Origin of the sequence: Aureimonas psammosilenae (assembly GCF_009176975.1) — a bacterium.
Classification (GTDB): domain Bacteria; phylum Pseudomonadota; class Alphaproteobacteria; order Rhizobiales; family Rhizobiaceae; genus Plantimonas; species Plantimonas psammosilenae.
Genome location: NZ_WEZG01000011.1, coordinates 57159 through 159181 on the forward strand (window position 1 = coordinate 57159; position 102023 = coordinate 159181).

Here is a 102023-nt window from a genome sequence, read left to right on the forward strand (position 1 = left end):
CCGAGGATAGGGTTGGCCGTCAGCCAACGCTGCCCTCCAAGGAGATGCCGATCAGTTTCTGCGCTTCCACCGCGAACTCCATCGGGAGCTGCTGGATGACGTCGCGCACGAAGCCGTTGACGATCAGCGCGACGGCCTCCTCCTCGGGAATGCCGCGCTGCATGCAGTAGAAGAGCTGATCCTCGGAAATCTTCGAGGTGGTCGCTTCGTGCTCGAACTGCGCCGTCGAGTTCTTCGCCTCGATGTAAGGCACGGTATGCGCGCCGCATTCCTCGCCGATCAGAAGCGAGTCGCACTGCGTGAAGTTGCGGGCATTCGTGGCGCGGCGGTTGGCCGTCACCTGACCGCGATAGGTATTGTTCGAGTTGCCGGCCGAGATGCCCTTCGAGATGATGCGGCTCGACGTGTTCTTGCCGAGGTGAATCATCTTCGTGCCGGAATCGATCTGCTGGCGACCGTTCGACACGGCGATCGAATAAAACTCGCCGCGCGAGTTGTCGCCGCGAAGGATGCAGGAGGGGTATTTCCAGGTGATCGCCGAACCGGTCTCGACCTGCGTCCAGGAAATCTTGGCGTTCTTCTCGCGGCAATCGCCGCGCTTCGTCACGAAATTGTAGATGCCGCCCTTCCCTTCCTTATCGCCGGGATACCAGTTCTGGACGGTCGAGTACTTGATCTCCGCATCTTCCAGCGCGACCAGTTCCACCACCGCCGCGTGAAGCTGGTTCTCGTCGCGCTGGGGCGCTGTGCAGCCTTCGAGATAGGAAACGTAGGAGCCCTTGTCCGCGATGATCAGCGTGCGTTCGAACTGGCCGGTATTACGCTCGTTGATGCGGAAATAGGTCGAAAGCTCCATCGGGCAGCGAACGCCCGGCGGCACGTAGACGAAGGACCCATCCGTGAACACGGCGGAGTTCAGCGTGGCGAAGAAGTTGTCGGAGACCGGCACGACCGAGCCGAGATACTTGCGGACGAGGTCGGGATGCTCGCGGATCGCCTCGGAGATCGGCATGAAGATTACGCCGGCCTTCTGCAATTCCTTCTTGAAGGTCGTCGCCACCGAAACGGAATCGAAGACCGCATCCACCGCGACGCGGCGACCGTAGCTGCCTTCCGAAGGCGGCACACCCGAATCGTCGTCGGAGGAAAACTCGGAAGGCTCGTCAGGCTTGCGCACGCCCGCCAGGATTTCCTGCTCCTTCAGCGGAATGCCGAGCTTCTCGTAGGTCCGCAGAATCTCGGGATCCACCTCGGCCAGCGACGAAGGGCCGGACATGGATTTCGGCGCGGAATAGTAATGCAGGTCCTGATAATCCACGGGCGGATAATCGAGGCGCGCCCAATCCGGGCTTTCCATCGTCTTCCAACGCGCGAAGGCGTCCAGCCGCCACTGCAGCATCCATTCCGGCTCGTCTTTCTTGGCCGAAATGAAGGCGATGATGTCCTCGTTCAGGCCTTTGGGGGCCTTGTCGGACTCGATGATGGTTTCGAAGCCGTATTTGTATTGATCGACGTCGATGCGACGAACCTGATCGATCGTTTCCTGAACTGCTGGCATGTCATCGCTCCATACGCGCCGAATTCAAGGTTCGGCCGTCGGGTTTCGTCTGTCGCTGTCGGCTGCGCCTCCAGCATCATATGGTGTGGAAGAGTCAAGTTTTTAAGCTCGCCTCTTTCCGTCTTCATGCTTCTTTATGCGGCCCGCTTGCCCGTCTTCGCGGCTTGGCCCCTGAGGAGAACATCGGCGAGCGTCCGCGTGAAAGCGCGTATTTCCTCATGCGACGTGTCCCAGCCGAGGCTGACGCGGATTAAGCCGAGCCCCGCATCGACATCCAAGCCGCCGTGAACCATCGCCGTAAGCGCATGACTCGCGCCGACTTTTCCCGACGAACAGGCAGAACCGGCGGAAACGGCGAAGCCTGCAAGGTCGAGGGCGATCTGCAGCGACTCGGCCTTTCGACCGGCAACCGCGAACGACAAAGTGTTCGGCAAACGAAGCGAGCGCTCGCCGATCACCATCAATTCGCAGCCCGCGCTCCGCAGGTCCACCACGATCGAATCGCGCAAGGCACCCAAGCGTTCCATCTGCATCCCGGCCCGCTCGTTTGCCACAAGCGCCGCCGCGCCGAAACTCGCGATCAGCGAAACCGCTTCCGTGCCGGACCGAACGCCCTTTTCCTGGCCTCCCCCCGGAATCAGCCGAACGGGGCGCAGTCGGTCACTCGCGAGGACGAAGGCGCCGACACCCTTGGCGGCACCGAGCTTGTGCCCGGAGACCAAGAGCGCATCGGCGCCGAGCGTCTCGATATCCACCGCCAGTCGCCCGACTGCCTGGACGGCGTCCACGACCAGCACGATGTCGCGGCCCGCGAGACGCTCACGAATGGCCTCCATCGGCTGAACGATGCCCGTTTCGCCATTGGCAAGGCATACCGCCAGCATCGCCGGTTGTTCACCGACCGAGACGAGCCAACGGTCGAGAGCGCCGAAATCCACGATGCCCTCTGCGTCGACGCCGAGACGTGTGACTGCGCTGTCTTCGAAACGCCCGCCTTCGCGGGTCGCAGGATGGTCGGCATCCACCACCGCCAGGCAGGCCAAGCGGAACTCGTCCCCGTCTCGAAGCCAATCCGGCGTCAGGCAGGTTGCTGCGGCTTCCGTGGCGCTGGCGGTGAAAACGACATCTTCCGCCGAACCGCCAACCAGCCGGGCGACGTTTCGCCGCGCATCTTCCACCAGTGCCCGAACCCGCCGCCCTTCACTATGGACCGAGGACGGATTCCCGACGAGATCCAGAGACCCGATCAGCGCTTCGCGCGCCTGCGGCAGGAGCGGTGCCGAAGCGTTGTGATCGAGGTAGATACGTCGTCCAACGGTTTCCATCCGCCACTCGCTGACTTCTTCCGACGGCACGAAGCGCAAATTTCTTGAATTGCCGCTGCTCGCTGAACTACATAGCGCCTTCAGCGGGCGTTGCAGTTTAAAACGGTTCTAAACAGAACCTAGAAGGCCGCCCCGATTTCGTCAAGGCGCGGCCCTAAGCGCCCCAGTGCCATAGGATCGCACATGCCCGAGGTCATTTTCAACGGTCCCGCCGGAAGGCTGGAAGGCCGTTACCAGCCCAGCAAGGAGAAGAACGCTCCGATTGCCATCGTGCTCCACCCGCACCCGCGCTTCGGGGGCACGATGAACAACCAGATCGTCTACCAGCTCTTCTATATGTTCGTGGAACGCGGTTTCACGACGCTTCGGTTTAATTTTCGCGGCATCGGCCGCAGCCAGGGCGAGTTCGATCACGGCGCCGGAGAGCTTTCGGACGCCGCCGCCGCGCTCGACTGGGTGCAGAGCCTTCACCCCGATTCAAAGCATTGCTGGGTCGCCGGCTATTCCTTCGGCGCGTGGATCGGCATGCAGCTTCTGATGCGCCGCCCGGAGATCGAAGGCTTCATGTCGATCTCGCCGCAGCCGAACTCCTACGACTTCTCGTTTCTGGCGCCCTGCCCGTCTTCCGGCCTCATCATCCACGGCGACAAGGATCGCGTGGCGCCGCCGAAGGACGTGCAGACGTTGGTCGACAAGCTCAAGACGCAGAAGGGCATCCTCATCACCCAGAACACGGTGGAAGGAGCGAATCACTTCTACAGCGAGCATTCGGAACTGCTGCTTTCCGAATGCGCAAATTATCTCGATCGCCGCCTTCAGGGCGAACTGACGGATGTCAGGCCGAAGCGCCTGAAGTAGGAAGCGCGAGAACGCCGCCCGGCGTCGGGCGGCGGCATCCCGTCGTCGTCGGCCAGGAAAGCGGCAGGCCGCGACGGGAGCGGACGGCAAGATAGGCCCAGGCTTCGGCTTCCGTGGCATCGCCGTCGAGCGCGACATCCTCGGCGGAAACAACGCGGCCGCCGGTGCGTTTCGCGCCCTCAAGGAGGTCCGCCATGATCGCGGGATGCCTCCGCCCTCCGCCGGCGACGATCCAAAGCTTGGGCGGCTCGGGCAACAGCGGAACGGCCTTCAGGATCGCTTCCGCCGCGACGAAACAAAGCGTGCGCGCAACGTCCTCGACCGTCCCGGTATCCGCTGCCGGCACGGTGAAGTCGAAACGGTCGAGCGATTTCGGCGTGGGCTTGGCGAAGAAGTCGGAGCCGAGATAGTGTTCGGCGAGTGACTTCAGGACGCGGCCCTCCTTCGCCAGTTCCCCGTTCTCGTCGAAAGGAATGCTCGCCTCCCGCGACACCCATTGATCGATGAGCGCATTCCCCGGCCCGGTATCGAAGGCGACCGGATCGGACGCGCGGTCGACATAGGTGATGTTCGATATGCCGCCGATATTGACGACGGCCACCGGCAGCGTGCGGAACTCCTCATCGAGCGCCGCGACAAGGGCCGCATGATAGGCCGGCACCAGCGGCGCACCCTGCCCGCCCGCCGCCATATCGGCGGCCCGCATGTCGTGGACCACCGCGAGGTCAAGCGCATTCGCCAGCCTTTGCCCGTCGCCGATCTGGACGGTCAGAGCATCGGCCGGCCTGTGCAGCACGGTCTGGCCGTGAAAACCGACCACATCGACGCGGGCGAGATCGATACCCTGCGACACCGCGAAGGCTCGAACGGCTTCGGCGTGGCGATCGGTCAGATCGCGCTCCAGAAGGGCTAGACTTCCCGGCCGCTCTTCGCGCCAGGCGATAGCCTTTGCTTCTTCCAGCCCTTCGGCCAGACGCCGACGGAAGGCGTCGTCATAGGCGAAACTTTCAGCGCCGACCCGCCTGACGGAACGCTCGCCGTCCGTTTCGATCAACGCCACGTCGATGCCGTCCATCGAGGTTCCGCTCATCAGCCCGATGGCGAGCACGGCCTCGGTCGTCGTCATGGAACCCACCCTTTCATTTCGCCGCCACGCTGGTAAACCCTCCGACGTTCCAAGCCGAATGGGACGGCCAGCACCTGGATCAACGAGCAATGACCGCGTTCAAGTCCGACTTCCTGCGCATCCTCTCGGAGCGCGGCTTCATCCAGCAGACCTCGAACGACGAGGCTCTCGACGACCTGTTCCGGACCCAGACCGTCACCGCTTATATCGGCTACGATCCGACCGCCTCCAGCCTGCATGTCGGCCACCTGACGCAGACCATGATGCTGCACTGGATGCAGCAGACCGGTCATCGTCCGATCGCCCTGATGGGCGGCGGCACCGGCATGATCGGCGATCCGTCCTTCAAGGACGAGGCGCGCAAGCTGATGACCACCGAAACCATCGGCGAGAATCTCGTCGGCCTTCGCCGCACCTTCTCGCAGTTCCTTCGATTCGGCGACGGCGAGAGCGACGCCGTGATGGCGAACAATGCCGATTGGCTGCTCGACATCAACTATGTCGAGTTCCTGCGCGATGTCGGCCGGCATTTCTCCGTCAACCGGATGTTGTCCTTCGATTCGGTGAAACTGCGGCTGGATCGCGAGCAATCGCTGTCCTTCCTCGAATTCAATTACATGATCCTGCAGGCTTACGATTTCGTGGAGCTTTACAAGCGCTACGGATGCCGTCTGCAGATGGGCGGCTCCGACCAATGGGGCAACATCGTCAGCGGGATCGATCTCGGCCGCCGCATGGAAGGCGCAGAGCTGTTCGCACTCGTATCGCCGCTGCTGACGACCTCGTCCGGCGCCAAGATGGGCAAATCCGCGTCCGGCGCGGTTTGGCTGAACCCGGACATGCTGGCGCCCTACGAGTTCTGGCAGTTCTGGCGCAACACCGAGGATGCCGATGTCGGGCGCTTCCTGAAGCTCTACACGACGCTGCCAATGGACGAGATCGCTCGGCTTGCCACGCTCGGCGGTGCGGAGATCAACGATGCCAAGAAGGTTCTCGCGAACGAGGTGACGAAACTCATCCACGGCGCGGCGGCGGCCGAGCTCGCGGCGGAAACGGCGCGCAAGACCTTCGAGGAAGGCGCGCTCGCCGACAGCCTGCCGACGCACGAGGTTCCCGCTTCCGAGCTCGAAGCCGGGATCGGCATTCTGTCGCTCTTCGTGTCCGCTGGTCTGGCCGCATCCAACGGCGAGGTGCGCCGTCACATGAAGGGCGGCGCGGTTCGGCTGAACGACGAGACGGTCGAGGACGAGAAGCGCGTCGTTGGGTCCGGCGATCTTCTGTCCGGCGGCGTCGTCAAGCTGTCGGTCGGCCGCAAGAAGCACGTCCTCGTTCGCCCGGTCTGAAGCGGCGAACGTCCTCGCCTACTGATAGGCGAAGATGTTGCGGAAGATGCCGGGCGCGATGGCCGAGATCGGGTTGATTTCGAGCTTGGGCGAGGCGAAAGCCCCGCTCAACTTGTAGGTGATCCCGATCAAGCCGCCTTCCCGGCCGTTGCCGAGGATCTGGCCGACGATCGGGATCGCGCCGAAGACGCGGTTCAGCCCATAGGCGGGCATGAACGAGCCGGTAATGTCGATGCGGTTCTGCGTGTCGTAGAGCTTGCCTGCAAAGCTCGACCCGAAGACCGGCCCGCGCACGATGCCGTCCGACAGGTTCATGCCGTCCTTGCCGAAGCGGAGGCCGGCGGAGGCGTGGTCGAACACGGCGCGCTCTGCCCGCAGATCCCGCCCGACAGCCTGCGACAGGCTTTTGGAGTCCGGTGTCGGCGGGGCCGCGACGAGGCTGGACAAACGTGGCTCGTCCACGAGGGCGAAATCCTTCACGGTCACCTTGCCCACGTAATCGTCGTCATACGAGCCGACCACGGACAAGGAGAGCTTGCCGCCCTGCATCCGGTCGTAGGCGCCGGTGAAGCCGATGAGGGCACCGACATCCTCGGCGCGCAGGTCGATCGCCCTGTCTTTGCCGCGCGGTGAGACATCGATGGCGAAAGGCGTCGATCCCTTGGTTCGACCGGAAATCGACAAGGCCGCGATCTGCGACCCGCTACCGGCATAGTTCAACGCGAAGCCGCTCACCGTTTCCTTACCGAAGCCGATCACGCGGCCGACGGCTGCGGAAACGTCGATCTGCTCCGAGCCCCTTTTGGGCGGGGTCGAGGTCTTGGCGCCAATATCGTCGCGGATATCGGCGAGAAGCGGTCGCGCGTCGAACTGGTCACCCTTGATAGCCATCGTGTAGCCGTTCTCCACGCGCTTCACGCTTGCCTGGACCTCGTCGCCCGGATTGAAGGCGACCTTGCCGAAATCGGCGAGGATCAACCCTTTGCCATCCACCTCGGCGCGGCCATTCACCGAGAAGCCTTCGCCCTTCAGCACGATATCGTCGATATCCGTGTCGCGGTCGTCGTCACGACCGGGGATGGAGAAGGCGAGCCCTGCGCCGACGCCTATGCCCTTGCGCCATCCGATCCACGGAAGCGTCAGGGAGGCACCCGTCAGGTCGAGATCGGCGCGGTAGATCGTATCGCCGCTTTCCACGAGCTTGGCGCTGACCGGTCCGGTCAGAACGTCGTCCAGCACCGGCGCGAGCTTGGCGGCCTCGCCGCCGTCGATGCGAAGGTTTGCTTCCATGCGGCGGCCATCCGGCGCGGCTTCTGTCAGCGCCCGCTTGAAGGAAACTTCGCCCTTCGCGCCGCCGTAGCTCGCCGTGAAATTGCCTTCCGCCGTCTTCCCGTTGACCGCGAGCGAACCGTTGATGCCGTTGAGCTTGCGCCCGCCGATGGGGTCGCCGAGAGCGCCGTCGGCGATGTTCAGGGAAACTTTCCAGTCCTGTAGAAGGTCGGCATCGGGAACGTCGTCGCCGATCAGAAGGTCGATATCGGCGACGACCTTGCCTGTTCCGCCGGCATCGCCGACGCGGAACGGCAGGCGGTCGGCGACGGAAAGCGGGGGAAACGCCGCGAGCGCGGCAAGGCCGGAAAGCTTGCCACCGAAATTGGCGACGATCTTCACGTCGCTCTGCTGCGAGTTCGGATTTTGCGCCCTGGTAAAGCTGATAAGGCCGCCTTCGACGGCGACGTCGGACCGCCCCTCGACCTTAGCCGACTCGACGCTGACGAGCGTATCGCCACCGCGCACCTCGACCACGCCCTTGGCGTCCAAAAGGTCGGGCAATTGGCCGAAGCTCTTTGCCGTCAATCCGTCGAGCACGAAACGCACGTCGAGTTCGCCCGGCTGCAACGAAGCGCCGAGCTTCCTCGATTCCTTCATCCGGCTCTGGAGAACATGCATCCCGACTTCACCGGAGGTCACCGACCCTTCGTCGCCGACATTGTTGAGAACCCATCGCCGCGCCCCGACCGCCACGTTGAACGGCCAGAACGCTTTGACGGTCGGCGCATCGAGCGCCGCTGCGCCGAGGTCGAGATCGATCCGCGCGTCCGGCGACCCGTAGCCGATCTGCGCCGACCCGCCGATCCGCCCGCCGCCCGACGAGAACTCGAACTGGTTCAGGCGAATGGATCGGTTGGCGAGATCGGTTCTCCCGTCGAGTTTCAAAACGCCCTCACGCACTTGCCCATCGCGCGCGCCGATGGACGAGCGGAACCGCGTGCTGGCGAGATCGAGCTCGAACCCGTTGAAGGCACCGCCTTCGGGCGCGTCGTAGACCGGCGTCAGACCACCCGCGAATGCGAACTCGAACCCGTCACCGGTGAAACGGTTGGGGCCGATCGTCAGCCGGTCTTCCCCTTCGATATAGTCGAGCGCCAGAGCCAACGATTTGAACTGTGCATGGCCGCGCCCTTCCTGAATTTGCCCTTCGTCCAGCGCCACCGCGACGCGCATATGGCGTCGCTCGTCGCCGGGCCGCTCGGACACTTCCACGGCGAGTTCCACGGGGGCATCGGTCGCGAAGCCCTTTTCCGTTTTCATATCGTCGATGGGGGATGGCGGAAGGAGTTCGCCGAGTTCGATCTTGCCGATGTCGATCCGCGCGAACCGCAGGCGCTGCGCTTGGGCATCGAAGCCGATCGAGGCTTCGACCGGCACATGGGCACGATCCAGCGCAAGAACCCCCGACAACGACATGGCTCGGGCATTCTCGACATCGAGACCGAGATGCTCGATCCGGCTGACGAAAGGCCCGCCGCCCGGCGCGACCGGCGCAACCAGACGGACATCCGAAATATCCACCTGCCGGATGCCGAGACGCCCGAGGCTGCCCAGTTGGCGCTCGGCCTGTCCGAGAAGGCGCGAGGTCATGGCGGGAAGAAGGTTCTGCGTCACCGGGCTGGCGGAAACCGGCTTCACTTCGGCCGAGCCGTCGGTCGGCGCCAGCCCCCGCGCGGTAGCCGCGACTTCCGCGGAGGCCGGATCGGACGTCACGTCGATATCGGCGCCGGCGATCTCCAGTGTTCTGGCCTGGATGCGACCGCGAAGCAGAGACAACCCATCGAAGCCGACCGCGATCGTGCGGATGGCGACCTGTGGCTGCTCGACGCCCGATCGATAGACCTGAACGCCGTCCCAACGTAACCGCAACTCGCCGCCCGGCCCGATGTCCACGGCCTGCCGCCCGAGTTCGGCGCGGTAGTCGGGGCCGAGCACGCCGTCGATCACGCCTTCCGTCTGCTCGCGAACGAACTGCCGGCCCGAATCGCTGTCGAAAAGAAGGAACAGAAGGAAGCCTAGGCAAAGGCACCCGGTCAGGCAGAGGCTGGCAAGCCCGGCCGCACTTCTTCGCAGCGCCACCATTCAGTGCACGGCGCCGATGGAACGGAACGCGGCCTTCGACCACCCTCGCCCGGCGGGGACGAGACGGCCGTTGATGGCGGCTGTCGACGGTTGCGTCCGTCGAACAAACGGAGGATGGACGATCATTGCACGGCTTTCGGTCGCTGCAGGGATGCTTTCGAAGGAAAGGAAGGCGCAATCATGTTTTCGGTCGGCGACGCATGCCCCAATTTCTCTCTCGCGGACGACAGTGGCGCGACGGTCACTCCCGCCGACCTGCGCGGAAGCCCGTTCGTGCTGTTTCTTTATCCGAAGGACGACACGTCCGGCTGCACCCAGGAAGCGATCGCCTTTTCCGCACTTCTGCCGGAATTTCAGAAGGCCGGCATCCGAGTTTTCGGCTGCTCGCCCGATCCGGTGAAGAAGCATGCCAAGTTCCGCGACAAGCATGAACTGACCATTCCCCTCCTGTCGGACGAGGAGAAGGTGCTGCTTCAAACCCTCGGCGTCTGGGTCGAGAAGAGCATGTACGGACGCAAATACATGGGCGTCGAGCGCACCACCGTTCTTTTCGACGCGAACGGCGTCGCCAAGGCGGTGTGGGAGAAGGTCAAAGTTCCGGGTCATGCCGAAGAGGTGCTCGAAAGGTCACGCTCGCTTGTGGCAGGCGAGGCCTGAGGGAAGCTTTTCCCTTCCATCGCAAGGATTGGTTAACCTTAAGAATGTGTAATCGCCGCGGGCACGGGACATCGTCCAGGTTCGACCTTTGGCGGTTCACGAATGGCGGCAACTGACAATCAAAGCGTATTCGGCCGGCCGAAGATGCCGCGCACCGTCATCCTGGCGAAGGGCGACGAGATGCGGCATTTCGTTTTGAAGCCCTGGGCGATCGCCACATCCTCGCTCGCGCTTGGCTGCGCGATGGCCGGTCTCTTCGCCTTCGGCTTCTGGAGCGCTGACAGCGGCCGGGAACTGCCGTCGATCATGTCAGGCGACCGCCAGCTTGCCGCCGTCTATGAAACGCGCATCGCGTCTCTTCGCTCGGAAGTCGAGCGGCTGACGACACGAAGCTTCGTTGATCAAGCGAAGGTCGCCAGCAAGGTCGATCTGTTGCTTCTACAGCAGGCGGAACTGTCGGACCGCTATACCAAGCTCCAGCCGCTTCTCCAGCGGGCGGAAACGCACGGCTTGGTCGCGAAGCCTATCGCGTCGCCCGAACCGTGTTCCGCCCCTTCCATACCCGATGGCGTGGCGGCCTATGCCGAAGAAGCCAAACCTGCGGCCCTCGATCGGTTCAAGCTGGTGGATGCTTCCGCCGGCAAGGCGAAGACCGCACCCGAACCCATCTCGCCCGATCTGGTTCGCCGGATCGGCCAGGCCATCGACGAAGCCGAGCTGGAGCAGATCGAGAGCGTCGGCAAACTCGCCAAGGACGCGCGGAAGAAATCGGAAGCCATCGGCTCCGTGTTGCGGACGGAAGGGCTCGCGCCAGCCAGCACCGAGAGGGCCTCACCCGGCAAGGGCGGCCCCTTCGTCCCGGTGCCGCAGGACCGGCTCTTCGACGCGAGCCTCGAAGAACTCGCCGGGGCGTTGGACGTTCTCCAAGCGGTCCGGTCGGCGTCGTCTTCCCTGCCCTTGGCCAAGCCGAACGCCTCGAACGCGGTCAGCTCCAATTTCGGCGTGCGCGTCGATCCGTTCCTCGGACAGGCGGCGATGCATACCGGCGTGGATTTCGCCGCCGAGCCGGGAAGCCCGGTCGCCGCGACCGCGCCGGGAGAAGTCGTCTTTGCCGGGGAAAACGGCGGATACGGAAACATGGTGGAGGTTCGTCACGCGGACGGCGTTTCGACACGCTACGCGCACCTGTCGAGCATCCTCGTCACTGTTGGCGCGAAAGTGTCGGTCGGCTCGGTGGTCGGGCGCGTCGGCAGCACCGGCCGCAGCACCGGCCCCCATCTCCATTACGAAATCCGCCGGGCCGGCGAGGCGGTCGATCCGACGCGCTATCTTCGTGCCGGACGCCGGATCGAAGCCCTCGGCTGAACGCCGAGAGCTTACGTCTTCATCAGTCGATGTCGCCGCCGGCGGTTTCGCCGCCATGGACGCGATGCGCGAGCGCCGCTTCCATGAACTCGTCGATCTTGCCGTCGAGAACGTCCTGGGGCGCCGTGCTCTGCACGCCGGTCCTGAGATCCTTCACCATCTGATACGGTTGCAGGACATAGGACCGAATCTGGTGTCCCCAGCCGATATCGGTCTTCGACGCGGCCTCGGCATTCGCCGCTTCCTCGCGCTTCTGCAGTTCCGCCTCGTAGAGACGAGCCCGCAGCATGTCCCAGGCGATGGCCCGGTTCTGGTGCTGCGAACGCCCCTGCTGGCAGGCCACCGCGATGCCGGTCGGGATATGCGTGATGCGCACCGCCGAATCGGTCGTGTTGACGTGCTGGCCACCGGCGCCAGACGAGCGATAGGTGTCGATGCGGCAGTCGGACTCGTTGATCACGATGTTGATCGTATCATCGACCACCGGATACACCCAGACCGAGGCGAAGGACGTGTGGCGCTTGGCCTGGCTGTCGAAGGGAGAGATCCGCACCAGCCGGTGAACGCCGGATTCCGTCTTCATCCAGCCATAGGCGTTGCGACCCTTGAACAGGAGCGTCGCGGACTTGATCCCGGCTTCTTCGCCGGAATGCTGCTCCAGAAGCTCGACCTTCATGCCGGCCCGCTCCGCCCAGCGCATATACATGCGCAGCAGCATCGATGCCCAGTCCTGGCTTTCCGTGCCGCCGGCGCCGGAATGCACTTCCACATAGGTGTCGAACGCGTCGGCTTCGCCGGAGAGCAACATCTCGATGGACCGCTTGTCGACATCGGCCTTGATCGCGCGAATGGCGGTTTCGGCCTCCTCGACGATGGAGGGGTCACCCTCCTCCTCGCCCATCGCGATCAGCTCGACATTGTCGGCGATGCCCTGTTCGAGCGCGCGCACGCCGTCGATGGAGCTTTCCAGGAACTGACGCTCACGCATCAGCTTCTGCGCTTCCTCGGCATTGTTCCAGAAGGCGGGATTCTCGACCTGCGCGTTCAGAACGCTCAGGCGTTTGTTTGCGGCATCCCAGTCAAAGATGCCTCCTCAGCAGGCTTATGGCCTGCTTGATTTCGTCGACCATGTTCTCGATTTCGGCGCGCATGCCGATACGTCTCCGACTTCATTGCGGGGAAGCCGGAGACATAACGGCGACGCTCCTTCAGAACAAGCCGCCTGCGCCGCCCTGCTGGATCGCTTCCTGCGTTTCCTGGCTGATCACGGCCGGGGCACTGGCAGTTTCGCCATCCGCGCCGATCACCTGATAGCTGTCGGCCGGGCCCGTGCCGGGCTTGAAGGCCTCGACGATCGTGCCCTCGCCGTCGGCCGCCATGCCGTTCTTGCGGTTGATCGACACAAGCGTCATGCCGTCCGGCACCTTGAAGTCCACGGGCGGCTTGCCTGCGAGCGCGACCTTCATGAAATCCACGAAGATCGGCGCGGCCAGACCGCCGCCGGTCTGTCCCTTGCCGAGCGGCGCCGGGTTATCGAAACCGATATAAAGGCCGGTCACGAGATCGGGCGTGTATCCGACGAACCACGCGTCCTTCTCGTCGTTCGTGGTGCCCGTCTTGCCGGCGATCGGCACGCCGAGCTGCTTCACGACGGTCGCCGTGCCGCGCTGGACGACGCCTTCCATCATGGAGGTGATCTGGTAGGCCGTCATCGGATCGAGAACCTGCTCGCGGTCGTCCACGAGCTCCGGTTCCGCTTGATCGTTCCACGTCGGCGAGTTGCAGCCCTCGCACTTGCGGTTGTCGTGCTTGTAGATGGTGCGGCCGTAGCGGTCCTGCACGCGGTCGATCAGCGAGGGCTGGATCGAGCGCCCGCCATTGGCCATCACGGAATAGGCCGACACCATGCGCATCACGGTGGTCTCGCCCGCGCCGAGCGCCAGCGGCAGATATTCCGCCAGATGGTCGTAGATGCCGAATCGATTGGCATATTCGGCCACGAGCTTCATGCTCATGTCGCGCGCCAAACGCACCGTCATCAGGTTGCGGCTCTGCTCGATGCCGCGGCGGAGCGTCGAGGGTCCGCCGGCGCCCTCGTCGCCGTAGTTCTTCGGCTCCCAGTAGCCACCTGTCCCGTTCGGGATCGAGATCGGCGCGTCCATGATCACGGAAGCCGGCGTATAGCCGCTGTCGAGAGCCGCCGCGTAGACGATCGGCTTGAAGGACGAGCCCGGCTGACGCATCGCCTGCGTCGCGCGGTTGAACTCCGACTGCGAATAGGAGAAGCCGCCGACGAGGGCCAGGACGCGGCCGGTATGCGGGTCCATGGACACCATGGCTCCCTGCACCTTCGGCGGTTGGCGCAGGCGATAGCCTGCACCGTCGGTCTTCTTTTCCACATAGACCACGTCGCCGCGCTGCAGGATCTGGCTGGCGCTTCGCGCCGAACGGGGGCGGCCTTCCACATCCATCCGCTGCGCCCACTTCATGTCGGCGAGGGCCAAGGTCCCGATTTCACGATCGGGACCGAGCGCCCCCGACACGAGCCGCGCGGGTTGAAGGCCGACGCGGGCGCTGTCGCCGTCCGAATCCAGCACCACCGCCAGATGCCATTCCGGCACGTCGGCGAGCATCGGCACTTCGCCGACCGAGCGCCCCCAATCGTCGCCGATCTCGATCTGCTTCACCGGACCGCGATAGCCGCGCGCCTGGTCGTAGTCCACGAGGCCGTCGTGAAGGGCCCTGCGCGCTTCGGTCTGGAGCTTGGGATCGAGCGTCGTGCGCACGGTCAGGCCGCCCTCGTAGAGCTGCTTCACGCCATAGCGCTGGATCACGTCGCGGCGCACTTCCTCGGTGAAGTATTCGGCGTCGGCGATATAGGTGCCGGAACGGTTGGGCTTGATGCCGAGCGGCTTGGCGCGCGCCTCGTTAGCCTGCGCGACCGAGATGAAGCCGTTGGTCTGCATCTGATCGATCACCCAGTTGCGGCGCTCCAGCGCGCGCTCCGGGCTGCGGAAGGGGTTGTAGTTCTCAGGAGCCTTCGGCAGCGCGGCGAGATAGGCCGCTTCCTGCACTTCCAGATCGTTCACCGACTTGTCGAAATAGGCCAGCGAGGCGGCGGCGACGCCATAGGAGCCGAAGCCGAGATAGATCTCGTTGAGGTAGAGTTCGAGGATCTTGTCCTTGGAATAGGTCTGCTCCATCCGCACCGACAGGATCGCTTCCTTGACCTTGCGCTCCAGCGAGCGCTCGTTGGTCAGAAGGAAGTTCTTGGCGACCTGCTGCGTGATGGTCGAGCCGCCCTGCATCGGGCCGCCCTTCAACTGCACCATGACGGCGCGGCCGAGGCCTTGGATGTCGACGCCCGGATGGCTGTAGAAATTCTTGTCCTCGGCGGCGAGATAGGCGTTCTTGACGAGCGACGGGATCGCCTGGATCGGCAGGAACAAGCGCCGCTCCTTGGCGTATTCGGCCATGAGCGAGCCGTCGCCCGCATGGATGCGCGTCGTTACTTCCGGCTGATAGTCCGCCAGAACCTGATAGTCCGGCAGATCGCTCGCCATCTCCTGCACATAGGCGACAACGCCGCCCGCCACGAGAAGGAAGCCGACGCAGGCGATGCCGAAGAGGTAGCCGATAAGCCTGATCATCCGAACCCCCAAACGACGCCGTCTGCATGCGACCGGAACGGGACGCCCTCAAGCCCCGGCCAGATGCGAGGACTGCGATGTGTCGTGTGTCGCTCGCATCTGAAAGACAAATACGGCAAGCACGTGTCTTGTGCGCCCCGGGACCGAGGCTTCACATTGGCCTTGTTGCATCCCCGCCACAAAAGGCTGGGTCAACCGCCGCTCGCGGCTTGGCCTTGTTCTTTGGTGCCGACGAAACGTTCGATGGCGGAAGCGATGGCGGAAGCCGAGTCGCGACGCCAGCTTTCATCGAGAAGAAGCTGCTCGTCATCGACATTGGACAGATAGCCGATTTCGAGCAGTACGGACGGCACGTCAGGCGCGGTCAGCACCTTGAAGCCGGCCGAGCGCTTCGGATTGCGAATCAATCGGATGTCGTGACGTCCGAGTTCCTTCACGAGACCGGCGGCGAAATGCTCCGACAGGTTGTCGGTTTCGCGGCGCGTCAGTTCTATCAGGATGTCGAACACCTCCGGCTTGTCCTCCCGCCATTTCGGATCGACGAAGCGATCCGCCGAGTTCTCGCTTTCCGCGACTTCACCCGACAAGGAGTCGGAGGCCTTTTCCGACAGGGTGTAGACGGTCGCGCCCCGAATATCCGCATAGCGGATCGAGTCGGAATGCATGGACACGAAGAGGTTGGCGCGCTCGCGGCGGGCGAACTCCGAACGCTCGCCCAAGGACACGAACGTATCGTCGCTGCGCGTCATCAGAACACGGATGCGGGGCTGCTTGGCCAGTTCGTCGCGCAGAGCCAGCCCGAACTTCAGGTTCACGTCCTTTTCCAGGGTTCCGTGCTTGCCGATGGCCCCCGTATCGACACCGCCATGCCCCGGATCGATCACGACGGTGTACTTCGGCTCCTCCGCCCCGGCCGCCTTCGCTTCGACCGGCGCCGCCTCGTTTCGGTTCGCGGCAGCGGATGCGACGGCAGCTTCGAAAGACCGCGCATCGGCCTCCTTCAAGCGAAGCCGCAGCACGTGTCCCTCGCCCTCGCCGCTTTCCGCCACCAGTTCCGGAACGGCCGGACGCTTCAGTTCGAGGATCATGCGGAAGCGATCCTTGGCGATCAGCCCTTGCCTCAGGTTGGAGATCACCGGGTTGGCGTCGAGATTCACCGACTTCACGGCGGTGACGGTGTCGTAAAGGTCCAGAACCACGCGATCGGGACCGCGCAGCACCATCAGCTTCGTTCGCGGATAGGCGGTCAGCCGGAGCTCGATCTCGACGCCGCCATCGACGGCACGCTGTTCCAGCCTCGTCAGAACCGCGTCGCGAGGTTCTTCGGCGACGGCGCGCCCGCCCGACACGCATCCAAGGACGATCATCGCGACGAGAAGCACGCGACGGCAAAGAAGAAACAGGGCTTTTTCCGGCATCGATCGCTTTTTCGCTCGGGATCGGCAGCAGATGGAGGTGGCGACGTGACGGCGAGTCTTCGCAACGAGGCCTGTCGCAAGGCTTTCCCCTTGTTTCGCGGCGTCGCCCATCTTAAAAGCGAAAGTGAGGCCGGAAGACTCACAAGTCGATCGGAGTTGATTCGCCCAGAACGGGCCGGTGCCGTGCGTTGTGGCGCAGAGACCGGCCGGGCCAATGTCGAGCGCGACGAGCGCCGACAAGGGTCGTTCGAAGGCGGTCGCTGCGGTTTTCGCCGGCCTCCCAAAGCCATTCTCGCCCGACGCATCAGCGCGGGCGGTTTCCTCGCGCAGATCGGCCGCTCGTCTTGCGGCTTTCGTCGTGCGGTTTCGTCGGTCGCCATCCGGTGGCCAAACAGTGTTGCAGGTCCCAGAACTTTGTCGCCAGCCTTTCCCGAACGATCGACGAACACAGCGAGGCCGCTTCGGCCGACCGCGTCGTCGTGGGCCGGGCTCTTCAGCGGACAAAGGTTCCCGACCGTTGCGGACACGCCTCCCCCAGCGAAATCTCCGCCCTTGACCGGCGGACGCGCAGCCGAGGCGTTGGTCCGGGAGATCAAATGCCATGGCAAACAAGATGCTGATCGATGCGTCTCATCCAGAAGAGACGCGGGTCGTAGTCCTCAAGGGTAACCGGATCGAAGAGTTCGATTTCGAATCCGAACACAAGAAGCAGATCAAGGGCAATATCTATCTGGCGAAGGTGACGCGCGTCGAACCTTCGCTCCAGGCCGCCTTCGTGGAATATGGCGGCAACCGCCACGGCTTCCTCGCCTTCAGCGAAATCCACCCCGATTACTACCAGATCCCCGCCGCCGACCGTCAGGCGCTGGTGGAAGAGGATCTGATCCGGGCCAAGGAAGAAGAAGAACAGGAAGAGCGCAAGTTCAGCCAGGAGCGTTCGCGCCCTGCCGCTCCCGCTCGCAAATCCAACGCCACCCCCGCTGAAGACAGCGTTTCCGAAGCCGTCGAGACCGACGAGCCGCGCGAAAACGGCGATGGTTCGGAAAGCGAAGAGACATCCGAAGAAGGCACCGAGGGCGCAATCGACGCTCAAGGGGACATCACCGAAACAACGATCGACGTCGAGGCGCTCACGCAGGACGTTTCCGACGAATCCACATCCGTGGACGAGACCGGCGAAGCCATGGACGGCGAAACCTCGTCCGACGAAGACGGTGCCGAAGGCAACGAGGAAGAGACTGCCTCCGAAAGCGAAGAGCCCGCACCGCGTCGCAGCCGCCGCGGCCGCTCGCGTCGTCGCGGCAACGGTGCCGAAGACGATCTGCCGGGCGAAGAGGAAGAAGAGGTTGTCGAGGAGCTTGGCTCGCAGGACGCCATGGAAGAGGTGCCGACCCGCGCCCCCCGCCCGCCGCGCAAGCAGTACAAGATTCAGGAAGTCATCAAGCGCCGCCAGATCCTGCTCGTGCAGGTCGTGAAGGAAGAGCGCGGCAACAAGGGCGCCGCCCTCACCACCTATCTGTCGCTGGCGGGCCGTTATTCCGTCCTTATGCCGAACACGGCACGCGGGGGCGGCATCTCGCGCAAGATCACCAACGTCGCCGACCGCAAGCGGCTGAAGGAGGTCGTGCGCGATCTCGAAGTGCCGCGCGGCATGGGCATCATTCTGCGCACGGCGGGCGCGATGCGCACCAAGCCGGAAGTGAAGCGCGACTACGAATATCTGATGCGCCTTTGGGAAACCGTGCGCACCGTGACGCTGTCCTCCATGGCGCCGGCGCTGGTCTACGAGGAAGGCAGCCTCATCAAGCGCTCGATCCGCGACCTCTACAACAAGGATATCGACCAGATCCTCGTGTCGGGCGAGGACGGCTACCGCGAAGCCAAAGACTTCATGCGGATGCTGTTGCCGAGCCAGGCGAAGGTCGTGCAGCCCTATCGCGAAGCCGGTGCCATCTTCTCGCGCGGCGGCATCGAAGCCCAGCTCGACCGGATGCTCCAGCCCCATGTGACGCTTAAATCCGGCGGCTACATCATTCTCAACCAGACCGAAGCGCTGGTTTCCATCGACGTCAATTCGGGCCGTTCGACCCGCGAGCATTCGGTCGAGGACACGGCGCTCCAGACAAATCTGGAAGCTGCCGAGGAAATCGCCCGCCAGCTTCGCCTGCGCGATCTCGCCGGCCTTATCGTCATCGACTTCATCGACATGGAGGAGAAGCGGAACAACCGCGCCGTCGAGAAGAAGATCAAGGACTGCCTGAAGGACGACCGCGCCCGTATCCAGGTCGGCCGCATCTCGCATTTCGGCCTCTTGGAGATGAGCCGTCAGCGCATCCGCGCGAGCGTTCTGGAATCCACCACGAAGGTCTGCCCGACCTGCGCCGGCATGGGCTTCATCCGCTCCGACTCCTCGCTCGCGCTGCACGTCGTGCGCGCCATCGAGGAATATCTGCAGAAGCAGTCGACGCACGACATCGTGGTGAAGGTGCCGACCGGCACGGCGCTTTACGTGCTGAACGAGAAGCGCCGGACCATCGACGAGATCGAGCGCATGTACGGTCTGCGCATCCTCCTCCAGGCCGATGACACGCACGGTCATCAGCATGTGGCGATCGAGCAGGGCGCGGAAGCCGCGCCTCGCCCGGTCAAGGCGGAGGTCGTCAGCCCCCTCACCGTGATCCCGGACGAGCTCGAACCCGAAGTCATCGCCGACGAGCCTCTGGACGAGGAAGTCGCGCCGGAAGCCGAGGACGAGCGTTCGGAGGAAGGCGGACGCCGTCGCCGCCGTCGCCGGCGCGGTCGTAAGGGTTCCGAGACCGAGAACGGGTCCGACGAGAACGAGACTGCCGAGGAGAACGGCGAGACCGAAACCGCGTCGGAATCCACCGACGAGGAGGAGACTGCCGAGAACGCCAACGCTTCCGACGAGGATGAAGGCAACGGCCGCAAGCGCCGTCGTCGCGGTCGCCGTGGCGGCAACCGCCGGACGCGCGAAGAAGAAGCTGCCTCGCCCGAGCATGGTCTCGACGCAGCCTTCCCGAACGCCGTCACGGAAACGCAGCCGGACGCCGAGGAGCAGGTTTCGGATGAAGCCGGGCTAAGCGAGGCCGAGCCGGTGAGAGAAATCGCGGCAGCCGAGACGACGAGCGAGGCTGTCAGCGAGTTTCCAAGCGAGCCGGCGCCGGAAGCTACGGAAGTGTCGGAGGAAGCGCCTCTGGCCTCCGAAGCGATCGCGCCCGTCGTCGCCGAGCCGGCGGTCGAGGCCGAGCACGAGGCACCCGCTACTGAGCCCGTCGAGGAACAGTCGGAAGCGCAGATCGCTGCCGAACCGGTTGAGGCCGAACCCGTCGCGGAAGAAGCGCCGAAGCGCGAAGAGCTTCTGGAGCCGCTGGTGACGTCCAGCGACGCCCAGGAAGACGGCGGTGAGCCGAAGCCGAAGCGCACCGGCTGGTGGTCCCGCCGCAGCTAAGAACCGACGATCCGGGGCGGCCTTCGAGCCGCCCCTTTTCGTTTCAAAGCTTGGCTTCGATGCGCCTCACCGCCTCGACCAACGAGGCGTTGTCGCAGGCATAGGACAGCCGAACGGTGCGGTGGCCGCGCCTCGGGTCGAAGTCGAGACCGGGCGTCAGCGCGACATGGCAGGTTTCTAGGATGTGCCGTGTGTAGGCCGTCGAATCGTCCTGCCCTTCCGGCAAGGTCGCATAGGCATAGAAGGCGCCGTCGATGGGCGCGATGTCGCGAAAGCCGAGGTGCGGAAGCGCTTGCGTCAGGAAGTCCCGGTTGGCGACATAGCCCTCGCGCACCTGCACGAGTTCGTCACCGGCGTCCAGCACGGCCATGGCGGCGACCTGGCTGAGTTCCGGCGCAGAGATGTAGAGGCTTTGCGCGATCCTCTCGATCGGTCGCACGAGATGCGGCGGCAGCACCATCCAGCCGATCCGCCAGCCCGTCATGCAGTAGAATTTCGAAAAGGAATTGATAACGATGGGCGACGCCGAATAGCTGAGCGCCGTCGCCTCGGTCTTGCCGTAGGTCAGGCTGTGATAGATCTCATCAGAGATGAAATGAATGCCGGCCGCATTCGCGAAGGAGACGAGCCGTTCGAGTTCTTCGGGCGGCGTCACCGTTCCGGTCGGGTTGGCGGGACTGGCGACAAGAACCCCGTGCAACGGCTGCTTCTCGTGCTCGGCGCGAACGCGCGCCGCATCCAGTACGTAGCCGTCGCCGGCATCGACCTCGATTTCCACCGGAACGAGGCCCAGCGCCTTCAGGATATTGCGATAGGCGGGATAGCCGGGCGACGCGATGGCGACGCGGTCGCCGGGATCGAAGGCCGCGAGAAACGCGAGGTTGAAACCGGCCGAGGAGCCGGTGGTGATCATGATGCGCTCCGGCGACACCTCGCAGCCATAGTAATCGGCATAGTGCCGCGACAGGCGCTCGCGCAGGTCCATGCGTCCGAGCGCGTCGGTATAGGCGATGCGGCCGGTATCGAGGATGGTGCGCGCCGCGTCGATCGCCCGTTTCGGTGCCGGCGCGAAGGGCTGCCCGACGGCGAGCGAAATGACGTCCACGCCGCCCGCCCGCATCCGGTTCGCTTCCGCCAGAACATCCATCGCGCGGAACGGATCGACGCGCGAGCGTTGCGAAGCGGCCGCAATTGGCGCAAAGGTTTCAGTCATGGCTCCGTAGCGTCCAAACTTCGCCGAAAAGACCTGTGTGCTTAACGGCTGATACCGATCGTTTCGGCGCTGCCCGGCGGGAGCGCGAAGGGGGTCTTCTAGAACCGATGACGATGCGCTTCCAGACCCGGCTGGTCTCCTTGATCGCCGCCATGGCCACGGCCTTCACGTCCGTCGCGGCGGAAGCGGCCCCGCGCCGATCCAACCTGCCGATCGTTCGCGATGCCGAGATCGAGGCTCTGGTCGCCGACTATACACGGCCGATCTTCAAGGTGGCCGGATTGAAGCAGCCGGTGGACATCATTCTCGTCAACAATCCCGAGTTCAATGCCTTCGTTTCTGGGCGCCGCATCTTCGTGAACACGGGAACGATCGTCGGATCGGGAACGCCGAACGAACTCATCGGCGTTCTGGCGCACGAGACCGGGCATCTGGCAGGCGGTCACCAGAACAGGCTGCGCCAGCAGGTCGATCAGGCGCAAAGGATCGCGACCATCGCCGGGGTTCTCGGCATTGGTCTGGCGGCGGCAGGCGCAGCGGCCGGTTCCGGTAACCTGGCGCGCGCGGGAACGGGCATCTTCGCGGGGGGCGGCACGGCCGCGATGCGCGGGCTTCTCGGCTACCAGCGCTCGGAGGAAACAACCGCCGACCGCTCGGCGCTCGTTTATCTCGAAAAGGCCGGACAGTCCCCGAAGGGTCTCATCACGAGCTTCGAGCGGCTGGAGCGCAACAACATCCTGTCCGGCGTCCAGTCGAGCCGCTACATCTCCTCCCATCCCGCGCCGCGCGACCGCATTTCCCTCATGGAAACCACGGCGCGCCAAAGCCCCTATTTCGACAAGACGGACAGCCCGGACCTCCAGCTTCGCCACGATCTCGCCCGCGCCAAGATCGTCGCCTACAACGAAGGCGGAGGAGCGGTGCAGCGCTTGTTTCGCAAGGACCCGCGCGGCCTTCCTGCGCTTTATGGCGACGCCATCTCGACCCACCTTGCCGGCTCTCCCGCCCTCGCCCTTCAGAAGATCGACGCGGTGGTCGCCAAGGCGCCGAAGAATCCTTACTTCCACGAGATGCGGGGCGAAATCCTGCTGGAAGCGGGGCGCGCGAAGGACGCAGCGACCGCCTTCCAGACGGCAGCCAAGCTCGATCCCCGCAAATCCGGTCTGATCGAAGCTTCCATCGGGCAAGCCCTGGTGACGAGTGGCGACGCCAGTCAGATGAAGGAGGCGGTGTCCCGCATCAAGCAGGGCATCGACGCCGATCCGAGCAATGCCAACGCCTATCGCTTCCTCGCCATGGCCTACAACAAGCTCGGAGACGACGCTTCGGCGGAGCTTGCCACGGCCGAAGGCTACTGGCACGGAGGAGCCATGAAGGATGCCAAGCTCTTCGCGGCGCGAGCGCAGTTGAAGATGAAGCCCGGCACGCCGCAATGGCTGCGGGCGCAGGACATTCTCCAGGCGAAATAGCTTCGAGCGAAGAAAGGCGAGTTTTCTTGCAAACGCGATCGATCCGCGCGGCCGCCCTGGTCGCCCTGTTCTGTACCCAATGGGCGGCGCCCGCCGCCTTCGCCATGGACGACGCCGAGAAGACCGAGATCAAGAAGGTCGTTCGCGAATACCTTCTGGAAAACCCGGAAGTCCTGCTCGAAGCCATGGACGCCCTGGAAACGAAGCGCGCCGCCGAGGAATCCAAATCGCAGAGCCAGGCCATCGCGGGCGTTGCCGATCAGTTGAACGAAACGCCTCCCGGCACCGCGCTCGGCAACCCGGAAGGCGACGTCACGCTCGTCGAGTTCTTCGACTACAATTGCGGCTACTGCAAACGCGCCCTCCCCGACACGAAGGCCCTGATCGCCGGCGATCCGAAGCTTCGCGTCGTGTTGAAGGAGATCCCGGTTCTGGGCGAGCAATCGGTGGCGGCAAGCCGCGTCAGCCTCGCCTTCCGTCATATTCAGCCCGCACGCTACGGCGAGTTCCACGAGAAGCTTCTCGGCTCGCGCGGCGTTGCCGACGAGGACAGCGCCATCGCGGTTGCCGAGGGCTTCGGCGTCGGGGAAGCCGATATCCGCAAGGCCATGGCGCTGCCGGACATCCAGGCTGCGATCGATGCCGACACGCGCCTTTCGGCGGCGTTGCGAATCAACGGCACGCCGTCCTACGTCATCGGCGACGAAGTGGTTTCGGGCGCGGTCGGACGCGCCGCGCTCGGCGCCAAGATCGACAACGTCCGACGCTGCGCCAAGGCGACCTGCTGATCGCCGCACTGATCGCGCAAATCCGCGCTTTGCGAGAATGACGCGACGGTCTATAGGGCTGCATCGAATTGAACGGCGACATGATCGCTCGTCGCGCCGCCGCGCCGCAAACGGTCCGGGGCCGAACGCCGCAGCAAGCGGCGACACAGGGCAAGCGATCGATGTTCGGAAGGAACGGAATGTCCAGCAAGGAAAATAGCATCGACCACGGTCTGGTGCGTCAGCTCGCCGATATCCTCAACGACACCGACTTGACGGAAATCGAGATCGAGCAGGGACCGCTTCGCATTCGCGTTTCCCGCAAGAAGGAGATGCCGGCCATGATGCCGCCGAGCTATCAGGTGATGCCGCAGCAGCAGGCGGCGCCGATGGCCGCGCCGGTTGCCGCTCCCACGGCCTCCGCAGCGCCGGCATCGACCGGGCCCGAAGCCGGTTCGGTTCCCTCCCCGATGGTCGGCACGGTTTATCTGTCGCCGAGCCCGGATGCCAAGCCCTTCATCGAAGTCGGTCAGACCGTCACCGAAGGCGAAACGCTTCTCATCATCGAGGCGATGAAGACCATGAACCAGATCCCCGCGCCGCGCTCCGGCAAGATCGTGCGGATCTGCGTCGACAACTCCCAGCCGGTGGAATACGGCGAAGCTCTCGTCGTGATCGCCTGAGCGAGCGCGCGATGTTCAAGAAGGTCCTCATCGCGAACCGGGGCGAGATCGCCCTTCGTGTCCTGCGCGCCTGCAAGGAGCTCGGCATCCCGACCGTCGCGATCCATTCCACGGCGGATAACTCGGCCATGCACGTCCGGCTCGCGGACGAAAGCGTCTGCGTCGGACCGCCGCCGTCGCGCGACAGCTATCTGAACATTCCGCAGATCCTGGCGGCCTGCGAGATCACCGGCGCGGATGCCGTGCATCCGGGCTACGGCTTCCTGTCCGAGAATGCGCGCTTCGCCGACATTCTCGACGCCCACAAGATCACCTTCATCGGCCCGACCGCCGACCATATTCGCGTGATGGGCGACAAGATCGAAGCCAAGCGCACCGCTAAGCGCCTCGGTATTCCGGTGGTTCCCGGCTCGGCCGGCGCTGTCACCGACGACGTCGAGGCGGTGCGGATCGCCGGCGAGATCGGTTATCCCGTCATCATCAAAGCCTCCGCCGGCGGTGGTGGCCGCGGCATGAAGGTCGCCAAGACTGCTGCCGATCTTTCCGTGGCGCTCGCGACCGCGCGCTCGGAAGCCGGCGCGGCCTTCGGGGACGACGCCGTTTACATCGAGAAATATCTGGAAAAGCCGCGCCATATCGAGGTGCAGGTGTTCGGCGACGGCGCCGGAAACGCCATCCATCTCGGTGAGCGCGATTGCTCGCTCCAGCGCCGCCACCAGAAGGTCTGGGAAGAAGCCCGCTCGCCCGCCCTCGATGAAGAACAGCGCGGCCGGATTGGCGAGATCTGCGCCAATGCGATGCGCGAGCTGCGCTATCGCGGCGCGGGCACGATCGAGTTTCTGTACGAGAACGGCGAGTTCTATTTCATCGAGATGAACACCCGCCTTCAGGTCGAGCATCCGGTGACGGAAGCGATCACCGGCATCGATCTCGTCAACGAACAGCTTCGCGTGGCGGCCGGGCACGGGCTGTCAGTGACGCAAAGCGATATCCGCTTTGCCGGCCATGCCATCGAATGCCGCATCAATGCCGAGGACCCGCGCACCTTCGCGCCCTCGCCCGGCAAGATCACCTACTACCATCCGCCGGGCGGCCTCGGCGTGCGCGTGGATAGCGGCATCTATCAGGGCTACTCCATTCCCCCCTTCTACGACAGCCTGATCGGCAAGCTCATCGTGCATGGCCGCACGCGCGAGGAATGCTTGGCCCGTCTGCGCCGCGCGCTCGACGAGATCGTGGTGGACGGCATCAAGACGACGATCCCGCTGTTCCAGGCGCTGGCCGAGAACGAGGACGTCGTGCGGGGCGAGTACGATATTCACTGGCTGGAGAAGTATCTCGGCATGACCAAGTCCGCCTGACGCGGGCCATGGCGCGCCGCCGCACTCCCCGGATGGAGGTGACACCCACCATCCTCCTGAAGGCCTATGCCAGCGGCATCTTTCCGATGGCCGAAAGCGCCGACGACCCGAGTATCTTCTGGGTCGACCCGACCGAGCGCGGCATCCTTCCGCTCGACGGCTTCCATCTGTCGAGGAGCCTGGCGAAGGCCATCCGGCGCAAGCAGTTCGAGTTGCGCTACGACAGCGCCTTCACGGCGGTCGTGGATGGCTGCGCGGAGCCGGCCCCCGGACGACAGCAGACCTGGATCAACGCCGATATCCGCGAACTCTACCTGTCTCTCCATCGCCTCGGCCATGCCCATTCGGTCGAGACGTGGAAGAATGGTCATCTCGTCGGCGGCCTTTATGGCGTCAGCCTCGGCGGCGCGTTTTTCGGGGAAAGCATGTTCTCGCGGGAAACCGACGCTTCGAAAGTGGCGCTGGCTTTTCTGATCGAGCGCCTGCGCCGAGGTGGCTACATCCTCCTCGACACCCAGTTCATCACGTCGCATCTGGAGCGCTTCGGCGCGGTCGAAGTGCCGAGAGCGCGATACCACGAGCTTTTGAACGAAGCTCTGGCGACGGAAGCGAGCTTTCAGCCGCTCGGCGGCGACGCCTCTCCGGAAGCGCTTTTGCAGGCCTTCAGCCAAACGTCGTAGACGGGGTGCTCCACGGCGTTGAGGCCGGGCGAGTCCTGAAACATCCAGCCGTTGAAGATGCGCTTGATCTGCCGGTCGAGCGTGATCTCGTCGACTTCCACGAAGGCATCGGTTCGGGCCGGTTCGTCCGGCGCGCTCGTATAGCAAACGCGCGGCGTCACTTGGAGAGCGCCGAACTGCACCGTCTCGTCGATGCCGGCAGTGAAGGTCGTGATCCGGCCGGTGATCTTGTCGAGACCGGAAAACTCGGCGACCTGGTTGCGGATGCGTTCGGCGAAGCTCGGTCCGGCCGACAGCGTGGCTGCGGCCAGAGCGAGAATTGTCACGGCTTTTCTCATCGGCAAATCGAGCGAAGGCGCCGCGAACCGATCAGGGCTGCCACGCGTCGTAGTCGCCGGTCACGCGCGGACGCTTGGTCTGCTTGAGAAGGGAGCCCTTCGGACGATAGGCCTTTGGCGTGCCGGTCAGGTTCTCGATATGCGGCTTCTCCCAAGCCTTGGCCTTGTAGTCCTGCTGGGAGGGCGCGACATCGGTGCGATGATGCATCCAGCCGTGCCAGCCGGCCGGGATCGCCGAGGCTTCGGCCGGTCCGTTATAGATCACCCACCGGCGCTTGCCGTCCGCGGTCTGATAATAAACGTTGCCGCGCTCGTCCTCGCCGACCTTCTTGCCGAAGCGGCGCGTATAGAAGTTGGTGCCGACGGTCGAGCCGTTCCACCAAGTGAAGATCGTCAGAAGCAATTTGTTCATCGGGCAGGTCCGCCTCTCGCTGCCGGCCTTATGGCGCTACGTCGTCGGAAAGTCCATCGCCGGCGCGCGCTGGCTCGATCGCGCGCTCCATGCGAATGATCCTCGGCGGGCTCGTTTCGGCTTCCAGCCCCTCGGTGACGAAGCCGTGGCGTTCATAGAAGCCGATGGCGGCGCGATTCGCCGCTTCGACGTCGATCCTGATCCGATCGGCGTCAGTGAAGCCACTCTCGACCGCATGCAGCAGAGCGGAACCGATACCCTCGCCTTGCCGCTCCGGCAGGACATAAAGCTGATGCAGAAACACGATGCGCGGTTCTTCAACTGCGGCGAAGGCCATGCCGGCGATCTCGCCCGCGACTTCGCCCACGAGAAAGCGGCTGTGCAGCCGGCTCAGGCGCTGTTCCATGGCCTCGATCGAGTGCCAGTCGCTCGTCAGCCGTTCCACGTCCTCAGGGCCGTAGATGTCGTCGTAGGTCGCATGCCACGTTTCGCGAAGGAGAACGCGGAGCGCTTCCAGATCGTCGTCGGTCGCAGGTCTGATCGCGAGGCTCATTCGAGGCCGAGCTTCTGCTTGACGAGGTCGTTCACCGCTTGCGGATTGGCCTTGCCGCCGGAGGCGCGCATGACCTGACCGACGAACCAGCCGGCCAGCGTCGGCTTCGCCTTGGCCTGTTCGACCTTGTCGGGATTGGCCGCGATGATCTCGTCCACCGCCTTCTCGATGGCGCCGGTATCCGTGACCTGTTTCATACCACGGCTTTCCACGATCTCCGCCGGGTCGCCGCCCTCGTTCCAGACGATCTCGAAAAGGTCCTTCGCGATCTTGCCGGAAATCGTGCCGCCGCGGATCAGATCGAGGATGCCGCCGAGCTGATCGGCCGAGATCGGCGTTTCCTCGATGCCCTTGCCGGACTTGTTGAGCGCGCCGAGCAGGTCGTTGATGACCCAGTTGGCCGCCTGCTTGGCTTCGCGGCCTTTGGCGACGGCCTCGAAATAATCGGCAATGGCCTTGTCGGACACCAGGATCGAAGCATCGTATACGGAAAGGCCCGCTTCCGCGACGAGACGGGCGCGCTTGTCGTCAGGCAGTTCGGGCAGTTCCTTCGCAAGCGCCTCGACATAGGCATCGTCGAATTCGAGCGGCAGGAGATCGGGATCGGGGAAGTAGCGGTAATCGTGCGCGTCTTCCTTGGAGCGCATGGCGCGCGTTTCGCCCTTGCTCGGATCGAAAAGCCGCGTTTCCTGGTCGATCGCCCCGCCGTCTTCCAGAATCTCGATCTGCCGGCGGGCTTCCGCCTCGATGGCCTGACCCACGAAGCGAATCGAGTTGACGTTCTTGATTTCGCAGCGCGTGCCGAAATCGCCGCCGGGGCGACGCACGGAAACGTTCACGTCGGCGCGCATCGACCCTTCGTCCATGTTGCCGTCGCAGGTGCCGAGATAGCGCAGGATGGTGCGTAGCTTCGTCAGATAGGCCTTCGCCTCGTCGGCCGAACGCATGTCCGGTTTGGAGACGATCTCCATCAGCGCGACGCCCGAGCGGTTGAGATCCACCAAGGACATGGTCGGGTTCTGGTCGTGCAGCGACTTGCCCGCGTCCTGTTCCAGATGCAGGCGCTCGATGCCGATCTCGACTTCCTCGAACTCGCCCTTGTTGTTCGGGCCGACGGACACGAGAACCTGCCCCTCTCCGACGATCGGGTCCTTGAACTGCGAGATCTGGTAGCCCTGCGGCAGATCCGGGTAGAAATAGTTCTTGCGGTCGAAGACGGAGCGGTTGTTGATCTGCGCCTTCAGCCCGAGCCCGGTGCGAACCGCCTGGCGCACGCATTCCTCGTTGATGACGGGCAACATGCCGGGCATCGCGGCATCCACCATGCTGACATTGTCGTTCGGCTCGGAACCGAAGGCCGTGGACGCGCCGGAAAACAGCTTGGCCTCGGACAGCACCTGCGCATGGACTTCCATGCCCACCACGATCTCCCAGTCGCCGGTGGCACCGGTAATGAACTTCTTCGGATCGGGTATGCGCGTGTCGAGGAGGGTCATGGCTCGTCCGGCGATGCGGGTCGTATCGTATCCTGCGAGCGCTAGAGGAATCGGGCCGAGCGTTCAAGGGACGAGGCTGTCGCGCCTCGTCATGACGACCATCCTTCGCTATCCTGTCTCCGAATTGGAGATGGAGAGGAGCCATGAACGTCCAGACCCTTTCCAGGCCATCGAAGACGATGACGGTCGAGGAGTTCTTCGGCTGGATCGAAACGAGGCAGGAAAAATACGAACTGGTGGAAGGGACGCCGAGATTGCAGCCGTGGGTGAAGCGCAATCACGCGAAGATCGTATCCAACATCTCCTATCTCGTCATGTCGCAGATCGATCGTGGGGAATACGACCTTTATCAAGGGGATTTCGCGATCGCGACGGGCCCGAGAAACGTCCGATATGCCGACGTCATGGTGGAGAAGGTCGGCGGTTCGGGGCAGGCCCGCACGACGGAAAGCGCCGTGCTGATCGTCGAGGTTCTTTCCCCATCCACGGCGGCGGAGGATTTCGGTCGCAAGCAGCAGGAATATCTGAACCTGCCGACGCTAGACACCTATCTCATCGTGGCGCAGGACGCGCGGTGCCTTTGGCAATGGACGCGAGACGAGAATGGAAACTGGCCGGAGGAGCCGCTCGTGATCGAGGAGGGGTCCGTCGAGATCTCGGCCCTCGGCGCGAGCCTCGCCTTGGAGGACGTTTATCGCAACGTCTCGTAAGCAGGCACTCCGTCCTCAGCGATCCGAGGACAACGCCTGGACGATGGCGCGGCGTTCGTCCTGAAGGTCGCTCACGGCCACCGGACGCCCCGCCCGCCGATACCAATAGCCGGCATTGGCGAGATCGCCTTCCACGCGGTGAAGATGCGCGTGTATCCAGGCGGCGTCGGCCGAGGGATCGTCTTGAACCAGCGCATGAGCGCCGTCCCAATCGCCCGCATCGAGCTTGCGGATCGCCTCGTGCAGCGTGCCGCCCACCATCAGTGTTTCTCCGCCCCGAGATGCTTTTCTTCCTCGGCGATGGCGGCATCCACGATGGAGCGCCAGATTTCGCCGTAGAGCGCCGGATCGAGGCTGCGCTCGGCTGCCCGCCGCTTGGCGTTCTCGATCACTTCGGTCACACGCGACGGCACGTTGGCGGGGAGCCCTTCGCCCTCCTTGAGCACTGCCGCGCGATGGATGCAGGCCATGCGCTCGGCGAAGAGATCGAAGAGCTCGTCGTCCAGCCGATCGATCAAGCGCCGGAGCGAGGCCATGTCGGTGCAGTCGGAGGGCTTCGGACGATCGCTCACGCGCTTACCACCAACGGTCGGGGCTGAATCGACCGGCCGCTTCTTCGATGACGCTTGCCGTCGCGAACAGCGTTTCTTCGTCGAAGGGACGCCCGATAAGCTGGAGGCCCAGCGGCGTTCCCTCGCCCGACAGCCCGGCCGGCACCGCGATGCCGGGCAGGCCGGCCATGTTCACCGTCACCGTGAAGATGTCGTTCAGATACATCTTCACCGGATCAGAGGCGAGATCCTCGTCGGCGATGCCGAAGGCGGCCGAAGGTGTCGCAGGCGTCAGAAGCGCATCGACGCCATCGGCGAAGACCGCCTCGAAGTCGCGCTTGATGAGCGTTCGAACCTTCTGCGCCCGGATGTAGTAGGCGTCGTAGTAGCCGGCCGACAGAACATAGGTGCCGATCATGATGCGGCGCTTCACTTCGCGGCCGAAACCCGCCGCGCGGGTCTTCTCGTACATCTCCGCGATATCGCGACCCGGCACCCGGAGGCCGTAACGCACGCCGTCGTAGCGGGCGAGGTTGGACGAGGCTTCCGCCGGAGCCACGATGTAATAAGCCGGCAGCGCGTATTTCGTGTGCGGCAGCGATACGTCCACGATCTCGGCGCCGGCCTCGCGCAGCCACGCAATACCCTTCGCCCAAACCTCCTCGATCTCGGCCGGCATGCCGTCGACGCGGTATTCGCGCGGAATGCCGATCCTCAGACCCTTCACCGAACGGCCGACCGCCGCTTCGTAGTCCGGCACTTCGCGGTCCACCGAGGTCGTGTCCTTCGGGTCGACCGACGCCATCGATTTCAGCAAGATCGCCGCGTCGCGCACGTCCCGGGCGATCGGGCCGGCCTGATCGAGCGAGGACGCGAAGGCGACGGTGCCCCAGCGCGAGCAGCGGCCATAGGTGGGCTTGATTCCGACCGTGCCCGTGAAGGCCGCCGGCTGACGGATGGAGCCGCCGGTATCGGTGGCGGTGGCGCCGGCGCAAAGCCGTGCCGCGGTCGCCGCCGCCGACCCGCCGGACGAGCCGCCGGGCACGAGGTCGAGATTGGAGCCCTTGCGCCGCCAAGGATTGACGACCGCGCCGTAGTAGCTCGTCTCGTTGGAGGAGCCCATCGCGAACTCGTCCATGTTCAGCTTGCCGAGCATCACCGCGCCGTCGGCCCACAGATTGGCGGTGACGGTGGATTCGTAGCGCGGCTCGAACTTATCGAGGATGTGGCTGCAGGCCTGGGTATGGACGCCCTCGGTGGCGAAGAGGTCCTTGATGCCGAGGGGGATGCCTTCCAGCACACCGCCCTGCCCGGCCGACAAGCGCCCGTCCGAGGCCTTCGCCATCTCGCGCGCCTTATCGTGGGTGACAGTCACGTAGGCGTTGAGCACCGGGTTGGCCGCGTCGATGGCGTCGAGATAGGCGTCCGTCAGTTCGACAGCGGAGAAATCCTTCTTCGACAGCGCCGCGCGCGCTTCGGCGATGGTGAGCGCCGTGAGATCGGTCATCAGATCAGGTTCTTTTCGTAAAAGCGGCTGTAGCCGGAATCCGGATAATCGAGAAAAGCGCCGCATCGGCTGAAACCGGCGCGCTCATAAAGCGCCCAGGCCGGTTCGAAGCCGGTCGTAGCACCCGTCTCCAGCGCCAACCGCCGAAGACCCAAGGCGCGCGCCTTGGCTTCCACCGCCTGGAGAATGCGCCAGCCGATGCCTGAACCGCGCAAAGCCGGGTCGCAGAACATGCGCTTCACTTCGCCGAACTCGCCGTCATGCGCCTTCAAAGCTCCAAGGCCAACCGCCTCGCCGCCCGCATCGCGAACCACGAAAACGGTGACGCCCGGTTCGGCCATCTGCTCGGCCGTCAGTTGGAACTGGAATTCCGGCGGCGAAAGCGGACGCAGGTAATCGTTGAGATCGCCCACGAGACGCCGCACGCAAGTCGAGATCGGAGTTTCCTCGGCGATGGCGAGCGCGCTCACTCCACCACCTTGGGCACGGTGAAGAAGTGCTCGTCGTGGACGGGCGCGTTGGCAACGATGTCGGCAGCCTTGTTGCCGTCCGTCACCACGTCCTGGCGCTTCTTCATGGCCATGGGCGTGACGGAGGTCATGGGCTCGACGCCCTCGACGTTCACTTCGCCGAGCTGCTCGACGAAGCCGAGAATCGCGTTCAATTCGCCCTGCATCGCGGAAACGTCCTCATCGGACACGGCGAGGCGGGAAAGCCGGGCGACGCGGCGGACAGTGGCGGTATCGACGGACATTTCAGCAATCGTCTCGGTTCGGGACGATGCGGCTCTCGCTGCCGGGCGGGGCCGCACCGCTTCGCGCCCGCTATACGAAACGGGCGCGGGCGAGGCAACGGCCCCCGTGTCAGACCTCGAAGGCTTCGCCGATGCGCGGAACGAGAATCTTGTCCGCTTCGCCTTCCATGGCCTCGCGGAACTTGTCTGCGTTCTGGTCGAGCGGCGGGAAGGTGCCATAATGCACCGGAATCACCTTCTGGAAATTGAAATAGCGCCGGCAGGCGAGCGCCGCGACGGCCCCGCCCATCGTGAAGCGGTCGCCGATCGGCACGATGCCGATGGCGGGATGATGCAGTTCCTCGATCAGCGCCATGTCGAAAAAGATGTCCGTGTCGCCCATGTGGAAGATCGTCGGGCCGTCTTGGAAATGCAGCATCAGGCCGTTCGGCATGCCGAGATAGGTGATCGCCCCCTCGTCATCGATCCAGGAGGACGAATGGAAGGCCTGCGTCAGGGTCACGGAGAAATCCTCGAACTTCACCGTGCCGCCGGTATTCATCGGCTCGATGGCCTCCACGCCCTGCTTGCCGACGAAGTTGGCGAGTTCGAATGTCGCCGCGACCTTAGCCTTCGTGCGGCTCGCGATGTCGACGGTGTCGCCGAGATGGTCGGCATGGCCGTGGCTGAGGAGGATGTGGGTCGTGCCCTCGGTGGCCGCTGCGACATCGCCGTTGAAATGCGGATTGCCGGACAGAAACGGGTCGATGAGGATGACGGAGGAGCCGGTATCGATCCGGAAGGCCGAATGGCCGAAATAGGTGAGCTTCATGGTGATCTCTCGAATCCGGGCACGGACGGCCTACCGTCCGTATCGCAGCGGGTTTAAGTGACCCATCTCCACCGTGGGTCAAGCGCCCCGTTCCGCGCCATCAGGGATGCTTCCATGCCGATCGTCGACCTTTCCGCCTTCGCGACCGAAGGCGAAGCCAAGGCGATTCTCGCCGGTCTCGATCTCGGCACGAAGACGATCGGCGTCGCGATGTCGGATCTGTCATGGGCCTTCGCGCAACCGCGCGGCACGATTCGCCGCACCAAATTCACCGCCGACGCCCTGGCGTTGAAGGCGATGCTGGACGGGGCGAAGGTTGATGGCGTCGTGATCGGACTGCCGCTCAACATGGACGGAACCGAGGGGCCGCGTGTCCAGTCGACACGCGCTTTCGTGCGTAATTATCTGAAGCTGGACGACCGGCGGATCGCCTTCTGGGACGAGCGGCTATCCACGGTCGCCGCCACACGGGCGATGCTGTCGATGGATGTTTCCCGCGCCAAGCGCGCCGAGCGGATCGATGCCGCCGCCGCCGCCTTCATCCTGCAAGGAGCGCTCGACCGCTTGTCCATGCTCGGGCCAGACGGGGACGCATGAAGCCGAGAATCGCGCGACGCCGGCGGAATGCGAAGATCGCCAAGAGGATCAGGCCGTCCGTGACGAGCGCCTTGGCGAGAAGCGCGGTGATGGCGTCGGGCTCCATGCCGAGCGTGTCCGCGTAGAGGCGGAACACTTCAGTGTGGAACTCCTGCGAGAAATAGATGCCTCGGCTCGCCAGAAGATGCCACGTCCAGAAGCCGAGCACCGGGCTCAGCCAAAGAGCCAACAACGCCCTCATCGGCCGCGCTCGCTGCCCGACGGCCGCTCTTGGGGAACGGGGCGCATCGCGACGTCGCGTCCGAGACTGCGGGCGATATGAAGCGTGCGCTCGTAGAGTTCGTCGTCTTCTTCTTCGTCTTCCACCTCGATCGCCCGATCGAACAGAATGCCGAGGACGCTGAGGGCGAGAACGGAAACGAGGCCGACGAACGAGACGCTCTCAGCGATGGCCGGGCCGCCGAACCGACAAAGCACCGCCACGATGGCGCTGCCGAAAACGAGGGTCACGATGGCAAGACGCTCGCCGGAGGAGCGGTCGACGATCTCCCTGCCCTGCAGCAGCCACATGGACAGGAGAAGAAGAAGCACAGCCGCCGCGAGAAGAAAGGCGCCGAGCGCGCAAAGGGCGATCCAGGGCCCGCCGCCCGCGAGGAGCATCGCGGCGATCGCGGTTGCGCTGTCCTGAATGCCGGGCATCTTCGGCATTCCCGGAAAGCCCGCCAGGACGATCGCCAAGGCGAGGGTCGCGGAAACGGTGCCGAAGAAACCGGCCCATCCGCCGAGAAACACCATGCTGGTTGCGCGTCTCACGGCCGTTCCTTCCCGAAAAGCGTGTCCGATCAATGTCGCCTTTCTGACGCTCCTGACAATTGGTAACCCTTTATTAACCTTAATTGTACGCGCGAATGCGGTGGACCATTCGGGCGTTCGATCGCATGTGCCTTGCTGCGGCAGGTGCTTTTCCCTATAGGCCGGCTTTGAGATGAGCGCTTCCCAATCCGCACCGACCTTTCGGCATCGCCACCTTCTCGGGATGGCAGGGCTGCAGCCGTTCGAGATCGAGGAACTTCTCGATCGGGCCGAAGGCGAGATCGCCACCAGCCGGCAGACGGACAAGAAGAAAGCGGTCCTGAAGGGCCGCACGCAGATCAACCTCTTCTTCGAATCCTCGACCCGCACGCAAGCCTCCTTCGAACTCGCGGGAAAGCGCCTCGGCGCCGACGTGATGAATATGTCGGTCAGCAATTCCTCGGTGAAAAAGGGCGAAACGCTCATCGACACCGCGATGACGCTGAACGCCATGCGGCCAGACATTCTGGTCGTGCGCCACCATGCGGCCGGGGCGGTGGCGCTTCTGGCGCAGAAGATCGGATGCTCGGTGGTGAATGCCGGGGACGGCGCGCACGAGCATCCGACGCAGGCTCTCCTGGACGCCCTTACGATCCGGCGGCACAAGGGGCGCATCGGCGGCCTGACCGTGGCGATCTGCGGCGATGTCCTTCACAGCCGCGTTGCCCGTTCCAACATTCTGGCTTTGAACGCGCTCGGGGCGCGGGTGCGCGTCGTCGCCCCCTCCACGCTTCTGCCGACCGGCATCGAGCAGATGAGCGTCGAAGTGTTCCGGCGCATGGAGGACGGCCTCGAAGGCGCGGACGTTGTGATGATGCTGCGCCTTCAGCGCGAGCGCATGGCCGGCGCTTTTGTGCCCTCGGTGCGCGAATATTTCCGCTTCTTCGGCCTCGACGCCGCCAAGCTTGCCAAGGCGAAGCCGAACGCACTGGTCATGCATCCGGGGCCGATGAACCGCGGTGTCGAGATCGCGTCCGAGATCGCGGACGGGCCGCAAAGCGTGATCGAGGAACAGGTGGAAATGGGCGTCGCCGTGCGCATGGCCGTGATGCAGGCGCTTCTCCCGGCGGAAGGAAGCAACGCGTGAGCGAGATCGAGCGCCCTATCGTCGTCGAGAACGCCCGCATCCTCGATCCGTCCCGCAATCTCGACGCGTTGGGAACGTTGATCGCCTCCGATGGCAAGATCCTCGCGGCGGGTCCCGATGCTCTGAAACAAGGCTATCCGGATGGCGCGGCCGTCGTAAACGGCTCCCGCCTCGCGGTGGTGCCGGGTCTCGTGGATGCGCGCGTGTTTATCGGCGAGCCGGGCGGCGAGCACCGCGAAACCATCCGCTCGGCCGGCCGCGCGGCGGCGGCGGGCGGCGTCACCTCCATCCTCACCATGCCGGACACCGATCCCGTGGTGGACGACGTCGCCCTGGCGCAGTTCGTGATGCGCACGGCGCGCGAGACCGCGATCGTCAACGTGTTCCCGGCCGCCGCCCTCACCAAGGGTCTGGCGGGCCGCGAGATGAGCGAGATCGGCCTTCTGTCCTATGCCGGCGTCCGCGCCTTCACGGACGGGCGGCGCACCATCGCCAATGCCGGTCTCCTGCGCCGGATGATGACCTATGCCCGCGATTTCGACGCGCTCGTGATGCATGCCACGCAGGATGCGGACCTTGCGGGTTCCGGCGTGATGAACGAGGGCCTCCTCGCCTCGTGGCTGGGCCTTTCCGGCATCCCGCGCGAAGCCGAGATCATCCCTCTCGAACGGGACCTCCGGCTCGCCTCCTTGACGCGCTGCCGCTACCACGCGGCCGAAATTTCCGTTTCGGATTCCGCCGATGCGATCCGCGCCGCCAAGAAGCGCGGCGCCAACGTCACGGCCGGCATTTCGGTCAATCATCTGGCTCTCAACGAGAACGATGTCGGCCAGTACCGCACCTTCTTCCGCCTTTCGCCGCCGCTGCGCTCGGAAGACGACCGGCAGGCGATGATCGCGGCGCTGGCCGATGGCACCATCGACATCATCGTGTCCTCGCACGACCCGCACGATGCGGACGGCAAGCGCCATCCCTTCGCGGAAGCCGATGTCGGGGCGATCGGGCTGGAAACTCTTCTGCCGGCCGCGCTTCGCCTCCACCATTCGGATGGCGTGCCGATCCTGCGCGTCCTCGAAGCGCTGACGGTCGCGCCGGCCAAGCTCCTGAAGCTCGACCGGGGAACGCTGCAACCGGGCGCGGTGGCCGATTTCGCCCTCGTGGATCTCGACGCGCCCTTCGTTTATTCGCGCGAGCGCATCCGCTCCAAGTCCAAAAACACCGCCTTCGAGAATGCGCGCCTGCAAGGCGAGGTGCTGCGCACCGTGGTCGGCGGCAGAACCGTCTTCGAGGCGGGAAGTAAAGCCGCGACGGAGACGCTCCCGTGAACGAAACCGCCGTGCTTCCGCTCTTTCTCGTTTTCGTCTTCGGCTATCTTGCCGGCACCATTCCCTTCGGGCTCGTTCTGTCGAAGGTCTTCGGCTACGGCGACATTCGCAAGATCGGCTCAGGCAATATCGGCGCGACCAACGCGCTGCGCACCGGCAACAAGACGCTGGCCGCCCTCACCCTTCTCGGCGATCTTCTGAAAGGCACCGTCCCGGTTCTCGTCGGGCGATACTTCGCCGGCGAGTTGGGCGCCATGGTAGGCGGCGCTGGCGCCTTTCTCGGCCATCTCTTTCCGGTCTGGCTCGGCTTCAAGGGCGGCAAGGGCGTTGCGACCTATATCGGCGTGCTTCTCGGCCTCGCGCCGGTCGGCGTTCTCGTCTTCGCGCTCGCTTGGCTCGGCACGGCCTTCGCCTTCCGTTATTCCTCGCTGGCGGCCTTGGTCGCGACCGTCGCCGTGCCGGTCGTTTATCTCTCTCTCGGAATGCAGGCTGAGGCCGCTTTTGTCGCGATCCTGTCGGTGATCGTCTGGATCAAGCACCGTCCGAACATCGAGCGACTGATCGCCAGAACCGAGGGCCGGATCGGAGCCAAGGGGTGACACCGCCCGAGTGGCAAACGCTTACGCAACCACGCCTGGATGACGCGCAGCGCCTCGCTTGGCTGCGCCTGATCCGCAGCGACAATGTCGGGCCGGTCAGCTTTCGCGCTCTCATCAACCGCTTCGGCGGTGCGGAAGCGGCTCTGGAGGCGCTTCCCGAACTCGCCTCGCGCGGCGGCTCGAAGCGCCGTATCCGTATTTGCGACAAGGAAAGCGCCGAAGCCGAACTGCTGCGGGCGGAACGGCTCGGGGCACGCTTTCTTTTCCAGGGCGAGCCGGACTATCCGCCGATCCTTCGCGCGACGGAAGCCGCCCCGCCCGTTCTGGCGATCATGGGCGATCCGGCGATCCTGAGGCGACCCTCGCTCGCGGTGGTGGGCGCGCGCAACGCGTCGCTTGCCGGCGTAAAGCTCGCTCGCCAGTTTTCGGCGGAAGTCGGTGCGGCTGGCTACGCGATCGTCTCGGGCCTTGCCCGCGGCATCGATGCGGCGGCCCACGAGGCCTCGATCGAAACCGGCACGGTCGGGGTTTTCGCCGGCGGTCTCGACAAGCCCTATCCGAAGGAGCACGGCCCGTTGATGCGCCGTATCGCCGATGGCGGCGGCTGCCTCGTATCGGAGATGCCGTTCGGCTGGGAGCCTCGCGCCGTCGATTTTCCCCGCCGCAACCGCATCGTCGCAGCTCTTGGCCTAGGCCTTCTCGTGGTGGAAGCGGCGCTTCGTTCGGGCTCGCTGATCAGCGCCCGGCTTGCCAACGAGATGGGACGCTTGGTTTTCGCCGTGCCGGGCTCGCCCCTCGATCCGCGCGCCGGGGGCACCAACAAGTTGTTGAAGGACGGTGCGACGCTCGTCACCGAAAGCGCCGACATTCTGGATGCCCTGCGCCCGCTCGATGACAGGGCGAGCCGAGAGACGTTCGTTTCCGCGCCGTTCGCCATGCCGTTCGACACTGACGCGCAGCCGACGGAGGACGAGCGTGGACGGATCTTGAGCGCGCTCGGCCCGACGCCGGTGGGCCTCGACGACCTTCTCGCCCATACCGGCGCAACCGCCGGCGCTCTGCAACTCGTGCTGCTCGAACTCGACATCGCCGGTCGGCTGGAGCGCCATCGCGGCGGTTACGTGTCGGTCTTGCCCTGACGCTGGCGCATCATGGTCTCGCTCGCTTCGAGGCGCGCGACATCGATCAGGTAAGGCAGAAGCGGGCCGGCCTGCGACGGAGCGATGACCCTGAGCTGCTCGAGCATGTCGCAGATATATTGGAGCTTCTGTCGCAGCTCCGCGTTCGGTGGCGCCATTCTGGTGTGTCTTTCGGCGGACGATGCGAGGCGGGAAACTGATAGCATACCGCCCATGATTGTAAATGCGCTGAAAACCCCCATAGGTTGTAGGCCGGTTGAGGCGCTGAAGCTGAGGGCTTGACCGCCGAACGCAAGCTGTCCATCTGTGACACGCGGCTGAAGCGGCTCCTCGAGCGGACCGAAGCTCAAGCCCTTGCCGGAAAATCAGGACTGACGAATGGATCTGGTTATCGTCGAATCGCCTGCGAAAGCGAAGACGATCAACAAATATCTCGGCTCGAACTTCACGGTTCTGGCTTCCTACGGCCACGTGCGCGACCTGCCCGCCAAGGACGGTTCCGTTCTGCCGGACGAGGACTTCGCCATGAGCTGGGAGGTTGGCAAGCCGTCCCAGAAGCGTTTGTCCGAAATTGCCGATGCGGCTAAGAAAGCCGACAAGATCGTCCTCGCCACCGACCCGGATCGCGAAGGCGAGGCGATTTCCTGGCATGTGCTCGAGGTGCTGCGCCAGAAGCGCGCGCTCGGAAAAAAGCCCGTTGAGCGCGTGGTATTCAACGCCATCACCAAGTCGGCGGTGCTGGACGCGATGGCCAAGCCTCGCGAACTCGACGTTCCGTTGGTCGATGCCTATCTGGCGCGCCGGGCGCTCGACTACCTTGTCGGATTCACCCTTTCCCCCGTTCTCTGGCGCAAGCTCCCCGGCGCGCGTTCGGCGGGCCGTGTTCAGTCGGTGGCTTTGCGGCTCGTTTGCGAGCGCGAAGGCGAGATCGAACGCTTCAAACCGCAGGAATACTGGAACCTTTCCGTGCGACTCGCGACGCCGCGCGGCGATGAGTTCACGGCGCGCCTGTCGGAATACGACGGCAAGAAGCTGAACCGCCTGTCCGTCGCCAACGGCGATCAGGCCGGCGACATCCGCGCCATGCTGGATGGTGCACGCTATCGCGTGGCTTCCGTTGAGGCCAAGCCTACCCGCCGTAATCCTGGCCCGCCCTTCACCACCTCCTCGCTTCAGCAGGCGGCCTCCGCCAAACTCGGCTTTTCCGCGTCCCGCACCATGCAGGTCGCCCAGAAGCTCTACGAAGGCATGGATATCGGCGGCGAAACGGTCGGCCTCATCACCTATATGCGAACCGACGGCGTGCAGATGGCGCCGGAAGCGGTGACGGAAGCGCGCAAGGCGATCGGTGCCGCCTTCGGTGATCGCTACGTGCCGGAAAAGCCTCGCTTCTATTCCACCAAGGCCAAGAACGCGCAGGAAGCGCACGAGGCCATCCGCCCGACGTCGTTCTCGCGTCACCCGAAGGACGTCGAACGCTTCCTCGACCGCGACCAGGCGCGGCTCTACGAACTCGTCTGGAAGCGCGCGACCGCCAGCCAGATGGCGTCGGCCGAGATCGAGCGCACCGTCGCCGAGATCGAGGCCGAGAATGAGGGCCGCTCGGCGGGCCTGCGCGCAACCGGCCAGGTCATACGCTTCGACGGCTTCCTCGCGGCCTATGTCGACCATCGCGACGACAGCGCCCCGAAAGACGGCGGCGCGTCGGACGACGAGGACGACGACAACCGCCTGCCGCGCATCGAAGCGCGCGAAACGGTGGACAAGCGCGCCGTCGAATCCAGCCAGCACTTCACAGAGCCGCCGCCGCGCTATTCCGAAGCTTCGCTCATCAAGAAGCTGGAAGAGCTCGGCATCGGGCGCCCGTCCACCTATGCCGCGACCCTCCAGACGCTGCAGGACCGCGAATATATCGTCAACGACAAGCGCAAGCTTCTGCCCGAGGCCAAGGGTCGGCTGGTCACGGCCTTTCTGCAGAACTTCTTCGAGCGTTATGTCCAATACGACTTCACGGCCGATCTCGAAGGCCAGCTCGACCGCATCTCGTCCGGCGAACTGCTTTGGAAAGACGTCCTGCGCGACTTCTGGCGCGAGTTCTCTTCCCATGTGGAAAGCACGAAGGAACTGCGCGTTACCAACGTTCTGGATGCGTTGAATGACGATCTGGCTCCCCTCCTCTTCCCGGCCCGCGAAGACGGCTCGGACCCGCGTTCCTGCCCGCGTTGCGACGGCGGCCGGTTGTCCTTGAAGCTCGGCAAGTTCGGCGCCTTCGTCGGATGCTCGAACTATCCGGAATGCAATTTTACGCGCCAGCTCGGCACGAGCTTCTCGGCCGAGGCGACGGATGGCGCTTCGGCCGACGAACCGCGCGAGCTTGGCACCGATCCGGCGAGCGGCGACGTCATCAGTCTGCGATCAGGGCGCTTCGGTCCCTATGTCCAACGCGGCGAAGGCAAGGAAGCCAAGCGCTCGTCCCTGCCCAAGGGATGGGTCGCCTCCGAAATCGATCTGGAAAAGGGGCTGCAGCTTCTTTCCCTGCCGCGCGAGGTCGGGATGCATCCTGAAAGCGGCAAGCCGATCCTGGCGGGGCTTGGGCGCTACGGGCCGTTCCTTCAGCACGACGGAGCCTATGCCAACCTCGAAACCATCGAGGACGTGCTGACGATCGGCCTCAATCGCGCCGTGACGGTGATCGCGGAAAAGAAGGAAAAGGGCGCGCGTTCGCGCTCGACGCCGGCGGCCATCGCGACGCTCGGCGAGCATCCCGATCTCGGCGGTTCGATCACCGTGCGCGACGGTCGCTTCGGCCCTTACGTCAATGTCGGCAAGGTCAACGCGACCCTGCCGCGCGGCAAGGACCCCGCCAGCGTGACGTTGGAAGAGGCCATCGCCCTTTTGACCGAGCGGGCGGAGAAAACCGGCGCTGGCAAGTCGACGGCGCGGGCCAAGCCGAAGGCGAAGGCCGAGACCGCCACCAAGAAGGCGGCTCCGAAAGCCAAGGCCGCGCCCAAGAAGCGCGCGCCGAAATCGGCGGCGGCGGAATAGCGGAGAACCGATGGCATCGCGCGGTCGCACTCGCAACGAGGCTCCCGAACTGACCCGCGAGGCCGTTCTGCGGTTCATCGCCGAGAACCCGGAAGAGGCGAGCAAACGCCAGATCGCTAAGGCTTTCGGCGTGAAGGGCGATAGCCGAACCGATCTGAAGAACATCATCGCCGACCTCCAGGCAGAAGGTGTTCTGGCCGGCAGCCGCAAGCGCTATTCGCAGCCCGGCGGGCGTCCCGAGATCGCGCTTCTTGATATTCGGCGGCGCGACGACGATGGCGATCTCGTCGCCGAGCCTGCCGATTGGGATGCAGATGCCCATGGCGAGCGTCCCATCTTCGCCGTTCGCCAGAACGAGCGCACCGCGACGGCCGGCGTCGGCGAACGCATTCTCGCCAAGCTGGACTACGAAGCCGCCGGCGTGCCGGAAGCGCATGTCATCCGCGTGGTGGAGCGCAAGCAGGCGCTGGCGCTCGGCGTGTTTCGGTCCAACCCTCACGGCGGCGGTCGCGTCGAGCCTGTTGAACGGCGCGGGCTTGAATTTACGATCGGCCCGAAGGACGGGAACGGGGCGAAGAGCGGCGATCTTGTCGAAGTGGAACCGCTCGATCGCGGCCGTTCCGGGCTGCCCCGTGGGCGCATCTCCGCGGTAATCGGCTCGCTCGGCAGCGAGCGCGCGATTTCCACAATCGCGCTCCACGCCCACTCGATCCCGCATGTATTTCCGCGAACGGTGCTGGCGGAAGCCGATGCGGCCGTGGATCGCGCCATCGGCCCCGAACACGAGGACTGGCGCGACCTGCCCCTCGTCACCATCGACCCGGCCGATGCCAAGGACCACGACGACGCGGTCCACGCCCGCGACGACGACAACCCTGCCAATCCGGGCGGGATGATCCTGACCGTGGCGATCGCCGATGTGTCCTGGTACGTGCGGCCGGGCTCGAAGCTCGACGCCGAAGCACGCCTGCGCGGTAATTCCGTTTATTTCCCGGACCGCGTCGTGCCGATGCTGCCGGAGCGCATCTCCAACGATCTTTGCTCGCTTCGGCCCGATGTGGATCGTCCCGCCCTCGCCGTCCGCATGGTCATTTCCGGCGAAGGCGTGAAGATCCGGCACAGTTTCCACCGCGTTCTGATGCGCAGCCACGCGCGCCTCGCTTATCAGCACGCGCAGGCCGCCATCGACGGACGCGAATCGCCGGTCTCTCCTGAGATCCTCGAAAAGGTGCTGCGCCCGTTGTGGGACGCCTATGCGCTTCTGCGGATGGCGCGAACCGAGCGCCAGCCGCTCGACCTCGACTTGCCGGAAAAGAAGATCGTTCTCGATGCCGAGGGCCGCGTCGATCGGGTGGTCGTGCCCGACCGGCTCGACGCCCACCGGCTGATCGAGGAGTTCATGATCCTCGCCAATGTCGCGGCCGCCGAGGCGCTGGAGGAAAAGCGGCAGGCGCTGATCTACCGCGTTCACGACGCGCCGTCGCTTTCCAAGCTGGAAGCGCTTCGCGACTTCCTGCGCACGCTCGATCTGTCGCTCGCGAAAAGCGGGAGCCTGCGGCCGTCGCATTTCAACGGCATTCTGGCGCAGGTGCGGGCCGGCGAGCACGAAAACCTCGTGAACGAGATCGTGCTTCGCACGCAGAGTCAGGCCGTTTATTCGCTGGACAATCTCGGGCATTTCGGCCTGAACCTCATGCGCTACGCGCATTTCACCTCTCCCATCCGCCGCTATGCCGATCTTGTCGTGCATCGCGCGCTCGTCGCGGCCCTCGGTCTTGGCCAGGGCGGTCTGACGAAGGAAGAGGAAACGCAGCTCACCGAAACGGCCGAGGAAATTTCCAAGGCCGAGCGTCGCGCTATGGCCGCCGAACGAGAAACCGTCGACCGCCTGATCGCACACCACCTCGCCGACCGGATCGGCGACCATTTCGAGGGCCGAGTCACCGGCGTCACCAAATCCGGGTTGTTCGTGTCCCTGCCCGGCTTCGGCGCGGATGGCTTCATTCCCATTTCGACGCTCGGGAACGAGTTCTTCAACTTCGACGAAGCGGCGCATTCTCTCGTCGGCAGCAAAAGTGGCGGCGGGTACAGGCTCGGCGATACGGTGGACGTCAAGCTCGTCGAGGCCGTGCCGCTCGCCGGCTCGATCCGCTTCGAAATGCTGACCGAACCCCGCCCCCTCGGGCGTTCGACGGCCTCGTTCCACAAATCGAAGCTTCGGCCTTCGGGGCGTCCTAGGCGCGGCGGCGCGCCGAAGAACGTGGCTGCCAGATTCGGAAAGAAGCGATGACCGTCGAAGCTCTGGAACATACCCGCGCTGCGAATCGCGAAGACGACGACGCCGAGCGCCCGCTCGTCCGGTCCATGTTGCGCGGCTTTCTTTGCCGCTGCCCGCGCTGCGGCGAAGGCAAGATCTTCGCGGGCTACCTCACGTCGGTGCGCAGTTGCGAAGCTTGCGGTCAGGTCTTGGAAGGCCACCGGGCCGACGATCTGCCGCCCTATCTCACCGTCTTCGTGGTCGGCCATCTCGTGGTCGCGCTGTTTATGGCTTTGGAGGAGGTCGTGGAACTCGGCATGTGGACGCATCTCGCGATCTTCGTGCCGATGACCGCCATTCTGACCTTGGCGCTTCTGCGTCCGATGAAGGGTCTTACCATCGGCCTGCAATGGGCAATGCGAATGCACGGTTTTGGGAAGGCTGGAGAAGGCGCCGATCATTGAAACGTCATGGGGCGGCGGCTAACGCTGGCCCCATGTGGTTCGGTCCGGTTCGGCAGCATTTCTCATGAGCAATTCGGCAGTGCAGACTCGGCCTGAGATGCGCGAAAGCGTGGATTGGCGGGGCGCTGGCGCGGCTATCGCCTCGATCAGCGCGGTCGGCACGGCGCTCGGGCTCGGGCTTCCGCTGCTCAGCGTCGTGATGGAATCGCGCGGCGTGTCGCCCACCATGATCGGCACGAACACGGCCGTTGCCGGCATCGCATCCCTTGCGGCCGCGCCGCTCGTGCCCTCGCTCGCGCGACGTTTCGGCGTGCGCAACTGCATGGTGCTGTCCATTCTGGCGGCAGCCGCTTCCGGCTACGCCTTCTATCTCTTCTCCTCCCTCGCCGTCTGGTTCCTCCTGCGCTTCGTCTTCCACTTCGCGGTGACGGCGCTGTTCATTCTGTCCGAGTTCTGGATCAGCGCTGCCGCGCCGCCGCGCAAGCGGGGCATGATTCTCGGCATCTATGCCACCTGCCTGTCGCTCGGTTTCGCTTTCGGTCCTTTCGTCTTCTCGCAGGTCGGCGCCCATGGGCCGCTGCCTTTCGCCATCGGCGCGGGCGTCCTTCTCGTCTCGGCCATCCCCCTCGCTTTCGCCTGGAACCGGGAGCCGTCCGTCCATGGCGATTCGACACCCGGCGGCTTCTGGCGCTACCTGACCGTCGTGCCGACGGCCACAGCCGCCGTTTTCGTGTTCGGCGCGGTCGAGTCCGGCGGGTTCGCGCTGTTCCCGATCTATGGGCAGAGGGTCGGCTTTTCCGAAGGCGGAGCGGCCCAGCTTCTGACCGCCATCGGGCTCGGCAATGTCTGCATGCAGATCCCGCTCGGGCTTCTCAGCGACAAGGTCCGCGACCGCCGGCACCTCCTGCTTCTTTGCGCCGTGATCGGGCTCGCCGGCTCGGTCGCCATGCCCCTGGTCGTCGGAAGCTGGTGGCTCACTGCCGCCGTTCTCTTCGTTTGGGGCGGTGTCGTCGCGGGCCTTTATACGGTCGGCCTTGCCCATCTCGGCTCGAAACTTGCGGGGTCCGAGCTTGCCGCCGCCAACGCGGCTTTCATTTTCTGCTATGCGCTTGGAATGCTCGTCGGCCCGCAAAGCATCGGCTCCGCGCTCGATGCGTTCGGGCCGAACGGCTTCGCTTATTGCGTCGCCATCTTCTTCGCCTTCTACATCATTCTGATTGCCGCCCGGTTCGCCGCCCGGACGCGATAATCTTGACTTTCACGCAGGCTCGGATAAACGTCCGGTCGATTGTCGCGCCGGGAAACGAGCCCGGCGTGATGCGTTTGCGACGGGGCCGAAGCTTTTCGCACAGGCCCGCCGCGCCGATTTTTACGAACCCCGCCATGTGTCGACGGACCCGCGCCGCGATGTTCCATGGCAAGACATCGCAGGACGAACGACCATGGCGAAGGCCACGACCATCAAGATCAAGCTGCTGTCGACGGCCGACACGGGCTTCTTCTACGTGACGAGCAAGAACAGCCGCACCATGACCGACAAGATGGTGAAGACCAAGTACGATCCGGTCGCGCGCAAGCACGTCGAATTCCGCGAAACGAAGATCAAGTAATCCGTTTCGCCTGAATGATTTCGAGACGCCGTCCTTCGGGGCGGCGTTTTCGTTTGGGATGTTTCGAAAGGACCGGAGAATAAAGTGGCCGGTCGGCTTTCGACGGCGGAACGAGGACTCCGCCCTTGCCAATTGCCGACCGGCCGCCTCACGGGACCCAGGAGATGCGGCGGACCTGAGCACCCCATGAGGATCTGCTTCGCCCCGGAAGGAACACACCGGAGCGTGCCTTACCTTGTGAGGATCGCTTTGCCCGCCTTCAATAGCAACTGACCGGGCGCTCGGCGACTGACCATTTCGTAACGAATGGTTAAGCTTGAGCCACGTCCGATCCCGTCACGCGGCGAGCCGGACCACCCTGTTTCGGCCGTCCTGCTTGGCGGCGTAGAGCGCGCGGTCGGCACGCTTCAACAACGTCTGGGGATTGTCCGAGGCGGCATCGAAGATCGCCAGTCCGATGCTCACCGTCACCCGGATGCGCGTGGCACCGATCGCGAAGCCTTCCTCGCAAATCGTTTCGCGCAAGCGCTCCGCGATCCGCGCCGCGTCGGCGGCTTCAGTATCCGGCATCACCATCACGAACTCTTCGCCGCCCATCCGGCAGGCAAGGTCGCTGGCGCGAAGATCGGCGCGGACGCGTTTGGCGAACTCCCGCAGAACCGCATCCCCAGCATCGTGGCCGTGGGTGTCGTTGATGCGCTTGAAATGGTCGATGTCGGCGATCAGCAGCGACAATGGCCGCGACTCGCTGCGTGCCCGATCGATGGCGACCGGCAGATGGGCATCGAGAAAGCGCCGGTTCTGAAGGCCGGTCAGTGCGTCCGAGGTGGCGAGTTCGATCGTTGTCTGCAGCGAGCGGCGCAGGCCTTCGTCAAAACGTCGGCGCTTGATCTGGGTTCGGGCTCGGGCGAGCAGCTCGTTGCGATCGATGGGCTTCAGAAGATAGTCGTTCGCCCCAAGCTCCAGCGCCTTGGCGATCCGGCTTTCGTCGGATGCCTCGCCGATCAGAAGAATCGGCACCTGACGCGTTTGTTCGTTGGACCGCAGTTGCGAGCAAAGGCGCAGCGGATCGTGCCGAGGCGAAGAAAGCGCAATGACGATAAGATCCGCTGCCGCCGCGTCCGTGACGCTCGGCGCATCCGGCAGCGCCGAGCATTCGTGCTCGCTCGCCAGAAGGCGCGCGACACGAGCGCCGCCATCGGCCGAATCGTCCACCACGATGACCCGGCCATGGCGCCCGCCATTGCCGATGTCGCCGAGAACGTCGTCCGTGCCGATGAGCGCTGCCGTCGTCTGCGCGCGGATGCGCAACTCGTCCGTCAGGAACTTCAGGCGAAGGAGACTTTTGACGCGGGCGAAAAGCTGCAGGTCGCGAAACGGCTTCGTCAGGAAGTCGTCTGCCCCCGCTTCAAGCCCCTTCACCCTGTCGCTCGGCAAATCCAGCGCGGTGAGAAGGATGATGGGAATATGAGCGGATCGGGGATCGCTTTTCAGCCGCCGGCAGACCTCGTACCCATCCATGCCCGGCATCATGACGTCGAGAATCACGAGATCGACGCCGCCACCCGCGCAGATGCGCAGAGCTTCGGGACCGTCCCTGGCGGGAACGGCCTCGAAATACTCGGCGTGAAGCCGCGCTTCGAGCAGCTTCAGATTGATCTCCACGTCGTCGACGATCAGAATCCGACCGGTCATTTCGGCTCTCAGGCGTCGAGGAAGGACTTGATCGTTTCGATGAACTTCGTGACCGAAATGGGTTTGGAGATGTAGGCTTCGCACCCGCCCTGCCGAATCCGTTCCTCGTCACCCTTCATCGCGAAGGCGGTGACCGCGATCACGGGGATGGAGCGAAGATCCGGATCGGCCTTCAGGTTTCGTGTCACGTCGAGACCGGAAATCTCCGGAAGCTGGATATCCATGAGAATCAGGTCGGGTCGATGCTCGCGCGCGAGATCGACGGCCGTCAGGCCGTTGCGTGTTTGGATCGTCGCATAGCCGTGCGCCTCGATGAGGTCACGGAAGAGCTTCATGTTCAGCTCGTTGTCTTCGACGATCATCACTGTTTTGGGCATCCGTTGGCTCCAGATGCGCTGCGCAAGCCTGGCCGGCAAGAAGACCGGTTCGGCAGCTAGAGCACTACCGTCATTTGATTTAAGAATTAGGGAACGTGACCACGAGTGTCGAAACGACTGAAATCATGCTGAAGAATTCGCAAACGACGCCGTCCCGCCTGACGGAAGAGGAAGCTGTGGGCCTCGGCATCGAAGCGCTGCAATATCTGGCGGGAGATCCCGAACTTCTCGAACGCTTCCTCGCCATATCGGGCCTGGAAGCGCACCGGTTGCGCGAGGAAGCTTCGCGCCCCGCTTTCTTTGCTGGCCTCCTTGATTTCTTCCTCGATCACGAGCCGACGCTGGACGCCTTTGCGGCGCAATCGGGTCATTCGCCCGAAACGGTGGTCGCGGCACGCGCCGTTCTGGAGCGCGCCTTCGGCGCCGTGCCGAGATGACGAAGGGGCTCGTCACGGCGGGACCGGCGATCGAGACGATCCCCGTCACCAAGCCCGATCTCCTGCTTCTCGACATCGACGAGGTCGTGCTGCATTTCATCGACCCATTCAGCACCCTTCTGGAAGAGTTCGGCGCGAGGTTGACGCCCAGCAGCTTTCGCCTGACGGGGAACGTCCACTCCATCGCCACGGGAGCGGCGGTCAGCGGCAACGAACTCGACCGCGTCACGCAGCGCCTCTACGAGGAGCAGGAAGAGCGGCAGATGCCCGTGGAAGGCGTCGGGCCGGCCTTGACCGCCTTGTCCGAACTCGCCGACATCGTCTTTCTGACCGCCATGACGCCTTCCCATTACGAGAGCCGCCGTCGTCTTCTCGACAAGGCCGGGCTCCGCTTTCCCATGATCGCCACCCAGCGCTCCAAGGGTGGTGTCGCGGCGGAACTGATGGAGAAGAGAACCGGGCGTCTCGTCTTCGTGGACGACCTGCCCCCCAATCTCGTGGCGGTTTCGCGCAGCGTGCCGGAGGCACGTCTGGTTCACCTGATGGCGACCACGCTTTTTCGCGACTGCCTGCCCCCGTTGCCGCCCGGCGCCCGGCAGGCGAAGAACTGGCCGGAAGCGACCGACGTGATCCGATCGCTTCTGGCAGCCTGAGGCCTCTCAGGCGAGTTCGACATCCACGACGCCCATCGTCGCGCGGATGGCGCCCGCCATCTGCGGCGAAACGCGATACTTGCCGGGCAGCGCGATCTCGATCTCCCGCTCGCCGCCTTCGCGCATCAGAACCAGCGAGACCTCCGAGTCGCCGCCGACCTGCAGATGCCTGCGCATGGATTCGAACGGCCGGGCATCCTTCAGGAAGACACGCAGCGACTTCTGTGTTCGAACCGCTTCGTCTTCCAGCGACTGGACGCTCTGCGCCCGCATGGAAACGCCTTCCGGGCGCTCCTCGGCCGCCACGATCAGGATCAGCGACGAACCGGGCTCCAGCATGTCTCGATAATGCGACAGCGTTTCGGAGAAGAGCACCACCTCGTATTGCCCACTCGGATCGGACATATTGACGATGCCGATCTTGCCGCCGGTGCGCGTCCGCCGCTCCTGACGCGACACCACAGTGCCGGCAAGGCGACCGGCGCTCGCGCCCCGCCGCACTGCCGCGCAGACATCGGCATAGGTCTGGACGTGCAGGCGCTTCAGCGTCGCGGCATATTCGTCGAGGGGGTGTGCCGAGAGGTAGAAGCCGATCGCCTGGAACTCGCGCATCAGCTTTTCGGCCGACGTCCATTTCTCGCATTCGGCGAGATGCAGTTTCTCCAACTCGCCGCTGCCGCCGCCGCCGCCGAACATATCGTCCTGCCCCGACGCGCGCCCTTCGCTGCGCCATGCCGCATAGCCCGACAGGCGATCGATATTGGCGCAAAGGCTCGCGCGGTCGAAACCGAAACAGTCCAGCGCGCCGGCGGCGATCAGATGCTCCAGCGTCCGCTTGTTGACGATCTTCGGATCGATCCTGGCGCAGAAATCCTCCAGCGAACGGAAGCCGCTCGCCCCCCGCAGCTCGACGATATGCTCCACGGCCTGCTCGCCGACGCCCTTGATCGCTGCCAGCGAATAGAAGATGCGCTTGGCCGACACTTCGAAGGCCTTGTGCGAAGTCTGGATGGACGGCGCGACGATCTCGATGCCGAGCCGCACGGCGTCGCGCCGAAATTCGTTCAGCTTGTCCGTGTTGCCGACGTCCAGCGTCATGGAGGCGGCGAGGAACTCGGTCGGGTAGTTCGCCTTGAGATAAGCGGTCTGGTAGGTGACGAGCGCATAGGCCGCCGCATGGCTCTTGTTGAAGCCGTAGTCGGCGAACTTCGCCAGAAGGTCGAAGATCGTGTTGGCCTGTTCCTTCTTCAGCCCGTTCTTCGTCGCGCCGTCCACGAAGCGGACGCGCTGCGTGTCCATCTCCGCGCGAATCTTCTTGCCCATGGCGCGACGCAGAAGATCGGCCTCGCCGAGCGAATAGCCCGACAGAACCTGCGCGATCTGCATCACCTGTTCCTGGTAGATGATGACGCCCTGCGTTTCCTTCAGGATGTGCTCGATCTTCGGATGAAGGAAGTCCGGTTCCTCCTCGCCATGCTTGCGGGCGTTGTAGGTCGGAATGTTCTCCATCGGGCCGGGGCGATACAGCGCGACGAGCGCGATGATGTCCTCGAGCTGGTCGGGCCGCATGCCGATCAGCGCCTTCCGCATGCCGGCCGATTCCACCTGAAACACGCCGACGGTCTCGCCGCGCGTCAGCATCTCGAAGGTCGGCTTGTCTTCCAGCGGCAGCTTGCCGAGATCGATTTCGATGTCGCGCCGGGCGATCAGCGCCACCGCCGTCTGAAGCACGGTGAGCGTCTTCAGGCCGAGGAAGTCGAACTTCACGAGGCCGGCCTGCTCCACCCATTTCATATTGAACTGCGTCACCGGCATGTCGGATCGGGGATCGCGATACATCGGGACGAGCTTCGACAAAGGCCGGTCGCCGATCACGATGCCGGCCGCGTGGGTCGAGGCGTGGCGGTAGAGCCCCTCGAGCTTCAGGGCGATCGACAGGAGGCGGTCGACGATCTCCTCCTTCTCTCGCGCTTCCTGAAGACGCGGCTCGCCCTCGATGGCTTGCGCCAGCGTCACCGGATTGGCTGGGTTCGCCGGCACCATCTTGCAGAGCTTGTCGACATGACCGTAGCTCATCTCCAGCACGCGCCCGACGTCGCGCAGGCACGCCCGCGCCTGCAGCGTTCCGAAGGTGATGATCTGGCCGACTTGGCTGCGCCCGTACTTTTCCTGCACGTAGCGGATCACCTCGCCGCGCCGCTCCTGGCAGAAGTCGATGTCGAAGTCCGGCATCGACACGCGGTCGGGATTGAGGAACCGCTCGAACAGGAGCGAGAAGCGCAAGGGATCGAGGTCGGTGATCGTCAGCACCCAGGCGACGAGCGAGCCCGCGCCCGAACCGCGCCCCGGGCCGACCGGAATGCCTTGCGCCTTCGCCCATTTGATGAAGTCAGCGACGATCAGGAAGTAGCCCGGAAACTTCATCCGCTCGATGATGCCGAGCTCGTATTCCAGACGCTCGCGATAAACCTGTTCGCTCTGGCCGGGCGCGGTTCCATGCGCGGCGAGACGGGCGACAAGCCCCTCCTCCGCCTGGCGACGAAGCTCGGACGCTTCCGCCGCTTCCGCTTCCAGCGGATCGGCATCGGCCCCGGCGAAGCGCGGCAGGATCGGCTTGCGGGTGCGCACGCGATAGGACGAGCGGCGCGCGATCTCGATCGTGTTCTCCAACGCCTCCGGCAAATCGGCGAACAGTTCCGCCATCGCGTCTTGCGTCTTCAGGCAATGATCCGTCGTCAAACGACGCCGCTCTTCCTGGCTGACGAGCTTGTTGCTCGCCACCGCGATCAGCGCGTCGTGGGCATCGAAATCGTCCGGGCAAGTAAAGAAGGGCTCGTTGGTGGCGACGAGAGGCAGGCCAAGTTCGTAGGCGAGTTCGACGGTCTCGGCCTCGACGCGGCGGTTGTAGTTCCGCTGCCGCTGCAGCTCGACGTAAAGCCGGTCGCCGAACAAAGCCTGAAGGCGTTCGAGCCGCGCGCGCGCCACCGGCCCTCGGCCCGCCTGGATCGCCGTGCCGACCGGACCGAGCGGTCCGCCGGACAGGAGGATGATGCCTTCGCTGCGGCCCTTCAGCCAGTCGAACAGGACATAGGGGCGGCTGTTGCCGTCATGTTCGAGATAAGCAAGCGAGACGATCTCGACGAGATTCTCGTAGCCCTTCTCCGTCGCGGCGATGAGAACAAGCGGGGCGAGCGGCGCCTGCATGCGGTCGCGGCCGAGCCCGCCATCGCTTTCCGCGTCGCCGAAATCCACTTCGAGCTGGCAACCGAAGATCGGTTGAATGCCGGACTTCGCCGCTTTCTCCGAAAATTCGAGAGCGCCGAAGAGATTGTTGGTGTCGGCGATGCCGATGGCCGGCGCGCCGTCGCCCTTGGCGTGCTTGACGATCTGGTCGATCCGCAGCGCGCCCTCGAGCAACGAGAACGCGCTGTGACAGCGCAGATGGATGAAGCGCAGATCGCGAACGGGCTTGCCCGCCTCAGCCGAACCTTCCGCCATCTCGTCCTCGCCTGCCTGCCATTCCGCAAGCCGCATTGTCTCCTCTCGGTCGACGGGAGTCGAGTCCGGCACATCGACGCGACGCCGTTATCCCGCCGAAACTAGACGCCTCGTTGCCCGATCAGATCGCCGAAAGGAGGAGGCCGAAGCTCATCAGGAACAGGCCGACCGCGATCAAGGACGCCACGTCTTTCAGGATTATCGCCATCGTCGTTCCCTCTTTGTTCTGTTCTCTTTTTGTACCCATCCCGAGCCGGAGTCAAGCGCTGTCGCGCGAGCGAACACGAGTGGATGGGCGGAACAAGGGAAATGCGGACGATGATCTCTCACCGAGCGGATATCCACCGCCGAAAACGTTCGACGGCGGATAAAGGCATGAGTTCCGGCGGTCAGCCGATCGTGTGCGGCACGATGCGGCCGGCATCCAGCGTGACGACGCGGTCCATGCGCTTCGCCAGCTCGTGGTTGTGGGTCGCGATCAAAGCCGCGACGCCGGATTGCCGCACCAGCGCCGTCAGCGCGTCGAAGACGTAGTGCGAAGTCTTCGGGTCGAGATTGCCGGTCGGCTCGTCCGCGAGGAGCACATAGGGGTTGTTGGCCACCGCCCGCGCGATGGCGACGCGCTGCTGTTCGCCGCCCGAGAGCTCGGCCGGGCGATGCGTCGCACGCTTGCCGATCCGCATATATTCCAGAAGCTGCTGCGCCCGGTCGGAGGCTTCCTTCAGGCCCAATCCCCCGATCATCTGGGGCAGCATGATATTCTCCAACGCGGAGAATTCCGGCAGCAGGTGGTGGAACTGGTAGACGAAGCCGATGGACCGGCGGCGCATCTCGGTGCGCCGCGCGTCGTCGAGCCCGCCGCAGGCGACGCCGTTGACATAGACCTCCCCGGCATCCGGGCGCTCCAGCAGACCGGCCAGATGAAGAAGCGTCGACTTGCCCGTGCCGGACGGAGCGACGAGAGCCACCATTTCGCCGGCGGCGATGGAGAAATCGACGCCCGTCAGAACGTCGAGCCTCGTTTCGCCTTCGCCGAAATGCCGTTCGATCCGTTGGAGACGCAGGGAATGGGAAACGTCGGTCATTCGTAGCGAAGCGCCTCGACGGGATCGAGTTTCGACGCCTTCCAGGACGGAAGGATCGTGGCGAGAAGCGACAGGCCGAGCGCCATGGCGATGACGCTGACGACCTCGCCGGCATCGATCTCGGCCGGCAGCTTCGACAGGAAGTAGAATTGCGGGTTGAAGAGAACCGTGCCGGACAGCCACGAGAAGAACTGCCTGATCTCCTCGATATTCAGGCAGAAGACGACGCCGAGGATGAGACCGGCGATGGTGCCCGCGACTCCGATGGAAGCGCCGGTGATCAGAAAGACCCGCATCACCGAACCCCGCGTCGCACCCATCGTGCGAAGGATCGCGATGTCGCGGCCCTTGTCCTTCACCAGCATGAACAGGCCGGAGATGATGTTCAGCGCCGCCACGAGGATGATCAGCGTCAGGATGATGAACATGACGTTCCGCTCCACCTGCAAGGCGGAGAAGAAGGCCTGGTTGTCGGTCTGCCAGGTGGAGGTGTAGTTCGGCCGCCCGGCGGCGGTCTCGATCGCGCCTTGCAGCGTCGACACGTCGTCGGGATCGTCGGTGAAGATCTCGATCGAAGCGGCCTTGCCCTCCTGGTTGAAGAAAAGCTGCGCTTCGGACAAAGGCATGTAGACATAGGCTGCGTCGAAATCCGACAAGCCGATCTCGAAGATCGCGGTGACCGGATAGGCCTTCACGCGCGGCACGGTGCCGAGCGGCGTGGAGTCGCCCTCCGGCGCGATCAGCGTGATCTGGTCGCCGAGTTGCAGGCCGAGCGCCTGGGCGAGCCGCGTGCCGATCGCCACGCCGCCACTTTCCTCGAAGCCGTCCAGCGAGCCGACCTTGATGTTGGACGAGATCGGCGTCAGCATCTTCAAGTCGGCTTCCCGCACGCCCTTGACGAGCGCGAAGGATTTGACGCTGCTGGCGCCGGTAACGAGCACCTGTCCATCCACCACGGGCATGGCGAAGGTCACGCCGGGCACCTTCGACACGCGGTCGGCGACTTCGGCATAGTCGGTCAAGGGCGTGTCGATGTCGCGCAGCACCACATGGCCGTTCACGCCGAGGATGCGCGATTGCAGTTCGGCGCGAAAGCCGTTCATCACCGACATGACGATGATCAGCGCCGCAACGCCGAGCATGATGCCGACGAAGGAAAAGCCGGCGATCACGGACACACCGGCGTCGCGCCGCCGGGCGCGCAGATAGCGCCCGGCGATCATCCATTCGAAACGCGAGAACGGCTTGACCTTCGCCGCTCCCCTGGCGACGGACGCGTCGAGCGTGGCGGCGCTCACGCGGTCAGCCGCCGCAGAACATCGGCGAGCGGCAGCGTTTCGCGCTCGCCGGTGGCCCGGAACTTCAGCTCGGCCTCGCCGGCCTTGGCGCCGCGCGGGCCGACGATGACCTGAACCGGCAGACCGATGAGGTCCATCGTGGCGAATTTCGCGCCGGCGCGGCTGTCCTCGTCGTCCATGAGAACGTCCAGACCGGCGGCCTGCAGCGTCTGGTAGAGCTCCTCGCAGGCTTTGTCGCAATCGGCGTCGCCCGGCTTCATGTTGACCAGCCCGACATCGAAGGGCGCGACATCCTTCGGCCAGATGATGCCGGCCTCGTCGTGGCTCGCCTCGATGATCGCGGCGATCAGCCGGCTCGGGCCGATGCCGTAGGAGCCCATATGCACCGGCACTTCCTTGCCGTCCGGCCCGGTGACGGTGGCGCCCATCGGCTCGGAATACTTCGTGCCGAAATAGAAGATGTGACCGACCTCGATGCCGCGCGCGGCGACCTTCTCGGCCTCGGGAAGCGCTTCCCACGCCGCCTCGTCGTGCATCTCTTCCGTGGCCGCGTAAGGGGTCGTCCAGTTCTTCACGATCTCGGCGAGCGCCGCCGAATCGCGGAAATCGACATCCGTTTCCGGAACCTTCAGTTCCAGATAATCGCGATGGCAGAAAACGGCGCTTTCGCCGGTCGAGGCCAGGATGATGAATTCGTGGCTGAGATCACCGCCGATCGGCCCGGTATCCGCGCGCATCGGAATCGCCTGAAGACCGCAACGCGTGAAGGTGCGCAAGTAAGCGACAAACATGCGGTTATAGGCGTTGCGCGCCGCTTGCCCGTCGAGATCGAAGGAATAAGCGTCCTTCATCAGGAACTCGCGCGAGCGCATCACGCCGAAGCGCGGACGCACCTCGTCCCGGAACTTCCACTGGATATGGTAGAGGTTGAGCGGCAGATCCTTGTAGGAGCGGACATAGGAACGGAAGATATCCGTCACCATTTCCTCGTTGGTCGGGCCGTAGAGCAGTTCGCGCTCGTGGCGATCCTCGATCCGCAGCATCTCCTTGCCGTAGTCGTCGTAGCGGCCGCTTTCGCGCCAAAGATCGGCCGACTGGATCGTCGGCATCATGATCTCCAGCGCGCCCGAGCGGTTCTGTTCTTCGCGCACGATCCGGCAGATCTTGTCGAGAACGCGCTTGCCGAGCGGGAGCCACGAATAGATGCCCGCCGACTGCTGGCGGATCATGCCCGCCCGCAGCATAAGGCGGTGCGAGACGATCTCGGCCTCCTTCGGCGTTTCCTTGAGGATGGGAAGGAAGAACTGCGAAAGACGCATGTCGGACTCGGCCTCGGGCTATCGGCAACCGCTCTCGGCACGGCTTACGGCGGCAAGATGGCGCGGAAATGGAATAAGCGCCCGATCGTGAACGAGCGGGACGTTTCTAGCCTTAGCCTCCATGAGACCGGATGGAAAGACGACCCGTTCGGCCCAATTTGCGGGCGACAGGTGCCGGTTTCTTCACCCTGCTGCTCAGAAACATCACAAAATCGAAATACCTGATGACAACGAAGCGCCCCGGCGTTACCGTCGCGCTACAAAAATCGCGCGCCAGTGCGCGTCAGCATCATACGGTCTAGTCTCGGGAGGACGTGGTTTTCGGCGCAGCGCCCGCTGCAGCCCCGAAGTTGGTTTCGGAGCAGAACCCAGACCGGAATATTCAAATGCAAGGCTTCGGCCTTGCATTTTTTTTCGTCACCAGTTTTTCGAACCGTCCGGAACGAGGTTCGGGATACTGTCCAACCCGAAGCCGAAAATCTGCGTCGTCGTGTAGTAGGCAATAAAAGCCAGGGTGGCAGCGACCGTCGTCCAGAAGGCTTTGCGCGCGAAGCTGAACGTGGCCGGCGCGCCGGGCTCGGTGCCGAGAACGACGTCGTTCTCGTCGCGCTGCGATCGGATGCCGATCGGCAGAATCGCGAAAAGCACGGTCCACCAGATGATGAAGTAGATCGCGAGCGCGTTGATCCACCCCAAAGGTCAGCCTCCATTGCTCGTGGGTAAGCGCACCGGCCTTCGACCGGTGCGCTCGTTATTCGATCAGCCGCGCGTGACGAAGACCGTCACCATGGGCTTCTTGCCCCAGGCATTGTTGGCGGCGGCACGAACGGCACGACGGGCTGCTTCCCGAACGAGTTCGTTGTCCTTGCGCCGCTGGCGAGGAATGCTTTCCACCGCTTCGGCGACGGCGTCGATCAGAAGCTCTTCCATGTCGTCACCCTCGCCATCGCGCTTGGGCAAACCAACGCACACGACATCGGGATCGTCGCGCAGATCGGAATTGCCGGCAAGTTCGACCAGAACGCTGACATGACCGGCATAGGAGAAACGCCGCCGTTCGGCGATGCCCATCTCCTCCTCGTTGCCGACCAGGAAACCGTCGCGATACAGGCGGCCGAAGGGCACCTGCTCCACGATCTCCGCCGCGCCCGGCGCAAGGCGCAGCATGCGACCATCGCGGACACGAACGACCTCCTTCACGCCGAGCGACTTCGCCAGTTCCTCATGAGCGGTCAGGTGCGCCGATTCGCCATGGACGGGAACCGCGATCCTCGGCTTGATCCAGTCGTACATCTGCCGAAGCTCGGCCCGACGCGGATGGCCCGACACGTGAACCAGAGCGTCGCCATCTTCGAGGATGTCGATGCCGCGCTCGATGAGCAGGTTCTGGATATCCACGATCCCCCGCTCATTGCCGGGAATCGTGCGCGACGAGTAGATGACGAGATCGCCTTTCGACAAGGCGATCTGCGGGTGATCGTCTCGCGCGATGCGGGCCAGCGCCGCGCGCGGCTCGCCCTGGCTGCCGGTCATCAGGATCACGGCCTTGTCGCGCGGCAGATAGCCGAACTCGCTTTCGTCCACGAACGGCGGGACGCCGTCGAGATATCCGAGTTCGTTGGCCACATCGACCACGCGGCGCATGGAACGGCCCATCAGCAATGTCTGCCGGCCAGCAGCGGCCGCCGCCAAAGCCACGGCCTTGATGCGCCCGACATTGGACGAGAATGTCGTGACGGCCACCCGGCCGGGTGATTTCTCGATGATGTCGGTAAGCGATTCTCCGACTTCCGATTCGCTCGGCGAGATGCCTTCGCGCAGCGCGTTGGTCGAGTCGCAGACGATGGCGAGAACGCCCTCCTCGCCGATCTCGCGCAAACGCTTCTCGTCCGTCGGGTCGCCGAGGGCGGGATGATGGTCGATCTTCCAATCGCCCGTATGGAGAACGGTGCCGAGCGGCGTCCTGATGGCGAGCGATACCGGTTCGGGGATCGAATGCGTGACGTTGATGGCTTCCAAGTCAAAGGGTCCGACCTTGAAGCGCTCCCCGGCCCGGAAGACGGTGACGGGGATCTTCGGCGCGCCGGGCTCACCCTCGCGCTTGGCTTGCAGCATCCCGGCGGTGAAAGGCGTGGCGAAGACCGGCACCTTCAAACGGGGCCACAGGCTTAGGAGAGCGCCGTAATGGTCCTCATGGGCGTGCGTGATGACGATGCCATGCAGCGAGTCGCGATGCGCCTCGATGAAGGAGATGTCCGGCAGCACCAGTTCGACGCCCGGATGCTCAGGGCCGGCGAAGGACACGCCGCAGTCGATGATGATCCACTCGCGATCTTCGGCGGGACCGTAACCGTAGAGAGCGAGATTCATGCCGATCTCGCCGACGCCGCCTAGCGGCAGAAAAACTAGTTCGTTCAACGTGTCAGTCTTTTCCGAACGGGGTCGACCGCGTGATGACCGGCCTCCCAAAGTCGATTGCGTGGATATAGGGCGGTCAACCCGCCGGCTGGATAGAAGGTGTGGAGGATTTGGAGCCGAGAGGAAAGACGTCTCCGGCCGAAACGAGACGAATTGCCCCGTCGTCTTCCTTCAGAAGAAGCCGCCCTTCCCGGTCGAGACCGACAAAAGTGCCGACCATCGTGCGATCCTGCAGGTTGACGCGGCATGGCGCGCCGATGCCGGCGCAGTTCGCGATCCATCGCTCGCGAATGGCCGCGAAGTTGCCTCCGCGATCCCAGAACGCCAAGGCGCCTTCGATGCTTGCCGCCACCGCCGCGAAGACCTCGTCGACTTCGGCGCCGCAGCCTTCCTGCCGGAGCCCCGTCACCGGATAGGGCGTGTCGCTCGGGACATTGGCCACATTCACGCCGCAGCCGGCGACCACCGCCGTCCGTCCGTCAGGCAGACGCTCGCTTTCGATGAGGATGCCGGCGCATTTCCGCCCGCCGATCAGAACGTCATTCGGCCACTTGATGGAAACTTCGGCCGACGCCAAGCTCGGCAAGGTGGAGAGCGCTTCGCAAAGGCCGAGCGACACCACGAGAGGGAGATTGTGCAGCGCTTCCTGCGGCGAAGGGTTGATGAGAAGCAGGCTGGAATAAAGGTTGCCGCGCTCCGACACCCAGGTGCGAGCGCGCCGCCCGCGCCCTGCCGCCTGACGGGCTGCCGTCACCCAAAGCGGTCCGGGGTCCCCGGACCGCGCAGCTTCCATGGCGACCGTGTTGGTCGAGCCGACCTCATCGAGCGCGAGATGTCGGCGAACCTTGGAAGCCTTTGCCGTCAACGTCTTAGAGCAGGCTGCGCGCTGCGGCCTGCGCCGCGGCCAGAAGTGGCCCGGCGAAGACGATGTAGACCGGGAAGATGAACAGGGTCGAGAGCGCGAGCACGCCGCGAAGTTCCATGCTCGCCGGTGCCAGCGGCGCATTCGGCTCGTCGAACCACATCACCTTCACGATGCGCAGGTAGTAGAACAAGCTCACGACCGACGTCACGACGCCGATGATCGCCAGAGGCCACAGTCCCGCACCGACCGCCGCCATGAACACGTAGTACTTGGCGATGAAGCCGCCGAGCGGCGGAAGGCCGGCGAGCGACAACATGAGAATCGTCAGCGCGAGCGCCATGCCGGGATTGGTCTGCGACAGGCCGTTCAATTCGTAGACGTCTTGCGTCACGCCATCGCGGCGACGCATCGCCATGATCACGGCGAAGACGCCGAGCGACATGACCATGTAGATCGCCATATAAACGGCAACGCCGCGCACGCCCGCCTCGTCACCGGCGGCAAGACCCACCAGTGCGTAGCCCATATGCCCGATCGACGAATAAGCCATCAGCCGCTTGATGTTGCGCTGGCCGATCGCGGCGAACGCGCCGAAGGCCATCGACAAGATCGACACGAACACGAGTACCTGCCGCCAGTCGGCGACGTAAGGACCAAAGCCCTCCATCGTGAAGCGCGTGAGAAGCCCCATCGCGGCGACCTTGGGCGCGGACGCAAAGAAGGCTGTCACCGGTGTCGGCGAGCCCTCGTAGACGTCCGGCGTCCACATATGGAACGGCACGACGGAGAGTTTGAAGGCGAGACCCGCGATCACGAAGACGAGGCCGACCAGCAGGCCGAACGAGCGGTTCTCCACCGTCAAGGCACGGGCGATGGCCTGGAACTCGATCTGGCCGGTGAAGCCGTAAACCATCGACGCGCCGTAGAGGAGGATGCCCGACGACAGCGCGCCGAGCACGAAATACTTCAGGCCCGCCTCGGTGCTCTTCACGCTGTCGCGGTTGAAGGCGGCGACGACGTAGGAGGACAGCGAAAGGAGTTCGAGGCCCATGTAAAGGGCGATGAGATCACCCGCCGACACCATCACCATCATGCCGACCGTTGCCAGACAGATGATGACCGGGAACTCGAAGCGGTTGAAGTGATCGGACTCCGAATAGCCGACCGTCATCACGAGAGCGGCGGCCGAGCCGATCAGCACGACGATCTTCATGAAGCGGGCGAAGGCGTCGAGTTCGAACGAACCGGAGAAGGCACGGCCATCCGGCGTGAAGAAGATCAGCCGGGCGGCCGTCACGATCAGCAGCGCGACCGCGAGCGAGGTCATGAAACGCGTGCTACGCTCGCCGGAAAAGACGCCGATCATCAGAAGCACCATCGCGCCGACGCCGAGGATCACCTCGGGCATCGCAATGGACAGGCTGGCGGAAAAGTCAGGTGTCATGGAATTGTCCGCTCAGTTGGCCGCCTGGGCGACCGAATTGGCCGACCCCAGTGCCGCGGTATAGTTCTGAACAAGCGCCTGCACCGAGGCTTCCGTCGCGTGGAATACCGGCATCGGGTAGATGCCGAAGAACACGGTCAGAACGGCGAGCGGGTAGAGCAGCGCCTTTTCGCGCGGGCTGAGGTCGAGGATGTCCTTCAGGTTCTCCTTCGTCAGAGCCCCGAAGATGACCCGCCGATACAGCCAGAGCGCATAGGCCGCCGACCAGATCACGCCCGTCGCCGCGAAGATCGCGACCCAGGTGTTCACCCGGAAGACGCCGAGCATCGTCAGGAACTCGCCGACGAAACCGCTCGTGCCCGGCAGACCGACATTGGCCATGGTGAAGATCAGGAACATCGCCGCATAACCCGGCATCCGGTTGACGAGACCGCCATAGGCGTCGATCTCGCGGGTGTGGATGCGGTCGTAGACGACGCCGACGCACAGGAAGAGCGCGCCCGACACGAGGCCGTGGCTGAGCATCTGAAACAACGCGCCCTGGATGCCCTGCTCGTTCGCCGCGAAGATACCCATCGTGACGAAGCCCATATGGGCGACAGACGAATAGGCGATCAGCTTCTTGATGTCCTCCTGCATCAGCGCGGTCAGCGACGTGTAGACGATCGCGACAACGGACAGCGTGAAGACGAAGGTCGAGAAGTAGTCGGAGGCCAGCGGGAACATCGGGAGGGAGAAGCGAAGGAAGCCGTAGCCGCCGAGCTTCAAGAGGATGCCCGCGAGGATCACCGAGCCTGCCGTCGGTGCTTCGACGTGGGCATCCGGCAGCCAGGTGTGAACCGGCCACATCGGCATCTTCACCGCGAAGGAAGCGAAGAAGGCGAGCCACAACCAGGTCTGCATGGAGGCCGGGAAGTTGTAGGCGAGAAGCTCCGGAATCGAACTCGTGCCGGCGGTCCAGTACATCGCCATGATGGCGACGAGCATCAGGACGGAACCGAGGAAGGTGTAGAGAAAGAACTTGTAGCTCGCGTAGACGCGCCGCTTGCCGCCCCAAACGCCGATGATGATGAACATCGGAATGAGGCTGCCTTCGAAGAAAATATAGAAGAGCACGATATCGAGCGCGCAGAAGACTCCGACCACCAGCACCTCCAGAAGGAGGAAGGCGATCATGTATTCCTTGACGCGCTTTTCCACCGACTCCCAGCTCGCCAGGATGCAGACCGGCAGCAGGAAGGTCGTGAGGATCACGAACAGCATGGAAATGCCGTCGACGCCCATGTGGTAGCTGATGCCGCCGGCGCCCATCCAGCTTGCCTGCTCCACCATCTGGAAGCCGGCCTGCGTGTTGTCGAAGCCGATCCAGATGAAGAGCGAGACGACGAAGGTGAAGACCGTCGTGATCAGCGCGATGCGGCGGATATTATTACGTCCTTCCGCGCTCGCATCGCTGGTGAAGGCGATGAGAGCGATGCCGACGAGCGGCAGGAAGGTGGTGAGGGAGAGGATTGGAAAGTCCATCGACCTCAGCGGCCTCCGACCATCATGAGGGTGACGAGGGCCGCGATGCCGATCAGCATCGCGAACGCGTAGTGGTAGAGGTAGCCGGACTGAAGCCGGACCACGCGGTCGGTGACATCGAGAACGCGGGCCGAAATGCCATCCGGACCGAAACCGTCGATGACCTTTTGATCCCCCGTCTTCCAGAAGAAGCGACCGAGAGCCTTGGCCGAGCGCACGAACAGGAAGTCGTAGAGCTCGTCGAAGTACCACTTGTTCAGGAGGAACTGGTACAGGCCGCGGTTGCGGGCCGCGATCTGGGCCGGCTTGTGCGGCGCGCGGATATAGAACGCGTAGGCCAGAACGAAGCCGAGAACCATCGCGATGGCGGGCGAGAGCTTCACCAGGAACGGCACCTCGTGCATTTCATGAAGCACGTGGTTCTCCGGACCGGTGAACAGGGCGCCGTGCCAGAACTCGCCATAGCCTTCGCCCACGAAGGGGTTGAAGAAGATGAGACCCGCGAAGAGCGCGCCGATGCCGAGGATGTAGAGCGGCACCAGCATCACCGGCGGCGACTCGTGGATGTGGTGCATCACCTCGTGGCTGGCGCGCGGCTTGCCGTGGAAGGTGAGGAAGATCAGGCGCCACGAATAGAAGCTGGTCATTAGCGCCGCGATCACGGTCATGCCGAAGGCGTAGAGCGCGAAGGGGTTGTGGCCGACGAAGGTCGCTTCGATGATCGCGTCCTTGGAATAATAGCCGGCGGTGAACGGGAAGCCGGTCAGGGCAAGCGTGCCGATGACCATCATCCAGTAGGTTTTCGGGATGTGCTTGCGCAGACCGCCCATGTTCCGCATGTCCTGCTCGTCGGACACGGCGTGGATCACCGAGCCGGCGCCGAGGAACAGAAGCGCCTTGAAGAAGGCGTGCGTGAAGAGGTGGAACACCGCCGGGCCATAGGCACCGACGCCGATGGCTGCGAACATGTAGCCAAGCTGCGAACAGGTCGAATAAGCGATCACGCGCTTGATGTCGTTCTGCACGAGGCCGATCGTGGCGGCGAAGAAGGCGGTCGTCGCGCCGATGAAGGTGACGACCGTCAAGGCCGTGTGCGACAGTTCGAACAGCGGCGACATGCGCGCCAGCATGAACACGCCCGCCGTCACCATCGTTGCGGCGTGGATCAGGGCGGAAACCGGCGTCGGGCCTTCCATGGCGTCCGGCAGCCAGGTGTGGAGGCCGATCTGCGCCGACTTGCCCATCGCGCCGACGAACAGCAGCAGGCAGATGGTGGTCATCGCGCCGGCGACCGTCATCGTATAACCGGCGAACTGGAAGAACGGCGCGGAACCCGCCTCCCCGCCTTCCGCCATGCGCGTGCCGAGGTCGGCGGCGCCGGCGAAGATCGTGTCGAGGTTCAAGGACCCGAACACGACGAAGACACCGAAGATGCCGAGCGCGAAACCGAAGTCGCCGACGCGGTTGACGATGAACGCCTTCATGGCAGCCGCGCTCGCGGACGGGCGTTTATACCAGAAGCCGATCAGAAGGTAGGACGCGAGGCCGACGCCTTCCCAGCCGAAGAACATCTGAACGAGGTTGTTCGACGTCACCAGCATCAGCATGGCGAAGGTGAAGAGCGACAGGTAGCAGAAGAACCGCGGCCGATGCGGATCGTGATGCATGTAGCCGATGGAGTAGGTGTGCACGAGCGCCGAGACCGTGTTCACCACCACCAGCATGACCAGCGTCAACCGGTCGATGCGCAGCGACCAGGACACGTCGAGTGTCCCGATACGCATCCATTCCAGTAGCGTGACATGCATGGTCTCGCCTTCGCCGCCGAAGAACGAGATGAAGCCGATCCAGGACAGGATCGCCGCGACGATCATCAAACCGGTCGTGAGGTATTCCGACGCCTTCGCGCCGAGGGCGTTTCCGAAGAAGCCGACGGTGACGAAGCCGATAAGAGGCAGAAGGACGATCAAGGCATACATCGGCCGGTCAGCCTTTCATCGTGGACACGTCCTCGACCGCGATCGAGCCGCGATTGCGGAAGAAGACGACGAGGATTGCGAGACCGATGGCCGCTTCGGCGGCGGCGACGGTCAGAATGAACAGCGCGAAGATCTGGCCGGCGAGATCGTTCAGAAAGGCCGAGAACGCGACGAGATTCAGGTTCACCGAAAGCAGGATCATCTCGACCGACATCAGGATCGTGATGATGTTCTTCCGGTTGAGGAAGATGCCGAAGACGCCCGTAACGAACAGGATCGCGCCGACGGTGAGGTAATGGCCAAGGCCGATTTCCATTGTTTCAGACCTTCCTCAGATGCCCTGTCCGCTTTTGACCTTGTGGATCTCGATCGCCGTCGCCGGGTTACGGGCGACCTGCGCCGGGATCGACTGGCGACGCAGACGCGCCGTGTGGCGAAGCGTCAGCACGATCGCGCCGATCATGGCCACGAACAGGATCAGGGCCGCGAGCTGGAAGAACAGGATGTAGCGGGTGTAGAGCACATGCCCGATCGCCTCGATATTCGTGGTTTCGGCAAGGCTCGGCATGGGGAGGGCGGTCGCGATCGCGGGCGTCGGCGCGTAGTAGCTGCCGGACACGGCGATCACGAGTTCGGCGAAGAGAACAAGTCCGATGATCGCGCCGATCGGGGCATAGCTCAGCGCGCCGCGCTTCAACGCCTTGAAGTCGACATCCAGCATCATGACGACGAACAGGAACAGGACGGCCACCGCGCCGACATAAACGACGATCAGGATCAGGGCCAGGAACTCGGCTCCGGTCAGCAGGAACAGCCCCGCCGCCGCAACGAAGGTCAGGATCAGGAAAAGGACCGAGTGAACGGGATTGCGCGACAGGACCACGCAAAGCGCGGAACCGACCGTCACGAAAGCGAAGATATAGAAGAAAAGCGCCTGCAGGCCGAGCATCGCCGGTATCCTAGGAAGCGTTGAACCGGACCTGAGGTCCGGTGCGCCATTTCGATGACGAAGAAGGCAGCGCGCTTGTTATGCGAGCCGCTTTCCAGCGGATTAGCGGTATGGCGCGTCGAGCGCAATGTTCAGCGCGAGTTCGCGCTCCCAACGGTCGCCGTTGGCGAGGAGCTTTTCCTTGTCGTAGTAGAGCTCTTCGCGCGTTTCCGTGGAGAATTCGAAGTTCGGGCCTTCCACGATGGCGTCCACCGGGCAGGCTTCCTGGCAGAAGCCGCAATAGATGCACTTCACCATGTCGATGTCGTAGCGCACGGTACGGCGGGTGCCGTCGTTGCGGCGCGGACCGGCCTCGATCGTGATGGCCTGCGCCGGGCAGATCGCCTCGCAAAGCTTGCAGGCGATGCAACGCTCTTCCCCGTTCGGGTAGCGGCGCAGCGCATGCTCACCGCGAAAGCGCGGACTGACCGGGTTCTTTTCGAACGGGTAGTTCACCGTCGCCTTAGGCTTAAAGAAGTAGCGCATGGTCAGCCGGATCGCGCCGACGAACTCGGCGAGAAACAGCGAACGAACGGTCTGTGCGATGGCATTCATGGCGGGCCTGAACGGTTCGAGGCGATGGGCGGAAGCGTCCGGCGGATCAGCCGGTCGCTCCCGTAAGCTTCACGACGAAGGCGGTGATGACGACCATGGCGATGGAGATCGGAAGGAACACCTTCCAGCCAAGGCGCATAAGCTGGTCGTAGCGATAGCGGGGCACGAAAGCCTTCACCAGCGCGAACATGAAGAAGACGAGGCCGACCTTCAGAAGGAACCAGATGAAGCCCGGTATCCAAGTGAACGGCGCGAAGTTGAAGGGCGGCAGCCATCCCCCGAGGAAGAGGATCGAGGTCAGGCAGCACATCAGGGTGATGGCTGCGTACTCGCCCAGCATGAACATCATGTATGGGGTCGAACCGTACTCAACCATGAAGCCGGCGACGAGTTCGGACTCGGCTTCGGGCAAGTCGAAGGGCGGCCGGTTCGTCTCGGCCAGCGCCGAGATGAAGAACACGATGAACATCGGGAACAAGGACAGCCAATGCCAGTCCAGGAACGTGTTCGGCAGGCCGACCATGGTTCCAAGGCCCGTCTGCTGCGCCAGCACGATCTGCGTGAGATTCAACGAGCCGACGCAGAGCAGTACGGTCACGATGACGAAGCCGATCGAGACTTCGTAGGACACCATCTGCGCAGCCGAGCGAAGCGCGCCGAGGAAGGCGTATTTCGAGTTCGACGCCCAGCCGCCCATGATGACGCCGTACACCTCCAGCGAGGAGATCGCAAAAATGTAGAGGATGCCGATATTTATGTCGGCGATCACCCAACCCTGCGCCACCGGCACCACCGCGAAGGTGGCAAGCGCCAGCGTCACCGCGACGAGCGGCGCCAGAAGGAAGACCGGCTTGTCGGCCGTCGCCGGGATCACCGGCTCCTTCAGCACGAACTTCAAGAGGTCGGCGAAGGACTGGAACAACCCGAAAGGACCGACGACGTTCGGACCGCGACGCAACTGCACCGCCGCCCAGATCTTGCGGTCGGCCAAAAGGATGTAGGCGACGAGCACCAGAAGAACGACGAGGAACAGGACGCTCTGGGCGAGGATGACGATCCCCGGCCAGACGTAGAGCGAGAAGAAGTCGATCATGGTCCCGCTCCTATTCCGCCGCTTCCAGATGCTGTTCGTGCGCCAAACGCGAGCATTCGGCCATGACCTTGGAAGCGCGAGCGATGGGGTTCGTCAGATAGAAATCGCCGACCGACGAGGCGAAGGTCGTGCCGCGAGCCGGCGCCGATGCGCGATCGGCGACAGCGCGAAGCACGGAAGCATCGGCCGAGACGACCGCGTCGGAGCGGTAGTTCGGATGCGCCGCATAGATTTCGCGACGCAGCGCGCCGAGCGAATCGAACGGCAACGGCTGCCCGAGCACGGCCGACAGGGCGCGGAAGATCGCCCAGTCCTCGCGCGCGTCGCCCGGCGGAAAGGCTGCACGAGACCCAGTCTGCGCCCTGCCCTCGATGTTCACCCAGGTGCCGGACTTTTCGGTATAGGCGGCCGCCGGCAGAATGACGTCGGCGCGATGAGCGCCCTTGTCGCCATGCGTGCCGATATAGACCACGAAGGAACCGGCTGCGATCTCGATCTCGTCAGCCCCGAGGTTGAACAGAACGTCGACCGCGCCGCCGGCCATCTCGGCGGCGTTCGGACCGCCGTTTTGAGGCACGAAGGCGATGTCAAGCCCGCCGACGCGGGAAGCGGCCGTCGACAGGACGTTGAAGCCGTTCCAGTCATCGGCGACGACGCCGTATTCATGCGCGAGCTTCAGCGCAAGCCCGAGAACATTCGCGCCCTCGGCACCGACAAGGGCGGTCCCGCCGACGATGATCATCGGCTTCTTGGCGGCAGTGAATGCTTCATGGAAATCGCGGTTTGCACCGGCGAGATTGGAAAGCGTATCGACGCCCGCGCCGAGATAGGTCGTCTGATAGCGCAGATCCGCGTGTTCGCCGATCGTCGCCACCGGGAAATTGTCCTGCCGCCAGCGGCGACGAATGCGCGCATTGAGGACGGAAGCCTCGAAACGCGGATTGGCACCGATGATCAGAAGCGCGTCAGCGTCCTGAATGCCGGTGATAGAGGTGTTGAACAGATAGGAGGCGCGTCCGTTCGCCGGATCGAGCCGCGCGCCGTCCTGCCGGCAATCGACATTCGCCGAGCCGAGCTGCTCCATGAGCCGCTTCAGAGCCCACATATCTTCGACCGCTGCAAGGTCGCCGGCAATGGCGCCGATGCGCTCGGGCGATGTGCCGCCGACCTTCGCCTTGATCGCGGCAAAGGCTTCCGACCAGGAGGCGGGAACAAGACGCCCGTTCTGGCGGATATAGGGCTTGTCGAGGCGCTGCGTGCGAAGACCGTCCCAAACGAAGCGGGTCTTGTCGGAGATCCATTCCTCGTTGATCTGCTCATTGGTACGCGGCAGAATCCGCATCACTTCGCGACCGCGCGTGTCGACGCGGATGGACGAACCGACGGCGTCCATGACGTCGATCGTTTCGGTCTTCGTCAGTTCCCAAGGACGCGCCTGGAAGGCGTAGGGGCGCGAGGTCAGGGCGCCGACCGGGCAGAGGTCGATCACGTTGCCCTGAAGCTCAGAGGTCATGGCCTGTTCGAGATAGGTTGTGATCTCGGCATCCTCGCCGCGACCGACGAGACCGAGCTCGGAAATGCCGGCGACTTCGGTGGTGAAGCGGACGCAACGCGTGCAGTGGATGCAACGCGTCATGATCGTCTTCACGAGCGGGCCGATATACTTGTCCTCGACGGCGCGCTTGTTCTCGCGATAGCGCGAGGACGAAACGCCGTAGGCCATGGCCTGGTCCTGAAGATCGCACTCGCCGCCCTGATCGCAGATCGGGCAGTCCAGCGGATGGTTGATCAGCAGGAACTCCATCACGCCCTCGCGGGCCTTCTTCACCATCGGCGTGTTGGTGAACATTTCCGGCGCTTCGCCGTTCGGGCCGGGGCGCAGATCGCGCACGCCCATGGCGCAGGACGCGGTCGGCTTCGGCGGACCGCCCTTCACCTCGACAAGACACATGCGGCAGTTGCCGGCGATCGACAGCCGTTCATGGAAACAGAAACGCGGGATTTCCGCACCCGCATGCTCTGCCGCCTGAAGCAGAGTGTAGTGGTCCGGAACCTCGATTTCCTTGCCGTCGACCTTGATCTTCGCCATTCCCGTCGGGCTTTCTCTTTCAGCCGGTCACGGCGCATTCCTGCGCCTCGCGAACCGTTCGGTCGCCGTGTCAAACGGCAGACCCGATGAATTCCATTCCGATCTATTCGGCCGCCTGAAGCATCGCCGGCTTGTTCACGCCGGGCGTCGCGTTGCGGGTATATTCGTCGATCCGCTTCTCGACCTCGGCACGGAAATGCCGGAACAGGCCCTGGATCGGCCACGCGGCCGCGTCGCCGAGCGCGCAGATCGTATGACCTTCGACTTGCTTGGTGACGTCCAGCAGCATGTCGATTTCGCGCTTTTCGGCGTTGCCGACGACCATGCGCTCCATCACGCGCCACATCCAGCCCGTGCCCTCGCGGCACGGCGTGCACTGGCCGCAGCTTTCGTGCTTGTAGAAGTAAGCCAGCCGCGCGATCGCCCGCACGATGTCGGTGGAGCGGTCCATAACGATCACCGCCGCCGTGCCGAACGACGACTTCACGTCGCGCATTCCGTCGAAATCCATCGGCGCATCGAGAATATGCTCGCCCGGAACCAGCGGACAGGACGATCCGCCCGGGATCACCGCGAGAAGGTTCTCGTAGCCGCCGCGAACGCCGCCGCAATGCTTGTCGATCAGCTCTCGGAACGGGATGCCCATGGTCTCCTCGACCGTGCAGGGCCGATTGACGTGACCGGAGATCGAGAAGAGCTTGGTGCCGGTATTGTTCGGACGACCGAAACCCGCGAACCAAGCCCCGCCGCGACGCAGGATGGTCGGGGCGACAGCGATCGACTCGACGTTGTTGACCGTCGTCGGGCAGCCGTAGAGGCCCATATTGGCCGGGAACGGCGGCTTCAAACGCGGCTGACCCTTCTTGCCCTCAAGGCTTTCCAGAAGCGCAGTTTCCTCACCGCAGATGTATGCGCCAGCGCCGTGATGCACGATCACGTCGTAGTCCCAGCCGCATTTGTTGTCGCGGCCGAGCAGGCCGAACTCGTAGCACTCGTCGATGGCGCGTTGCAGCGCTTCGCGCTCGCGCACATATTCGCCGCGCACGTAGATATAGGCGGCATGCGCACCCATCGCGAAACCGGCGATGATGCAGCCTTCGATCAGCGTGAACGGATCGTTCCGCATGATGTCCCGGTCCTTGCACGTGCCAGGCTCGGACTCGTCGGCATTGACCACGAGGTAGTGCGGACGCTCGCCCACTTCCTTCGGCATGAAGGACCATTTGAGACCGGTCGGGAAGCCGGCGCCGCCGCGACCGCGCAGGCCCGACGCCTTCATCTCGTTGATGATCCAATCCTTGCCTTTGCCGATGATCTCCTTGGTGCCATCGAAATGGCCGCGCGACATCGCGCCCTTCAGGCTCTTGTCCTTCAGGCCGTAGATGTTCGTGAAAATGCGGTCCTTGTCCTCAAGCATCGTCCCGCGCTCCTTTCACGTCCCCGTTCCCCTTCGGCTTTCCGTCATCGGAAGAAGCCGGACCGGGAAGAACGTCGTCCGTTACACGCTTGTTCTCGACCGGCGCGGATGCCCCGGCATCGGTGCGCTGACCGCCGGACGCCGGAGCCCGATCGGCCCCACTGTTATCCGGCGCATCGACGCGCTTATGTTCCTGCACGACAGCGCTTTCGTCTTCCGCACCCTTCCGGCCGAGGGGGCCGTCGGTGCGGGCCGAGTCGTGATCCTTGGCGACCGAGCCGCGCTCGGTAGCGTCGGCATCCTTTTCCGCCGCGCCCGTCGGGCCCTGCTGCGTTCCGCCGGTGCGGCCCGCGCCGGGCTGGTCGGCGCCCTCGGCGACATCCACCTTGTTCGCCGCTTCGGCGGCCTGGTTGGCATTGCCGTTCTGGGCCTTGCCGGGAGCGGAAATCGACGGATCGGTTTCAGCGGCATGCGTATCCGGGCGACCGGCCTGCGTGGGCGGCACGGGACCCGACGCTGCGCCGGCGCCCGTGCCCTGATCGGGAGCACCCTGCGCTGCCGGGCCCGAACCAGCCCCGCCACGCGCGCCTTCATCGGCATCATCGGAAAGAAGCGTCGTCGGACCGCCGATCGGAGCGGAAAGCTGACGGTCGATCTGCGGCCCGGTCGGGACACTCGCCCCTTCCCCGCGCTCGAACGCGTCGATGATCTCTTCGAGCCGCTGCGGGGTCAGATCCTCGTAGGTATCCTTGAAGATCATCACCATCGGCGCGTTCACGCAGGAACCGAGGCACTCGACCTCTTCCCACGACAGCGTTCCGGACTCGTTCAAATGGAACTGGTCGTGATGGATGCGCTTGCGGCAAACCTCTTTCAGCTCGTCCGAGCCGCGCAGCATGCAAGGGGTCGTGCCGCAGACCTGAACATGGGCGCGCGTGCCGACCGGCTTCAACTGGAACTGCGTGTAGAAGGTGGCAACCTCGAGAACGCGGATCAGGGGCATCGCCAACCGGTCCGCCACATACTCGATGGCGGCCTTGGAAACCCAGCCTTCCTGCTCCTGCGCGCGCATGAGCAGCGGGATCACCGCCGACTGCTGGCGCCCCTCCGGATACCTGCCGATCGCCCATTCAGCCCAGGCCGAGTTCTCGCCGTTGAAGGCGAAATTGGCTGGCTGCACGGAGTCTTCGGCGAGTCGTCTGACGGACATCGAACTTGGTTCGCTTCTAAACTGCGATGTTGCGGCGCGTTCTAACACAGGCCTGCCAAAAGGCCAGTGCCGGAAGGACGCAGAGTTCGCGACTGCAATACTCCCGGAAGCGGTCAGCTTTCCAGAAGGTTTTCAACCGTCATCGACAGGCCGGGCGGCGACAGATCGATCACGGACTCGCGCCCGAGAATCGACGTCGTGATCTGCCCATCCGCTGTCGCTCGGCGATGATGGATCACACGTCCCTCGTCGCCATAGACGATGAGGTAGTGCAGGATGGACGGAACGGCGAAATAGTCGATCAGCTTGCGATCCACATCGGTTCGCTGGCTCGATGGAGATACGACTTCGACAACGATCACCGGATGGGGTGCGAACAGGCCATCTCGGTCGTAGGGTCCGCAATGGATCAGCGCATCGGGCTCCCGAACCGTGTGATCGTCGATCCGAACACTGACGCCATCCGGAAACGCGCGACAATCGGTCAGTCCAGCAGACCTCAACCCTTGTCGTAAGGCCGTCACAGCAGACAGCTTCCGTTCCGCATGGCTGACGCGCTCCGCTTGCAACCGCACCGGCTGGCCGCCGACGAGTTCGTACCGCTCCCCATCCGGTCGCGATTGCGACCAAAGGAGGAACTCCTCGGCATTGATCTCAGTCTTCAGGGCGGCATCTGCGTTCATGAAAGCTTCATCCTCCGCACCGCCCTTCCCGACAACCGCCCCTTAGCGGTCCACTTCGCCGAACACGATGTCAAGGGAGCCGAGGATGGCGGACACGTCGGCAAGAAGGTGGTTCTTGCAGAGATGGTCCATCGCCTGAAGATGCGAGAAGCCGGGCGCCTTGATCTTGCAGCGATACGGCTTGTTGGTTCCGTCCGACACGAGGTAGACGCCGAACTCGCCCTTCGGCGCTTCCACGGCTGCGTAGACTTCGCCTTCTGGCACGCGGAAGCCTTCCGTGTAGAGCTTGAAGTGATGGATCAGCGATTCCATCGAGCGCTTCATCTCGCCGCGCTTCGGCGGCACCATCTTGCCTTGCGTCGAGGAGATCGGCCCGACCCTTTCGGAGCCCGACAGGCGCTCGACGCACTGCTTCATGATCTTCACCGACTCGCGCATTTCGACCATGCGGATGAGGTAGCGATCGTAGCAGTCGCCGTTCTTGCCGATGGGGATGTCGAAATCCATCTCCGAATAGCAGTCGTAGGGCTGCGACTTGCGCAGGTCCCAGGCCGCGCCGGAGCCGCGCACCATGACGCCGGAGAAACCGTGCGCCCAGCACTCTTCCAGGGACACGACGCCGATATCGACGTTGCGCTGCTTGAAAATGCGGTTGTCGGTCAGAAGACCTTCGATATCGTCGCAGACTTTCAGGAACGGGTCGCACCACGCGCCGATATCGTCCACGAGCTGCGGCGGCAGGTCCTGATGGACGCCGCCGGGACGGAAATAAGCCGCGTGAAGACGGGCGCCCGAAGCGCGCTCGTAGAACCCCATCAGGATCTCGCGCTCTTCGAAGCCCCAGAGCGGGGGCGTCAGCGCGCCGACGTCCATCGCCTGCGTCGTCACGTTGAGAAGGTGCGAAAGGATACGCCCGATCTCGCAGTAAAGAACGCGGATGAGCTGGCCGCGCTTGGGAACCTCGATACCGGCCAGCCGCTCCGTGGCGATGCAGAAGGCATGTTCCTGGTTCATCGGCGCGACATAGTCGAGCCGATCGAAATAAGGCATGGCCTGCAGATAGGTCTTGGCCTCGATCAGCTTCTCCGTCCCCCGGTGCAGGAGACCGATATGCGGGTCGACGCGCTCGACCATTTCGCCGTCGAGTTCCAGCACGAGGCGAAGCACGCCGTGCGCCGCCGGGTGCTGCGGGCCGAAATTGATGTTGAAGTTGCGGACGTCGATCTCGGCCATGTCAGCCTTCCTGCATCCCGTTGAACTGTGCGATCGTTTCGTCGGCTGTCAGCCGCTTGCGCTCGCCCGCGAATTCGTAGTTCGACGGCTTGTGGTCGATGAAGATTTCCTCGGCGAAGAGGAAGCGATCTGGACTCTCGAAGAGTTGCGTGGAAACCGCGATATCGCCGCTACCGTCCTGCATGCGCCAGAACAGACTGGAGCCGCAGGTGAAGCAGAAGCCGCGCTCGCCCCATTCGGACGAAGCGTAGAGACCGAGGGTGGATTCGTCGGCGATTTCGATGCGCTCGCACGGAACGGCAAGAAAGACACCGCCGGACCAGCGCCGACATGTGCCGCAATGACAAGCGTCCATCTCGACCTTGCGCGGCCATGCGGTCAACCGCACACCGCCGCAAAGGCACTGGCCGTTTATCGGACCCACGCTCATGGCCGCTTCAGTTCGGACGAGCCTTCTCGTCGCCTGGAAGCACGTAGTCGGTGCCTTCCCAAGGCGACAGGAAGTCGAAGTTGCGGAATTCCTGGCGAAGCTGCACCGGCTCGTAGACGACCTGCTTCACAGCCTCGTCGTAGCGGACTTCGACGAAGCCCGTCAGCGGGAAGTCCTTGCGAAGCGGATAGCCCTCGAAACCGTAGTCGGTGAGGATGCGCCGAAGGTCGGGGTGGCCGGTGAAGACGATGCCGTAGAGATCGAACGCCTCGCGCTCGTACCAGTCGGCCGCCGGAAACACGCCGACGATGGAAGGAACGAGATCCTCTTCTCCGACCTGCACCTTCACGCGGATGCGCTGGTTCCGATACGGCGCGAGGAGGTGATACACCACCTCGAAACGCTCGGCGCGCTCGGGGTAGTCGACACCGCAGAGATCCACGAAGGACAGGAAGCGGAGCGAAGGATCGTCCCGCAGCCGGGTCAGCACCTCGACGATTTCCCCGGCCGGCACCGTCAGGGTCAGTTCACCGAAACTGACGGCATGATGGGCCGCATCTTCGCCGAGAACCCTGCGAACCTCGTTCGACAATTCTTCCATGGACATGGTCGCTTCCTGATATCCTGGATGACCGAGGCTCAGCGCTCGATCGTTCCCGTGCGCCGGATCTTCTTCTGGAGAAGAAGGACGCCATAGAGAAGAGCTTCCGCGGTCGGGGGGCAGCCAGGCACGTAGATGTCCACCGGCACCACGCGGTCGCAGCCCCGGACCACCGAATAGGAATAATGGTAGTAGCCGCCGCCGTTGGCGCAGGAGCCCATCGAGATCACGTAGCGCGGCTCGGGCATCTGGTCGTAGACCTTGCGCAGAGCCGGCGCCATCTTGTTCGTCAACGTGCCGGCCACGATCATCACGTCGGACTGACGCGGGCTGGCGCGCGGCGCGAAGCCGAACCGCTCGGCGTCGTAACGCGGCATGGACATCTGCATCATCTCGACGGCGCAGCAGGCGAGCCCGAAGGTCATCCACATCAGCGAGCCGGTTCGCGCCCACTGGATCAGATCCTCGGTGGACGTGACGATAAAGCCCTTATCCGCGATCTCGTTGTTGATCTCGGTCAAAAACGGATCGGCCGCAGGCTTGGTCAAAGCCGGCGCCGAACCCAGATCGGTCGCCGGCGCGCGCACGAGCGACCTGTCGAAACCGTCCTTCAATCCCATTCCAGGGCACCCTTCTTCCATTCGTAGACGAAGCCGACCGTCAGGATCGCCAGGAACACCATCATCGACCAGAAGCCAAACCAGCTCACGGTGCCGAACGTCGCGGCCCAGGGAAACAGGAACGCCACTTCGAGATCGAAGATGATGAACAGGATCGAGACGAGGTAGAACCTCACGTCGAACTTCATGCGGGAATCGTCGAACGCATCGAAGCCGCACTCATAAGCGGAGAGCTTCTCGTCGTCCGGAGCCTTGAACGCCAGGAGAAAAGGCGAAGCGAGGAGAGCGCAGCCGATCAAAAGCGCGACGCCAACGAAGATGACGATCGGAAGATATGATCCGAGTAGCTCGGGCATCGCATGGAACTCCGAAGGCATTCACGCATCGCCGAGCGGACGCTGCGCGTTCGCACAACGCCATACCTCTCTTTAGAGCCGTTCGACAACTGGTGCTGAAATATATCGGCGCCCGGACCGTGCAATGCGTCGCATCGCCGCCATGTGAGGCGCGACGGTAGGGTTCGACGGAACTACGCTCGGCTATGCTCGTCGGACGCCTTGTCGCTCACGTTGGAGTTCATCGTGACAATCGCGCTGGCGTCGAGGTCGCCGAAGAAGTATTCAGGCCCAACGGAAAGTTGCATAGCCAGGAAGTAAAGCCGGCTGGCGCTGATACGATTGGAGCCGGTCTCATACTTCTGGATTTGTTGATAGCTCACTCCGACGAGCGAACCCAACTCTTCTTGGGTCATCCCCTTCTGCAAACGAAGAAGACGAAGGCGGTTGCCGACATGAACGTCGACGGGATTGCTGCGCGAGGACAAGACGTTGATCCGTTGCCGATAAGAACCCTACTCAATACTGTATTTTCATGCACCGTATACACATCGTGGGTTGTAACGTCCGCCTTGTCCGCAATGCCGGCAGGACGCTAGTCGGGCGATGAGCGACCGACCGAGCCGCGAGTCCGCCGAAACGCTGGAACGGCTTCTCAATCGCGTGGCGCGGCTGCGCGGCGCCGAAGATCTGTCGTTGCTTCACGCGGTGGCGGAAGAGTTCGATCTGCGGCAGGTTTCCTATCTCGGCGTCCGCCTTCCCAAACTGACCCGCCGAGAGCCCTTCCTGTTTTCGACCTTTCCGACGTCCTGGCTCCTCCGATATCGCCAGCAGTCCTATCTCAACGTCGATCCGGTGATCACGCAGGCGGCGAACTTCGTGCTGCCGACCGACTGGGGCAAGCTTCAGGCCGGCCGTTCGAAGCCCGTGAAGCAGCTCTTTGGCGAAGCACGGGAGTTCGGTCTGGGCACGCAGGGCATCTCGCTGCCCCTGCGCGGACGCCACGGCGAACTGGCGCTGTTCTCCCTGACATCCGACCTTTCCAAGCGGGACTGGGATGCCTGGAAGCGGCTGCACGCCGGCAATCTTCAGCTTCTCGGCTACCACATCCATGATCGGGTCATGGCGGCGGAAGCGCCCGCCGAGCGCGCGGAGCGCCGTCTCGCGCCGCGCGAGATCGACGTGCTGCGCTGGGCGGCGCGCGGGCGAACCGTGCGCGACACTGCCGAAATCCTCGATCTCTCCGAGCGCACGATCCGTTTCTATCTCGAACTTGCCCGCACCCGCCTCAACGCCCTCAACACCACCCATGCCGTGGCGATCGCTCTCGAAGAACGGCTGATCGACCTCATAGACTAGAGAGTCAGTCCACTGTCGGTTGCCGCCGACTACGGCGCTTCGGCCGTATTTCCTCAAACGCCTCTTGGCGGTCTGCTGAGCGGACCGAACAGAGGAGACGGGGATGATCGTTGTGGTGGAGGGCGCCGCGAAGCATGAGCGGCCGGACCTGATCGCCGACATGCATCGGCTGCGGAAGCGGGTCTTTCACGGACGGCTCGGCTGGGACGTGACGATCGAGGACGATTACGAAATCGACGTCTTCGACGACGCCAATCCGCTCTACCTCATCTCCGTGGCGGATGAGGGCGCGCCCGTTCGGGGTTGTCTGCGACTCCTGCCGACGATGGGGCCGAACATGCTGCGCGACGTGTTCCCCGAACTTCTGCCGGGACAAACGGTGGAAAGCCCGTTGATCTGGGAAAGCACGCGCTTCGCGGTGGATCTGCCGAGCCGGAATGCCGACGGATCACGCGCCGCCGCCCGTCTTGTTGGCCGCATCACGGGTGAACTCGTCGCGGGCGCGATCGAGGTCGGTCTCGCCGTCGGCCTCACCCATATCGTGTCGGTCTTCGACGCACGCATTCTACGCGTGCTGCGCGCGGCCGGCTGCTCGATCGAACTCATCGGCGAAGCACGCACCATCGGGTCGGTTCTGACGCATGCAGGGCTCTTCGAGGTTTCCGAGGAAGTCGTGGCCGCCATTCGCGAAGTGAACGGCCTCGAAGGTTCGCTCTTCGACCCGACGACTGCCGCGCGCCTTTTCGCCGCCTGAGCCGAACACGAAGGACATGACATCTATGATTTGCGACGATCGATGCGGCGCGACCTCGATCGAGCCGATCGGCCGGGATGCCGATATGGAAGCGTTGGCGCTCCTCCTACGCTATGCGGTGGAGGAGGCCGAACGCTTGGGCCTGCATGTTTCCTCGCATCATGCGGAGGTGGCGTTGCATTCCATGTATCGGCCGGGCGGCGCACTTCAGTCCTGAAGCGCTCCTTCGAACGGCGATCGGCGTCAAAGCGAATCCAGAAGCTTCGACTTGCGCGCGTCGAATTCCGCCTGCGTCAGATGCCCGTCGTCGCGAAGCTCGGCGAGCTGGCGGATCTTGGCGGGGATATCGTTCGCCCGACCGTGCGCGTCGGATGAATCACCCGCGCCTCGATCCCCTGCGCCCTCCTTCGCTTGATCCGGTTCGGCACCGACCTTCTTCAAATCGTCGAGGTCGATCGAGCCGTTCTGCGTGGAAAAGGTAAGGCTGGACGTCGAACCCTGCTGCTGCGAAGCGCCGCCGATTCGATAATCGCGCGTGTCGAAGACCGTCACCTTCCCGTCCCGCTGGACCGCCAAACGCGCGCGATCCGGAAAGACGGCATAGAGCTGGCCGTTCTGCCCGCCGCTCGACGACGGACGGCCAAGCTCTTCCGGCCACCAGGACGTAGGAGTCGAGATCGAGGAACCGCCGCGTGCCGGCGCATCGCCGTGGCCCGATGTTGCATCGCCGACGTTCCGCGAAAGTTCGGACGCCAATGCCGCGACACGGTCCTTCAGCGTGGCGTTGAACATATCTCCGATCATCGTCATTCCGCCGCTCGACCACTGGCCCATGCCGCCGAACTCGGGATGGTCGAACTGAGCCTGGCTCCCCCGCCCGGCCGCGACCGCCGACGCCATCACGCGGGTCGCTTCTTCGCTGAAGCCATGCTTGGCGCCGATGGCTCGAATCTCTCCGGTCTCTTCCGTCGTGCTCGCGTTCATCCGTCGCGCTCCCAAGAAACATTCGCGCTCGCCATATAGGGCGGACATCGGGATGCGCGGAGCCCGAAGGGTGCCGAGACTTTCGAAGCCGATGGGAACGAGACGAGCCGGCGAGGATACGCATGGGCAGACAGGAACGCCGTCGATGGGCGAGCGAAGAGCTTCGACTTGCTGACGCCGAACAATCCGCTCCGACCAACTGCTGGCTTTGCGGCCGCCTCCTCGGCAGCCGAATCGAGTGGCATCACCCGAAGCCGAAAAGTCGCGGCGGACGAATCACGGTGCCCGTGCATCCGATTTGCCACCGGACGATTCACGCCTGCTTCTCGAACACCGATCTGGAAAGAATGGAAGCCGCCGAGGTCAGCCTGGGCGACGAGCCGGAAATACGGAGCTTCCTCCGTTGGATCGCCGGGAAGCACCCGGATTTCCACGCTCCGACCCGGGGCCGGAAATGACAGGAACCACATAAAGGGTCGGTCAAACCATTTGAGGCTTGCGACCGGTTCATCTGCAACGATTTTGTTGGAAGATGGCGCGAGTGACGGGGCTCGAACCCGCGACCTCCGGCGTGACAGGCCGGCACTCTAACCGACTGAGCTACACCCGCGCTTTCCGCCGGAGCACTGTGTCTGCCGGCGTGAGTGGGTGTTTACGGGACGCCCTTTTCCCTGTCAAGCGAGCCTGTGGAAGCCAAGCGAGAAAAGTTGAGCCGCCACGTTTCGATGGCGAGACGCCACCACCGGCCATCGCGCCCCGCCTTGATATCCGGCCGGCGAACGCGTATCGGAGGGTTCGGAAAAGGGCGATTAGCTCAGTTGGTAGAGCGCCTCGTTTACACCGAGGATGCCGGCGGTTCGAGCCCGTCATCGCCCACCACCCTCTCTTCCCTATGCCACAAGGCTTCCGTCCATCTCGGTCGGAAGCGATTTGAACCACCGCCGGACGGAAAATCGGCTCTCCCTCCCGACTCCCTCCCGAACCACCGTTTTCGCTCCTCTCTTTCTTGGGTCTGCGCATCCTGGGACGTCTCTCAACGGAGACGAAATCCTTGCGTACGATCAATCTCTCCCCGCCCCCGGCGAAACTCCTTTCCGACATCTCCTACGATCCCGCGACCGGCCTGTTCACCTGGCTCTCCGCCAGGCGCGGCCGCCACCCAGACCGCCCCGCCGGCAGCCTCGACAAGTCCGGCTACGTCGTCATCGTCTTCGAGGGCCGGACGTACCGTGCCCACAGGCTCGCGTGGTGGATCTCGACGGGCGAATGGTCCGACGCCCTGGTCGACCACCGGAACGGCAGGACGGACGACAACCGGCTGTCGAACCTCAGGTCGGCGACGGGGTCGCAGAATTCCTCGAACAGGAAGCTGCCGGTCACGAACACGAACGGCTACCGGGGCGTCCGTTTCCACCCGCGCTCGCAGCGCTGGAACGCCCAGATCGGCGACGGCGACAAGAAGGTCTGGCTGGGAAGCTTCGCGACGGCCATCGAAGCGGCGCGGGCCTACGATGCGGCCGCGCTGGAGATGAAGGGCGAATTCGCCCGCCTGAACTTTCCGATCGCGTCGGCGAGGCGGGCGTCGGTCGGCGCTGCCGTCGAAGGTCGTCTCGTCCGCGGCCCGTACCGCAAGCGTAGAAAGGCCGGACAGGCTTCCCTGTCCGGCCCGGTGGATCCCATGGTCTCGAAGGCGGAGGCCGCCTAGGCCGCCTAGGCCGGCTCCGTCTCGCGCTTCGTGTCGCCCCGGCCGTAGCGGTTCCCCCTCGGGTTCCGCTGCCGCCGGCCGGCCGTTCCCATCGAAAACGACTCCGCGATCTTGCGGTGCCGGTCCGGGTGCGGGTGGCCGTAGACCTTGCGCAGCATCTGGACGGTCATCGACATGTACGCGGCGATCTCCTCCTCGGTGTGCTTGCCCTCTTCGATCAGCCAGGTCGCGCAGGTGTGGCGGAACGAGTGCCGGACGAAGCCGTGCCCTTCGCCGAAGACCTGGTCCATGGCGAACGTCAGGCCCTTCTTCGGGTCGGCGGGCCTGCCCTGCCATTCGACGAGATAGTGGGTCGGCTTGCGGACGCGCTTCCCGGTCTCCTTGTCCGCGACGATGCACCCCTGCTTCTGCCACCAGCGCATGTGACGGAGGAGCCTTTCCGGAATCGGGATCGGGTCGGCGCGCTTGTTGTCGTAGCGCTTCTCCGCATCTCCGACGCGGTAGAAGATGCCGTGGTCGAGGTCGATCCACGGCCGTCCGGGTTCCTTTTCGTAGGACGCGTTCCAGACGCGGGCGGAACGCGAACCGGTGTAGACCGCGGTCAGGATGAAGGGCACCAGGTGGCGGAGCGACCGGTGCTTCGTCTTCCGGCCCCGCTGCGTCGTCCGGTACGTCAGACAGAAGTAGAGGAGCGCGGCGATCTGCTCGCGGCTGAAGTGCTTCTCCCGCGCCTCCGACTTCTTCGGCAGCGTGACGACGATGTGCTCGCGGCACCGGCCGTTCCCGACGAAGAGGCCGATCGCCGCGGACAGGTCCTCGAGTTCGCGGCGTGCGGACGACCGCGAGCCGCGCTGGCGCACGTATTCCTCGCAATGGTGGCCGTCGACATCAGAGAGCATGCGGCTGCCCCAGTATGCGAGCAGCGTCGTCGTGCGGCGCAGGAGCTCCTTCGGGCGGGCGACGTCCTGCGACCGTTCGAGATAGTAGCCGATCACGTCGGCGACCGGCACCTCGGCGGCCGGCCGCGCCTTGCCGATCGACGTCTTCTTGTGGCGGTCGACGAGGTACTCGCCGAAGACCTTCTCGGCACCGAGACGGTCGTCCGGTCCGCAGCCCGTCGAGATGCGCTTCGTGCCGTCGCGGATGATGTAGACGGCGTTCTGCTTCAGCCAGCCCCGCTTGTCGCGGCGTTCCGCGAGCAGGTCGAGGCGAATCGGTTTGGTGGCGGTCACGGGGATCCTTCCGCATGTGCCGACCACGGATGGGTCGGACGGGTGGTGGACCGGCATTCCTCGCCGTTCCTGTCCCGACCATCCGACGAGAGGCCCTACCCCGTCCAGCCGCGATTTCAGCTTCGGTTAACGCCGATCGCCGACACTGACTCCCGATCTCTCCCGGCGAGGAATGCCGCACATGACCGAAGCCCCGCGCCCGCGCCGCGAGAACATCATCCCGCTCGACGAAATCGTCGGCCTCGTCCACGACGTCCTGGGCTCGCTCGCGCCGGACAGGCTCGTCACCTGGCTCGGCGTCTCGAAGCGTAATGCCGAGCGGTGGTTGTCCGGCGACAGCACCTTCCCGCCCCGCGTCGTCTCCGAGCTGCAACGCCTGCAGCCCCTCATGCTCGAGCTGGACGCGGAGATGCGGGCCGTCGTCGAGGAGTTCCGCGACGCGGACGAGCCGCTGCGCATCCCGGAGAATCTCATCCGGCTTCGCATGAGGGAGTTCACGAAGACCCTGTCCGACGAGCCGCCGCCGAAGCCCGAGCCCGCCCGCGAGTAAGGTTTTCCGGCTTTCGGACAGAATTAGACCCCGCGTTAACCTATTTCTCCAAGGATTGAGGTAGAACCCTCGCATCGGGATCCAACCGGCATTCGTCGACTATTCCGAGAGCTACCCGCCGCGGCAGAGGCCGCCTCCGGGAGCGCAGATGGCCGGAGCCATCATGCCAGACACATTCTCATTCCACGAAGCCGAATGGCGCGACTGCGAAGCGAACGTCGCCGACGTTGCCAAGTCCTACGCCCGCGAGCTCAAGGCGTTCGACAAGTTGGAGGACCAGATCCGAACGGGAGCGCACTGCCCGTCGGTTTCGCAGCTCCTCGACGGGCACTCGCCGTTGAAGGACAGCTTGGCTTTCGACATAGAGGTGTGGGTCGCCCGCAGCCGTTTCGTCGCCGCGGTGCCTGAGAGCCTCCGCGAGGACCTGAAGGCCTTCGGCGTCTGGCCGTCGCTGTCCGGTGCGATCCGCATCCATGACGCGGCCGCCACACTCGACTTGGCGACCGATGCCGTCGAGATCGCGTACGTCCGCGAGCGTGCCGCATGGTACGCGGCCGTCTTCGGCGACCGCCGTCTGCGCGACATGCTCTTCAACATGCACGGCAGCATCGACCATCGCCGCCTCTGCTACCGCTTCGGGCTGGAATTCCAGCTCGACTTCCCGACGCAGGCCGACGAGTGGAAGAGCGGCTGGCAGACGGCGGTCGCCGCGGACGGACACCTCATCCTCCGCCGCTTCGCCGCGTTGACTGAAGCGCACGATTGGCTGCGCGAGCACCATGCGTCTGTGATGCGCTTCACGAACGGCAAGCTCCAGCGCTCGGAGCTGTTCGCGCTCGCCAATCCCGTCGCGGCAGCCGGTCGCGAGACGCTCGAGAATGACGCCGCCGCCCGTCAGGCCCGCGCCGAGCAGCTGGCGGCCGAGGGCGAGACCGGCGTCGACGAGTCCGGCAATGTCACGGACCTCGACGTCCACCTCGCCGCGGAGGCGCTCGGGACGAAGACGATCAGCGACCTGCTCGGGCAGCCGAAGCTCGCGGTCATCCCGAAGATCGAAGTCACCGGCACGTCGGAACAGAAGACGTTCCTCGGCCAGTTCGCGAAGCTCTCGCTGCTGCGCGTCCCGCTCGTCGTCGCGCCCGACGTCGCGGCGATCGCCCGCGATCTCGTCCGCGTCTGGCCCCACGCCGGCAACGTCGTCCGCCGCATTCTCGCGGACGTCGTCCCGGGTCAGCCCGTGCGCCTCCGCCCGACGCTGCTCGTCGGCGACCCGGGCTCCGGCAAGACGCGCCTCCTCGCGGCTCTGACCCGTCGCCTCGGCCTGCCGGCAGTCGTCTTCCCGTGCGCCTCGGTCGCGGACGGCAGCTTCGGCGGCACGCCCGCGCAGTGGAGCACCCGACGTGCCTCGGTCCCCCTCGAGCTGATCCGCTCGAACAAGATCGCGAATCCGGCGGTCATCCTCGACGAGCTCGAGAAGACGGGGACGTCGTCGCACAACGGCAGCTTACTGCACGCCTTGTTGCCGATGCTCGAGCGCCATTCCGCGGAGGCCTACTTCGAGACTGCGCTCGAGACGAACGTCAATCTGAGCGGGGTGTCGTTCCTTGCGACGGCGAACGATGTGAAGAGCATCCCGGACCCGCTCCGCGATCGCTTCCGCGTCGTCGTAATGCCGAACCCCGGCCTCGAGCACCTCGATGCACTGATCGACGGAATCGCCATCGACGTCCACGAAGAGCGCGGCATCCCGCTGCGCTTCTTCGAAGGGCTGGCGCCGGACGAGGTCGAGATCGTCGGCAAGGCATGGGGCGGCGGGTCGCTGCGCAAGCTGCGTGCCGCCGTCGAGGCGACGCTCGATCACCGCGATCGCTCGCGGACGATGCAGTGAAGGGGGCGCACGCAGTGGTCATCGCATTCCCTCAAGACGTCGCCGCCCGCCTCCGCTCGATCGAGGAAATGGAGGGCGTCCCCGGCGTCGAGGTCGTTCACCAGGCCGTAGCGGTCTGGAGCATGCTCGACGCGGATGAGCGCCATCGCCTCGGCCAGTGCGCCCTCGGGATGCTCGTCGAGCGCCACCGCCGGAGCCGGTCGTGATCGGCGGCGACGTGAAGGCGACGTTCGACCTGCCCCTCGTCGTCGCCGGCTACGTCCTCCTGCTCGCCGGCGAGGACGGCCGGACCGACGAAGAGGTGGTCGAAGCGGCGATCCGGCTGTTCCGGCAGGTGCCGAAGGAAGTCCGCGAGGCCGCCTACAGAGAAGGAGAGAAGCCGTGACCGTCTTCTTCACCGCCGATCAGCATTTCGGCCACGCCCGCATCATCGAGCTCTGCCGCCGCCCCTTCGGCAGCGTCGACGAGATGGACGAGGCGATGGTCGCCGCATGGAACGCCGTCGTTCAGCCCGGCGACGTCGTCTGGCACCTCGGCGACTTCGCCTACCGGAGCGCCCGTCACCCCGGCGAGATCCTCGACCGGCTGCACGGGACGAAGCACCTCGTTGTCGGCAACCACGACTCGGCGCGCACGCGGGAGATGGACGGGTGGGCGTCGGTGCAGGAGTCGGCGGAGGTTTCGGACGGCGGGACGCGCCTGTTCCTCTCCCATTATCCGCACCTCGAGTGGCCGGCCTATTTCCGCCAGGCCGTCCACCTCTTCGGGCACGTCCACGGCAACCGTGCCGGCGTCGGCAGGTCATGCGACGTCGGCGTGGACTGCTGGGGCTACCGTCCCGTTCGGCTGCCGGAGATCCTGGATCGCATCGGAGACGCGCAGAATGTCTGAACCCGTGCGCGATTGGGGTCCGGCCGCGGCGGCGCTCCTCGCCGCGCTCGACGAGCGGATCCGTCGTCGCCGGGAAGCCGAACAGGCGGCGACGATCGGAAAACAGCTAGAATTGAACTTGTCTCCTCAACCTCCCGCTGACCACTCCCATGCTATGAAGATACACGTACCCGCAGCGGCACCGGCCGCACCGCGGGACGCAGCTAGGAAGCTCCATCCATGGCCCGCCTGTGGCTCCTCTCAGACCTCCACGACGACCAGAACGCCCCGACTCTCGGCCGTCCGTTCCGTCTGCCGCAGGGCATCGAGGCCGACGCCCTGATCCTGGCCGGCGACATCTGCGGGCGCCTGAGCCGCTCCGGCCTCCGCTTCATCGAGGCGTTGAAGACGGACCTGCCGATCGTCATCATCGCGGGCAACCACGATTTCTGGACCGGCAGCCTCGACGCCGAGATCGGCCGCTTCCGCGGCCGCTGCCGCCGGCCGAACACGCACATCCTCGACGGCGAGGCCATCGAGATCGCGGGCACGCGCATCGCCGGGGCGACGCTTTGGACCGACTACGCGATCCGCCATCCGGACGGCCAGTGGACGGCCATGAACATCGCCAGCCGCCAGCACGGCGGCATGACCGACTTCCACTACATCCGCGACCGCGCCTACTCCCGCCGCCTGACGCCGGATCGTCTCCTCGAGGAGCACGAACGGCAGCTCGCCGCCCTCGACGCCATCCTCTCGACGACCTTCGACGGGCCGACGGCGATCATCACGCACCACGCGCCGTCGGCGCGGTCGCTGCAGCACGGCCGTGCGACGGAGGACCTCGACGGGAGCTACGCGTCGAATCTGGACGACTTCATCCTGCGCCACCGCCCGGAGCTGTGGATCCACGGCCATGTCCATCGCCGGAAGGATTACTGGATCGGCGACACGCACATCGTCGCGAACCCCCGCGGCTACGCGACGCGCCCGACCGGGCGTCCGCGCCTAGAATTCGAGGCGACGGACTGGGACCCGCGTCTAATCATTGGCACTGGCGTCGACCGCCTTCTACACGGGCTGTCGGGCGCAACGATCGAGCATGCCATCGACCGCCCCGGCGCGTTCGCGGGACCGATGCCGCTCGCAACGACGGAAGGGCTTGACGCCGATCTCGCCTTCGAGGTCGAGGCGCGCCGCTCGGGAGGGAACGGCTGATGCCCCGTCTCTGGGTCATGTCCGACATCCATCTCGAGGAGCACCCCGGCCTTCTCTGGCACCCGCCGGCCGGGGTCGAGCACGACGTCGTCGTCCTGGCCGGCGACGTCCATCGCGATCCGATCAGCGCGGCCGCATGGGCGCATTGGGCTTTCGAGAAGCCGGTCGTCTACGTCGCCGGGAACCACGAGTTCTATGGCAGCTCGATCGATGCGGAGCTCGAGAACGCCGCGGCCGTCAACGAGGCGCGCCTGGGACGTCCATCCCCCGTCCGCTTCCTCGAGAACGCGTCCGCCATCATCGCCGGCGTGCGCTTCCTCGGCTGCACGCTGTGGACCGACTTCGAGCTCCACGGCATCACGGAGCGCGAGCTCGCATATGCGATGCGCGACGCCGTCCGCGGCGTCCCGGACTATCATTCGATCCGAGGCTTCACGCCTGCCGACGCCCGCGCCCGGCACCTCGCTTCGCGGGCATGGCTCGAAGCTGAGCTCTCGAAAACCTTCGACGGGCCGACAGTCGTCGTGACGCACCATGCGCCGTCGGAGCGGAGCATCGGGCATTCATGGCGCGGCGCGACGACGTCGCCCGCGTACGCGTCCGACCTCGAACTGCTCGTCGAGGAGGCGCAGCCCGACCTGTGGATCCATGGGCACGTGCACGACCCGTCGGACTACCGGATCGGGAAGACGCGGGTGCTGTGCAATCCGATGGGGTTCACGACGGAGAGCCCGCGCTTCGATCCACGGATGGTGGTGATGGTATGAAGAACCGTCGGAAGCAGAAGGAGCGGAAGCGGCGTCCGACCGTAGAGGAGGTCGCGGACGCCAACCAGTACCCGAGGCGCCACGTCGAGGACTGGATCGCCGGACACATCAGCATGTCCGAGCTCTGCGAGCGCTTCGGCTTTGAAGGCCAGACCGCGCAGTTCTTCCGCGACGAGGTCCGGAAGGAAATCACGATGCAGGTCATCCGGATGCGCGAATCGATGGAGCGCTTTCTCGCGTCGGAGGCCCGGAAGCGCGATGACTGAACTCGCCCGCCTCGTCCTCGCCGACTGGTCCGCCGGCCGCCTGCGCTGGACCGACGCCGTCGCCGCGCTCGGCCTCGCCGGCCTTCCCGCTCTCTACGCCGCCGCGTACCGGCACGGCATCGAGGTCCGGCGGCGGTTCGCGGACGAGGTGCGGCTGCCGGACCTCGCCCATCAGCATCGCCTGACGCCAGCGGTCTGGAAGGCGAACCGCGCCTGGCATGAGGTCTGGTTTCGGACCTTCGAGCGCGACCGTGGACTCTACGGCATGAGCGGCCCGGGGCATGCGCAGCGACGAGCCGAGGGTTTCGATCGGGACACCTGGTGGCTCATCCGCCAGCAGCTCGCCGCGGACTGGAACGTGAAAGACATGGACCGCATGCAGCGCGACGCCGACGCCGACCGCGCCCACCTGCGCCGGATCCGGCACCGTGTCGTGTGGCTCGAGCTCTCGTTCGACCCGCTGCCGGACGACCCCTGCCGCGCCGTCGTCGCAATGTGGGCCGCCGGCGAAACCAGCACGGCGATGGCGGCCGAGATCCTCGACATCGACGCCGCGGAGCTCCGCGACCTCGCCGACGGACTCGGCATCCCGATCACCCGCACCTGAACCATCTCATCATGGAGAACCGCATGCGACTGATCCTCGCGACCCTTCCGCTCGTCCTCGCGACCGCGCCGATCGCCGCGGCCGACGAGCCGGACCGATACAGCGGACGCTACGCCGCGCCGTGCGGCGACCTCCTCGTCTGCGAGCTCGACATACGCCCGGCCCGCGGCGGCTGGACGATCCGCTGGACCGCGATCGACCAGCGCGACCACGACCTGAAGCCGAAGTGCTCGTTCACGGTGAAGGCGGAGATCGGCAGCGCGGCGATGGGGGCGACCGGCGTCGTGACAGGCATCGCGGTCGGGACGGTGCGCGGGAAGCCGTTCGGGCTGTTCGATCTCGGGGACGGACGCGTCAGCTGGTCGAGCACGTGGTATGCCTGCCGCGGCATCGCGCCAAAGGGCATCTACAGCCTGTTCGGCGACGAATACCGGGATAGCTAGAATGCCGGCGGTCCGATGCACCGGCCGGCAACCGTGAGATGAAATGGTCCCGTCCATGAACAATGACACCCACCCCACCTACGGCGACCTCTTCCGGAACCGCGCCGGCCGCTGGTACGTCCGCGGCTCCGATCTCGAGCTGGCAACGGTCAGAAGCTGGATCGCGCTCGGCATCGGCCCGGCGCCGTTCGAAGAACAGCACCACGCCGCCGCCTCGATCGACGACATCGACGCGATCCGCAAGCTCCGCGAAGCCGCGGGCGCCGGCAAGGTGACGCCGCTCCTGCCGCAGCCGGAGACCGAGCGCCGGGAGACGCTGGCGCAGTGGATCCGGCGGAAGCGTTCGCCGAAGGAGTACAAGCCCCTGCCGCGTGTGACGGTGCCGCTGAAGCGCCCGCCGCATCCGCTCTACGGCAAGCTCGCCGTCCAGGTCGACCTGCCGAACCGTGTCGTCGGCGAATGGTGCGTCAGGGGATCGACGACCTTCGTCGTCGCGGTCGAACAGGCGATGGTCGAGGGACGGCCGATTTCGGAGTTCGCGATGCCGCACGTCGAAGAAGCAGCCGCGGAGATCGCCCGCCTGTTCGTCGAGGACCGGAAGCGTCGGGGGAAGCCGACGCCGCACCCAGCGTTCACGACGCTGGGCTACGACGAGGTCTATCGGAACTAGAAGAGCGAGAGCTGCCGGACCGAGGCGGACATCGTCGCTTCGACGGCCGCCGGGTTCAGCCACAGGCTCTCGACCCGACGCGATCCCCCGTTGTCGATCGAGACCCGGTCCAGCCGCGTCCACCCGACGAGCGCCGCCTCGTAGACCGGATGCAAATACCCGACAGGGCGACGTAGCCGCGCAGCGACCGCAGGACATCCAAAAGGTCGTCGTGGCCGCCGGCCGACAGTTCGTGCCTATAGCCGTGCTGCGGAGCGCGCCGAGCGGCGGGCAGATACGGCGGGTCGACGTAGTGTAGCACGCTCAAGGCATCGTAGTGTAGCACGCTCAAGGCATCGTAGCGGCGCATGACGGCGACGGCGTCCTCCTGGCAGATCACGACGTCCCGCAGGCGCCGGTTGAACGCGGGAACGCTGTGCCGGTAGGTCGCGAAGTCCTGCGCCGGCGTCGTGCCCCGCCCCTCCTTGTACTCGGCCTGTCTGATTCCGGCGCGGCTGCCCGTCGAGATGTGCAACGCGCTGTTCCGGGCGAGCGCACCGCGGACGACGAGCCGGTGCGCACGCTCGAGGTCGTCGGCGTCGTCGCTGACGCGGCAGGCGATCTCGAGGTCGCCCATCTCGAACTAGGACAGCCAGCAGCGCAGGGCGAGCTGCCGCGAGGCCCGCTCGTCGGCGAGGGTCCGGTAGAGCCCCACGACGTCGCTATCGAGATCGTTGAGGACCTCGAGCTTCGACTTGGGCTTGCGCATCAGCACGGATGCGCCGCCGCCGAACGGCTCGACGTAGACGTCCCGCGTCGGGAATGACGATGCGATCCAGGGCGCGAGGTGCCATTTCCCGCCGTACCAGCGGACGATGGGTCGCCGGAGGGTGCGGACGGGGGTCACAGGACGAGTCCGATAAGATGATCATCGCCCTCGTCGACGGTGTCCGCCGAGGCTTTCCCGCCTTTCGGCTTCCAGTCCCTCGGCGTCAGCTCGAGGTCTTCGTGCGACATGAGGAATCCCCATCTACGCACCAGGCGCTCAAGAGAGTCGTAGTACGGCGACGCGACGAACCGCACTTGCCTGCGCTGGCGGAGGATGGCCAAGGCCGTATCCGAGGATTCAAGGACCCACGCACGCGCAGTTCGGCGGAGGACGACGCGGGTCTGCGGGTTCACGCCGTCGCCGCACGAGAGCGCAACGACGCGGAAGCCGGCCCGCTGCCGCGCCGGTAGACGGATGTCCATCAGCCGAAACTCGGCACGCAAAGCGAGTTTCCAAATGTCGTCATAGGTGAAGCCGTCCCCGTCGAGAGCGGCCATGACCTCGGCTTCCGGAGTCGGGTCGAGGGCTTGCAGGAAGGATCGAATGACGATCTGTTTCACGCCGCCGCCGCCCTGAACATCTCGATCTGCACCGGCACCGGCTTCGTCTCTATCAGATCGACGCCGCGCTCCCTCGCCACGCCCTCGATCCAACCGCGGACGTACTCCAGCGTTTTGCCCGAGGTCTTCTTGATGTCGGACAGCAAGGAGTGGACGCGCCGGATCGCCGCATCCCACACCTCGTCCTCGGTCGCGAACGTCGCGCCGACGTCGAGAGCAGGGTCGTCGCAGCCGTGGATGCCGAGGTACACGGCGGAGGCCTTCGACCCGCGGCCGGCCTTGTTCGGAGCGCCGCGGATGTTGGAATCGACAGCAAGCTTTGTTTTCTTTGGGGTCACAGCAGACCCTCCTCTTCGGGCTTCATGTTCCTTTCGGTACGGAGAGCGGACTTGATCGTGCCGCGAGTGCACCCGGACGACGACATCGCCCTGAGGTATGCGTTCCCGTCCCTCAGGCGCCTGATCTCGGCTCGGAGCAACGCCACACGCTTCTCGGCTTCTCCGAGTTCGGCCTCGAGGAGATGGATCTCGAGATCCGTGGCGTCCGGTTCAGGTCCCATTTCGTCTTCGAGCCAGCGGACGGCATTCGCGTCGTTGATCCTGGCCATCATCCTCGCTCCATTGCGGCAGCGGCCTGGGCTTCGGTCCAGACGCCGAGAGCGTGGTCGGACTGTGGCGGAAGCTGCTTCCGGTATCGCCTGGCGATGTCGAGCGCCCGGGCGTCGTCGAGCGGGCTGGCTCCGGGCGCGGCGGCGGCGAGCCGGTGCCCGTCCTTGGCATCCGGATAGCCGAAACCCCGGCCGTTCCGTTTCGTCGCGAGATCCTCGTCGCGGCTCGCGAGCAGCCGGAGCGCTTCGTACGCGGCCCAGACCATCGAGGCGTCGGCTCCGTCGAGGTGCGCCAGGATGCCGACTTCCCTGCTCCGCTCCTTCGCGGCGTTGGCGGCGGCGTTCGCTAGGCGCTTCATGTCCTTCGCGAGGATCTCGTCCTCGGACGTCGTGGCGCGCAGGACGACGTGCCGGAGATCGTCCGGCAACGCGGCGCGGGCTGCCTCGACGATCGCGACGGCTTCCGCGGTCGCCCGAATGTCACCGTGGCGGTCGAGGAGGACGACGCGGAGGACGGACACCGGGTCTTTCGTGCGCCAGAAGCGCTCGTCCGGCGTCGGGTGCCAGCCGTGACGGGCGAGCGCCCAACTGCTCGGCGAGGAGTAGTTCGAGGTCTTGGTGTAGAATTCACCGTCGTGACGGATGAAGATGTCGCGCATCGTCAGCTCCTCACGAATGGCTTCTGGGCGGAGAACGGCACGTGCCTGGCGGACGAGTCGCCGTCGTCCGAGAGACGGACGAGCGCGATCGCGCCGGCGAGGACGCTGGCGGCGCGGAGGAGCTGGTCCATCGCCGCGATCCGTTCTCGAGCTGCCTGTCCAGGACCTCGCGGTTGACGGCGACGATCTCGAATTCATAGTTGAACTGCGACTCCGCGACCGGCCGGACGGCATCCGCGACGTCCACCGTCAGACGATACCGCCTCTGGGGATCCGCGAGCGGCGCGAGCAGCCCGTGGATGCGTGCCGTCTCCCGTGCGATGCCCGCCACCGACGGCGCCACGGCGATGGCGGGGCTGCTGCGGACGGGCAACGCGAACGAACGGTTCGCCACGCCGCCGATCGGAAACTCGGACGTCACGCGGAACGAAATCTCCGAAACCATCCAGTCGGGTCCCAGCGTCATGCGCATCGCGGGTCCGACGTAGTCGACCTGCCAGAGGCCGTCCGGGCACCTGGTGGCGTGGACGTGGTAGGGGATCTTGAGGGCGTCGGAGACGACGACGAAGAACGTGGCGGACGCGGACGCCCCGCCTGCGGGCGTCAGGAAGGCCAGGCCGGCGGCGATCGCCGGACGCGGGGTGTGCTGGGTGATGCGCATGGATTTCCTCAAAGCTTCGCCGGTCGACCGGCTCGGGTCGTGAAAAATCGGACGGAGGGATCAGTCGCCGGCGGCGATCAGTCGTCGGGCGGCAAAATCAGGTCGCGGGCCTCGATCATCGCGGCCTGGCGCTCGCGGGCGCCGGCCGGATAGTCGTCCGGCAACGGCACGTCGAGGTTCGAGAGGCGCTGCCAGAGGTCGAGGACCCGGCGCATCTCGTCCGGGGTCGGCTTGCGCAGGCCCGTCGCCTTCATCGCGACGGTCCGCTTCGCGATGCCGAGATGGTCCGCGGCCTCCTGCTGGGTCAGGCCGCACATCGAGATGAACGCGGAGAAGCGCTGGCTGATGGGGTCGGTCAACGGAATGCTCCGCGGATGCTGACGTCCCGCGCCGCGATCTCGACGAGGATCCGGATGCGAGACGCGGGGATGGGGCGCTTCGAGATCTCGAAGGCGCGGTTGCGGTAGACCCGGTCGTGGACGTAGTGCACGTCGACGGCGTGGGCGTCGCCGAACCGCCGCACGTTCACGGTGAAGACAGCGTCGGCCTGGGCGACTTCGCGCCCGGTCGCGTCGGTGAAGATCGAGCGGCGGTCCGGCATCAGGCGGCCGCCTGCATCGCGGAGGAACGGCGGTAGAGCCGGCTCGGCGCGATGTTCATCTGCACGTCGAGGTCGCCCCACACGTCCAGAATCCGGGCCACAATCTCGTCGATCGTGTCGAGATCGTATCCGCGACAGGTCCGTTCGACCTGGCCCGCGAAGAGCCGGCCGGCTGGAATGTGGTGGGATCCGACGCGGAGCCCACCCCAGGTCTGGTCGCAGGTGCGCGTAAGGGCTTCGGGATGAAGGATCAGCTGGGCTTCCTCGACGATCTCGCCGTGCTCGTCGGCGACCGCATCGCGGACTTCGACGTAGGCATCCCGATCGTGCTGCAGCTTCGAGAAGCCGAACCGGACGTAGATCCGTCCGTGGGCGTTGACGAGGACGTTGAAGGGGTGGTGCCTCGTCGCATCAATGGTCTTGTAGGCGATCGGCCCGGGAGGAAGGCGCTCCCGGACCGCGTCCTGATAGCGTCCAACCATCCGCAGCACCGACGCGTCGAAGGAACGGCCGGACGTGGCCTGGCGCGGATCGGCGGCGCCGTCCGCCACGACGACGGTCAGTTCCGGATACCGATCGAGACCGCAGGGAACCTGCGAGACGTCGGTGCGGGTCCCGTCGTGCGCGACGGACGAGGAAGACCGAAGTCCGAACGGGACGCCGAAGGCATCGCGGACGAAGCCGCCGATCCGGTTCGGATCGCTTTCGGGCCCGACGACAAGCTCTTCGACGAGGTCCATGCCGAGGGAGCGGGAAGTGATGCGGATGCTGACCAGGCTCTTGATCATGTCGATCTCCTATCGGAGCGCTGCGATGGCAGCCATTGTCGGAATGTAGATCAGTAATCTACGTAGAACAAAAGTCTACAAGGTTGCGCGGCGGAAAAAATGCGATGGCTCGAACGTGCGCTCGACGTCCGGCACCGTCTCGTCATCACCGCTTCTCGGAACCGTCGCAGGTCACGACGAGGCGTCCGCTCCGCCTCCAAGCGATATCCTTCAGTATGTCGATGATCTTCCTCGCCGCTTCCGGGAGTTCGCCGGTCAGGTCGACGTGGAAGCCCTCCACCTCGGGGATCGACGTCACGATCCCGCTCCATCCGCCCGGGGAGGTGATCGCCAAGGCGATGCGTTCGCCGGACAGGAATGGTTCGGAGTCGACCGTCAAGGAGTGCAGCTTCACCCCTGCCGCGGCGGCCTCGCTTGCCGCATCCCACGTAAGCCTGGAGAATTCGACACGAACGTGCTCGACGCAGTTCTCTAGGATCTCCCTCGCCAACCGCTCGGGATTGTCGAGATAAGGCCCGATACATGTGCTCGGACTTCGGGATCGAAATACTGACCCGATCACCGCTGCCCGCCGCCGAGAAATCGAAGACAATTTCGTCAAGACAGTTCCTGGATGTCGAAAGCATGAACGGCCGCCCGCGACGGCGATGGGCGTCCCTATCGCAACCTGCGCCGGCGGTAGGTCGCGGACGCGCTGCTCGCCTTCCCTTTCGATCGCGTTGCCTGCGTCCATCAACTTTCCATCCTCCGGAGCCGTAGCGCTTCCACGGACCAGTATGTAGATCATCAATATACGTAGAACAATGGTCTACAAGGTCGGGGCAGCGAAAAAATTCGGCGTCTCGAACGTGCGCTCGACGAGGAGCGTGAAGCGGGGGTTCAGGATCCGCTCCTCGCGCTCGAGCCGGCCGATCAGGACCTCCGTGGATCGCCCGTCGCGATAGCCGAGGCGGACCCCGAACTCGCGTTGGGTGTGCCCGGCGTGGAGCCGGACCTCCCGGAGCTCGGAACCGGTCAACGGCTGTCGCCTTCGTAGAGGCGCCGGCGATCGTACTTCGCGACGAACACTTCGTTCAGGTACGCGAGCACGGAGGACTTCCTCCTCCGTGCCCTCTCCAGATCGTCCTCGTCGAAGATCTCCGGGTGGCGCTCGATCGTGACGAGAGCGTTCGAAGCCGCCATCGTCGCGGTCTCCTCGCAATCGGGGAAACCGTTCTCGACCGCGAAAACGGCCTGACGAAGGGCGTGCTTGTCGAAACTCCCGACATCGCACAGCGCGTAGCGGGATGCCTGAAGGATATCCTCGAGGTCCTCCATCGCCGAGACCGCAGCGCGTTCACCGGGCGAAAGATCGTCTTCGTTCATGTCGTCCATCTCAGCAGTCCTCCTCTTCGTCCCGACGCGTCGGGAAGTGCTTGGCCATCATCAGCGTCTTCCGATACCAGCCGACGATCGAAACCATCTCGCGAGCCTTGGCGACGTCGTCCTCGTCGAAGATCGCCGGATTGCGTTTGATCACGGCCAACGCGTTCTTCGCGGCCATGAGGGCGGCCTCGTCGCATTCATGGAAGCCGTTCTCCACCGAAGCGACGGCGTTCCGGAGGACGTCGCTGACGTGCTCCCCGGAATGGTTGCCGACACGGCTGAAGGCTCCGAGCATGTTCCTCAACTCTTCCATGGCGAGGACCGCATCCTCGTCCTCTGCAGGAAATTCGGTCATTTCGCCCATCTCGCTACTCCCAAGCCTTCGACCATTCGACGTTCCTGAAAAGCTCCGGCAGACCGGCGATCTGCTTGAAGCGGAGCACCTCGTCGGCATCCATGCCGACCTCCTTCGCGACTTCCTCATCGGCCCACCCCTCGCGCAGAAGGGTGACGACGATGTCCCGCATCGGCTCGACGCCGTGGACGCCGCGGGCGCGGTTGTGGCGGATCGTGGAGGCGATCCGGTCCTTCGCGTTGTTGCGCTCCGTCCGGATCGCGGTGACCGGCAAGTACCCCTTCACCCGCTTGCGGACGGTCGAGCTTTCCTTGCCGACGCGGTGCCGGTGAAAGCCGTCCACGACGACCACGCCGTCGCCCTCCGCGCAGGCGACGATCGGCTGCGTGTAGCCGTCGGCCTCGATCGAACGGCGCAGGAGCCGCATCTCCGGCGGCGCGACCGTGTTGGGGTTGTAGCTGTTGCCACGGATGGTGTCGGACCGGACCCAGGTCACCAGGTCCACCGGCTCCTCGCGGAAGGGCGACGAGCTGTGCAGGATCGCCCGTACGGCGTTCAGCGTCTCGACGGCCTGGTCGAGCGGCATCGCGCCGATCGCCGCGGCGATGTTCTTCGCCTTCTCGATGATCTGATCCATCTTACAGCCCCTTTCCCGGCAGATCGCCGTTCCTGACCGCCTCGGCGACGCCGCGGGCCTTCTCCAGGAGCGCGGGCTCTTCCTCCATCGGCACCCAATGACCCGCGATGACGAAAGCGTGGGACGCCATCTCGAAGGCGTAGGGAACGCCGCCGCGGATCGCCGCGACCGTGTCGTCGACGTTGCTGCGGGCTTGGACGGCCTCGGGGACCTTCATCCAGGGCTCGCCGGTGTCGATCCGCTCCTTGGCGTCGAGGAGAGCCTCGATCGCCTTTTCCTTCGTCCACGTCATAGGGCTGCCGCCTTCTCCTTCAGCGCCCGGACGCGGTCGACGTCCTCCTGCGCGAATCCGAAACTGAGGGATTTGCCGAGGTCCTGCTTCAGCAGGCTGATGGCGACGCGCCGCCAGCTGGGGACCATCTTGCGGTTCTCGAGCGCGGGCTCGCCGGCGTCGGGCCACGCTTCGAGCGCGCAGCCGTTCTTCGCCCACCAGCCCTGGAACACGGCGATGCGGCGGTGGTAGACCGAGCGCAGACCCTCCGGCAGCGTCTGGACGAGGAAGTCGCAATACTGCCGCCACGACGAGAACGCCGGCGGCAGGCCCGTCCCGCCCTGGTAGCCCAAGAACTTTTGGCCAGCGTAGTAGGCGGCGAAGTTCGCACCCTCGACCCGCTCGACGATCTTCGCCCAGGTCTCCGGCTCGATCTTGTGGAAGAGGTCCAGTCCCTTCCGCTGATCGTCGCCGTAGGGTTGGCAGATCCGCATCTCGGAGAACGGCATGCCGGTGAGGTACATGAGGTCGTAGAGGCGGTTGTAGCTGAGGCGCCGGGTGCCGACGTACTTCCAGAGGTCCTCGAACCGCCAGTCGTAGATCGAGAAGAAGGACACGGCCCGGGATCGGGCGTGGCTGCGGGCGGACCACTGGACACCGTTCCACGCGCACTTCTTGACCTTGTCCTGCTTCTTGACGGCCTTCCACCGGTTGAGGCTCTCGTCCGACCGGATGCCGACGAGGCAGGCCACCGACCCGCCGCCGGCGACGTGCTCGTTGAAGAGCGGGACGAACTGCTCGAACTCCATTCCGGCGCGGAACCACGGGAACTCGGCCGGGTCGGACACGACGCCGGGCGCATCGGGCAGCGGTCGGATCCAGCGGTCGCGGGCGTCCGGATCCCAGCACGTCCAGTACGGGTGCGTCGCGCTCGAGGCGTTGCGCAGGTTCAGCGGCAGGCAGATCCAGTGCGGCCGCACCTCCGGCATCGCCATGACTTCGTGGACGTGCTCGATCGTCGCCGCGTATTGTCCTTCGAGGTCGATGAACAGGACGTCGACCGGTACGCGGCCCAGCTCGCGGGCGACTTCGAGCGTCAGGTGCGTCAGGACGGTGGAGTCCTTCCCGCCCGAGAACGACACGCAGACCTTGTCGAAGTTCTCGAACGCGAGCCGGATGCGCGCCTTCGCCTCCTGGTACACGTCCGTTCCGAAATACCGCTTCTCGCTGCCCATCGAACCCTCTCGCCGGACCTCCGGCGTTGTCGATCTAAGATATACACAATCGTCGATCATAGATCTACAGCTTTCTTCCGCCGACGAACGACATCAGACGGTCCTTCGCGTTCGTCCGTCCTTCCCTGTCGAGACCCTGCCGGAACGCCGCGAGCGCCCCGCCCTTCGTCGAGTGGTTCTCGAGGATCCGCTCGTCGATCGAATCGTTGCAAACGATGGATACGAGAGTCGGCCGGCGGGTCTGCCCGATCCGATGGAAGCGATCCTCGGCCTGAAGCCGGTTCGAGTACTTGAAGCCATCGGCGTAGAAGAACGTCCACGCGCACTCGACGAGCGTCAGCCCGTGCCCGCCGGAGTCCTGGGTCGCGAGAAGGAACCGGTGCCGGCGATCGCGCCAAGCCGCGAGGTTCCGTTGACGGACCGCGTCAAGGTAGCGTCCGTCGTAGATCGTCGCGCAGTCCGGATCGCCGGTGCGCTCGACGAGGGCGGCCGCGATCTGGTCGGCGGCCTTCTTGTACTTCGTCCAGATCACGACGGGTTCGCCGTCCGGAACCTGGTCGACGGCGGCCAGGAGCGTCGCGACCCGATCGTGTCCGACGGGCCCGCCGCCGATCGTCGCGATGCCGGCGGTGATCCGCTGGAGCGCTCCGAACAGACGGAACATCGCGATCGACGCGGACGAGCCGAAGAAGTCGTCGACAGGCCGGTCGAGGATCATCTCGCGCTTCGTCAGTTCGTAGAGATCCGACTGCTCCGGCGTCATGTCGAAGCGACGCTCGACGAAGACCTTGTCCGGCAGGTCGAGGCAGTCCTCCTTGCGGACCTGGAAGACGTACGGCGCGACGTTCCCGACGAGGGCCTCGACGTTCCGGTAACCGACGACGTGGTTCGTACGGACCTCGACCCGCCTGCCGGAGTGAGGCAGGACCTTCCTCTCGCACCGGTACCGGACGTGCGCCTGCTCGAAGCTCCAGAAGCTGCGGTATCCGAGGATCTTCTCGGAGAGGAAGCGCATCTGGGCGAAGAGATCGACGAGCCCCTGCGTCAGGGGCGTGCCGGTCATGACGAGCCGGTAGCGGCAGACGGACGCGATCTTCGTCAGCCGGTCCGTCCTCTTGGCCCTCGGGCCCTTGATGTACGTCGACTCGTCCACGATCATCATCGACCGCTCGTCGACGTGCCGGGCGAGCTTCAGCGTCACCGCGTCGGACTGCCCGACGCTCTCGATGCCGAAGACGATCCAGGACGCCCGGAGGATGTCCTCCTCCCTCGACGCCGAGGTGAGGACATGGACGTCCTCGGCCGTCGCGGTCGTGTGCTTCAGGATCTGCTCGACGATCGTCTGCCGGAGCGCGCAAGGGCAGCCCCACCACACCTTGTCGATGGCGGCCTGGCGCATCTCCGCGAGCATGATCGCGGTTAGGGACTTGCCGGTCCCCATGTCCATGAAGAGACCGCCGACGCGGGACGGCGCGATCTTCTCGACCGCCGCACGCTGGTGCAGCATCGGTTCAGTGGTCGCGCAGATCCGCATGGATACCTCCCGACAGAGGCGTGGCGGACAGGGCGGTCGGCTGGCCGAGGACGACCGTCTCGCCCCCGACCTCGATCGTGACGAGGCTCTCCGCGAGCTTGGTCGCCGGACTGGAGATCCAGAAGCCGAACTGCTCCGCGAGATCAAGGACCTCGTTCGCCGACGTCGCCGGCACCCGCATGTACGGGCTGTCCCAACGGGCGCCCGGCAGCGACTTCACCGTGTCGAAGATGTCGTCGGACCGCCGCCAGCGGAACAGGAACGCTCTCCCCCTCGCCGCCGCGAGGAGCTTGCGCGGAGGATCGCGCTCGAAGCCGCCGGACTGGACGAGTTCGGCGACGGTCGGCTGGGGGAGGATCGCCGAATAGCCGAGCGCGAGGACCTCGAGCGCGATGCCGGCGGCGACGGCGTCGTGGGAGACGGGCGAGCACCCGCAGTCGAACATCCAGTGCATCCCGCCCCAGCGGAAGCCGATGTCCTTGATCGCGTCGATGAACGTCTCGCACTCCTTGCGCGACGTCGAGAGCCGGACCTCGCCGGGGACGTGGAGGATCTCGACGGACGAGATCGGCTCCATCCCCGCGGGCCTGACGACCGTGGGTCCGTCGACGACGGGTTCGATGCGCGCCTTCCGGCCGACTTCCATCATGTGGCGCCGGACCGCGGCGACGTCCGGATCGCGGTCGCGGATCGTGTCGATCCAGAAACGGGACTCCGACTTCGCGAACACCTTGGACACGCCCGCCTCGAAGTCGCCCTCCTCGTCGTTCCGCTCGAGGTGGTCACCCTCGCGGACCTTCTCGACCGCCGTGGCATAGCCGGCGCGGATCCGCTCGGCCCAGACGATCTGCTTTTCCGTTCCCTCGAGCGCCGGCAGCTCCCAATCCGCGGCCTGCTCCCTCGCCGCGGCGAGTTCGGCCTCGCGCTTCTTCTCCAGCTCGGCGCGATAGCAGTCCTCGCAGTCGCGCCGATCGGCGATCCACTCTGCCTTGCGCTCGCGATCCCGGCGGGAGCCGTAGACCTGCACGTGGCCCTCGCAACCACATCTGAAAACAACGGACACGTACGACATTACGACCTCACCACGAGGCAGCCACATGGCTGCGTGCGGCAAACATCGGAGGACAATATGAAGAAGTCAAAACGGCTTACGTAACTTGCAAGTTACGTTTAGAATCCAATTCCAAGAAATCTGTAGATGTCGGCGATCGCCGACATGCCACGCCTTTCCCGATCGGGAAAGAAATGGCGAAATATGATCGACAAGGAGCTGAAACTTCCCGATCGGGAAGGACGACGCCGGAGCAGCGGCCTAAAAAAAGCAAAATCCATCCTGGGCATAATCGCCGCCCAGCCGCTGTACTCCGACCTTCAGAGCCGCGTCGCGAAGTCGGAACCTCACTGGCTTGCAACACCGATAAGAAATCACAGGTATGTTTGCAGCTTCCGGAGGTCCTATTGAGTCGCCGTCTATACGCGGTCGCAGATATCGTGCGCGTCGTCGGCGGTGATGCTTTCCAGCACCACCATGTGCAAGTCGATGGAGGTCATCCGGCCCGCGTGGCGTCTGCGCAGCGCTTGAATCTCGAGAGCGCCTTCCGCATTGGCGGAGGTGACCGAGCAGATGGTGTCCAGTTCCTCCGCTAGCGCTGCCTCGTCGAGGAGGCCGCTCGCGGTGTCGCGGATGACCTCCCAGCCGCTCCGAAGAACACGGAGTGCCACGAGGGCGGCGATGGCCGCATCCATCTGGAGGACGCCCGTCAGGACCGCGCCGACGAGGTCCACGAGAACACCCGCGGACGTTACGGTTTCGGCCATCAGGTGCTTACTGTCGGAGCCAAGCGCCGCAGACCACAGCACGCGGCCCTGCCTGATGAGGATCAGGCTCCAGAACGTGTTGAGGGCCGTGGCGAACGAACCCGGCGGTGGCCTTAGGCGCGATGGTCAGTCCGTCGCAGGTCGGTGCTCGCGTGCTCGAGATGGCCGGGCGCGGGCGGCACCACCCGCTCTGGACGATGCGTGCCGCCGTCGCGCTGACCGCCGCGGGCGTCTGCTCGCTCGCCTTCGACCTGCTCCCGGTCGCCGCGGCCATGGTGTTCTACGGAGCGGGCAACGGCATCCTCTCGATCGCCTGCGGCACCGTCCCGCTGGCCCTGTTCGGACCCGAGGCCCATGCCTCGGTCATGGGGCGGCTCGCGCGTCCGGCCCAGGTCGCCCAGGCCTTGGCGCCGACCGCAGGCGCAGCGATCATCGCGTACGCCGGGGTCGCAGCGACGCTGTACGTCCTGACCGCACTCGCCGCAGCTTCGGTCTGCCTGGT

At 64.7% G+C, this 102023-nt stretch carries 108 protein-coding genes, 2 tRNA genes and 2 pseudogenes; 40 read left to right on the plus strand and 72 right to left on the minus strand.

Annotated features, from left to right (window positions below):
- Positions 1-19: 19 nt before the first annotated feature.
- Positions 20-1558, minus strand: coding sequence for a Fe-S cluster assembly protein SufB (sufB, locus tag F9929_RS17605; protein ID WP_152047862.1), 1539 nt, complete (start codon positions 1556-1558; stop codon positions 20-22).
- Between the two features lie 134 nt (positions 1559-1692).
- Positions 1693-2883 (minus strand): cysteine desulfurase family protein, encoded by a 1191-nt coding sequence (locus F9929_RS17610; protein WP_152047863.1) that lies wholly within the window; start codon positions 2881-2883, stop codon positions 1693-1695.
- Between the two features lie 183 nt (positions 2884-3066).
- Between F9929_RS17610 and F9929_RS17615 the strand changes: the two genes are divergently transcribed.
- The gene (locus F9929_RS17615) at positions 3067-3741 is read left to right on the plus strand and encodes an alpha/beta hydrolase (protein WP_152047864.1); all 675 of its coding nucleotides are present in this window, start codon (positions 3067-3069) and stop codon (positions 3739-3741) included.
- Here F9929_RS17615 and F9929_RS17620 read toward each other — a convergent pair.
- Positions 3719-4867 carry an anhydro-N-acetylmuramic acid kinase gene (locus tag F9929_RS17620; RefSeq protein WP_152047865.1) on the minus strand — a complete coding sequence of 383 codons (1149 nt, stop codon included), beginning with the start codon at positions 4865-4867 and terminating at the stop codon, positions 3719-3721. The genes F9929_RS17615 and F9929_RS17620 overlap by 23 nt on opposite strands.
- 89 nt (positions 4868-4956) lie before the next feature.
- Between F9929_RS17620 and tyrS the strand changes: the two genes are divergently transcribed.
- Positions 4957-6210: a tyrosine--tRNA ligase gene (gene tyrS, locus F9929_RS17625; RefSeq protein WP_152047866.1), complete on the plus strand. Its 1254-nt coding sequence runs from the start codon at positions 4957-4959 to the stop codon at positions 6208-6210.
- 18 nt (positions 6211-6228) lie between these two features.
- Here the strand turns inward: tyrS and F9929_RS17630 are convergent, their stop codons facing one another.
- The gene (locus F9929_RS17630; protein WP_152047867.1) at positions 6229-9624 is read right to left on the minus strand and encodes a hypothetical protein; all 3396 of its coding nucleotides are present in this window, start codon (positions 9622-9624) and stop codon (positions 6229-6231) included.
- Between the two features lie 180 nt (positions 9625-9804).
- Here F9929_RS17630 and F9929_RS17635 point away from each other — a divergent pair, with 180 nt between their 5' ends.
- Both F9929_RS17635 and F9929_RS17640 read left to right on the plus strand, forming a co-directional pair.
- On the plus strand, positions 9805-10281 hold the full coding sequence (locus F9929_RS17635) for a peroxiredoxin (RefSeq protein WP_152047868.1): 477 nt from the start codon (positions 9805-9807) through the stop codon (positions 10279-10281).
- A gap of 144 nt (positions 10282-10425) precedes the next feature.
- Positions 10426-11646 carry a M23 family metallopeptidase gene (locus F9929_RS17640; protein WP_193227817.1) on the plus strand — a complete coding sequence of 407 codons (1221 nt, stop codon included), beginning with the start codon at positions 10426-10428 and terminating at the stop codon, positions 11644-11646.
- Between the two features lie 22 nt (positions 11647-11668).
- Here the strand turns inward: F9929_RS17640 and prfB are convergent.
- The 3 genes from prfB to F9929_RS17655 all read right to left on the minus strand — a co-directional run bounded on the left by prfB (position 11669) and on the right by F9929_RS17655 (position 16714).
- Positions 11669-12797, minus strand: a protein-coding gene (gene prfB / locus F9929_RS17645; RefSeq protein WP_152047870.1) for a peptide chain release factor 2 whose coding sequence is annotated in 2 segments (ribosomal slippage) — positions 11669-12727 and positions 12729-12797 — 1128 coding nt in all. Because the reading frame shifts where the segments join, the coding sequence is not laid out codon by codon here.
- Positions 12798-12854: 57 nt separating this feature from the next.
- A complete protein-coding gene (locus F9929_RS17650) occupies positions 12855-15296 on the minus strand; it encodes a penicillin-binding protein 1A (RefSeq protein WP_152047871.1) in 2442 nt (813 codons plus the stop codon).
- Between the two features lie 191 nt (positions 15297-15487).
- Entirely contained in the window at positions 15488-16714 is a 1227-nt protein-coding gene (locus F9929_RS17655) for an N-acetylmuramoyl-L-alanine amidase (protein WP_193227818.1), read from the minus strand.
- Between the two features lie 601 nt (positions 16715-17315).
- Between F9929_RS17655 and F9929_RS17660 the strand changes: the two genes are divergently transcribed.
- Entirely contained in the window at positions 17316-20183 is a 2868-nt protein-coding gene (locus tag F9929_RS17660) for an Rne/Rng family ribonuclease (protein ID WP_152047873.1), read from the plus strand.
- 43 nt (positions 20184-20226) lie between these two features.
- Here F9929_RS17660 and F9929_RS17665 read toward each other — a convergent pair whose 3' ends face one another.
- Positions 20227-21375, minus strand: coding sequence for a pyridoxal phosphate-dependent aminotransferase (locus tag F9929_RS17665; protein WP_193227820.1), 1149 nt, complete (start codon positions 21373-21375; stop codon positions 20227-20229).
- 128 nt (positions 21376-21503) lie between these two features.
- On the opposite strand from F9929_RS17665, the gene F9929_RS17670 reads away from it, so the two are divergent.
- The 5 genes from F9929_RS17670 (at position 21504) to aat (ending at position 26356) form a co-directional block, all read left to right on the plus strand.
- Positions 21504-22865, plus strand: a complete 1362-nt coding sequence (locus tag F9929_RS17670; RefSeq protein ID WP_407922251.1) for a M48 family metalloprotease — start codon at positions 21504-21506, stop codon at positions 22863-22865.
- 26 nt (positions 22866-22891) lie between these two features.
- Positions 22892-23653, plus strand: a complete 762-nt coding sequence (locus F9929_RS17675) for a DsbA family protein (RefSeq protein ID WP_235919389.1) — start codon at positions 22892-22894, stop codon at positions 23651-23653.
- 179 nt (positions 23654-23832) lie between these two features.
- Complete coding sequence (gene accB / locus F9929_RS17680) at positions 23833-24315, plus strand: acetyl-CoA carboxylase biotin carboxyl carrier protein (RefSeq protein ID WP_152047877.1); 483 nt, start codon at positions 23833-23835, stop codon at positions 24313-24315.
- An 11-nt stretch (positions 24316-24326) separates the two neighbouring features.
- Positions 24327-25676: an acetyl-CoA carboxylase biotin carboxylase subunit gene (gene accC, locus F9929_RS17685; protein WP_152047878.1), complete on the plus strand. Its 1350-nt coding sequence runs from the start codon at positions 24327-24329 to the stop codon at positions 25674-25676.
- Between the two features lie 8 nt (positions 25677-25684).
- Complete coding sequence (aat, locus tag F9929_RS17690) at positions 25685-26356, plus strand: leucyl/phenylalanyl-tRNA--protein transferase (RefSeq protein WP_152047879.1); 672 nt, start codon at positions 25685-25687, stop codon at positions 26354-26356.
- On the opposite strand, the gene F9929_RS17695 is transcribed toward aat, so the two are convergent.
- From F9929_RS17695 to gatB, 4 genes are read right to left on the minus strand one after another with little or no spacing between them, the layout of a single operon-like run.
- The gene (locus F9929_RS17695; protein ID WP_152047880.1) at positions 26293-26694 is read right to left on the minus strand and encodes a DUF2155 domain-containing protein; all 402 of its coding nucleotides are present in this window, start codon (positions 26692-26694) and stop codon (positions 26293-26295) included. The genes aat and F9929_RS17695 overlap by 64 nt on opposite strands.
- A 31-nt stretch (positions 26695-26725) precedes the next feature.
- Complete coding sequence (locus F9929_RS17700) at positions 26726-27106, minus strand: NADH:ubiquinone oxidoreductase subunit NDUFA12 (protein ID WP_152047881.1); 381 nt, start codon at positions 27104-27106, stop codon at positions 26726-26728.
- Between the two features lie 28 nt (positions 27107-27134).
- On the minus strand, positions 27135-27659 hold the full coding sequence (locus tag F9929_RS17705) for a GNAT family N-acetyltransferase (protein WP_152047882.1): 525 nt from the start codon (positions 27657-27659) through the stop codon (positions 27135-27137).
- Positions 27656-29155: an Asp-tRNA(Asn)/Glu-tRNA(Gln) amidotransferase subunit GatB gene (gene gatB, locus F9929_RS17710; RefSeq protein WP_152047883.1), complete on the minus strand. Its 1500-nt coding sequence runs from the start codon at positions 29153-29155 to the stop codon at positions 27656-27658. Before gatB ends, F9929_RS17705 begins: the two co-directional genes overlap by 4 nt.
- Before the next feature lie 143 nt (positions 29156-29298).
- On the opposite strand from gatB, the gene F9929_RS17715 reads away from it, so the two are divergent.
- On the plus strand, positions 29299-29865 hold the full coding sequence (locus tag F9929_RS17715) for a Uma2 family endonuclease (RefSeq protein WP_152047884.1): 567 nt from the start codon (positions 29299-29301) through the stop codon (positions 29863-29865).
- 15 nt (positions 29866-29880) lie between these two features.
- Here F9929_RS17715 and F9929_RS17720 read toward each other — a convergent pair whose 3' ends face one another.
- The 6 genes from F9929_RS17720 to F9929_RS17745 all read right to left on the minus strand — a co-directional run bounded on the left by F9929_RS17720 (position 29881) and on the right by F9929_RS17745 (position 33488).
- Positions 29881-30126: a hypothetical protein gene (locus tag F9929_RS17720; protein WP_235919391.1), complete on the minus strand. Its 246-nt coding sequence runs from the start codon at positions 30124-30126 to the stop codon at positions 29881-29883.
- On the minus strand, positions 30126-30437 hold the full coding sequence (locus F9929_RS17725) for a chorismate mutase (RefSeq protein ID WP_235919393.1): 312 nt from the start codon (positions 30435-30437) through the stop codon (positions 30126-30128). Before F9929_RS17725 ends, F9929_RS17720 begins: the two co-directional genes overlap by 1 nt.
- Positions 30438-30441: 4 nt before the next feature.
- Positions 30442-31923 carry an Asp-tRNA(Asn)/Glu-tRNA(Gln) amidotransferase subunit GatA gene (gene gatA, locus F9929_RS17730; protein WP_152047885.1) on the minus strand — a complete coding sequence of 494 codons (1482 nt, stop codon included), beginning with the start codon at positions 31921-31923 and terminating at the stop codon, positions 30442-30444.
- Positions 31923-32393, minus strand: coding sequence for a GNAT family N-acetyltransferase (locus tag F9929_RS17735; protein WP_152047886.1), 471 nt, complete (start codon positions 32391-32393; stop codon positions 31923-31925). Before F9929_RS17735 ends, gatA begins: the two co-directional genes overlap by 1 nt.
- A complete protein-coding gene (gatC, locus tag F9929_RS17740; protein ID WP_152047887.1) occupies positions 32390-32677 on the minus strand; it encodes an Asp-tRNA(Asn)/Glu-tRNA(Gln) amidotransferase subunit GatC in 288 nt (95 codons plus the stop codon). The genes F9929_RS17735 and gatC overlap by 4 nt, the downstream gene beginning before the upstream one ends.
- Positions 32678-32786: 109 nt before the next feature.
- On the minus strand, positions 32787-33488 hold the full coding sequence (locus tag F9929_RS17745; RefSeq protein WP_152047888.1) for a metal-dependent hydrolase: 702 nt from the start codon (positions 33486-33488) through the stop codon (positions 32787-32789).
- A 114-nt stretch (positions 33489-33602) separates the two neighbouring features.
- Between F9929_RS17745 and ruvX the strand changes: the two genes are divergently transcribed.
- Positions 33603-34085 carry a Holliday junction resolvase RuvX gene (ruvX, locus tag F9929_RS17750; protein WP_152047889.1) on the plus strand — a complete coding sequence of 161 codons (483 nt, stop codon included), beginning with the start codon at positions 33603-33605 and terminating at the stop codon, positions 34083-34085.
- Here the strand turns inward: ruvX and F9929_RS17755 are convergent.
- Both F9929_RS17755 and F9929_RS17760 read right to left on the minus strand, forming a co-directional pair.
- Positions 34027-34326 (minus strand): DUF6105 family protein, encoded by a 300-nt coding sequence (locus F9929_RS17755; protein WP_152047890.1) that lies wholly within the window; start codon positions 34324-34326, stop codon positions 34027-34029. The genes ruvX and F9929_RS17755 overlap by 59 nt on opposite strands.
- Entirely contained in the window at positions 34323-34898 is a 576-nt protein-coding gene (locus F9929_RS17760) for a hypothetical protein (protein WP_152047891.1), read from the minus strand. Before F9929_RS17760 ends, F9929_RS17755 begins: the two co-directional genes overlap by 4 nt.
- A gap of 172 nt (positions 34899-35070) precedes the next feature.
- Between F9929_RS17760 and F9929_RS17765 the strand changes: the two genes are divergently transcribed.
- Genes F9929_RS17765 through dprA form a run of 4 tightly spaced genes read left to right on the plus strand, consistent with a single transcriptional unit; the run spans position 35071 to position 39087 of the window.
- Positions 35071-36024, plus strand: coding sequence for an aspartate carbamoyltransferase catalytic subunit (locus tag F9929_RS17765; protein ID WP_152047892.1), 954 nt, complete (start codon positions 35071-35073; stop codon positions 36022-36024).
- Positions 36025-36029: 5 nt separating this feature from the next.
- Entirely contained in the window at positions 36030-37349 is a 1320-nt protein-coding gene (locus tag F9929_RS17770) for a dihydroorotase (RefSeq protein WP_235919400.1), read from the plus strand.
- A complete protein-coding gene (plsY, locus tag F9929_RS17775; protein ID WP_152047894.1) occupies positions 37346-37948 on the plus strand; it encodes a glycerol-3-phosphate 1-O-acyltransferase PlsY in 603 nt (200 codons plus the stop codon). Before F9929_RS17770 ends, plsY begins: the two co-directional genes overlap by 4 nt.
- The gene (dprA, locus tag F9929_RS17780) at positions 37945-39087 is read left to right on the plus strand and encodes a DNA-processing protein DprA (protein ID WP_152047895.1); all 1143 of its coding nucleotides are present in this window, start codon (positions 37945-37947) and stop codon (positions 39085-39087) included. The genes plsY and dprA overlap by 4 nt, the downstream gene beginning before the upstream one ends.
- Here dprA and F9929_RS17785 read toward each other — a convergent pair.
- Positions 39066-39245: a hypothetical protein gene (locus F9929_RS17785; RefSeq protein WP_152047896.1), complete on the minus strand. Its 180-nt coding sequence runs from the start codon at positions 39243-39245 to the stop codon at positions 39066-39068. The two genes, dprA and F9929_RS17785, sit on opposite strands and share 22 nt — an antisense overlap.
- 220 nt (positions 39246-39465) lie before the next feature.
- Between F9929_RS17785 and topA the strand changes: the two genes are divergently transcribed.
- From topA to rpmG, 5 genes are all read left to right on the plus strand, one after another.
- The gene (gene topA / locus F9929_RS17790) at positions 39466-42132 is read left to right on the plus strand and encodes a type I DNA topoisomerase (protein ID WP_152047897.1); all 2667 of its coding nucleotides are present in this window, start codon (positions 39466-39468) and stop codon (positions 42130-42132) included.
- A 10-nt stretch (positions 42133-42142) separates the two neighbouring features.
- Positions 42143-44422 carry a ribonuclease R gene (gene rnr / locus F9929_RS17795; RefSeq protein ID WP_152047898.1) on the plus strand — a complete coding sequence of 760 codons (2280 nt, stop codon included), beginning with the start codon at positions 42143-42145 and terminating at the stop codon, positions 44420-44422.
- Complete coding sequence (locus F9929_RS17800; protein ID WP_152047899.1) at positions 44419-44853, plus strand: DUF983 domain-containing protein; 435 nt, start codon at positions 44419-44421, stop codon at positions 44851-44853. Before rnr ends, F9929_RS17800 begins: the two co-directional genes overlap by 4 nt.
- Positions 44854-44917: 64 nt before the next feature.
- On the plus strand, positions 44918-46102 hold the full coding sequence (locus tag F9929_RS17805) for an MFS transporter (RefSeq protein ID WP_152047900.1): 1185 nt from the start codon (positions 44918-44920) through the stop codon (positions 46100-46102).
- A 193-nt stretch (positions 46103-46295) separates the two neighbouring features.
- Positions 46296-46463, plus strand: a complete 168-nt coding sequence (rpmG, locus tag F9929_RS17810) for a 50S ribosomal protein L33 (RefSeq protein WP_152047901.1) — start codon at positions 46296-46298, stop codon at positions 46461-46463.
- 336 nt (positions 46464-46799) lie between these two features.
- Here the strand turns inward: rpmG and F9929_RS17815 are convergent, their stop codons facing one another.
- Positions 46800-48158, minus strand: a complete 1359-nt coding sequence (locus F9929_RS17815) for a PleD family two-component system response regulator (RefSeq protein WP_152047902.1) — start codon at positions 48156-48158, stop codon at positions 46800-46802.
- Between the two features lie 8 nt (positions 48159-48166).
- On the minus strand, positions 48167-48535 hold the full coding sequence (locus F9929_RS17820) for a response regulator (protein ID WP_152047903.1): 369 nt from the start codon (positions 48533-48535) through the stop codon (positions 48167-48169).
- A 125-nt stretch (positions 48536-48660) separates the two neighbouring features.
- On the opposite strand from F9929_RS17820, the gene F9929_RS17825 reads away from it, so the two are divergent.
- Both F9929_RS17825 and F9929_RS17830 read left to right on the plus strand, forming a co-directional pair.
- Positions 48661-48972 carry a DUF3572 domain-containing protein gene (locus tag F9929_RS17825; protein ID WP_152047904.1) on the plus strand — a complete coding sequence of 104 codons (312 nt, stop codon included), beginning with the start codon at positions 48661-48663 and terminating at the stop codon, positions 48970-48972.
- Positions 48969-49625 (plus strand): hypothetical protein, encoded by a 657-nt coding sequence (locus F9929_RS17830; protein WP_235919395.1) that lies wholly within the window; start codon positions 48969-48971, stop codon positions 49623-49625. Before F9929_RS17825 ends, F9929_RS17830 begins: the two co-directional genes overlap by 4 nt.
- A gap of 6 nt (positions 49626-49631) precedes the next feature.
- On the opposite strand, the gene dnaE is transcribed toward F9929_RS17830, so the two are convergent.
- From dnaE to F9929_RS17950, 24 genes are all read right to left on the minus strand, one after another.
- Positions 49632-53159: a DNA polymerase III subunit alpha gene (gene dnaE, locus F9929_RS17835; protein ID WP_407922253.1), complete on the minus strand. Its 3528-nt coding sequence runs from the start codon at positions 53157-53159 to the stop codon at positions 49632-49634.
- Positions 53160-53512: 353 nt separating this feature from the next.
- Positions 53513-54208, minus strand: coding sequence for an ABC transporter ATP-binding protein (locus F9929_RS17840; RefSeq protein ID WP_152047905.1), 696 nt, complete (start codon positions 54206-54208; stop codon positions 53513-53515).
- Positions 54205-55431 (minus strand): lipoprotein-releasing ABC transporter permease subunit, encoded by a 1227-nt coding sequence (locus F9929_RS17845; RefSeq protein ID WP_152047974.1) that lies wholly within the window; start codon positions 55429-55431, stop codon positions 54205-54207. The genes F9929_RS17840 and F9929_RS17845 overlap by 4 nt, the downstream gene beginning before the upstream one ends.
- Before the next feature lie 71 nt (positions 55432-55502).
- A complete protein-coding gene (proS, locus tag F9929_RS17850; RefSeq protein WP_152047906.1) occupies positions 55503-56825 on the minus strand; it encodes a proline--tRNA ligase in 1323 nt (440 codons plus the stop codon).
- Positions 56826-57242: 417 nt separating this feature from the next.
- Entirely contained in the window at positions 57243-57521 is a 279-nt protein-coding gene (locus tag F9929_RS17855; RefSeq protein ID WP_152047907.1) for a DUF1467 family protein, read from the minus strand.
- A gap of 63 nt (positions 57522-57584) precedes the next feature.
- Positions 57585-59195 (minus strand): ribonuclease J, encoded by a 1611-nt coding sequence (locus F9929_RS17860; RefSeq protein ID WP_152047975.1) that lies wholly within the window; start codon positions 59193-59195, stop codon positions 57585-57587.
- Positions 59196-59319: 124 nt separating this feature from the next.
- Positions 59320-60108, minus strand: coding sequence for a biotin--[acetyl-CoA-carboxylase] ligase (locus F9929_RS17865; RefSeq protein ID WP_152047908.1), 789 nt, complete (start codon positions 60106-60108; stop codon positions 59320-59322).
- Positions 60109-60112: 4 nt separating this feature from the next.
- Positions 60113-61552 carry an NADH-quinone oxidoreductase subunit NuoN gene (nuoN, locus tag F9929_RS17870; RefSeq protein WP_152047909.1) on the minus strand — a complete coding sequence of 480 codons (1440 nt, stop codon included), beginning with the start codon at positions 61550-61552 and terminating at the stop codon, positions 60113-60115.
- Between the two features lie 12 nt (positions 61553-61564).
- Positions 61565-63076, minus strand: coding sequence for an NADH-quinone oxidoreductase subunit M (locus F9929_RS17875; RefSeq protein ID WP_152047910.1), 1512 nt, complete (start codon positions 63074-63076; stop codon positions 61565-61567).
- A 5-nt stretch (positions 63077-63081) separates the two neighbouring features.
- Positions 63082-65055, minus strand: a complete 1974-nt coding sequence (nuoL, locus tag F9929_RS17880; protein WP_152047911.1) for an NADH-quinone oxidoreductase subunit L — start codon at positions 65053-65055, stop codon at positions 63082-63084.
- A gap of 7 nt (positions 65056-65062) precedes the next feature.
- A complete protein-coding gene (gene nuoK / locus F9929_RS17885; protein ID WP_152047912.1) occupies positions 65063-65371 on the minus strand; it encodes an NADH-quinone oxidoreductase subunit NuoK in 309 nt (102 codons plus the stop codon).
- A gap of 15 nt (positions 65372-65386) precedes the next feature.
- On the minus strand, positions 65387-66004 hold the full coding sequence (locus tag F9929_RS17890) for an NADH-quinone oxidoreductase subunit J (protein WP_152047913.1): 618 nt from the start codon (positions 66002-66004) through the stop codon (positions 65387-65389).
- A gap of 102 nt (positions 66005-66106) precedes the next feature.
- Positions 66107-66598: an NADH-quinone oxidoreductase subunit NuoI gene (gene nuoI, locus F9929_RS17895; protein ID WP_152047914.1), complete on the minus strand. Its 492-nt coding sequence runs from the start codon at positions 66596-66598 to the stop codon at positions 66107-66109.
- 46 nt (positions 66599-66644) lie between these two features.
- Positions 66645-67691, minus strand: coding sequence for an NADH-quinone oxidoreductase subunit NuoH (gene nuoH, locus F9929_RS17900; RefSeq protein WP_152047915.1), 1047 nt, complete (start codon positions 67689-67691; stop codon positions 66645-66647).
- Positions 67692-67701: 10 nt separating this feature from the next.
- Positions 67702-69780, minus strand: a complete 2079-nt coding sequence (gene nuoG, locus F9929_RS17905; protein WP_152047916.1) for an NADH-quinone oxidoreductase subunit NuoG — start codon at positions 69778-69780, stop codon at positions 67702-67704.
- Positions 69781-69883: 103 nt separating this feature from the next.
- Positions 69884-71197, minus strand: coding sequence for an NADH-quinone oxidoreductase subunit NuoF (nuoF, locus tag F9929_RS17910; protein ID WP_152047917.1), 1314 nt, complete (start codon positions 71195-71197; stop codon positions 69884-69886).
- Positions 71190-72407 carry an NADH-quinone oxidoreductase subunit NuoE gene (nuoE, locus tag F9929_RS17915; protein ID WP_152047918.1) on the minus strand — a complete coding sequence of 406 codons (1218 nt, stop codon included), beginning with the start codon at positions 72405-72407 and terminating at the stop codon, positions 71190-71192. Before nuoE ends, nuoF begins: the two co-directional genes overlap by 8 nt.
- Positions 72408-72520: 113 nt before the next feature.
- Positions 72521-73090, minus strand: a complete 570-nt coding sequence (locus F9929_RS17920) for a Uma2 family endonuclease (RefSeq protein WP_152047919.1) — start codon at positions 73088-73090, stop codon at positions 72521-72523.
- A gap of 42 nt (positions 73091-73132) precedes the next feature.
- Positions 73133-74323 (minus strand): NADH-quinone oxidoreductase subunit D, encoded by a 1191-nt coding sequence (locus F9929_RS17925; RefSeq protein WP_152047920.1) that lies wholly within the window; start codon positions 74321-74323, stop codon positions 73133-73135.
- Between the two features lies 1 nt (position 74324).
- The gene (locus F9929_RS17930) at positions 74325-74753 is read right to left on the minus strand and encodes a GFA family protein (RefSeq protein WP_152047921.1); all 429 of its coding nucleotides are present in this window, start codon (positions 74751-74753) and stop codon (positions 74325-74327) included.
- Positions 74754-74760: 7 nt separating this feature from the next.
- Positions 74761-75354 carry an NADH-quinone oxidoreductase subunit C gene (locus tag F9929_RS17935; RefSeq protein WP_235919402.1) on the minus strand — a complete coding sequence of 198 codons (594 nt, stop codon included), beginning with the start codon at positions 75352-75354 and terminating at the stop codon, positions 74761-74763.
- A 38-nt stretch (positions 75355-75392) separates the two neighbouring features.
- Positions 75393-75974, minus strand: coding sequence for a NuoB/complex I 20 kDa subunit family protein (locus tag F9929_RS17940; RefSeq protein ID WP_152047923.1), 582 nt, complete (start codon positions 75972-75974; stop codon positions 75393-75395).
- Positions 75965-76330 carry an NADH-quinone oxidoreductase subunit A gene (locus F9929_RS17945; protein WP_152047924.1) on the minus strand — a complete coding sequence of 122 codons (366 nt, stop codon included), beginning with the start codon at positions 76328-76330 and terminating at the stop codon, positions 75965-75967. The genes F9929_RS17940 and F9929_RS17945 overlap by 10 nt, the downstream gene beginning before the upstream one ends.
- A gap of 173 nt (positions 76331-76503) precedes the next feature.
- Entirely contained in the window at positions 76504-76797 is a 294-nt protein-coding gene (locus F9929_RS17950; protein WP_152047925.1) for a helix-turn-helix domain-containing protein, read from the minus strand.
- Between the two features lie 118 nt (positions 76798-76915).
- Between F9929_RS17950 and F9929_RS17955 the strand changes: the two genes are divergently transcribed.
- The 3 genes from F9929_RS17955 to F9929_RS17965 all read left to right on the plus strand — a co-directional run bounded on the left by F9929_RS17955 (position 76916) and on the right by F9929_RS17965 (position 78639).
- Positions 76916-77668 carry a LuxR family transcriptional regulator gene (locus F9929_RS17955; RefSeq protein WP_152047926.1) on the plus strand — a complete coding sequence of 251 codons (753 nt, stop codon included), beginning with the start codon at positions 76916-76918 and terminating at the stop codon, positions 77666-77668.
- Positions 77669-77771: 103 nt separating this feature from the next.
- The gene (locus F9929_RS17960; protein ID WP_152047927.1) at positions 77772-78422 is read left to right on the plus strand and encodes an acyl-homoserine-lactone synthase; all 651 of its coding nucleotides are present in this window, start codon (positions 77772-77774) and stop codon (positions 78420-78422) included.
- A 16-nt stretch (positions 78423-78438) separates the two neighbouring features.
- Positions 78439-78639, plus strand: coding sequence for a hypothetical protein (locus F9929_RS17965; RefSeq protein WP_152047928.1), 201 nt, complete (start codon positions 78439-78441; stop codon positions 78637-78639).
- A 26-nt stretch (positions 78640-78665) separates the two neighbouring features.
- Here the strand turns inward: F9929_RS17965 and F9929_RS17970 are convergent, their stop codons facing one another.
- A complete protein-coding gene (locus F9929_RS17970; protein WP_152047929.1) occupies positions 78666-79406 on the minus strand; it encodes an SHOCT domain-containing protein in 741 nt (246 codons plus the stop codon).
- Between the two features lie 122 nt (positions 79407-79528).
- Between F9929_RS17970 and F9929_RS17975 the strand changes: the two genes are divergently transcribed.
- On the plus strand, positions 79529-79864 hold the full coding sequence (locus tag F9929_RS17975; protein WP_152047930.1) for an HNH endonuclease: 336 nt from the start codon (positions 79529-79531) through the stop codon (positions 79862-79864).
- Between the two features lie 75 nt (positions 79865-79939).
- Here F9929_RS17975 and F9929_RS17980 read toward each other — a convergent pair.
- Positions 79940-80016 (minus strand) — tRNA-Asp (locus F9929_RS17980).
- A 193-nt stretch (positions 80017-80209) separates the two neighbouring features.
- Here F9929_RS17980 and F9929_RS17985 point away from each other — a divergent pair.
- A tRNA-Val gene (locus F9929_RS17985) sits at positions 80210-80285 on the plus strand.
- 172 nt (positions 80286-80457) lie between these two features.
- Positions 80458-81111 (plus strand): AP2 domain-containing protein, encoded by a 654-nt coding sequence (locus tag F9929_RS17990; RefSeq protein ID WP_152047931.1) that lies wholly within the window; start codon positions 80458-80460, stop codon positions 81109-81111.
- Between the two features lie 5 nt (positions 81112-81116).
- Here the strand turns inward: F9929_RS17990 and F9929_RS17995 are convergent, their stop codons facing one another.
- The gene (locus F9929_RS17995; RefSeq protein ID WP_152047932.1) at positions 81117-82343 is read right to left on the minus strand and encodes a site-specific integrase; all 1227 of its coding nucleotides are present in this window, start codon (positions 82341-82343) and stop codon (positions 81117-81119) included.
- 181 nt (positions 82344-82524) lie between these two features.
- On the opposite strand from F9929_RS17995, the gene F9929_RS18000 reads away from it, so the two are divergent.
- Together F9929_RS18000 and F9929_RS18005 are read left to right on the plus strand one after the other, a co-directional pair.
- The gene (locus tag F9929_RS18000) at positions 82525-82893 is read left to right on the plus strand and encodes a hypothetical protein (protein ID WP_152047933.1); all 369 of its coding nucleotides are present in this window, start codon (positions 82525-82527) and stop codon (positions 82891-82893) included.
- A 148-nt stretch (positions 82894-83041) separates the two neighbouring features.
- Positions 83042-84781 carry an AAA family ATPase gene (locus F9929_RS18005; RefSeq protein WP_152047934.1) on the plus strand — a complete coding sequence of 580 codons (1740 nt, stop codon included), beginning with the start codon at positions 83042-83044 and terminating at the stop codon, positions 84779-84781.
- On the opposite strand, the gene F9929_RS18010 is transcribed toward F9929_RS18005, so the two are convergent.
- Positions 84751-84969 carry a hypothetical protein gene (locus F9929_RS18010; protein ID WP_152047935.1) on the minus strand — a complete coding sequence of 73 codons (219 nt, stop codon included), beginning with the start codon at positions 84967-84969 and terminating at the stop codon, positions 84751-84753. The genes F9929_RS18005 and F9929_RS18010 overlap by 31 nt on opposite strands.
- 14 nt (positions 84970-84983) lie before the next feature.
- Between F9929_RS18010 and F9929_RS24515 the strand changes: the two genes are divergently transcribed.
- From F9929_RS24515 to F9929_RS18050, 8 genes are all read left to right on the plus strand, one after another.
- Positions 84984-85166, plus strand: coding sequence for a hypothetical protein (locus tag F9929_RS24515; protein WP_152047936.1), 183 nt, complete (start codon positions 84984-84986; stop codon positions 85164-85166).
- Entirely contained in the window at positions 85163-85672 is a 510-nt protein-coding gene (locus tag F9929_RS18020; protein WP_152047937.1) for a metallophosphoesterase family protein, read from the plus strand. Before F9929_RS24515 ends, F9929_RS18020 begins: the two co-directional genes overlap by 4 nt.
- Positions 85673-85891: 219 nt before the next feature.
- Positions 85892-86869, plus strand: coding sequence for a metallophosphoesterase (locus F9929_RS18025; RefSeq protein ID WP_152047938.1), 978 nt, complete (start codon positions 85892-85894; stop codon positions 86867-86869).
- Positions 86869-87636, plus strand: a complete 768-nt coding sequence (locus F9929_RS18030) for a metallophosphoesterase (RefSeq protein ID WP_152047939.1) — start codon at positions 86869-86871, stop codon at positions 87634-87636. Before F9929_RS18025 ends, F9929_RS18030 begins: the two co-directional genes overlap by 1 nt.
- Positions 87633-87902, plus strand: a complete 270-nt coding sequence (locus tag F9929_RS18035) for a hypothetical protein (protein WP_152047940.1) — start codon at positions 87633-87635, stop codon at positions 87900-87902. Before F9929_RS18030 ends, F9929_RS18035 begins: the two co-directional genes overlap by 4 nt.
- Positions 87895-88509 carry a hypothetical protein gene (locus tag F9929_RS18040; RefSeq protein ID WP_152047941.1) on the plus strand — a complete coding sequence of 205 codons (615 nt, stop codon included), beginning with the start codon at positions 87895-87897 and terminating at the stop codon, positions 88507-88509. Before F9929_RS18035 ends, F9929_RS18040 begins: the two co-directional genes overlap by 8 nt.
- 23 nt (positions 88510-88532) lie before the next feature.
- The gene (locus tag F9929_RS18045; protein ID WP_152047942.1) at positions 88533-88952 is read left to right on the plus strand and encodes a hypothetical protein; all 420 of its coding nucleotides are present in this window, start codon (positions 88533-88535) and stop codon (positions 88950-88952) included.
- Positions 88953-89007: 55 nt separating this feature from the next.
- On the plus strand, positions 89008-89622 hold the full coding sequence (locus F9929_RS18050; protein WP_152047943.1) for a hypothetical protein: 615 nt from the start codon (positions 89008-89010) through the stop codon (positions 89620-89622).
- A gap of 55 nt (positions 89623-89677) precedes the next feature.
- Here the strand turns inward: F9929_RS18050 and F9929_RS18055 are convergent, their stop codons facing one another.
- The 21 genes and pseudogenes from F9929_RS18055 to F9929_RS24740 all read right to left on the minus strand — a co-directional run.
- Positions 89678-90238: a DNA adenine methylase gene (locus tag F9929_RS18055; RefSeq protein ID WP_152047944.1), complete on the minus strand. Its 561-nt coding sequence runs from the start codon at positions 90236-90238 to the stop codon at positions 89678-89680.
- A 6-nt stretch (positions 90239-90244) separates the two neighbouring features.
- The gene (locus F9929_RS18060) at positions 90245-90508 is read right to left on the minus strand and encodes a DNA adenine methylase (protein WP_152047945.1); all 264 of its coding nucleotides are present in this window, start codon (positions 90506-90508) and stop codon (positions 90245-90247) included.
- Positions 90505-90990: a hypothetical protein gene (locus F9929_RS18065; RefSeq protein ID WP_152047946.1), complete on the minus strand. Its 486-nt coding sequence runs from the start codon at positions 90988-90990 to the stop codon at positions 90505-90507. The genes F9929_RS18060 and F9929_RS18065 overlap by 4 nt, the downstream gene beginning before the upstream one ends.
- On the minus strand, positions 90987-91328 hold the full coding sequence (locus F9929_RS18070) for a hypothetical protein (protein WP_152047947.1): 342 nt from the start codon (positions 91326-91328) through the stop codon (positions 90987-90989). Before F9929_RS18070 ends, F9929_RS18065 begins: the two co-directional genes overlap by 4 nt.
- Entirely contained in the window at positions 91325-91597 is a 273-nt protein-coding gene (locus F9929_RS18075; RefSeq protein ID WP_152047948.1) for a hypothetical protein, read from the minus strand. The genes F9929_RS18070 and F9929_RS18075 overlap by 4 nt, the downstream gene beginning before the upstream one ends.
- Positions 91597-92256: a hypothetical protein gene (locus F9929_RS18080; RefSeq protein WP_152047949.1), complete on the minus strand. Its 660-nt coding sequence runs from the start codon at positions 92254-92256 to the stop codon at positions 91597-91599. Before F9929_RS18080 ends, F9929_RS18075 begins: the two co-directional genes overlap by 1 nt.
- A gap of 10 nt (positions 92257-92266) precedes the next feature.
- Complete coding sequence (locus F9929_RS18085; RefSeq protein ID WP_152047950.1) at positions 92267-92917, minus strand: hypothetical protein; 651 nt, start codon at positions 92915-92917, stop codon at positions 92267-92269.
- Between the two features lie 77 nt (positions 92918-92994).
- A complete protein-coding gene (locus F9929_RS18090) occupies positions 92995-93276 on the minus strand; it encodes a helix-turn-helix domain-containing protein (RefSeq protein WP_152047951.1) in 282 nt (93 codons plus the stop codon).
- Positions 93273-93518 carry a hypothetical protein gene (locus tag F9929_RS18095; RefSeq protein WP_152047952.1) on the minus strand — a complete coding sequence of 82 codons (246 nt, stop codon included), beginning with the start codon at positions 93516-93518 and terminating at the stop codon, positions 93273-93275. Before F9929_RS18095 ends, F9929_RS18090 begins: the two co-directional genes overlap by 4 nt.
- Entirely contained in the window at positions 93518-94306 is a 789-nt protein-coding gene (locus tag F9929_RS18100; RefSeq protein WP_152047953.1) for a hypothetical protein, read from the minus strand. The genes F9929_RS18095 and F9929_RS18100 overlap by 1 nt, the downstream gene beginning before the upstream one ends.
- Before the next feature lie 145 nt (positions 94307-94451).
- Positions 94452-94796 (minus strand): hypothetical protein, encoded by a 345-nt coding sequence (locus tag F9929_RS18105; protein WP_152047954.1) that lies wholly within the window; start codon positions 94794-94796, stop codon positions 94452-94454.
- 318 nt (positions 94797-95114) lie between these two features.
- The gene (locus F9929_RS18110; protein ID WP_152047955.1) at positions 95115-95324 is read right to left on the minus strand and encodes a helix-turn-helix domain-containing protein; all 210 of its coding nucleotides are present in this window, start codon (positions 95322-95324) and stop codon (positions 95115-95117) included.
- Positions 95321-95680, minus strand: coding sequence for a hypothetical protein (locus F9929_RS18115; RefSeq protein ID WP_152047956.1), 360 nt, complete (start codon positions 95678-95680; stop codon positions 95321-95323). The genes F9929_RS18110 and F9929_RS18115 overlap by 4 nt, the downstream gene beginning before the upstream one ends.
- A gap of 1 nt (position 95681) precedes the next feature.
- Positions 95682-96026, minus strand: a complete 345-nt coding sequence (locus F9929_RS18120) for a hypothetical protein (protein WP_152047957.1) — start codon at positions 96024-96026, stop codon at positions 95682-95684.
- A 13-nt stretch (positions 96027-96039) separates the two neighbouring features.
- Positions 96040-96663, minus strand: coding sequence for an IbrB-like domain-containing protein (locus tag F9929_RS18125; RefSeq protein ID WP_210251357.1), 624 nt, complete (start codon positions 96661-96663; stop codon positions 96040-96042).
- Between the two features lies 1 nt (position 96664).
- Positions 96665-96955 (minus strand): hypothetical protein, encoded by a 291-nt coding sequence (locus tag F9929_RS18130; RefSeq protein WP_152047958.1) that lies wholly within the window; start codon positions 96953-96955, stop codon positions 96665-96667.
- Positions 96952-98169: a DUF3440 domain-containing protein gene (locus F9929_RS18135; RefSeq protein WP_152047959.1), complete on the minus strand. Its 1218-nt coding sequence runs from the start codon at positions 98167-98169 to the stop codon at positions 96952-96954. Before F9929_RS18135 ends, F9929_RS18130 begins: the two co-directional genes overlap by 4 nt.
- 64 nt (positions 98170-98233) lie before the next feature.
- On the minus strand, positions 98234-99703 hold the full coding sequence (locus F9929_RS18140; RefSeq protein WP_152047960.1) for an SNF2-related protein: 1470 nt from the start codon (positions 99701-99703) through the stop codon (positions 98234-98236).
- Positions 99681-100730 (minus strand): hypothetical protein, encoded by a 1050-nt coding sequence (locus F9929_RS18145; RefSeq protein ID WP_152047961.1) that lies wholly within the window; start codon positions 100728-100730, stop codon positions 99681-99683. The genes F9929_RS18140 and F9929_RS18145 overlap by 23 nt, the downstream gene beginning before the upstream one ends.
- A gap of 443 nt (positions 100731-101173) precedes the next feature.
- Complete coding sequence (locus F9929_RS24735; protein ID WP_268915670.1) at positions 101174-101389, minus strand: cation transporter dimerization domain-containing protein; 216 nt, start codon at positions 101387-101389, stop codon at positions 101174-101176.
- A pseudogene (locus tag F9929_RS24740) lies at positions 101375-101602 on the minus strand (cation transporter); the annotation flags it as partial. The pseudogene F9929_RS24740 and the gene F9929_RS24735, both read right to left, overlap by 15 nt.
- 71 nt (positions 101603-101673) lie before the next feature.
- Between F9929_RS24740 and F9929_RS18155 the strand changes: the two are divergent.
- Positions 101674-102023: pseudogene (locus F9929_RS18155) on the plus strand (MFS transporter); the annotation flags it as partial.

Bases quoted from the DNA above. Each gene is read 5' to 3' on its own strand.
- F9929_RS17875 (WP_152047910.1), bottom strand. From the start codon at position 63,076: ATGGACTTTCCAATCCTCTCCCTCACCACCTTCCTGCCGCTCGTCGGC.
- accB (WP_152047877.1), top strand. From the start codon at position 23,833: ATGTCCAGCAAGGAAAATAGCATCGACCACGGTCTGGTGCGTCAGCTC.
- F9929_RS18085 (WP_152047950.1), bottom strand. From the start codon at position 92,917: ATGCGCATCACCCAGCACACCCCGCGTCCGGCGATCGCCGCCGGCCTG.
- F9929_RS17925 (WP_152047920.1), bottom strand. From the start codon at position 74,323: ATGGCCGAGATCGACGTCCGCAACTTCAACATCAATTTCGGCCCGCAG.
- nuoK (WP_152047912.1), bottom strand. From the start codon at position 65,371: ATGGAAATCGGCCTTGGCCATTACCTCACCGTCGGCGCGATCCTGTTC.
- F9929_RS18075 (WP_152047948.1), bottom strand. From the start codon at position 91,597: ATGGCCAGGATCAACGACGCGAATGCCGTCCGCTGGCTCGAAGACGAA.
- F9929_RS17965 (WP_152047928.1), top strand. From the start codon at position 78,439: ATGACATCTATGATTTGCGACGATCGATGCGGCGCGACCTCGATCGAG.
- F9929_RS17610 (WP_152047863.1), bottom strand. From the start codon at position 2,883: ATGGAAACCGTTGGACGACGTATCTACCTCGATCACAACGCTTCGGCA.
- accC (WP_152047878.1), top strand. From the start codon at position 24,327: ATGTTCAAGAAGGTCCTCATCGCGAACCGGGGCGAGATCGCCCTTCGT.
- F9929_RS18030 (WP_152047939.1), top strand. From the start codon at position 86,869: ATGCCCCGTCTCTGGGTCATGTCCGACATCCATCTCGAGGAGCACCCC.
- F9929_RS17820 (WP_152047903.1), bottom strand. From the start codon at position 48,535: ATGCCCAAAACAGTGATGATCGTCGAAGACAACGAGCTGAACATGAAG.
- F9929_RS18045 (WP_152047942.1), top strand. From the start codon at position 88,533: ATGCGACTGATCCTCGCGACCCTTCCGCTCGTCCTCGCGACCGCGCCG.
- gatA (WP_152047885.1), bottom strand. From the start codon at position 31,923: ATGACCGATCTCACGGCGCTCACCATCGCCGAAGCGCGCGCGGCGCTG.
- topA (WP_152047897.1), top strand. From the start codon at position 39,466: ATGGATCTGGTTATCGTCGAATCGCCTGCGAAAGCGAAGACGATCAAC.
- F9929_RS17695 (WP_152047880.1), bottom strand. From the start codon at position 26,694: ATGAGAAAAGCCGTGACAATTCTCGCTCTGGCCGCAGCCACGCTGTCG.
- F9929_RS17615 (WP_152047864.1), top strand. From the start codon at position 3,067: ATGCCCGAGGTCATTTTCAACGGTCCCGCCGGAAGGCTGGAAGGCCGT.
- F9929_RS17890 (WP_152047913.1), bottom strand. From the start codon at position 66,004: ATGCTCGGCCTGCAGGCGCTTTTCTTCTATATCTTCGCTTTCGTGACG.
- F9929_RS17975 (WP_152047930.1), top strand. From the start codon at position 79,529: ATGGGCAGACAGGAACGCCGTCGATGGGCGAGCGAAGAGCTTCGACTT.
- F9929_RS17755 (WP_152047890.1), bottom strand. From the start codon at position 34,326: ATGAGGGCGTTGTTGGCTCTTTGGCTGAGCCCGGTGCTCGGCTTCTGG.
- nuoI (WP_152047914.1), bottom strand. From the start codon at position 66,598: ATGAATGCCATCGCACAGACCGTTCGTTCGCTGTTTCTCGCCGAGTTC.
- F9929_RS18125 (WP_210251357.1), bottom strand. From the start codon at position 96,663: ATGGATCAGATCATCGAGAAGGCGAAGAACATCGCCGCGGCGATCGGC.
- F9929_RS17945 (WP_152047924.1), bottom strand. From the start codon at position 76,330: ATGCCCGAGCTACTCGGATCATATCTTCCGATCGTCATCTTCGTTGGC.
- F9929_RS18005 (WP_152047934.1), top strand. From the start codon at position 83,042: ATGGCCGGAGCCATCATGCCAGACACATTCTCATTCCACGAAGCCGAA.
- F9929_RS17640 (WP_193227817.1), top strand. From the start codon at position 10,426: ATGCCGCGCACCGTCATCCTGGCGAAGGGCGACGAGATGCGGCATTTC.
- F9929_RS17860 (WP_152047975.1), bottom strand. From the start codon at position 59,195: ATGAATCTCGCTCTCTACGGTTACGGTCCCGCCGAAGATCGCGAGTGG.
- F9929_RS18120 (WP_152047957.1), bottom strand. From the start codon at position 96,026: ATGACCGAATTTCCTGCAGAGGACGAGGATGCGGTCCTCGCCATGGAA.
- nuoL (WP_152047911.1), bottom strand. From the start codon at position 65,055: ATGTATGCCTTGATCGTCCTTCTGCCTCTTATCGGCTTCGTCACCGTC.
- rnr (WP_152047898.1), top strand. From the start codon at position 42,143: ATGGCATCGCGCGGTCGCACTCGCAACGAGGCTCCCGAACTGACCCGC.
- nuoN (WP_152047909.1), bottom strand. From the start codon at position 61,552: ATGACACCTGACTTTTCCGCCAGCCTGTCCATTGCGATGCCCGAGGTG.
- F9929_RS17940 (WP_152047923.1), bottom strand. From the start codon at position 75,974: ATGGGATTGAAGGACGGTTTCGACAGGTCGCTCGTGCGCGCGCCGGCG.
- F9929_RS18080 (WP_152047949.1), bottom strand. From the start codon at position 92,256: ATGCGCGACATCTTCATCCGTCACGACGGTGAATTCTACACCAAGACC.
- F9929_RS17955 (WP_152047926.1), top strand. From the start codon at position 76,916: ATGAGCGACCGACCGAGCCGCGAGTCCGCCGAAACGCTGGAACGGCTT.
- nuoH (WP_152047915.1), bottom strand. From the start codon at position 67,691: ATGATCGACTTCTTCTCGCTCTACGTCTGGCCGGGGATCGTCATCCTC.
- F9929_RS17930 (WP_152047921.1), bottom strand. From the start codon at position 74,753: ATGAGCGTGGGTCCGATAAACGGCCAGTGCCTTTGCGGCGGTGTGCGG.
- F9929_RS17660 (WP_152047873.1), top strand. From the start codon at position 17,316: ATGGCAAACAAGATGCTGATCGATGCGTCTCATCCAGAAGAGACGCGG.
- F9929_RS18135 (WP_152047959.1), bottom strand. From the start codon at position 98,169: ATGGGCAGCGAGAAGCGGTATTTCGGAACGGACGTGTACCAGGAGGCG.
- ruvX (WP_152047889.1), top strand. From the start codon at position 33,603: ATGCCGATCGTCGACCTTTCCGCCTTCGCGACCGAAGGCGAAGCCAAG.
- nuoE (WP_152047918.1), bottom strand. From the start codon at position 72,407: ATGTCCGTCAGACGACTCGCCGAAGACTCCGTGCAGCCAGCCAATTTC.
- F9929_RS17765 (WP_152047892.1), top strand. From the start codon at position 35,071: ATGAGCGCTTCCCAATCCGCACCGACCTTTCGGCATCGCCACCTTCTC.
- F9929_RS17705 (WP_152047882.1), bottom strand. From the start codon at position 27,659: ATGAGCCTCGCGATCAGACCTGCGACCGACGACGATCTGGAAGCGCTC.
- gatC (WP_152047887.1), bottom strand. From the start codon at position 32,677: ATGTCCGTCGATACCGCCACTGTCCGCCGCGTCGCCCGGCTTTCCCGC.
- nuoF (WP_152047917.1), bottom strand. From the start codon at position 71,197: ATGCTTGAGGACAAGGACCGCATTTTCACGAACATCTACGGCCTGAAG.
- F9929_RS18130 (WP_152047958.1), bottom strand. From the start codon at position 96,955: ATGACGTGGACGAAGGAAAAGGCGATCGAGGCTCTCCTCGACGCCAAG.
- F9929_RS18115 (WP_152047956.1), bottom strand. From the start codon at position 95,680: ATGGACGACATGAACGAAGACGATCTTTCGCCCGGTGAACGCGCTGCG.
- F9929_RS17830 (WP_235919395.1), top strand. From the start codon at position 48,969: ATGACGAAGGGGCTCGTCACGGCGGGACCGGCGATCGAGACGATCCCC.
- F9929_RS17700 (WP_152047881.1), bottom strand. From the start codon at position 27,106: ATGAACAAATTGCTTCTGACGATCTTCACTTGGTGGAACGGCTCGACC.
- F9929_RS17715 (WP_152047884.1), top strand. From the start codon at position 29,299: ATGAACGTCCAGACCCTTTCCAGGCCATCGAAGACGATGACGGTCGAG.
- F9929_RS17650 (WP_152047871.1), bottom strand. From the start codon at position 15,296: ATGATCAGGCTTATCGGCTACCTCTTCGGCATCGCCTGCGTCGGCTTC.
- F9929_RS17655 (WP_193227818.1), bottom strand. From the start codon at position 16,714: ATGCCGGAAAAAGCCCTGTTTCTTCTTTGCCGTCGCGTGCTTCTCGTC.
- F9929_RS17920 (WP_152047919.1), bottom strand. From the start codon at position 73,090: ATGAACGCAGATGCCGCCCTGAAGACTGAGATCAATGCCGAGGAGTTC.
- F9929_RS18100 (WP_152047953.1), bottom strand. From the start codon at position 94,306: ATGATCAAGAGCCTGGTCAGCATCCGCATCACTTCCCGCTCCCTCGGC.
- F9929_RS17970 (WP_152047929.1), bottom strand. From the start codon at position 79,406: ATGAACGCGAGCACGACGGAAGAGACCGGAGAGATTCGAGCCATCGGC.
- F9929_RS18025 (WP_152047938.1), top strand. From the start codon at position 85,892: ATGGCCCGCCTGTGGCTCCTCTCAGACCTCCACGACGACCAGAACGCC.
- F9929_RS17630 (WP_152047867.1), bottom strand. From the start codon at position 9,624: ATGGTGGCGCTGCGAAGAAGTGCGGCCGGGCTTGCCAGCCTCTGCCTG.
- F9929_RS18000 (WP_152047933.1), top strand. From the start codon at position 82,525: ATGACCGAAGCCCCGCGCCCGCGCCGCGAGAACATCATCCCGCTCGAC.
- F9929_RS17635 (WP_152047868.1), top strand. From the start codon at position 9,805: ATGTTTTCGGTCGGCGACGCATGCCCCAATTTCTCTCTCGCGGACGAC.
- F9929_RS17745 (WP_152047888.1), bottom strand. From the start codon at position 33,488: ATGAAGCTCACCTATTTCGGCCATTCGGCCTTCCGGATCGATACCGGC.
- F9929_RS17815 (WP_152047902.1), bottom strand. From the start codon at position 48,158: ATGACCGGTCGGATTCTGATCGTCGACGACGTGGAGATCAATCTGAAG.
- F9929_RS18140 (WP_152047960.1), bottom strand. From the start codon at position 99,703: ATGCGGATCTGCGCGACCACTGAACCGATGCTGCACCAGCGTGCGGCG.
- F9929_RS17670 (WP_407922251.1), top strand. From the start codon at position 21,504: ATGACGATGCGCTTCCAGACCCGGCTGGTCTCCTTGATCGCCGCCATG.
- F9929_RS18040 (WP_152047941.1), top strand. From the start codon at position 87,895: ATGACTGAACTCGCCCGCCTCGTCCTCGCCGACTGGTCCGCCGGCCGC.
- F9929_RS18095 (WP_152047952.1), bottom strand. From the start codon at position 93,518: ATGCCGGACCGCCGCTCGATCTTCACCGACGCGACCGGGCGCGAAGTC.
- F9929_RS17800 (WP_152047899.1), top strand. From the start codon at position 44,419: ATGACCGTCGAAGCTCTGGAACATACCCGCGCTGCGAATCGCGAAGAC.
- F9929_RS17805 (WP_152047900.1), top strand. From the start codon at position 44,918: ATGAGCAATTCGGCAGTGCAGACTCGGCCTGAGATGCGCGAAAGCGTG.
- gatB (WP_152047883.1), bottom strand. From the start codon at position 29,155: ATGACCCTCCTCGACACGCGCATACCCGATCCGAAGAAGTTCATTACC.
- F9929_RS17720 (WP_235919391.1), bottom strand. From the start codon at position 30,126: ATGGTGGGCGGCACGCTGCACGAGGCGATCCGCAAGCTCGATGCGGGC.
- F9929_RS17840 (WP_152047905.1), bottom strand. From the start codon at position 54,208: ATGACCGACGTTTCCCATTCCCTGCGTCTCCAACGGATCGAACGGCAT.
- F9929_RS17620 (WP_152047865.1), bottom strand. From the start codon at position 4,867: ATGACGACGACCGAGGCCGTGCTCGCCATCGGGCTGATGAGCGGAACC.
- F9929_RS17845 (WP_152047974.1), bottom strand. From the start codon at position 55,431: ATGATCGCCGGGCGCTATCTGCGCGCCCGGCGGCGCGACGCCGGTGTG.
- F9929_RS17785 (WP_152047896.1), bottom strand. From the start codon at position 39,245: ATGGCGCCACCGAACGCGGAGCTGCGACAGAAGCTCCAATATATCTGC.
- dnaE (WP_407922253.1), bottom strand. From the start codon at position 53,159: ATGCGGCTTGCGGAATGGCAGGCAGGCGAGGACGAGATGGCGGAAGGT.
- F9929_RS17935 (WP_235919402.1), bottom strand. From the start codon at position 75,354: ATGGAAGAATTGTCGAACGAGGTTCGCAGGGTTCTCGGCGAAGATGCG.
- proS (WP_152047906.1), bottom strand. From the start codon at position 56,825: ATGCGTCTTTCGCAGTTCTTCCTTCCCATCCTCAAGGAAACGCCGAAG.
- F9929_RS17825 (WP_152047904.1), top strand. From the start codon at position 48,661: ATGCTGAAGAATTCGCAAACGACGCCGTCCCGCCTGACGGAAGAGGAA.
- rpmG (WP_152047901.1), top strand. From the start codon at position 46,296: ATGGCGAAGGCCACGACCATCAAGATCAAGCTGCTGTCGACGGCCGAC.
- sufB (WP_152047862.1), bottom strand. From the start codon at position 1,558: ATGCCAGCAGTTCAGGAAACGATCGATCAGGTTCGTCGCATCGACGTC.
- F9929_RS18055 (WP_152047944.1), bottom strand. From the start codon at position 90,238: ATGGGCGACCTCGAGATCGCCTGCCGCGTCAGCGACGACGCCGACGAC.
- F9929_RS18050 (WP_152047943.1), top strand. From the start codon at position 89,008: ATGAACAATGACACCCACCCCACCTACGGCGACCTCTTCCGGAACCGC.
- aat (WP_152047879.1), top strand. From the start codon at position 25,685: ATGGCGCGCCGCCGCACTCCCCGGATGGAGGTGACACCCACCATCCTC.
- nuoG (WP_152047916.1), bottom strand. From the start codon at position 69,780: ATGGCGAAGATCAAGGTCGACGGCAAGGAAATCGAGGTTCCGGACCAC.
- F9929_RS17960 (WP_152047927.1), top strand. From the start codon at position 77,772: ATGATCGTTGTGGTGGAGGGCGCCGCGAAGCATGAGCGGCCGGACCTG.
- tyrS (WP_152047866.1), top strand. From the start codon at position 4,957: ATGACCGCGTTCAAGTCCGACTTCCTGCGCATCCTCTCGGAGCGCGGC.
- F9929_RS18035 (WP_152047940.1), top strand. From the start codon at position 87,633: ATGAAGAACCGTCGGAAGCAGAAGGAGCGGAAGCGGCGTCCGACCGTA.